The sequence below is a fragment of the Pseudorhodobacter aquimaris genome, from assembly GCF_001202025.1.
In the GTDB taxonomy this organism is placed as follows: Bacteria; Pseudomonadota; Alphaproteobacteria; order Rhodobacterales; family Rhodobacteraceae; genus Pseudorhodobacter; species Pseudorhodobacter aquimaris.
The window spans coordinates 177,871-290,944 of sequence record NZ_LGHS01000052.1; the positions used below are offsets into that span (position 1 = coordinate 177,871).

Annotated in this window: 107 protein-coding genes, 1 tRNA gene and 2 pseudogenes (1 of these 110 cut by a window edge); 60 read left to right on the forward strand and 50 right to left on the reverse strand. The window is 56.5% G+C overall.

Annotated features, from left to right (window positions below; genetic code table 11):
- Nucleotides 1-848, forward strand: the 3' portion of a protein-coding gene (locus AKU94_RS09420) for a UbiH/UbiF/VisC/COQ6 family ubiquinone biosynthesis hydroxylase (protein ID WP_050527020.1). 382 nt of this gene lie to the left of the window's left edge; 848 of the gene's 1,230 nt are visible here — the last part of the coding sequence; its start codon lies beyond the left edge, outside the window; the stop codon is at nt 846-848.
- On the opposite strand, the gene AKU94_RS20005 is transcribed toward AKU94_RS09420, so the two are convergent.
- The 4 genes from AKU94_RS20005 to AKU94_RS09440 form a co-directional block, all read right to left on the reverse strand.
- Complete coding sequence (locus AKU94_RS20005; protein ID WP_050527021.1) at nt 849-1,016, reverse strand: hypothetical protein; 168 nt, start codon at nt 1,014-1,016, stop codon at nt 849-851.
- 60 nt (nt 1,017-1,076) lie between these two features.
- The gene (locus tag AKU94_RS09430; protein ID WP_050527022.1) at nt 1,077-1,529 is read right to left on the reverse strand and encodes a hypothetical protein; all 453 of its coding nucleotides are present in this window, start codon (nt 1,527-1,529) and stop codon (nt 1,077-1,079) included.
- Between the two features lie 73 nt (nt 1,530-1,602).
- Nucleotides 1,603-2,220, reverse strand: a complete 618-nt coding sequence (locus AKU94_RS09435) for an enoyl-CoA hydratase/isomerase family protein (protein ID WP_050527023.1) — start codon at nt 2,218-2,220, stop codon at nt 1,603-1,605.
- The gene (locus AKU94_RS09440) at nt 2,217-2,960 is read right to left on the reverse strand and encodes an SDR family oxidoreductase (RefSeq protein ID WP_050527024.1); all 744 of its coding nucleotides are present in this window, start codon (nt 2,958-2,960) and stop codon (nt 2,217-2,219) included. The genes AKU94_RS09435 and AKU94_RS09440 overlap by 4 nt, the downstream gene beginning before the upstream one ends.
- Nucleotides 2,961-3,137: 177 nt before the next feature.
- On the opposite strand from AKU94_RS09440, the gene AKU94_RS09445 reads away from it, so the two are divergent.
- The 8 genes from AKU94_RS09445 to serB all read left to right on the forward strand — a co-directional run bounded on the left by AKU94_RS09445 (nt 3,138) and on the right by serB (nt 10,137).
- Nucleotides 3,138-4,658 carry a DUF2125 domain-containing protein gene (locus tag AKU94_RS09445; protein ID WP_050527025.1) on the forward strand — a complete coding sequence of 507 codons (1,521 nt, stop codon included), beginning with the start codon at nt 3,138-3,140 and terminating at the stop codon, nt 4,656-4,658.
- 114 nt (nt 4,659-4,772) lie between these two features.
- The gene (locus AKU94_RS09450) at nt 4,773-6,116 is read left to right on the forward strand and encodes a TldD/PmbA family protein (RefSeq protein ID WP_050527026.1); all 1,344 of its coding nucleotides are present in this window, start codon (nt 4,773-4,775) and stop codon (nt 6,114-6,116) included.
- Nucleotides 6,103-6,882, forward strand: coding sequence for a 3'(2'),5'-bisphosphate nucleotidase CysQ (locus AKU94_RS09455; protein ID WP_050527027.1), 780 nt, complete (start codon nt 6,103-6,105; stop codon nt 6,880-6,882). Before AKU94_RS09450 ends, AKU94_RS09455 begins: the two co-directional genes overlap by 14 nt.
- Nucleotides 6,883-6,950: 68 nt before the next feature.
- Nucleotides 6,951-7,868, forward strand: a complete 918-nt coding sequence (gene trxA, locus AKU94_RS09460) for a thioredoxin (protein WP_050527028.1) — start codon at nt 6,951-6,953, stop codon at nt 7,866-7,868.
- 26 nt (nt 7,869-7,894) lie between these two features.
- On the forward strand, nt 7,895-8,545 hold the full coding sequence (locus tag AKU94_RS09465) for an LON peptidase substrate-binding domain-containing protein (protein ID WP_050527029.1): 651 nt from the start codon (nt 7,895-7,897) through the stop codon (nt 8,543-8,545).
- Nucleotides 8,542-8,727, forward strand: a complete 186-nt coding sequence (locus AKU94_RS09470) for a Trm112 family protein (RefSeq protein ID WP_050527030.1) — start codon at nt 8,542-8,544, stop codon at nt 8,725-8,727. The genes AKU94_RS09465 and AKU94_RS09470 overlap by 4 nt, the downstream gene beginning before the upstream one ends.
- A 7-nt stretch (nt 8,728-8,734) precedes the next feature.
- Entirely contained in the window at nt 8,735-9,178 is a 444-nt protein-coding gene (locus tag AKU94_RS09475) for a TspO/MBR family protein (protein ID WP_050527031.1), read from the forward strand.
- A gap of 80 nt (nt 9,179-9,258) precedes the next feature.
- Nucleotides 9,259-10,137 (forward strand): phosphoserine phosphatase SerB, encoded by an 879-nt coding sequence (gene serB, locus AKU94_RS09480; protein WP_050527135.1) that lies wholly within the window; start codon nt 9,259-9,261, stop codon nt 10,135-10,137.
- A gap of 28 nt (nt 10,138-10,165) precedes the next feature.
- Here serB and dnaQ read toward each other — a convergent pair whose 3' ends face one another.
- Genes dnaQ through AKU94_RS09500 form a run of 4 tightly spaced genes read right to left on the reverse strand, consistent with a single transcriptional unit; the run spans nt 10,166 to nt 12,879 of the window.
- Nucleotides 10,166-10,861, reverse strand: coding sequence for a DNA polymerase III subunit epsilon (gene dnaQ, locus AKU94_RS09485; RefSeq protein ID WP_050527032.1), 696 nt, complete (start codon nt 10,859-10,861; stop codon nt 10,166-10,168).
- Entirely contained in the window at nt 10,854-11,444 is a 591-nt protein-coding gene (coaE, locus tag AKU94_RS09490; RefSeq protein WP_050527033.1) for a dephospho-CoA kinase, read from the reverse strand. The genes dnaQ and coaE overlap by 8 nt, the downstream gene beginning before the upstream one ends.
- Nucleotides 11,444-12,283 carry a shikimate dehydrogenase gene (locus AKU94_RS09495; RefSeq protein WP_050527034.1) on the reverse strand — a complete coding sequence of 280 codons (840 nt, stop codon included), beginning with the start codon at nt 12,281-12,283 and terminating at the stop codon, nt 11,444-11,446. Before AKU94_RS09495 ends, coaE begins: the two co-directional genes overlap by 1 nt.
- On the reverse strand, nt 12,280-12,879 hold the full coding sequence (locus tag AKU94_RS09500; protein WP_157056486.1) for a Maf family protein: 600 nt from the start codon (nt 12,877-12,879) through the stop codon (nt 12,280-12,282). Before AKU94_RS09500 ends, AKU94_RS09495 begins: the two co-directional genes overlap by 4 nt.
- 393 nt (nt 12,880-13,272) lie before the next feature.
- On the opposite strand from AKU94_RS09500, the gene hemJ reads away from it, so the two are divergent.
- From hemJ to AKU94_RS09530, 7 genes are all read left to right on the forward strand, one after another.
- Nucleotides 13,273-13,722, forward strand: a complete 450-nt coding sequence (gene hemJ, locus AKU94_RS09505; RefSeq protein WP_050527035.1) for a protoporphyrinogen oxidase HemJ — start codon at nt 13,273-13,275, stop codon at nt 13,720-13,722.
- Nucleotides 13,723-13,854: 132 nt separating this feature from the next.
- A complete protein-coding gene (rho, locus tag AKU94_RS09510) occupies nt 13,855-15,153 on the forward strand; it encodes a transcription termination factor Rho (protein WP_050527036.1) in 1,299 nt (432 codons plus the stop codon).
- 24 nt (nt 15,154-15,177) lie between these two features.
- A complete protein-coding gene (gene mnmE / locus AKU94_RS09515; RefSeq protein ID WP_050527037.1) occupies nt 15,178-16,479 on the forward strand; it encodes a tRNA uridine-5-carboxymethylaminomethyl(34) synthesis GTPase MnmE in 1,302 nt (433 codons plus the stop codon).
- 11 nt (nt 16,480-16,490) lie between these two features.
- Nucleotides 16,491-18,332, forward strand: a complete 1,842-nt coding sequence (gene mnmG / locus AKU94_RS19170) for a tRNA uridine-5-carboxymethylaminomethyl(34) synthesis enzyme MnmG (protein WP_083445026.1) — start codon at nt 16,491-16,493, stop codon at nt 18,330-18,332.
- Nucleotides 18,333-18,360: 28 nt separating this feature from the next.
- Entirely contained in the window at nt 18,361-18,966 is a 606-nt protein-coding gene (rsmG, locus tag AKU94_RS09520) for a 16S rRNA (guanine(527)-N(7))-methyltransferase RsmG (protein WP_050527038.1), read from the forward strand.
- Nucleotides 18,959-19,789 carry a ParA family protein gene (locus AKU94_RS09525; RefSeq protein WP_050527039.1) on the forward strand — a complete coding sequence of 277 codons (831 nt, stop codon included), beginning with the start codon at nt 18,959-18,961 and terminating at the stop codon, nt 19,787-19,789. The genes rsmG and AKU94_RS09525 overlap by 8 nt, the downstream gene beginning before the upstream one ends.
- Nucleotides 19,782-20,693 (forward strand): ParB/RepB/Spo0J family partition protein, encoded by a 912-nt coding sequence (locus AKU94_RS09530; protein ID WP_050527040.1) that lies wholly within the window; start codon nt 19,782-19,784, stop codon nt 20,691-20,693. The genes AKU94_RS09525 and AKU94_RS09530 overlap by 8 nt, the downstream gene beginning before the upstream one ends.
- On the opposite strand, the gene hemW is transcribed toward AKU94_RS09530, so the two are convergent.
- From hemW to rph, 3 genes are read right to left on the reverse strand one after another with little or no spacing between them, the layout of a single operon-like run.
- On the reverse strand, nt 20,690-21,853 hold the full coding sequence (hemW, locus tag AKU94_RS09535; RefSeq protein ID WP_050527137.1) for a radical SAM family heme chaperone HemW: 1,164 nt from the start codon (nt 21,851-21,853) through the stop codon (nt 20,690-20,692). The genes AKU94_RS09530 and hemW overlap by 4 nt on opposite strands.
- Nucleotides 21,854-21,864: 11 nt before the next feature.
- Nucleotides 21,865-22,473 carry an RdgB/HAM1 family non-canonical purine NTP pyrophosphatase gene (rdgB, locus tag AKU94_RS09540; protein ID WP_050527041.1) on the reverse strand — a complete coding sequence of 203 codons (609 nt, stop codon included), beginning with the start codon at nt 22,471-22,473 and terminating at the stop codon, nt 21,865-21,867.
- 1 nt (nt 22,474) lies between these two features.
- Nucleotides 22,475-23,188 (reverse strand): ribonuclease PH, encoded by a 714-nt coding sequence (gene rph, locus AKU94_RS09545; RefSeq protein ID WP_050527042.1) that lies wholly within the window; start codon nt 23,186-23,188, stop codon nt 22,475-22,477.
- A gap of 118 nt (nt 23,189-23,306) precedes the next feature.
- Between rph and hrcA the strand changes: the two genes are divergently transcribed.
- Together hrcA and AKU94_RS09555 are read left to right on the forward strand one after the other, a co-directional pair.
- Nucleotides 23,307-24,386, forward strand: coding sequence for a heat-inducible transcriptional repressor HrcA (gene hrcA, locus AKU94_RS09550; protein WP_083445019.1), 1,080 nt, complete (start codon nt 23,307-23,309; stop codon nt 24,384-24,386).
- Nucleotides 24,387-24,392: 6 nt separating this feature from the next.
- Complete coding sequence (locus tag AKU94_RS09555) at nt 24,393-24,965, forward strand: nucleotide exchange factor GrpE (protein WP_050527043.1); 573 nt, start codon at nt 24,393-24,395, stop codon at nt 24,963-24,965.
- Between the two features lie 44 nt (nt 24,966-25,009).
- On the opposite strand, the gene mutS is transcribed toward AKU94_RS09555, so the two are convergent.
- Complete coding sequence (gene mutS, locus AKU94_RS09560) at nt 25,010-27,634, reverse strand: DNA mismatch repair protein MutS (RefSeq protein ID WP_157056488.1); 2,625 nt, start codon at nt 27,632-27,634, stop codon at nt 25,010-25,012.
- 148 nt (nt 27,635-27,782) lie between these two features.
- On the opposite strand from mutS, the gene AKU94_RS09565 reads away from it, so the two are divergent.
- From AKU94_RS09565 to AKU94_RS09575, 3 genes are all read left to right on the forward strand, one after another.
- On the forward strand, nt 27,783-29,546 hold the full coding sequence (locus AKU94_RS09565) for a glycosyltransferase 61 family protein (protein ID WP_050527045.1): 1,764 nt from the start codon (nt 27,783-27,785) through the stop codon (nt 29,544-29,546).
- A 20-nt stretch (nt 29,547-29,566) separates the two neighbouring features.
- A complete protein-coding gene (locus AKU94_RS09570; RefSeq protein WP_050527046.1) occupies nt 29,567-31,825 on the forward strand; it encodes an NADP-dependent malic enzyme in 2,259 nt (752 codons plus the stop codon).
- Nucleotides 31,826-31,889: 64 nt separating this feature from the next.
- A complete protein-coding gene (locus AKU94_RS09575; RefSeq protein WP_050527047.1) occupies nt 31,890-32,756 on the forward strand; it encodes a ribokinase in 867 nt (288 codons plus the stop codon).
- Here the strand turns inward: AKU94_RS09575 and msrA are convergent.
- Both msrA and AKU94_RS09585 read right to left on the reverse strand, forming a co-directional pair.
- Nucleotides 32,753-33,379, reverse strand: a complete 627-nt coding sequence (gene msrA, locus AKU94_RS09580) for a peptide-methionine (S)-S-oxide reductase MsrA (RefSeq protein WP_157056497.1) — start codon at nt 33,377-33,379, stop codon at nt 32,753-32,755. The genes AKU94_RS09575 and msrA overlap by 4 nt on opposite strands.
- A 166-nt stretch (nt 33,380-33,545) precedes the next feature.
- Complete coding sequence (locus AKU94_RS09585) at nt 33,546-34,784, reverse strand: argininosuccinate synthase (RefSeq protein ID WP_050527048.1); 1,239 nt, start codon at nt 34,782-34,784, stop codon at nt 33,546-33,548.
- A gap of 142 nt (nt 34,785-34,926) precedes the next feature.
- On the opposite strand from AKU94_RS09585, the gene ilvA reads away from it, so the two are divergent.
- Complete coding sequence (ilvA, locus tag AKU94_RS09590; protein WP_050527140.1) at nt 34,927-36,174, forward strand: threonine ammonia-lyase IlvA; 1,248 nt, start codon at nt 34,927-34,929, stop codon at nt 36,172-36,174.
- Between the two features lie 4 nt (nt 36,175-36,178).
- Here ilvA and AKU94_RS09595 read toward each other — a convergent pair whose 3' ends face one another.
- Entirely contained in the window at nt 36,179-36,436 is a 258-nt protein-coding gene (locus AKU94_RS09595) for an Hpt domain-containing protein (RefSeq protein ID WP_332307225.1), read from the reverse strand.
- Nucleotides 36,437-36,712: 276 nt separating this feature from the next.
- Between AKU94_RS09595 and AKU94_RS09600 the strand changes: the two genes are divergently transcribed.
- The 10 genes from AKU94_RS09600 to AKU94_RS09645 all read left to right on the forward strand — a co-directional run bounded on the left by AKU94_RS09600 (nt 36,713) and on the right by AKU94_RS09645 (nt 47,966).
- Nucleotides 36,713-37,942, forward strand: a complete 1,230-nt coding sequence (locus AKU94_RS09600; protein ID WP_269744963.1) for a PP2C family protein-serine/threonine phosphatase — start codon at nt 36,713-36,715, stop codon at nt 37,940-37,942.
- Nucleotides 37,943-38,317: 375 nt separating this feature from the next.
- A complete protein-coding gene (locus tag AKU94_RS09605) occupies nt 38,318-39,493 on the forward strand; it encodes a polysaccharide biosynthesis/export family protein (protein ID WP_157056489.1) in 1,176 nt (391 codons plus the stop codon).
- A 6-nt stretch (nt 39,494-39,499) separates the two neighbouring features.
- Nucleotides 39,500-40,216, forward strand: a complete 717-nt coding sequence (locus tag AKU94_RS09610) for an IspD/TarI family cytidylyltransferase (RefSeq protein WP_198144883.1) — start codon at nt 39,500-39,502, stop codon at nt 40,214-40,216.
- Nucleotides 40,213-40,938, forward strand: coding sequence for an SDR family NAD(P)-dependent oxidoreductase (locus tag AKU94_RS19175; protein WP_232295735.1), 726 nt, complete (start codon nt 40,213-40,215; stop codon nt 40,936-40,938). Before AKU94_RS09610 ends, AKU94_RS19175 begins: the two co-directional genes overlap by 4 nt.
- A gap of 89 nt (nt 40,939-41,027) precedes the next feature.
- Nucleotides 41,028-42,197, forward strand: coding sequence for a hypothetical protein (locus tag AKU94_RS09620; protein WP_050527052.1), 1,170 nt, complete (start codon nt 41,028-41,030; stop codon nt 42,195-42,197).
- Nucleotides 42,194-43,921, forward strand: a complete 1,728-nt coding sequence (locus AKU94_RS09625) for a hypothetical protein (protein ID WP_050527053.1) — start codon at nt 42,194-42,196, stop codon at nt 43,919-43,921. The genes AKU94_RS09620 and AKU94_RS09625 overlap by 4 nt, the downstream gene beginning before the upstream one ends.
- Nucleotides 43,914-45,350, forward strand: a complete 1,437-nt coding sequence (locus AKU94_RS09630) for a CDP-glycerol glycerophosphotransferase family protein (RefSeq protein WP_050527054.1) — start codon at nt 43,914-43,916, stop codon at nt 45,348-45,350. The genes AKU94_RS09625 and AKU94_RS09630 overlap by 8 nt, the downstream gene beginning before the upstream one ends.
- Nucleotides 45,343-46,548, forward strand: a complete 1,206-nt coding sequence (locus AKU94_RS09635) for a hypothetical protein (protein ID WP_050527055.1) — start codon at nt 45,343-45,345, stop codon at nt 46,546-46,548. Before AKU94_RS09630 ends, AKU94_RS09635 begins: the two co-directional genes overlap by 8 nt.
- A gap of 1 nt (nt 46,549) precedes the next feature.
- The gene (locus AKU94_RS09640) at nt 46,550-47,314 is read left to right on the forward strand and encodes an ABC transporter permease (RefSeq protein ID WP_050527056.1); all 765 of its coding nucleotides are present in this window, start codon (nt 46,550-46,552) and stop codon (nt 47,312-47,314) included.
- A 1-nt stretch (nt 47,315) separates the two neighbouring features.
- Entirely contained in the window at nt 47,316-47,966 is a 651-nt protein-coding gene (locus AKU94_RS09645; RefSeq protein ID WP_050527057.1) for an ABC transporter ATP-binding protein, read from the forward strand.
- Here the strand turns inward: AKU94_RS09645 and AKU94_RS09650 are convergent.
- The gene (locus AKU94_RS09650) at nt 47,938-48,396 is read right to left on the reverse strand and encodes an NUDIX hydrolase (protein WP_050527058.1); all 459 of its coding nucleotides are present in this window, start codon (nt 48,394-48,396) and stop codon (nt 47,938-47,940) included. The genes AKU94_RS09645 and AKU94_RS09650 overlap by 29 nt on opposite strands.
- A gap of 76 nt (nt 48,397-48,472) precedes the next feature.
- Here AKU94_RS09650 and hslO point away from each other — a divergent pair, with 76 nt between their 5' ends.
- The 7 genes from hslO to AKU94_RS09685 all read left to right on the forward strand — a co-directional run bounded on the left by hslO (nt 48,473) and on the right by AKU94_RS09685 (nt 55,710).
- Complete coding sequence (hslO, locus tag AKU94_RS09655) at nt 48,473-49,459, forward strand: Hsp33 family molecular chaperone HslO (protein ID WP_050527059.1); 987 nt, start codon at nt 48,473-48,475, stop codon at nt 49,457-49,459.
- Entirely contained in the window at nt 49,449-50,039 is a 591-nt protein-coding gene (locus AKU94_RS09660; protein WP_050527060.1) for a CoA pyrophosphatase, read from the forward strand. The genes hslO and AKU94_RS09660 overlap by 11 nt, the downstream gene beginning before the upstream one ends.
- The gene (locus AKU94_RS09665; protein WP_050527061.1) at nt 50,036-51,163 is read left to right on the forward strand and encodes a CCA tRNA nucleotidyltransferase; all 1,128 of its coding nucleotides are present in this window, start codon (nt 50,036-50,038) and stop codon (nt 51,161-51,163) included. The genes AKU94_RS09660 and AKU94_RS09665 overlap by 4 nt, the downstream gene beginning before the upstream one ends.
- A 77-nt stretch (nt 51,164-51,240) precedes the next feature.
- Nucleotides 51,241-53,085, forward strand: a complete 1,845-nt coding sequence (locus AKU94_RS09670) for an ABC transporter ATP-binding protein (protein WP_050527062.1) — start codon at nt 51,241-51,243, stop codon at nt 53,083-53,085.
- Nucleotides 53,082-54,302, forward strand: a complete 1,221-nt coding sequence (locus AKU94_RS09675; protein WP_050527063.1) for a class I SAM-dependent RNA methyltransferase — start codon at nt 53,082-53,084, stop codon at nt 54,300-54,302. Before AKU94_RS09670 ends, AKU94_RS09675 begins: the two co-directional genes overlap by 4 nt.
- A gap of 33 nt (nt 54,303-54,335) precedes the next feature.
- On the forward strand, nt 54,336-55,121 hold the full coding sequence (locus AKU94_RS09680; protein ID WP_050527064.1) for an ion transporter: 786 nt from the start codon (nt 54,336-54,338) through the stop codon (nt 55,119-55,121).
- Nucleotides 55,122-55,209: 88 nt separating this feature from the next.
- A complete protein-coding gene (locus AKU94_RS09685) occupies nt 55,210-55,710 on the forward strand; it encodes a L,D-transpeptidase family protein (RefSeq protein WP_050527065.1) in 501 nt (166 codons plus the stop codon).
- Nucleotides 55,711-55,727: 17 nt separating this feature from the next.
- Here AKU94_RS09685 and dalA read toward each other — a convergent pair whose 3' ends face one another.
- Nucleotides 55,728-56,240: a divisome-associated lipoprotein DalA gene (gene dalA, locus AKU94_RS09690; RefSeq protein ID WP_050527066.1), complete on the reverse strand. Its 513-nt coding sequence runs from the start codon at nt 56,238-56,240 to the stop codon at nt 55,728-55,730.
- 160 nt (nt 56,241-56,400) lie between these two features.
- Between dalA and AKU94_RS09695 the strand changes: the two genes are divergently transcribed.
- Nucleotides 56,401-56,994: a L,D-transpeptidase gene (locus tag AKU94_RS09695; protein ID WP_050527067.1), complete on the forward strand. Its 594-nt coding sequence runs from the start codon at nt 56,401-56,403 to the stop codon at nt 56,992-56,994.
- Between the two features lie 5 nt (nt 56,995-56,999).
- Here the strand turns inward: AKU94_RS09695 and AKU94_RS09700 are convergent, their stop codons facing one another.
- Genes AKU94_RS09700 through AKU94_RS09710 form a run of 3 tightly spaced genes read right to left on the reverse strand, consistent with a single transcriptional unit; the run spans nt 57,000 to nt 60,750 of the window.
- The gene (locus AKU94_RS09700) at nt 57,000-58,067 is read right to left on the reverse strand and encodes an ABC transporter ATP-binding protein (protein ID WP_050527068.1); all 1,068 of its coding nucleotides are present in this window, start codon (nt 58,065-58,067) and stop codon (nt 57,000-57,002) included.
- Between the two features lies 1 nt (nt 58,068).
- Nucleotides 58,069-59,748 (reverse strand): ABC transporter permease, encoded by a 1,680-nt coding sequence (locus AKU94_RS09705; protein WP_050527069.1) that lies wholly within the window; start codon nt 59,746-59,748, stop codon nt 58,069-58,071.
- Between the two features lie 6 nt (nt 59,749-59,754).
- Nucleotides 59,755-60,750 (reverse strand): ABC transporter substrate-binding protein, encoded by a 996-nt coding sequence (locus tag AKU94_RS09710; protein ID WP_157056490.1) that lies wholly within the window; start codon nt 60,748-60,750, stop codon nt 59,755-59,757.
- A gap of 225 nt (nt 60,751-60,975) precedes the next feature.
- On the opposite strand from AKU94_RS09710, the gene AKU94_RS09715 reads away from it, so the two are divergent.
- From AKU94_RS09715 to AKU94_RS09725, 3 genes are read left to right on the forward strand one after another with little or no spacing between them, the layout of a single operon-like run.
- Nucleotides 60,976-61,956: a Bug family tripartite tricarboxylate transporter substrate binding protein gene (locus AKU94_RS09715; protein ID WP_050527070.1), complete on the forward strand. Its 981-nt coding sequence runs from the start codon at nt 60,976-60,978 to the stop codon at nt 61,954-61,956.
- 3 nt (nt 61,957-61,959) lie between these two features.
- Nucleotides 61,960-62,400: a tripartite tricarboxylate transporter TctB family protein gene (locus tag AKU94_RS09720; protein WP_050527071.1), complete on the forward strand. Its 441-nt coding sequence runs from the start codon at nt 61,960-61,962 to the stop codon at nt 62,398-62,400.
- A gap of 16 nt (nt 62,401-62,416) precedes the next feature.
- Nucleotides 62,417-63,907 (forward strand): tripartite tricarboxylate transporter permease, encoded by a 1,491-nt coding sequence (locus tag AKU94_RS09725; RefSeq protein ID WP_050527072.1) that lies wholly within the window; start codon nt 62,417-62,419, stop codon nt 63,905-63,907.
- 23 nt (nt 63,908-63,930) lie between these two features.
- Here the strand turns inward: AKU94_RS09725 and AKU94_RS09730 are convergent, their stop codons facing one another.
- The 13 genes and pseudogenes from AKU94_RS09730 to AKU94_RS09785 all read right to left on the reverse strand — a co-directional run bounded on the left by AKU94_RS09730 (nt 63,931) and on the right by AKU94_RS09785 (nt 79,935).
- On the reverse strand, nt 63,931-65,076 hold the full coding sequence (locus AKU94_RS09730; RefSeq protein WP_050527073.1) for an iron-containing alcohol dehydrogenase: 1,146 nt from the start codon (nt 65,074-65,076) through the stop codon (nt 63,931-63,933).
- Complete coding sequence (locus AKU94_RS09735) at nt 65,073-66,455, reverse strand: aldehyde dehydrogenase family protein (RefSeq protein WP_050527074.1); 1,383 nt, start codon at nt 66,453-66,455, stop codon at nt 65,073-65,075. The genes AKU94_RS09730 and AKU94_RS09735 overlap by 4 nt, the downstream gene beginning before the upstream one ends.
- Nucleotides 66,456-66,466: 11 nt before the next feature.
- On the reverse strand, nt 66,467-67,828 hold the full coding sequence (locus AKU94_RS09740; protein ID WP_050527075.1) for a glutamine synthetase family protein: 1,362 nt from the start codon (nt 67,826-67,828) through the stop codon (nt 66,467-66,469).
- A complete protein-coding gene (locus tag AKU94_RS09745; RefSeq protein ID WP_083445021.1) occupies nt 67,825-68,577 on the reverse strand; it encodes an N-formylglutamate amidohydrolase in 753 nt (250 codons plus the stop codon). The genes AKU94_RS09740 and AKU94_RS09745 overlap by 4 nt, the downstream gene beginning before the upstream one ends.
- A 24-nt stretch (nt 68,578-68,601) precedes the next feature.
- The gene (locus AKU94_RS09750; RefSeq protein WP_050527077.1) at nt 68,602-69,405 is read right to left on the reverse strand and encodes an inositol monophosphatase family protein; all 804 of its coding nucleotides are present in this window, start codon (nt 69,403-69,405) and stop codon (nt 68,602-68,604) included.
- Between the two features lie 32 nt (nt 69,406-69,437).
- Nucleotides 69,438-70,196, reverse strand: a complete 759-nt coding sequence (locus AKU94_RS09755) for a DeoR/GlpR family DNA-binding transcription regulator (RefSeq protein WP_050527078.1) — start codon at nt 70,194-70,196, stop codon at nt 69,438-69,440.
- Between the two features lie 3 nt (nt 70,197-70,199).
- Nucleotides 70,200-71,888, reverse strand: a complete 1,689-nt coding sequence (locus AKU94_RS09760) for an ABC transporter permease subunit (RefSeq protein ID WP_050527079.1) — start codon at nt 71,886-71,888, stop codon at nt 70,200-70,202.
- Nucleotides 71,885-72,913: an ABC transporter ATP-binding protein gene (locus AKU94_RS09765; RefSeq protein WP_050527080.1), complete on the reverse strand. Its 1,029-nt coding sequence runs from the start codon at nt 72,911-72,913 to the stop codon at nt 71,885-71,887. Before AKU94_RS09765 ends, AKU94_RS09760 begins: the two co-directional genes overlap by 4 nt.
- Before the next feature lie 105 nt (nt 72,914-73,018).
- Complete coding sequence (locus AKU94_RS09770) at nt 73,019-74,026, reverse strand: ABC transporter substrate-binding protein (protein WP_050527081.1); 1,008 nt, start codon at nt 74,024-74,026, stop codon at nt 73,019-73,021.
- Between the two features lie 248 nt (nt 74,027-74,274).
- Entirely contained in the window at nt 74,275-75,576 is a 1,302-nt protein-coding gene (guaD, locus tag AKU94_RS09775) for a guanine deaminase (protein ID WP_050527082.1), read from the reverse strand.
- Nucleotides 75,577-75,693: 117 nt separating this feature from the next.
- A complete protein-coding gene (locus AKU94_RS09780) occupies nt 75,694-78,783 on the reverse strand; it encodes a Hint domain-containing protein (protein ID WP_050527083.1) in 3,090 nt (1,029 codons plus the stop codon).
- 656 nt (nt 78,784-79,439) lie between these two features.
- Nucleotides 79,440-79,595: pseudogene (locus AKU94_RS19180) on the reverse strand (IS66 family transposase); the annotation flags it as partial.
- Nucleotides 79,549-79,935: a transposase gene (locus AKU94_RS09785; RefSeq protein ID WP_050527084.1), complete on the reverse strand. Its 387-nt coding sequence runs from the start codon at nt 79,933-79,935 to the stop codon at nt 79,549-79,551. The gene AKU94_RS09785 and the pseudogene AKU94_RS19180, both read right to left, overlap by 47 nt.
- A gap of 385 nt (nt 79,936-80,320) precedes the next feature.
- Between AKU94_RS09785 and AKU94_RS19685 the strand changes: the two genes are divergently transcribed.
- Nucleotides 80,321-80,557, forward strand: coding sequence for a hypothetical protein (locus AKU94_RS19685; RefSeq protein WP_157056491.1), 237 nt, complete (start codon nt 80,321-80,323; stop codon nt 80,555-80,557).
- Here the strand turns inward: AKU94_RS19685 and AKU94_RS20890 are convergent.
- The 7 genes and pseudogenes from AKU94_RS20890 to AKU94_RS09815 form a co-directional block, all read right to left on the reverse strand.
- Nucleotides 80,487-80,675: pseudogene (locus AKU94_RS20890) on the reverse strand (hypothetical protein); the annotation flags it as partial. The gene AKU94_RS19685 and the pseudogene AKU94_RS20890 overlap by 71 nt on opposite strands.
- 279 nt (nt 80,676-80,954) lie before the next feature.
- A complete protein-coding gene (locus AKU94_RS20895) occupies nt 80,955-81,089 on the reverse strand; it encodes a hypothetical protein (RefSeq protein WP_408633688.1) in 135 nt (44 codons plus the stop codon).
- Nucleotides 81,090-81,266: 177 nt separating this feature from the next.
- A tRNA-Thr gene (locus AKU94_RS09795) sits at nt 81,267-81,342 on the reverse strand.
- 112 nt (nt 81,343-81,454) lie between these two features.
- Nucleotides 81,455-82,915: a heme biosynthesis protein HemY gene (locus tag AKU94_RS09800; RefSeq protein WP_050527086.1), complete on the reverse strand. Its 1,461-nt coding sequence runs from the start codon at nt 82,913-82,915 to the stop codon at nt 81,455-81,457.
- Between the two features lie 9 nt (nt 82,916-82,924).
- Nucleotides 82,925-83,749, reverse strand: coding sequence for a COG4223 family protein (locus AKU94_RS09805; RefSeq protein WP_157056492.1), 825 nt, complete (start codon nt 83,747-83,749; stop codon nt 82,925-82,927).
- Nucleotides 83,719-84,309, reverse strand: coding sequence for a hypothetical protein (locus AKU94_RS09810; protein WP_050527088.1), 591 nt, complete (start codon nt 84,307-84,309; stop codon nt 83,719-83,721). The genes AKU94_RS09805 and AKU94_RS09810 overlap by 31 nt, the downstream gene beginning before the upstream one ends.
- A 69-nt stretch (nt 84,310-84,378) precedes the next feature.
- Nucleotides 84,379-85,122 (reverse strand): uroporphyrinogen-III synthase, encoded by a 744-nt coding sequence (locus AKU94_RS09815; protein ID WP_050527089.1) that lies wholly within the window; start codon nt 85,120-85,122, stop codon nt 84,379-84,381.
- 46 nt (nt 85,123-85,168) lie between these two features.
- Between AKU94_RS09815 and tsaD the strand changes: the two genes are divergently transcribed.
- The 4 genes from tsaD to AKU94_RS09835 are packed head-to-tail and all read left to right on the forward strand — an operon-like array spanning nt 85,169 to nt 87,878.
- Nucleotides 85,169-86,248, forward strand: a complete 1,080-nt coding sequence (gene tsaD / locus AKU94_RS09820) for a tRNA (adenosine(37)-N6)-threonylcarbamoyltransferase complex transferase subunit TsaD (RefSeq protein WP_050527144.1) — start codon at nt 85,169-85,171, stop codon at nt 86,246-86,248.
- Nucleotides 86,245-87,180 (forward strand): NAD(P)H-dependent glycerol-3-phosphate dehydrogenase, encoded by a 936-nt coding sequence (locus AKU94_RS09825; RefSeq protein ID WP_050527090.1) that lies wholly within the window; start codon nt 86,245-86,247, stop codon nt 87,178-87,180. Before tsaD ends, AKU94_RS09825 begins: the two co-directional genes overlap by 4 nt.
- 6 nt (nt 87,181-87,186) lie before the next feature.
- The gene (locus tag AKU94_RS09830; RefSeq protein WP_050527091.1) at nt 87,187-87,459 is read left to right on the forward strand and encodes a YciI family protein; all 273 of its coding nucleotides are present in this window, start codon (nt 87,187-87,189) and stop codon (nt 87,457-87,459) included.
- A complete protein-coding gene (locus AKU94_RS09835; RefSeq protein ID WP_050527092.1) occupies nt 87,459-87,878 on the forward strand; it encodes an EVE domain-containing protein in 420 nt (139 codons plus the stop codon). Before AKU94_RS09830 ends, AKU94_RS09835 begins: the two co-directional genes overlap by 1 nt.
- Before the next feature lie 350 nt (nt 87,879-88,228).
- Here AKU94_RS09835 and AKU94_RS09840 read toward each other — a convergent pair whose 3' ends face one another.
- Together AKU94_RS09840 and ahcY are read right to left on the reverse strand one after the other, a co-directional pair.
- Entirely contained in the window at nt 88,229-88,570 is a 342-nt protein-coding gene (locus AKU94_RS09840) for a DUF2853 family protein (RefSeq protein ID WP_050527093.1), read from the reverse strand.
- Nucleotides 88,571-88,769: 199 nt separating this feature from the next.
- A complete protein-coding gene (gene ahcY, locus AKU94_RS09845) occupies nt 88,770-90,158 on the reverse strand; it encodes an adenosylhomocysteinase (protein ID WP_050527094.1) in 1,389 nt (462 codons plus the stop codon).
- A 109-nt stretch (nt 90,159-90,267) separates the two neighbouring features.
- On the opposite strand from ahcY, the gene AKU94_RS09850 reads away from it, so the two are divergent.
- Nucleotides 90,268-90,858 carry an HD domain-containing protein gene (locus tag AKU94_RS09850; protein ID WP_050527095.1) on the forward strand — a complete coding sequence of 197 codons (591 nt, stop codon included), beginning with the start codon at nt 90,268-90,270 and terminating at the stop codon, nt 90,856-90,858.
- A 4-nt stretch (nt 90,859-90,862) separates the two neighbouring features.
- Here the strand turns inward: AKU94_RS09850 and AKU94_RS09855 are convergent, their stop codons facing one another.
- The 3 genes from AKU94_RS09855 to AKU94_RS09865 all read right to left on the reverse strand — a co-directional run bounded on the left by AKU94_RS09855 (nt 90,863) and on the right by AKU94_RS09865 (nt 92,509).
- Nucleotides 90,863-91,177, reverse strand: a complete 315-nt coding sequence (locus tag AKU94_RS09855) for an H-NS histone family protein (protein ID WP_050527096.1) — start codon at nt 91,175-91,177, stop codon at nt 90,863-90,865.
- Between the two features lie 114 nt (nt 91,178-91,291).
- Nucleotides 91,292-91,846, reverse strand: a complete 555-nt coding sequence (locus AKU94_RS09860) for an ActR/PrrA/RegA family redox response regulator transcription factor (RefSeq protein ID WP_050527097.1) — start codon at nt 91,844-91,846, stop codon at nt 91,292-91,294.
- A gap of 42 nt (nt 91,847-91,888) precedes the next feature.
- Complete coding sequence (locus AKU94_RS09865) at nt 91,889-92,509, reverse strand: SCO family protein (RefSeq protein WP_050527098.1); 621 nt, start codon at nt 92,507-92,509, stop codon at nt 91,889-91,891.
- A 120-nt stretch (nt 92,510-92,629) separates the two neighbouring features.
- On the opposite strand from AKU94_RS09865, the gene regB reads away from it, so the two are divergent.
- From regB to trxA (AKU94_RS09905), 8 genes are all read left to right on the forward strand, one after another.
- Nucleotides 92,630-94,006 carry a sensor histidine kinase RegB gene (regB, locus tag AKU94_RS09870; RefSeq protein ID WP_050527099.1) on the forward strand — a complete coding sequence of 459 codons (1,377 nt, stop codon included), beginning with the start codon at nt 92,630-92,632 and terminating at the stop codon, nt 94,004-94,006.
- Between the two features lie 129 nt (nt 94,007-94,135).
- Entirely contained in the window at nt 94,136-95,725 is a 1,590-nt protein-coding gene (locus AKU94_RS09875) for a PAS-domain containing protein (RefSeq protein ID WP_083445022.1), read from the forward strand.
- A gap of 48 nt (nt 95,726-95,773) precedes the next feature.
- The gene (tsaE, locus tag AKU94_RS09880; RefSeq protein ID WP_050527100.1) at nt 95,774-96,247 is read left to right on the forward strand and encodes a tRNA (adenosine(37)-N6)-threonylcarbamoyltransferase complex ATPase subunit type 1 TsaE; all 474 of its coding nucleotides are present in this window, start codon (nt 95,774-95,776) and stop codon (nt 96,245-96,247) included.
- Complete coding sequence (locus AKU94_RS09885; protein WP_050527101.1) at nt 96,240-97,250, forward strand: aminoglycoside phosphotransferase family protein; 1,011 nt, start codon at nt 96,240-96,242, stop codon at nt 97,248-97,250. The genes tsaE and AKU94_RS09885 overlap by 8 nt, the downstream gene beginning before the upstream one ends.
- On the forward strand, nt 97,226-97,927 hold the full coding sequence (locus AKU94_RS09890) for a nucleotidyltransferase family protein (protein WP_050527102.1): 702 nt from the start codon (nt 97,226-97,228) through the stop codon (nt 97,925-97,927). Before AKU94_RS09885 ends, AKU94_RS09890 begins: the two co-directional genes overlap by 25 nt.
- The gene (gene addB, locus AKU94_RS09895) at nt 97,917-100,859 is read left to right on the forward strand and encodes a double-strand break repair protein AddB (RefSeq protein WP_050527103.1); all 2,943 of its coding nucleotides are present in this window, start codon (nt 97,917-97,919) and stop codon (nt 100,857-100,859) included. The genes AKU94_RS09890 and addB overlap by 11 nt, the downstream gene beginning before the upstream one ends.
- A complete protein-coding gene (addA, locus tag AKU94_RS09900; RefSeq protein WP_050527104.1) occupies nt 100,856-104,203 on the forward strand; it encodes a double-strand break repair helicase AddA in 3,348 nt (1,115 codons plus the stop codon). The genes addB and addA overlap by 4 nt, the downstream gene beginning before the upstream one ends.
- Before the next feature lie 58 nt (nt 104,204-104,261).
- Nucleotides 104,262-104,582, forward strand: a complete 321-nt coding sequence (gene trxA, locus AKU94_RS09905) for a thioredoxin (RefSeq protein ID WP_050527105.1) — start codon at nt 104,262-104,264, stop codon at nt 104,580-104,582.
- A gap of 45 nt (nt 104,583-104,627) precedes the next feature.
- Here the strand turns inward: trxA (AKU94_RS09905) and AKU94_RS09910 are convergent, their stop codons facing one another.
- Both AKU94_RS09910 and AKU94_RS09915 read right to left on the reverse strand, forming a co-directional pair.
- Entirely contained in the window at nt 104,628-105,875 is a 1,248-nt protein-coding gene (locus AKU94_RS09910; protein ID WP_050527106.1) for a glycerate kinase type-2 family protein, read from the reverse strand.
- Nucleotides 105,876-105,980: 105 nt separating this feature from the next.
- Nucleotides 105,981-106,937 carry an L-malyl-CoA/beta-methylmalyl-CoA lyase gene (locus AKU94_RS09915; RefSeq protein WP_050527107.1) on the reverse strand — a complete coding sequence of 319 codons (957 nt, stop codon included), beginning with the start codon at nt 106,935-106,937 and terminating at the stop codon, nt 105,981-105,983.
- Nucleotides 106,938-107,188: 251 nt separating this feature from the next.
- On the opposite strand from AKU94_RS09915, the gene AKU94_RS09920 reads away from it, so the two are divergent.
- Entirely contained in the window at nt 107,189-108,049 is an 861-nt protein-coding gene (locus tag AKU94_RS09920) for a D-amino-acid transaminase (protein WP_050527108.1), read from the forward strand.
- Nucleotides 108,050-108,083: 34 nt separating this feature from the next.
- Here AKU94_RS09920 and AKU94_RS09925 read toward each other — a convergent pair whose 3' ends face one another.
- Nucleotides 108,084-109,598 carry an acetyl-CoA hydrolase/transferase family protein gene (locus tag AKU94_RS09925; protein ID WP_198144885.1) on the reverse strand — a complete coding sequence of 505 codons (1,515 nt, stop codon included), beginning with the start codon at nt 109,596-109,598 and terminating at the stop codon, nt 108,084-108,086.
- Between the two features lie 396 nt (nt 109,599-109,994).
- Here AKU94_RS09925 and AKU94_RS09930 point away from each other — a divergent pair, with 396 nt between their 5' ends.
- A complete protein-coding gene (locus AKU94_RS09930; RefSeq protein WP_050527110.1) occupies nt 109,995-110,663 on the forward strand; it encodes a trypsin-like serine peptidase in 669 nt (222 codons plus the stop codon).
- A gap of 31 nt (nt 110,664-110,694) precedes the next feature.
- On the opposite strand, the gene AKU94_RS09935 is transcribed toward AKU94_RS09930, so the two are convergent.
- The gene (locus AKU94_RS09935) at nt 110,695-111,309 is read right to left on the reverse strand and encodes a glutathione S-transferase family protein (protein WP_050527111.1); all 615 of its coding nucleotides are present in this window, start codon (nt 111,307-111,309) and stop codon (nt 110,695-110,697) included.
- 211 nt (nt 111,310-111,520) lie between these two features.
- Here AKU94_RS09935 and AKU94_RS09940 point away from each other — a divergent pair, with 211 nt between their 5' ends.
- On the forward strand, nt 111,521-112,303 hold the full coding sequence (locus tag AKU94_RS09940) for a hydantoinase/oxoprolinase N-terminal domain-containing protein (protein WP_083445024.1): 783 nt from the start codon (nt 111,521-111,523) through the stop codon (nt 112,301-112,303).
- A 50-nt stretch (nt 112,304-112,353) separates the two neighbouring features.
- On the opposite strand, the gene istB is transcribed toward AKU94_RS09940, so the two are convergent.
- The coding region (gene istB, locus AKU94_RS09945; RefSeq protein ID WP_050527145.1) for an IS21-like element helper ATPase IstB at nt 112,354-113,074 on the reverse strand (721 nt) is incomplete at its 5' end.

Here is a 113,074-nt window from a genome sequence, read left to right on the forward strand (position 1 = left end):
CGCCGGGCATTACCTTGCTTTCGGGCCAAGCCGTTGTGGCGCAAGAGGTTTCGGCCCAAGGAGCCAAGGTTACGCTTGCCTCGGGAGAGGTGCTTTCAGCGCGGCTGTTGGTGGGCTGTGATGGGCGGCAAAGCGGTGTGGCCCAGCGCGCTGGCATCACCCGGACGGGGTGGGATTACGGTCAAACCGCCTTGGTGACGGCGCTTAACCACAGCCTGCCGCATAATGGCATCGCGCATCAGTTCTTTATGCCCGAAGGCCCATTGGCGATTTTGCCGCTGCCCGGTGGGAACCGTTCCTCGATCGTTTGGAGCGAGCAAACAGACCGCGCCAATGCGATTAACGCGCTGGGCGATGCGGATTACCTTAATGCGTTGCGTCCGCGTTTCGGTGATTTTCTGGGGGATATTTCACTGGCTGGAACGCGGTTTACCTATCCGCTGAACCTGACGTTGGCCAATAGCTTTACCGCCGAACGGCTGGCGCTGGTGGGGGATGCGGCGCATGGGGTGCATCCGATTGCGGGACAGGGGTTGAACCTTGGGCTGCGCGATGTTGGTGCCCTGGCCGAGGTCTTGATAGAGGCTGCGCGGCGGGGTGAGGATATCGGTGCTGCGGATGTGTTGGATAGGTATCAACAATGGCGGCGCTTTGATGTGACCAGCCTGGCGCTGGGCATGGACGCGGTCAACAAACTGTTTTCAAATGACAATCCAATCTTGCGACTTGGGCGCGATCTTGGCATGGGCGCGATTGGCGCGATGCCCGGTCTGCGCCGCCGCTTTATGCGCACGGCGGCCGGGCTGGAAGGCAGCCTGCCCCGCTTGTTGCAGGGCCAGCCGATCTAGTTATTTCCCGGCTTTTTTCGCCTCAACCGCGGCCTTCATGCGGGCCAGAAGATCGGCTTTGGAGGGTTGCGATCCATAAGGGTTTTTAGCGCTGCCCTTGGCGTTATGTTCCGAATAACGTGCGGTGTTCTTGCCTTTATTAGGCGCGCCCGATTTGCCGTAATCCATAATATTCTCCTATGGCGATGCGCGCTTTTGCCCGAAAAGCCTGTCATCCACAATGGTAACCTAACTGTCGCATGTTGGAATTGCCCAATCAGGAAGCTGTATATCGACAGGCAGACCGGCAAGAACGTCGTCGGCAACCTCGGCAGATATTTCGGCCAGCTCACAAGCATAATCGCTGTTTGTCTTGCCGGGGTTATCCGCGAGCCACGACCGGCGGTCTTTTTCCTCAAAATAACCCGCTGCCACAAAGCCGACAACAGGAACGGCAACAACAATCCGTTTCAGGCGTCCGGCCGCTTTTTGGCGCATCAATTGCCGCTTGTGCTGTGATTTGAGCGCCAGAACTTCATTTTGATGCTGCATGGCCCGGACCGCAGAGGATGCAAGCTTGGCAGACATTTCAATCGCATTTTGGGTCTGCGTGATCGCCCAAATCGTGGCGGATGCGGCCAACGCGGCGAGAGACACAAGGAGAACGATGACAAGAAGCGTGCTGCGAAGAAATTTAAACATCAGCGATACTCAGGGTTGTTGGAAGAGCGCTTCAGTGAGGCTTGATCACGCAACCTATCCAAGTCTACGGCCCTTACCCTGTCCAGATCATCCGTTTGATCGCGCTGGCATGGTCGGGTGAGGCGGCCAGTGCGTCTGTGGCTAGCGAATGCGCGACGGTCGTCACGTCCTCCTCCACCACGCGGTCGATAAGGCCCCATGCTTGCGCCTCGGGTGCATCAATCTTTTGGCCGGCCATCAGGATCATCGATGCCCGCGCCGGCCCGATCAGTCGCACCAACCGCGGCACGTCAGAGGGTTGGGGCAAAAACCCCAAGCGCATAACCGGGTAAAACACCTTGGCCCCGGCGACAGAAATACGCAGATCGCAGGCCAGCACCATGCCCATCGCGCCACCTGCAACCGTGCCATTCAGGGCTGCTACGGTCAGGCAGGGCAGGGCCGCAATGGCCCCCGACAAGCGTTCCCAAACCGGATTTGTGGCAAGCCCTGCGTGGGCTTCCTCTAGGTCGGCGCCTGCGGAAAAGACGCGGCCGGTGCCAGTCAGGATCAACGCGCGGGCCCCTTCGGTGCCGGCGCGCGCGGCAATATCTGCCAATTCGCCCAGCATCGCAGTTGTCAGCGAGTTCGCTTTGTCAGGACGGTTGATAGTTGCGGTCCAAACCCCGTTTTCGACGGTCAGATCAATCATACGATCAACCCCACTGCACGGCGGATATTTTCATCGCGCAATGAAATCTCTTGCCCCAGAAAATCATCTCCACCGGGGCCGCACATCCACAGCATCAGGCGTGCAGGCCAATCCGCAGGGATGTGAACTGAAGGGTCCAGCTCACTCACCGCATTGATACCGCTAGCTTTGATCTTCACCTGCATATCGGTTGCCACGGTTCCGGGTGACATGCCCATGACGCGCAAACCGTTGCCGCCTTCCTCCAGATGGGCTGCGCGGGTCAGCATGGCAGCACCGGCCTTGGCGGCGCAATATGCGCTCCAGCCTTCCAGCGGGTTATGGGCCGCACCGGAGGAGACGGTGATGATCGTCCCACCCCGCGCCCGCATCAGGGGAATCGCGGCCTGCATCCCGTAAAACACGCCCTTGAGGTTGGTATCGATCGCGCGGGACCATTCCTCGGGCTTGGCATCACTGATGCGGGCGATCGGGTCAATCGTGCCCGCATTACCGATAAGCACGTCCAGACCGCCGTATTCCACCGCCACACGGCCCAATGCGGTTTGTACCGATCCCATATTGCTGACATCGCAAGGCAAGGCCAAGGCACCGCGCCCGATCTCGGCGGCAATCGCCTCTGTCTTGCCAACTGAACGCGCCAATAGCACCACCTGCGCGCCGGCATCGGCAAAAACCCGCGCCGTTGCTTCACCAATACCGCGGCTTGCGCCCGTGATAACCACCACTTTGCCTTGCATAACGTTCCCCCACTCCAGTTTAATGACCAAAGGCTAGCGCAGTTTTATGGCATGCTCCAGTCAGCCGATCACGGAAATCATATCCAATCGTTATCAACTTGACCCGCGTGCCCCCTTGACCCGCCCCCATCACATGCAGATGCTACGCCACAACATTCGTATACGGAGACCCGAACGATGACCTCGCGCATTTTGACGATTACGTCTATTTCTGCCCTTACTGCATTTCTGGCACTCCCTGCCCTTGCCGATATTACGGCAGAAGAAGCCTGGAAAGGCTGGCAGGAGCTGGGCACCGCCCATGGCCAAACCCTGAGCACAGGGTCACAAACCCGCGCAGGTGACACGCTGACGATCACCGATCTGACCATCGAGGTAATCAACGACGACGCCAAAGTCGCCGGTGTCATCCCCGAGGTCCGCTTTCGCGAAATGGGCGATGGTCGCGTCGAAGTAACGATGAGCAACGCCTACCAGTTCGAAATGGAAGGCGATAACGGCGAGGGCGATACGGTCGGCGCGACGTTCAACGTCCAGCAAAACGGGGCCACGCTTATCACAAGCGGCACCCCTGAGGTGATGAACCATGACTACAACGCAGATAACCTTCGGGTCGGTGTTGTCGACGTTAAAACCAAAGGGGAGCCGCGCGATATTGCAATCGACGTGAACCTTTCCAGCCTTGCAATGACGTATAATGTCAAACCGGGCGATCTCATGTCTTTTACCTCAACCTTCGCCAGCAAGGCGCTGACGTTTTCTGCCAAGGGTACGGATGAGGAAAACAACTCGGCGTTTGATGTGGTCGGCCAATCGAATAATATCGCCGGCGTGACCACATCGGCAATTCCGGCCGAGATGACAACAAATGATATTGTCAGCCAGCTTGCACAGGGTATGACCTCTGACCTCGCTTTGACCTATGACAGCGGCAACCTGACAATAAACGGCAAAGACGAAACCGGAGCGACCTCTAATTTTACCAGCCAGTCCAATGGTGGCAGCCTGAAGGTCGCAATTGACAAGGATCGCATGTCTTATGGCATTCTTGGCAAAGGCGTGGAAATGAAGGTTTCCGGCAGCTCTATCCCGTTCCCGGAACTGGCAGCAGCCTATGACGAGCAAGCCGTCAACCTGACGGTGCCGATCTCCAAATCGGATGAGGCCAAGGATTTCCTGATTGAGACGCGGCTGGAGGGCCTGACTGTTTCGGATGTTATCTGGGGAATGATCGATTCCGGGGCGACCCTGCCACGCGATCCGGCAACCTTGATTGTATCGCTTAAAGGCAAGGCAAAGCCATTGATCGACATGCTGGCCGGCAACACCGAGAACATGCCGCAGGATCGCCCCCCGTTCGAGGTGGAAACCCTGGATATCGAGGCGCTGCAGCTGACCGTTGCAGGGGCGGAATTCAAGGGCAATGGCGCTTTGGCTTTTGACAACTCGCAACCGCCAGTGTTGGGCAATGTGGCCCCGATGCCAACGGGCAAGCTGAATCTGTCGTTGGTGGGCGCGACCACCCTTTTGGGCAAGTTGCAAGCCTTGGGGTTGGTGCAGCAAGACATGGTCATGACCTTTGGCATGATGGCTGCAATGTTGGGTAAACCGGGCGCCGAGCCTGACAGCTACACCTCCGAGGTGGAATTCGTTGAGGGTGGCAAGATCACCGTGAACGGCGCGCCGATGCCGTTCTAAGGCAGCGCGATTTGGTAAAAAGGGGCGGCCATCGGGTCGCCCTTTTGCATTCAGACTGCTTGCTTTGAGGCTCATAGCGGCTTACCTGCCTATGGGATATAAAAGGAGACCCCGATGACACGCTCGCTTGAAACACTGACCGAGGCGCTGTTAGTGGCCGCAAAGCGCGCAGGCGCAGAGGCTGCCGATGCGATTGCGGTGGACGGTATTGCCACAGCGATTGATATCCGCGCAGGCAAGTTGGAACAGGCGGAACGTTCAGAAGGGGTGGAACTGGGGCTGCGGGTGCTGATGGGCAAGCGGCAGGCCTGCGTGTCGATCTCCGATACCTCGGATGGCAGCATTTCGGCGATGGCCGAACGGGCCGTGGCGATGGCACGCGAGGCCCCCGAAGATGCCTATGCAGGCCTCGCCGATCCATCGCAACTGGCGCAAAGCTGGGATATCGACGCATTGGAATTATGCGACCCATCCCAAGAGGTCCCCGCCGCAACGCTGGAAGAAGATGCGCGCCGTGCCGAAGCCGCCGCGATGGCGGTTGATGGCATCACCCAGGTCGAGGCCTCTGCCAGCCAGTCGCGCCGTCAAATCCACTTGGCGGCCAGCAACGGGTTTTCGGGTGGCTACGGGCGGTCTTCGCGGTCGGTCTCGGCCGTGGCCTTTACCGGCAGCGGCACCGAGATGGAACGCGATTGGGCCGCCGAGGGCCGCATTTTCGCCGCCGATCTGCCAAGCGCAGATGAGATCGGCGCACTTGCCGCCGCGCGCGCTTTGGAGCGTGTGGGCGCGCGCCAACCCAAGACTGGCGCCTATCCGGTGCTTTATGATGAACGCATTTCCTCGGGGATCATCGGCCATATGCTGGGCGCGATCAACGGGGCGACGATTGCGCGGGGTTCGGGCTGGTTGCGCGATGCGCTGGGTCAACAGATCCTGCCCTCGGGCCTTTCGGTGATCGAGGACCCGCACCGCGCCCGCATTTCCGGCAGCCGCGCCTTTGACGGTGAGGGCTTGCCAACGGCGCGGCGCGCGATTGTCGAGGATGGTATCCTGACCGGCTGGGTTCTGGATCTGGCCACGGCGCGCAAGCTGGGGATGCAAAGCACTGGCAATGCGGCGCGGGGTACATCTTCGCCACCCTCGCCCGGCACGTCGAATATCGATCTGACCCAAGGCACAAAATCGCGGGCAGAGCTGTTGGCCGATATGGGCACGGGGCTGCTGGTGACCTCGCTGATCGGCTCTTCGATCAACCCCACCACGGGGGATTATTCGCGCGGGGCATCCGGATTCTGGGTCGAAAACGGTCAGATTGCCTATGCCGTGAATGAATGTACCATCGCCGGCAACCTGCGTGATATGCTGATGCGGATGACACCTGCGAATGATGCGCGGATGCATATGTCCACCCGCGTGCCGTCCCTGCTGATCGAAGGGTTGACGCTTGCCGGGGCTTGATGAGGATCTGCAGCTTTTGGTCGATGCCGCGCGTGCGGCGGGGCCAATTGCAATGCAACATTTCCGCCGCGACCCGCAGGTCTGGGACAAGGGCGGGGATGCGGGGCCGGTAACGGCGGCGGATCTGGCCGTGAACGATATGCTGGCCACCCGTCTGCAAGCGGCCCGCCCTGACTATGGCTGGTTGTCCGAGGAAACGCCCGATAACACCGACCGCCTGCGCGCACGCCGTGTGTTCATCATCGACCCGATTGACGGCACCCGCGCCTTCATCGACGGTCAGGACAGCTTTGCCCATTCGCTTGCCATTGCCGAGGATGGCGTGATCATTGCCGCCGCCGTATACCTGCCGGCCAAAGACCGGATGTACAGCGCCCATGCGCAAGGGCCGGCCCGTTGTAACGGCAGTGTAATCACAAGCTCAACCGCGGTGATGGCCGCTGGTGCCAGCGTTCTGACCGCCAAGACGAATATGGCACCGCGGCATTGGCCCGCAGGGGTGCCGACGCTGGATCATGCGTTCCGGCCCTCGCTTGCCTACCGGCTATGCCTTGTGGCCGAGGGGCGCTATGATTCCATGCTGGCGTTTCGCCCGACATGGGAATGGGACATTGCGGCGGGGGCCTTGATTGCCAACCGCGCGGGTGCCGTGACCAGTGATGGCAAGGGGGCTACGCTCTGGTTCAATGAGGCTGATCCACGCACCGAAGGGATTATTGTGGCCCCGCGCGGACTTCATGCCGATCTGATCGCACGGCGGGGTTGAAAACCCCTTGGCCTTTGGCCCTTGGATGCGCATATATGACAGAACAGTTTCGACGAAAGAGGGATGCTATGTTGACGTTTGGCGATCAATCGGGTGCGGCAAACGCCGCTGCGGATGAAAATCTGATCAAGGACGGGACGGAGGCCACCTTCATGGCCGATGTTATCGAGGCCAGTAAGGAAACCCCGGTGATCGTGGATTTCTGGGCGCCTTGGTGCGGCCCTTGCAAACAGCTTGGCCCTGCGCTGGAGGCGGCTGTGACCGCGGCCAAGGGCAAGGTACGCATGGTCAAGATCAACGTCGATGAAAACCCCGCAATTTCGGCCGAGTTGCGCATCCAGTCCATCCCCACCGTCTATGCCTTTCACGAGGGCAAGCCTGTTGACGGCTTTCAGGGCGCGCTGCCCGCGTCCGAATTGAAAACCTTTGTCGACAAACTGGCCGCCCTTGCCGGTGACGGCGGATTGGCCGATGCGATCGAGGCCGCCGAGGGGATGCTGGCCGATGGCGACTTTGCCGATGCCGTCGAAACCTTTGCCGCCATTCTGGAAGAAGAGCCTGAAAACCCGCTGGCCTTTGGCGGGCTTTTGCGCGCCCATCTTGCGCTGGGTGAGGTAGCACAGGCCGAGGCCCTTTTGGCCGCTGTTCCCGCCAAAATCGCCAACGCCCAAGAGGTAGAGGCCGCCCGCGCCCAGATCGCCCTATTGCACCAAGCCGCCAACGCCGGCCCCGAGGCCGAACTTCGTGCTGCGGTCGAGGCAGATCCCGACAACCATCAGGCGCGCTTTGATCTGGCACAGGCGCTTCATGCGGCCGGCAAGGTAGAGGAAGCGGTAAATGAATTGCTCGAACTTTTCCGCCGTGACCGCGAGTGGAATGATGCCGCCGCCAAGACCCAGCTTTTCACGATATTCGAGGCGCTGACCCCCAAAGATCCGATTGCCTTGACAGGTCGTCGCAAACTGTCGTCAATGATATTTGCCTAAGGGGAAAAGCGGCCTAGCTGCTGGATATGAAACACATACGCGATTTGCCCGAGATCATTCCCGTCTTTCCGTTGCCCGGTGCGCTGTTGCTGCCGCGCGCAAGGCTGCCGCTGCATATATTTGAGCCGCGCTACCTGCAAATGCTGGAAGATTGCATGAAGACGCCCCACCGGTTGATCGGCATAATCCAGACACGGGATGTGCCGGCCAATCAAGGCACCGAACCGCGCCTGCATTCCATCGGTTGTGCCGGCCGTATGACGGGGTTTTCGGAAACCGAAGACGGGCGCTATATGATCACGCTCTCGGGTATTTCCCGCTTTCGTCTGCGCCAAGAAGTAGAGGGGTTCACCCCCTACCGCCGCGCCGAGGTTGACTGGAAAGGTTTTGAACGTGATCAGGGCGAGGTCGAAAAAGACCCCGGTTTTGAACGGGCGGCCTTTATGAAATTGTTGAAACGCTTCTTTGAAACGCTGGAGCTTTCGACCGATTGGGATGGCCTGCGCGACGCAGATGAAGAGCTGTTGATAAACTCTTTGTCGATGCTCTGCCCTTTCTCACCCGAGGACAAGCAAGCCCTGCTGGAGGCGCCAACCCTGATCACACGGCGCGAAACCATGGTAACCCTGATCGAATTTGCCCTGCACGGCGGATCGGGAGAGGAGACAATGCAATGACCAATACCCCCCCTGTAATTGATCGCCGTATGCTGGAGGCATTGGTTTGCCCCATGACGCAAGCGACCCTGACCTATGACGCCAAGGCGCAAGAGTTGATCTCTGAGCCCGCAAAAATGGCCTTTCCCATCCGCAACGGCATCCCGATCATGTTGATCGCAGAAGCCCGCGCATTGGAGTAAGTCAGCCATGCGCAACCTGTTAACCTATGCAGTGTTTATCATCGGCGTCGTTGTAATCGGCACGAGCATCGGGCTGATTACCCTGCCCGGTGCATGGTATGTCAGCTTGGAGAAACCGTGGTTCACTCCGCCTAACTGGGTGTTCGGGCCGGTCTGGACCACGCTTTATGTTCTGATCGGCTGGGTCGGCGCGCGCAAATGGCTGCATGGTGGCGCAGCTGGGCTTTGGTGGGCGCAGATGGCGGCGAATTTCCTGTGGTCGCCCGTGTTCTTTGCACTTCAGATGCCGCTTGCCGGGCTTATTGTAATCATCGTCATGTGGCTGTTGATCACAGCGTTTATCGGTAAGGAGTGGCGTAGTGACAGGCTCTCGGCAGTGCTGTTTCTACCTTATCTTGCATGGGTCAGCCTTGCGACAGCCCTGAACGGCGCAATAGTGGTATTGAACTGACAGGTTCTAAATGAACTGGCGCTATGCGGTGCTTTGCCGTAGATCATGGCCCATCCCGTTCAGCACCTTTGGAAACCGAGATGTTCACAGCCACGCTTTTGACCAATCCCGCCACCCCGATCCTTGACCGCGCCACCGTGGAAAGCCTGCGCAACGCTTGGGGCGGCGGCGATGCCATCTGGCTGAACCCCGCGATTGCGGCAGAGTTCCCGCTGGAATCCCGCCCCGAGAACCTTTGGGACGCATGGGAAGCGATGCAGGCGCTTGGCATTGATCTGATCGTTCAGCCCAGTGAAAACCGTCGCAAGCGCTTGTTGTTGGCCGATATGGACAGCACGATGATTCAGCAGGAATGTATTGACGAGTTGGCCGAGGCCGCAGGTATTGGCGCACATGTGGCAGGCATCACCGCCCGCGCGATGAACGGAGAGCTGGATTTCAATGATGCCCTGCGTGAACGCGTGGCCTTACTCAAGGATCTGCCCGAGGCTGTGATCGAACAGGTCTACCGCGACAATATCACCTTGATGCCGGGGGGGCCGGTGTTGCTGGCCACGATGAAGGCCAATGGTGCGCGGGCGGCCCTGGTTTCGGGCGGGTTTACGGAATTTACGCAGCGGGTTGCCGCCACGCTTGGATTTGATGAAAACCGCGCCAATGTCTTGCATATCGCGGATGGTGTGTTGACTGGCACCGTCGCCGAACCGATCCTCGGGCGCGAAGCCAAGGTTCAAGCCCTGCAAGAGATCGCGGCACAAATGGGCATCACCGCCGCCGACGTTATTGCCGTCGGGGATGGCGCGAATGATCTGGGAATGCTAGGGCTGGCGGGGGCTGGTGTGGCACTTCATGCCAAGCCAAGCGTTGCCGCGCAATGCGATATCCGCATCAACCATGGTGATCTAACGGCGCTTTTGTATCTGCAAAGCTATGCCATCAGCGACTTCGTAGGTGCCTGAAATCACAGGATTTATACCTTTGGCCGACTTATTGACGCTTGGCCCAGATCGCAGCTTCACCCAGCTTTTCCACAAAAGCCGCATGGGCCGCCGCCTCTTCTCCGGTCAAGCGTGAGAGCAGCGCGGTGGCGCGTGGCTGGGGGCGCCAATCCGCTGCTATTTCCGCGCTATCCTTGCTGCGGTTGTTATCGGTGGATAGCACAAAGTCAGGCTGCCTGCCGCCGATAAGTTCCAGATAAACCTCGGCCAGAATTTCACTGTCCAACAGCGCGCCATGCTTTTCACGGCCCGAGTTATCCACGCCAAAACGCCGACAAAGCGCATCAAGAGAGCTGGGGGAGCCGGGAAACTTTTGCCGGGCCATCGCCAAAGTGTCCAACGCCTGCCTGTCAGGTAGTTTCGGCAGGCCAATCGCGCCCAGTTCATGGTTAAGGAACTTCATATCAAAGCTGGCATTATGGATGACCATTATATCGGTGCCGACAAAATCCAGAAACGCCTGTGCGACATCGCGAAAAAGTGGCTTGTCACGCAGAAAATCATCCCCCAACCCATGCACCTCAAAGGCCGCTTTGGGCATAGAGCGCTGTGGGTTGATATATTTGTGAAAGGTGCGGCCCGTGGGCATGTGGTTGAACAGCTCTACCGCGCCGATTTCAACGATGCGGTCGCCCTCAGTCGGTTCAAACCCCGTGGTTTCGGTATCCAGAACGATCTCACGCATTTTGGGCCTTTGGGATATAATCGATCAATGCCGTAACACAGGCGCGCGCAGCATCCATGCTCAACGTCTCTATAATATGGGTCGCACGGGCGCGTTTTTCCGCATCCGGCATCTGGCGCGCCAAGATCGTTTGGAATTGCGCCTCTGTCATCCCGTCACGTGCCATAACACGGGCATGTTGCAAGGCAGGGGGGGCGGTGACAAGGAGGGTGGCGTCCATCTCAACCTCTGTGCCTTTTTCGAACAACAGCGGGATGTCGAAAACCACGATATCCGCCGTTGCATTGGCCAGAAATTCCACGCGATCAGCAGCTACCAGCGGATGAACGATAGACTCTATTCGGGCAAGGGCGCTGTCATCCGCAGCGATAATGGTTTTGAGGGCGTTCCGGTCCACAGCGCCATCCACAACCGCATAAGGCCAGACCGCGGCAACCGGTGCCACTGCGGCGCCTCCGCACCCATAGAGCCGATGAACCGCCGCGTCTGCATCCCAAACCGGCACGCCCGCAGCCGCAAAAAAACCTGCTGTCGTAGATTTACCCATCCCGATGGATCCGGTCAGGCCAAGACGGTACGGCATTAAATCCCCATAACCTTGTTTCGGGCCTCGTCATCGACATCGGGGCGCTGACCGAACCAGCGCTCAAACCCCGGCGCGGCTTGATGCAAAAGCATACCCAATCCATCCACTGTCCTACACCCAAGCGCTGCCGCCGCCGTCAAGAATTCGGTTTGGAGCGGCGTATACACCAGATCGGTCACCAGTGCCTTTGGGTTCAGCTCAGCCAAAGACAGGGTAAACGGCGGTTTGCCGGTCATCCCCAGAGATGTGGTGTTCACAACCGTTGCGGCATCCCAAAGTTGATGCGGGGATTGGACCCAATCGACCACAGTGATCTTTGCACCGAAATCATTGCGCAACGCCTCAGCACGGGGGCGGGTTCTGTTCGTGACGCGGATTTCTGGCACACCGGCATCGATCAATGCCGCCAGGATGGCACGCGCAGCACCGCCCGCACCAAAAACCATCGCTGGCCCGGATTTCGGATCCCAGTCCGGAGCATATTGGCGAAGGTTGGCCATGAAGCCATACCCATCGGTATTATCAGCATGAATTTTGCCATCGGCCCGAAAAATAAGGGTATTCGCCGCACCAATAAGGGCGGCCCGGTCGGTTACGATATCGGCAAGCTTCAAGACGGATTCCTTATGGGGAAGGGTCACATTCAACCCGACAAACCCCATTTTTGGCAGCATCTCTAGCACTTCTTCCAGATCGGTCTGGGCAATATCCATCGGGATATAATGCCCCGAAAGCCCGTAACGTTCCAGCCAGTGATTGTGCAAAACCGGCGATCTGCTGTGCGCTATCGGAGAGCCGATAACCCCGGCTAACGGGATGCGTGAATGGTTAGTCATGTCTCTAGGAACCCCCTCGTCCTGAGATAACCCAAGAGGGGCAACAGGGGAAGCCCAAGGATTGTGAAGTAGTCGCCTTCGACCGCGGAAAACAGACGAACGCCCTCCTCCTCCAACAAATAAGCCCCTGCCGAATGCTGTATACTGTCCCAGTTCCGATCAATATATCCCTGAAGCCAATCGTCGGAAAACGCATGCATGGTCAGCCGGGCCTTGCCAATATGGCGCCATATCGGAGCTCCGTTGTGATAGATGACCATTGCCGACAAAAGCTGATGAGTTTGGCCGCGCAATTGCTGCAATTGAATCTTAGCATCATTGGGGGTTCGGGGTTTTCCCCATGATTTTCCATTGAAGTCAAGTACTTGATCACAACCCAGTACCAATGAATCCGGATATTTTTCGCCAAGCTTCCTGGCTTTGGCCTCAGCCAGAAAATCCGCGATATCACGGGGTTTTGCACCATCACTATCCAGACTTCCGCGCAAGGTCTGCTCATCAATACGTGCTGGAAGCACTGTGGCATCAAGCCCTGCAGACTGTAAGAGGCGTAGCCGTGTCGAAGAGGCAGATGCAAGAATAAGCTGTGGTATCACTGTGCGCAGTCCTGTGGAAAATCATGATATGTTCCAGATGCCGGTTTTGTGGAGAAGCATGAGGAGCGCAATTGCTGTGGGCAATAGGGGCATTTTGTCAAGCTTTCAGGCAGTCTGTCCACATGTGCACAGTGTTTCAAGGGATGCACGTACAAGACCACACATTTTTCCACTGTGGATGGTTTATGAGAGATCCATACTCCGCTAATCCCTTGTTTTTACGATATGATTGAAACAGTCATTTTTTTGGACATAGATTTACTCACAGCCTGAATCCTGTGGATAAATACTAGGATAGAGTACATAATCCTGTTATCCATAGGCCCATCTTCAACTACTATCTTTCTATAAATATATCTATTTAAGAAGAGAGTGTTCCAGAAAGGGCAAAACATGACTTCGTTTTTCGCAGATATATACCTTTGGGTAAAAGCTCTGCATGTGATGGCTGTCATTTCATGGATGGCGGGGCTGTTCTATCTGCCGCGGCTCTTTGTTTATCACGCAGAGCAGGTTGTTGGTGGTGAACCAGCCGACGAGCTGTTCAAGACCATGGAAATGAAGTTGCTTCGTTTGATTATGAACCCGGCGATGATCGTGACATGGATTGCGGGCCTCACATTGGTTCTGACGCCCGGGATCGTGGATTGGACAAGCTTTTGGCCCTGGACCAAAGCGGTGTCTGTGCTTGGGATGACTTGGTTTCATATGTGGCTTTCTGTCAGGCGCAAAGCGTTTGAGGCAGGTCAGAATACATTGACAGGGCGGCGTTACCGGATGATGAACGAGGTTCCGACATTGTTGATGGTTGTTATTGTTCTGTCCGTTATTCTTAAATTCTGAAGGAAATATTGACATTGATGGGCCTGTCAGGTAGCCAAACATCAGCAGGGCCATCCGGCCTGATAAGCGATTCCCCATTTTAATGTTACAGGCGTGGTCCGTTGTGGACTGTAGGCCAAGGATTTTTCGAACATGAACGATGAAACCGTCATCACAGAAGACAATGTGCAGCGCCTGAACCTAGCCGATCTGAAGGCCAAGACTCCTGCTGATCTTTTGGCGATGGCAGAGGAATGGGATGTTGAGAACGCGCCTTCTATGCGTAAAGGGGAGATGATGTTCTCTCTTTTGAAAGAGCATGCGGAGGAAGGCTGGGAAATTGGCGGTGATGGTGTTTTGGAGGTGGTGCAGGACGGTTTCGGGTTTCTGCGTTCACCTTCTGCCAACTATTTGCCGGGGCCAGATGACATCTACGTTTCGCCGGATATGATCCGGCAGTTTTCGCTGCGGACAGGGGATACGATTGAAGGGGTTATCGCAGCCCCGCGTGAGGCAGAGCGTTATTTTTCCATGACAAAAGTGACGCGGATCAACTTTGATTCTCCCGAACGGGCACGTCATAAAGTTCACTTCGACAACCTGACACCGCTTTACCCTGATGAGCGGTTGAAGATGGAGGTTGAGGACCCAACGTTGAAGGATCGCTCAGCCCGGATTATTGATCTGGTTTCGCCGATTGGTAAGGGCCAACGCGGGTTGATCGTGGCGCCTCCGCGGACAGGTAAAACCGTTTTGCTGCAAAATATCGCGCATTCCATCGCGACCAACCATCCAGAGTGTTATCTGATCGTTTTGCTGATTGATGAGCGGCCCGAAGAGGTGACGGATATGCAGCGGTCGGTAAAAGGTGAGGTTGTTTCCTCAACCTTTGACGAGCCTGCGACACGGCACGTAGCTGTTGCTGAGATGGTGATTGAAAAAGCAAAGCGTTTGGTTGAACATAAGCGCGATGTTGTGATTTTGCTTGATTCGATCACACGTTTGGGACGTGCGTTTAACACGGTTGTACCATCGTCGGGTAAGGTGCTGACTGGCGGTGTTGATGCGAATGCGCTTCAACGGCCGAAGCGGTTTTTTGGCGCGGCGCGGAATATCGAAGAGGGTGGATCCTTGACGATTATTGCGACTGCTTTGATTGATACCGGTAGTCGCATGGATGAGGTTATATTTGAAGAGTTTAAGGGGACGGGTAACTCTGAGATTGTGCTTGATCGCAAGGTTGCGGATAAGCGCGTATTCCCCGCGATGGATATTTTGAAATCCGGAACGCGGAAAGAAGACCTGCTGGTTGATAAGGTCGATTTGCAGAAGACCTATGTTTTGCGGCGTATTTTGAACCCGATGGGGACGACGGATGCGATTGAGTTCTTGATTTCCAAGTTGAAACAAACCAAATCCAACTCAGATTTCTTTGATTCCATGAATTCCTGATCGGCCCTAAGTTAGGGATTTGCAATGCTAGACACTATTTTTGCTCTTGCGACCGCGCAGGGGAAGGCTGGGGTATCTGTTATTCGGATATCAGGGCCGAAATCACATGCAGCTCTCGGGATGATGGCAAGCGTTCCAGAGTTGCGCAAAGCCAGTGTCCGTAAACTCTATTGGGATGACGTGCTTTTAGATGAAGCGCTCGTCATCGCTTTTGGGGAGGGTGCGAGCTTTACGGGTGAGGAATCGGTAGAGCTTCATGTTCATGGAAGTCGCGCCACTATTAACGCTATTTTGAATGTCTTAATAGCGATTCCTGGATTGCGCCCTGCCGAAGCTGGTGAATTTACACGTCGGGCACTTGAGAATGGTATGCTGGATCTGACCCAAGTTGAGGGTTTAGCCGATCTTATCGATGCTGAAACTGAGGCGCAAAGAATCCAGTCGCTTCGCGTCTTGTCAGGGGCGATCGGAAAAAAAGTTGACGCTTGGCGTCAGAAAATTATTAGAGCTGGTGCGCTTTTAGAAGCGACGATTGATTTTGCGGATGAAGATATACCTGTAGACGTGATGCCAGAGGTTAAAGATCTTTTGAGCGAGTTAATTGTAGATTTCGAAGCGGAAATAAGTGGTGTAAAAATGGCCGAGCAAATCCGGGAAGGGTTTGAGGTAGCTATCGTTGGGCGGCCTAATGTCGGAAAATCTACGCTATTAAATGCGCTTTCAGGGCGTAAGGCAGCGCTGACATCTGAAATTGCGGGCACGACGCGTGATGTGATAGAAGTACGCATGGATATCGATGGGCTTGCCGTTACGTTTCTTGATACCGCGGGTATACGCGAAACAGGCGATCAGCTTGAGGCGATGGGAGTCAACCTTGCAATCGAGCGAGCAAACGCAGCCGATCTTAGGGTGTTTTTGACCGAAAATGGTGATAGGATTGACGAAGTTGAGTTTTTTGACGAAGATATCACGGCACTTGGAAAACTTGATAGTTTTTCCGGGGACGTAGAATTTCAAGCCGACCATAGAATTTCCGGGCTGACAGGCGAAGGTATTGGCGCTCTTTTGAGCAATATTTCTAGCATCCTTCAACAGCGGATTTCTGGTGCTGGGCTGCTTACACGCGAGCGTCATAGGGTGGCGATACAGAATGGACTTATCGCGTTACGTTTGGCAAGTGATGAAGTTTTCAATGTCGTTCCTACAGTGGAACTTGCCGCCGAGGAATTGCGATCCGCATCACAACATCTTGAACTTCTTTTGGGGGAAGTTGGAGTTGAAACCTTACTTGGAGAGATATTCTCTAGTTTTTGCATCGGAAAGTGAGGATGTTTCACGTGAAACAATTTGACGTTGTTATCGTTGGGGGTGGACATGCGGGTTGCGAAGCTGCGGCTGCCTCAGCACGTATGGGTGCAAAAACTGCGTTGATTACGCTTACTATTAAATCGCTGGGAGTTATGTCCTGCAATCCAGCAATTGGAGGACTTGGCAAGGGTCATCTTGTTAGGGAGATTGACGCTTTTGATGGGCTGATGGGGCGTGCGGCTGACGAGGCAGGGATTCACTATCGATTGCTGAATCGTAGTAAAGGACCAGCAGTTCAGGGGCCGCGTGTTCAAACTGATCGTTTGCTTTATCGTAAATCTATACAGCGATTGCTTGGACGCCAAGAACGGTTGAATATCATTGAAGGCGAAGTTATTGATTTTGTCATTAGGGGTGAGAGAGTTTGTGGTGTAACGCTTGCGAATGGCGATGACATTCTTTGTAATTCTGTCGTGTTGACTGCGGGTACGTTCCTGAATGGCGTAATTCATATCGGGAAAGAACAGAGATCCGGTGGCCGGGTGGGAGAAAAGCCATCTGTAAAGCTTGCTAAACGATTGGGCGAGTTGAACTTGGAGCGTGGACGGTTAAAAACCGGAACACCACCGAGGCTGGATGGTAATACAATCAATTGGCATCAGTTAGAGGCGCAAAAAGGGGACGACACCCCAACTATGCTTTCATTTTTAAACAAACAGCCAATCGTTCGTCAAATAAGTTGTGGGATCGCTGAGACTAACCCTAATACGCACAGAATTATCGAAGATAATTTAGCTCAATCAGCAATACATAGTGGTAACATCGAAGGTGTTGGTCCACGTTATTGCCCTTCAATCGAGGATAAAATTTCTCGATTTCATGATAAGTCATCACATCAAATCTTCCTGGAACCAGAAGGGCTTGAAGATTCCACAGTATATCCGAATGGCATATCAACTTCACTTCCGCTAAGCGTCCAGAAAAGTTTCGTTAATTCTATCGTGGGTTTGGAACAAGCTAAAATCCTTCAACCTGGGTATGCGATCGAGTATGACTTTTTTGATCCACGTTGCTTAACAGGATCTTTGGCCCTAAAGGCGATCGAGGGATTGTATTTTGCTGGTCAAATTAATGGCACTACTGGATACGAAGAGGCAGCCGCCCAAGGGCTTGTTGCTGGCCTAAATGCCGCATCGAATGCGTTAGGTCAAGATGAAGTGCTCTTTAGCCGCTCCGAAAGCTATATTGGTGTCATGATTGATGATCTGACATCTAGGGGTGTTACTGAACCATACCGGATGTTCACATCACGCGCTGAATTCCGGTTGATGTTGCGCGCGGATAATGCTGACCAGAGACTTACACCAAAAGCGATTGCTATTGGGTGCGTATCTGCGGGCCGTAGGGAGTTTTTCGAAGCGAAAGCCTCTAGCTTGAATCATTCGCGAAAGAAACTCTCCGAGATATCCTATACCCCAAACCAGCTCTCTGCATCTGGGTTTAATGTTCGACTAGATGGGACGCGGCGTTCTGCATTTTCAATTCTATCACAACTCGATGGATCGCCGCAGGATATTATTTCTCGCTTATCTGATTTCCCCGAAATTCCCAGCCAAGACCTGATCCAACTTTGGCGTGAATCCTTGTACTCGAGTTACATTCAACGCCAACGGCAAGAAGCAGAAGTTTTAACCAAAGATGAGAATAAAAAAATACCAGATAAATTTGATTATGAAAGTATCTCCGGTCTCTCGCTTGAGTTACGCGGGAAATTAATGCGCTTTCAGCCAGCATCGATTGCTCATGCCAGTAAAATTGAAGGCATGACTCCCGCTGCATTAGTTCTCATTCTCTCCCGGCTAAACCGATAGGTTTTGGCTAATAAGTTGGTGATTCTTCATGCTCTTAAGCCGAGATGTTTCACGTGAAACACAACACAAGTTGCAGATCTTTGTGGACTTGGTTCTAAAGTGGAACCCGGTGATAAATCTCATTTCCAAGGGGACACAGGACCAAATATGGAATCGCCATATTGCCGACTCGATACAATTATATGACTTAATTCCAAAAAACGCCGCCAAAATTCTCGACGTGGGGAGTGGGGGTGGATTTCCAGGAATTGTACTGGCAATTTTGTCATCCACCGATAATCTGAGGTATGAATTTCAGCTAGTTGAATCTGATCAGCGAAAAGCGACATTTCTTCGTGAGGTTTCTAGAGTTTTGGAGCTTTCCGTTGTGGTGTGTCCAAAAAGGGTCGAGGAGATCGCAGCATTCCAAGCGGACTGCTTTACGGCCCGTGCGCTTGCACCATTGCCAACCCTTTTAACATTTGCATCTCTTCACCTGAAATCATCTGGGGTTTGTCTGTTTCCAAAGGGCTCCGCTTATAAAAGTGAACTAAAAGCGGCACAAGAATGCTTCCTGTTTGACTATGAGTTGATACCAAGTCAAACAGACCCTACAGGAACGATCCTGAAAATTAGCGGATTAAAAAATGCCTAGGCGTCAACATGAAATCTCACCACGTATAATTGCTTTGGCAAATCAAAAGGGTGGGGTGGCCAAAACGACCACTACGATAAATTTGGCTGCTGGCTTGGTAGAATTGGGCGCCAAAGTTCTTGTTATTGACCTCGATCCACAGGGGAACGCATCAACGGGTCTCGGTATCGAGGTTTCTGGAAGAACACTCACGACCTATGATCTGATGGTTGGTGAATTGCCTTTGGATGCCGTTATTCAAGAAACCACAACAAAAGGCATTCTTATTTGTCCAGCTAACGCCGATCTGTCCTCTGCAGATATGGAGCTTGTTTCAAACGAAAAGCGTAGCTTCTTGCTGCATGACGCGCTACGGCAACCAGATATGGAGAACCTTGGCATTGATTTCATCCTGATTGATTGCCCGCCTTCACTTAGCCTTCTTACGGTAAATGCATTGGTGGCGTGTCACTCAGTCTTGATACCTCTCCAGAGCGAATTTTTTGCGCTTGAAGGGCTGTCTCAGCTGATGTTGACTATCCGCGAGATCCGGCAAACTGCAAATAACGATCTTCGGATAGAAGGTGTTCTTTTGACGATGTACGACAAACGGAACAATTTGTCCCAGCTGGTTGAAGCTGACGCACGCGAAAATCTTGGTGAGCTTGTCTTTAAGAACATTATTCCGAGAAATGTCCGAATAAGCGAGGCGCCGTCCTATGCGTTGCCAGTTCTTTCTTATGACCCGGGATCAAAGGGGGCTGAGGCATATCGCGCGCTATCCTTGGAAATTGCGAGTAGATATGGCTTGCAACAAAAACACATGAGGCCACTGAATGAATGATCGAAAGCCAGAGCGCCGTGGACTAGGTCGCGGTTTGTCTGCTTTGATGGCAGACATAAACGTTTCTGTAGAGGGTGACGCTTCGACACCGGTTGATAATAGATATGCTACCCTTGTTGCCGTAGAGAACCTGGTCCCGAATCCAAATCAGCCCCGGCGTGACTTCACCCCAGAGGCATTGGAAGACCTTGCATCGTCAATACGTCAGAAAGGCGTGTTGCAGCCCCTTATTGTGCGGCCAATTTCTGGCACAAACACATACGAAATTGTCGCGGGTGAGCGCCGCTGGCGCGCAGCTCAATTGGCTCAGGTCCACGAGCTTCCGACTGTGGTTCGCGAGTTTAGCGATACCGAGGTCCTGGAGGTGGCAATCATTGAAAATATTCAGCGCGCGGATCTAAACGCTATCGAGGAAGCCGCTGGCTTTCGACAGTTGATGGATCGTTTTGGACATACACAGGAAAAAATTGCTGAAGCATTGTCTAAAAGCCGGAGCCATATAGCCAACCTTTTGCGGCTGTTGAATTTACCTATAGATGTTCAGGCCCATATTCGTGAGGGCCGATTGTCAGCTGGACATGCGCGTGCGCTCATCACAACCGAAAACCCGTCCGAGCTCGCAAAGACGATTATCGATAAAGGTCTTTCTGTTCGAGAAACCGAAAAACTTGCTCGCGATACATCATCAACACCGCCGCGATCAAAGAAACCAAGCGCGATTTCGAAACCAGAGAAAGATGCGGACACCCGCGCGCTAGAGGCAGATTTATCTGCCAACCTTCGTATGGGTGTGAGCATAGATCACGAACCGGGTGGGGATCGCGGAACTCTGACAATCCGTTATAACACTTTGGAAGACCTCGATAATTTATGCCGCACGCTGTCTATGATGGATCGTGATTAGAGATTGGCTGGCATTAGCTCTTCGATTACCGAATTAAGAAGCAACCGTCCTTTGGTCGTCGCGACCAGGTGGCGGTTGCTCAGTTCGATCATGCCTAAATCTTGCAGTTTTGTAATCCGTTCGGTTTCTAAGGCGACACTACAAATTCTATCATAGCGGTCCAGATCAATTCCAACATCGCGCCGCAAGCCCATCATCAGGTACTCCAGACCCTGCTCCGGACCTGACAGAAAATCATGTTTTTCCACACCTTCACCTTTCAGGACGCTCGACAGCCATAGCGCCGGATTTGAAGCGGCTTCCGTTGCATAGCGTTTACCTGAAAGAGTTAATCTTCCATGGGCTCCTGGGCCTATGCCCGCATAATCCCCAGCATTCCAGTATATCGTGTTATGGCGGGATTCCTGCCCATTTCTGGCATAGTTAGAGACTTCATAAGACCGAAAACCGGCCGCTTCGGTCAGCTCTTGGGTCACAAGATACATATCTGCACTCAAGTCATCATTTGGCAGCCCACGCAAAAGACCACGTCTGAACCGATCACCGAAGGCTGTGCCATCTTCGATTGTGAGCTGGTAAAGTGATAAGTGGTCTCCCGCAATGGTAATCGCTTCTGAAAGTTCGGCGCGCCAATCGGTCAGGCTTTGATCTTGCCGGGCATAGATTAGGTCAAAGCTGAAGCGGTCAAACGTATTCCTTGCGATCTCGATCGCCGCTTTTGCTTCTGCCACAGAATGTAGGCGCCCAAGTCGGCGTAGATCTAAATCATTCAGCGCTTGTACGCCGATTGAAACCCGGTTCACACCAGCGTTGCGATAGGCTTTAAACCTTCCCGCTTCGACAGAGCTGGGATTCGCCTCCATCGTTATTTCAATGTCGTTTGCGGGTTGCCATGTCTCATGCACAGTTTCCAGAATGCTAGCAACCAGACCCGGGTCCATAAGGGACGGTGTGCCACCGCCAAAAAAAATGGATTGTAGGGTTCGTCCTTGGGTTATTTGGCCAATCCTTCTGACCTCTGACAAATAGGCGGCCTTCCATTGATCCTGATCTATGGCGTTGGAGACATGGCTATTGAAATCGCAGTAGGGGCATTTTGACTGGCAAAAGGGCCAATGGATATACAGACCAAAGCCACCCGCTTGCCAGTCTTCGACCAAAGAAAGCTCCTTCACGTGAAACAGCCCGCAACGAGTTTCTTGAACGCATCTGCCCGATGGCTAATCGCATTTTTTGTTTCAGCTGACATTTCTGCAAACGTAATGTTATAACTACTCGGTTGAAATATTGGGTCGTACCCATGACCCAGCTCACCTCGTTTGGGCCAAACCACGGTGCCGGGCATCACCCCCTCAAAAACCTCATCGTGCCCATCGGGCCAAGCCATTACCAAAGTGCAACAAAACTGTGCATGCCGCGGGTAGGGGGCATTGACCGCCTCAAGCTCTTGCCAGGTACGATCCATAGCGACGTGAAAATCACGTCCATTAGGCGTTTCTGCCCAATCGGCTGTATAGACGCCTGGTGCCCCACCAAGTGCATCGATACAAATGCCCGAGTCGTCGGCCAAGGTTACCAGCCCTGATGCACGGGCAGCGGTGTGCGCCTTGATCCGGGCATTGCCGACAAAATTATCTTCGGTTTCGTCCGGTTCCGGAAGCCCAAGCTCACCGGCCGAGATTACCTCGATATTGAACTGTTTCAACAGATCCGCGATTTCTGCCAGCTTGCCGGCATTATGCGTGGCAACAAGCAGCTTTTGTTCAGTAAACTTGCGCATCTTATTCGGTCGCCGCTTTTTGGGCCGCAACCAGTTCGGTACATCCCGCCTCGGCCAGATCCATCAATTGATCCATTTCCATGCGCGAAAAGCTGGCACCCTCTGCCGAGAGCTGTACTTCGATCAGCTTTGGTGCGCCGGTCAGAATGAAATTCCCGTCCGTGCCGGCATTAGAATCCTCGGCATAGTCCAAATCCAGCACAGGTTGACCTGCATAGATACCGCAAGACACCGCGACGACATGATCCACAATCGGATCAGAGGTGACGATACCTGCCTTGATCAGCTTGTTCATCGCCAAACGCAACGCCACCCAACCGCCTGTAATAGAGGCACAGCGGGTGCCACCATCGGCCTGCAAGACATCGCAATCAATCACGATCTGGCGTTCGCCCAACGCGCGCCGATCAACGCCGGCCCGCAAGGCGCGGCCGATCAAGCGCTGGATTTCCTGCGTCCGCCCGGTTTGTTTTCCCATCGCCGCTTCGCGACGGTTCCGGCTGTTGGTGGCGCGGGGTAACATGCCATATTCGGCTGTGATCCAGCCTTGGCCAGTGTTTTTCAGAAACGGTGGCGCTTTTTCCTCAATCGTGGCAGAGCAGAGCACGTGGGTTTCGCCCATCTTGATCAAACAGGATCCTTCGGCATGTTTCATAATACCCGTTTCAATGGAAACGCTGCGCATTTGGTCTAGTTTGCGTGATGATGGCCGCATGGTATGCTCCTAAATACAAATTCATGCACAAATACCCATCCTGTGGATAAGGATGCAAGTATCATTGACGGGTGGGCCACATCCTCCATAGAGTGACGGGCCGTTAAAGAGCAGATAAATGACCGAACAAAAGAAGCACACCGCAGTTATTTCCGAGATGAACGAACGCTCCCGAGAGGTTTTTCGGCGCGTTGTCGAGGGGTATCTGGCATCCGGCGATCCGGTTGGTTCGCGGTCGCTCACACGGACCATGTCGGAAAAGATCAGCGCCGCGACCATACGCAACGTGATGCAGGACTTGGAGTATCTTGGGTTATTAGGCAGCCCCCATACCTCATCTGGTAGAATCCCGACCCAAATGGGATTGCGCATGTTCGTTGATGGCGTGTTGGAGGTGGGTGAGGTTGCCTCTGATGACCGGGATCTGATTGACGCGACGATGAGCAACAATCAATCGGGCGTCTCATCCCTGCTGGACCGTGTCGGGTCTACGCTTTCGGGCATCACCCATGGTGCAAGTCTGGTCCTGACGCCCAAGCATGAAGCCCCGATCAAACATATTGAATTTGTCAGTCTTGGCCCCGACCGTGCCTTGGTGGTCTTGGTTTTTGCCGATAGCCACGTTGAAAACCGTCTTTTTACGCCACCTCCCGGCCAAACCCCATCATCGATGCGTGAGGCAGCAAATTTCCTGAATGCCTTGGCGGCCGGCAAAACCCTGTCGGAATTACGAAAATCAGTCAGCGCTGAAATCAAGAAACGTCGGCAGGAAATTGACACCCTCGCACATCAACTGGTTGAGACCGGCCTTGCTGATTGGCAAAACGCGGGGGAGCAAAGCGAGCGGTTAATCGTGCGCGGCCGCGCCAATCTTTTGGACGGCTCTACTGAGGCGTTCGATGTGGAACGCATCCGCCATCTGTTTGATGATCTGGAACGCAAGCGCGATATCGCCGAATTTCTGGAGCTGACCGAGGACGGCGAAGGTGTGCGCATTTTTATTGGCTCTGAAAACAAGTTGTTCTCACTTTCGGGCTCGTCTCTTGTCGTGTCTCCCTATATGAACGCTGATCGAAAGATTATTGGTGCGGTGGGAGTTATTGGGCCGACACGGTTGAATTATGGCCGCATCGTACCCATCGTTGACTATACAGCGCAACTTGTCGGGCGGCTAATCTCCGACCGGACGAGGGGATGAGTTAAGATGACTGAAACAAAGAAAGACGACGAAATGTCCCAAGAACAGGCAGCCAGTGCAATGAACCCTGAAATGACAGAGGCTGATTTGTCAGAGTTTGATGCCGCCCCTGTGGATGAGCTGGCCACGCTTCGTGCCGAGCGTGATGAATACCGTGACCGCTTTATGCGCACGCTGGCCGATGCTGAAAATTCGCGCAAGCGTGGCGAACGTGATCGCCGTGAAGCAGAGCAATACGGCGGCTCCAAGTTGGCCCGTGATCTGTTGCCGGTCTATGATAATCTTCGCCGTGCGCTTGATGCGGCGACCGACCAAAACCGCGCCGACGCCAAAGCCTTTTTTGAAGGGGTGGAGCTGACCCTGCGTGAATTGCTGAATGTGATGACCAAACATCACGTCACGCCGGTCGCCCCCGAGATTGGCGATCAATTTGATCCACAATTGCATGAAGCAATGTTTGAGGCGGCCTTGCCAGGCACAAAATCCGGCCAGATTATTCAGGTGATGTCCGAAGGCTTCCTTCTGCATGACCGTCTTTTGCGTCCGGCGCAGGTTGGGGTCTCCTCTACACCTGCCTAGTTCCGTTCCAAGTCTCGCCGGGTTTGTACCCGGCGTTTCTATTTCTATCCATCCAATTGCGCTTTCAGCTCATAGATCAAACTTAGCGCCTCCATCGGCGTCAGCTGATCTGGCAGAACCTCTTTGATCCGCTTTTCAACCTCGGAACTTTTGGCCGGTTTTTCAGGCGGAGCAGGTTGTGTCACGCGAAACAGCGGCAGATCATCGATCAGCGCCTTTTGTTTGCCGCCTTCGCGCTCGCCTTTTTCCAGGGCTTCCAGAACCAGTTTGGCCCGATCCGTCACCGCATCCGGCAGCCCTGCAAGTTTTGCGACCTGCACCCCGTATGACCGATCCGCCGCGCCCTTTTTGACCTCATGCAAAAAGATGACGTCGCCTTCCCATTCTTTCACGCTGACGGTGGCATTTTCCACCCCCGCCAGCTTGTCCGCAAGCGATGTCATCTCGTGGTAATGGGTGGCAAAGAGTGCGCGACACTGGTTTTTGTCATGCAGATATTCAAGCGTGGCCCAAGCGATCGACAGCCCGTCATAGGTTGCCGTACCGCGCCCGATTTCATCGAGGATAACCAGCGCGCGATCATCGGCTTGATGCAGAATTGCGGCCGTTTCCACCATCTCCACCATAAAAGTTGACCGCCCGCGGGCCAGATCATCCGATGCGCCAACACGGCTGAAAAGCTGGCTGACCAAGCCGATATGCGCTGATTTTGCCGGTACGAAACTGCCTGCCTGCGCAAGCAGCGCAATAAGCGCATTTTGGCGCAGAAAAGTAGACTTACCTGCCATGTTAGGGCCTGTCAGAAGCCAGATCGCAGCGGTATCATTCGCCGACAGATCGCAATCATTGGCCACAAATTGCGCGCTTCCTTGTTTTTGCAAGGCGCGCTCCACCACGGGATGTCGGCCGTCGCGGATGTCAAAGGCGCGGCTGTTGTCAACGATGGGCGCTGTCCACGCTTCCTCGGCGGCAAGATCGGCAAAACTTGCATTGAGGTCAATCTCTGCAATCGCGCGTGCGGTGGCTGAAAGTGCCGCTGCGTGGTCCAGAATATGTCGCCTAAGACTGAAAAAATGACGTTTTTCGATCTCCAGCGTCAGGTTGCCGGCATTCAGGATCTTTGTTTCCATCTCTGACAGCCGCACGGTGGTAAAGCGCACTTGCCCCGCCGTAGTTTGTCGGTGGATAAATGTCTCCGACAACGGTGGCGACTGCATTTTCTCCGCATGGGTTGTTGTCACATCCACAAAATAGCCAAGCACATTGTTATGCTTGATCTTGAGGCTGCTGATACCGGAAAGTTGCGCATATTCTGCCTGCATCGCGGCAATCACCGCGCGGCCCTCATCGCGCAACTGGCGAGCCTCATCGAGTTCCGGGTCATAGCCACTTGCGATAAAGCCACCGTCGCGGGCCAGCATAGGGGGTTCTGCAACTAATGCGGCATCCAGAAGCGCGTGCAAATCCTTATGACCGGTAAGTGCAGAAGTGACCTGTTGCAGCAGTTCGGGGCCTTTGCCGGCTGCACTTTTGTACAGGGCCTGGGCCTGTTCCAGACCGGAGCGAATTGCCGCCAGATCGCGCGGCCCGCCGCGGTCAAGCGCAAGCCGGGACAGGGCGCGATCCATGTCAGGACAGCGGCGCAACGCGTCCCGCAGATCAGCCCGAAAACGGCTCTGTTCTTGCAGAAAACCCACTGTATCCAGCCGTGAGCGGATCAGCGTAAGATCTCGTGAGGGTGCTGAAAGCCTGCGTTCCAACAGCCTCCCCCCCGCAGCAGTCAATGTCCGGTCGACCACGGCCAGAAGGGACGCGTCTTTGGTGCCGGATAGGCTTGTGGTTATCTCAAGATTGCGACGGGTGGAGGTGTCGATTTGCACCAAACCGCCGGGATCTTCCTTTAGCGGCGGGCGAAGCATGGGCAGATTGCCGCGCTGGGTCAGGTCCAGATAATCGACCAGCGCACCCATGGCGGACACCTCGGCACGATCAAACTGGCCAAAACCCTCTAGCGAGGCGACCCCGAACAAGCCTGTCAGTTTCCGTTCCGCCCCCGCGCTGTCAAAGCTGGACCGGGCAAGCTGTGTCAGGGCAGGCCCGTCATCCAGATCCAGATCGAAGCCGTCGATCACCAACAGCTCTTTTGGCGACAGCCGTGCCAGTTCCGGTCCTAAACGCGTTGCGGGGCAGGGCATAACGCGCAATTCGCCGGTCGAAATATCACACCAGGCAAGCGCAGATTCGTCTCTAACCTCGCTAAAAGCGGCCAAAAAGTTATGCCGCCGCGCATCCAGAAGCGTGTCTTCGGTCAATGTGCCGGGCGTGACCAGACGCACCACATCGCGCGCAACCACCGACTTTGATCCCCGCTTTTTTGCTTCGGCCGGGTTTTCCATCTGCTCGGCAATTGCCACACGAAACCCTTTGCGGATCAGCGTAAGCAGATAACCTTCGGCAGCGTGATAGGGCACACCGCACATGGCGATATCTTCGCCCATATGTTTGCCGCGTTTGGTCAAGGCAATGTCCAGGGCGGCGGCGGCATTCACCGCATCCTCAAAAAACATCTCATAGAAATCGCCCATCCGGTAAAACAGCAAGGCATCCCGATGACGGGATTTGATGTCCAGATATTGCGCCATCATCGGCGTTACGTTTTCAGTGCTCAACTGCCACCCCCAGTTTGCCCTGACCCTACAAAACCGGTGGGCAAGGTGAAAGGCCATTCCACATCAAACCGCTATATCGGGTAGACGTTTTACCCCCATATAGTGCATCTTGAGCCATGACGATATTGTCGCAAGGACCGACGACCGGATGCAGAACCAGATCAACTTTTCCCTACCCGTGCAGGATCTGTTCCTGAACCCTGCCGTGGATGGCGGAATATCGTTGCCATACCCAGCCGAGTTTTTCTGGCGCCCCGCTACACCGGCTTTGATTCAGGGTTTTGCCACCAGCGCCTTTGAAGAGGTGAACTATAAAATAAACGCTTATCTGAACGTCACCAAACGTCACAAAATATTTTCCCAAGCGATTGAATTCAACACCGTTCCTGTTTTGCTGGAGCAGGCGTGTTTTTCTGAATCTTTTGCCTTGGCACAGGGTAAGGTCCTTTTGCCCGGTGCCCGGCTTTTGAAAAGATACTGCTGGGAAAATCAAGAGGATGATCTGGACCCCGAAGAGCAGCTGGTCTCATATTTTCAGGACTGTCAGCGCCAGAATATCGATGCCTCCATTCCCCTTTACACGCAAGCCTTGCCGGAAAACCTTGCCGTTGCAATCGCCTGCCGGAGCATCACAAACCCCTATGCGTTTATTGCCGAGGCTTTGCCACAGCTTGCACAGATCGCGGGTTCGGGGTTTCGGGGGGATGTCTTTTTCCACTTTTCCAACAGGGTCAAAAGCCCGCATCCCGCCGTACAAGAGATCGTAGCCGACCTTTTTCCAGAGTTTGTGGGGCGTATCTTCTTTGAGCCTGCACCAAAGCACTATGATCATGTGTTGACGGTGCTGGACCTTCTTCATGTCTATTTCCAGTTTCCGACAGAGGTTGTCGGCTCGGTTGCGCATCTTGCGCCCTCTGATGCGATGTTTCGCGGCCATGACGGATATGTCGAGTCCCGAACGATCCTGTCGATGAATGCGTTCAGCAGCAGCCTGTCCGCGCTGCGTCGACGGGGCCTGCGCGCAATTGAGGGCAAGGATTTCAGCTATTTGCCAAAACGATTTTTTGTGGGGTTGCCAGATGATGCCCCCAGTATCGTAGGGGCGGAACAACTGTTGGAAATGCTGCGGCTTTTCGGATTTCAAAGGGTTGATTTTGACAAGCTGTCACCGCTTGAACAGATTGCGATTATGGCCAATGCGGAAATGGCCATCACCCCACATAGTGCGAATTTGACCCATATGATGTTTGCCAGCCCTCAGACATTTGTGCTGGTTTTGGGGACATTGCAAACGGCCGTACATCGCTGGGACGAATATTGGGGCCATGCCCATGTCTCGGGCTGTCACTATATTAGTTTCTTTGCCGATTTTGATGCGCCGGACCCGAAGGTCAGCCCCTCGATTGATCTGGATGGCATGGTTCCTGTCGCGCTGTCAGATCAGACCGTGGCCGAGGTTCTGGCCTTTATCGTCTGTATTCTGGGGTATTTCCCGGGGTTGCCCACCGCGCGATCGCTCCTAACCTTGGCGGAACGTTTGATCTGTGTGGGTGAACATGATCACGCATTGCAGCTTTTGGAAAATCATAGTGATCTGGTTAAAACCCATGCGGGGCTTTGCGTTGCCAAGGCGGATTGCCATAAGGCCCGCGCCGAGCCTTATCAGGAAATTGCCGCCCTGTATCTTGCCTATGATTTGGACAAAAGTGATGTGAAAATATTGCTGCGTATTTTTTGGGGCGCAAAACGTGCCGATCGGTCGGATATCATGTCTTGGGCGCGTTCTCGTTGCGCCGAGATTTCCCGAACCGTTACGGCCTTATCCTCAAGTCCAATCCTTGGGTGGCACTGCTGCCCTGAAGTATCGCTAAATGGATTGTGCCGAATGGGCTGTCTGTTTAAAAGTGTATAAAGTATTAAGGAATTTGCTCAATGGCTTCTAATAATCGTGTCACCCCCGAAGAAGCGCTTGCCTATCACATGGAGCCGCGCCCCGGTAAATATGAGATCACAGCCTCGACCCCCATGGCAACGCAACGTGATCTGTCCTTGGCCTATAGCCCCGGTGTAGCGGTGCCGGTTCAGGCCATCGCGGACAATCCGGAAACGGCTTATGACTATACCGTAAAGGGCAATATGGTTGCGGTTATCTCTAATGGTACGGCGATTTTGGGGATGGGCAACCTTGGCGCGCTGGCCTCCAAGCCGGTGATGGAAGGCAAGGCGGTTCTGTTCAAACGGTTCGCCGATGTGAACGCCATCGATATTGAGCTTGATACCGAAGACGCCGAGGAAATCATCAAGGCGGTGTCCCTGATGGGGCCGACCTTTGGCGGGATCAACCTTGAAGACATCAAGGCGCCCGAATGTTTTATCATTGAGCAACGCCTCAAAGAGATGATGGATATTCCGGTGTTCCACGACGATCAGCACGGTACCGCCGTGATCTGTGCGGCCGGCTTGATCAACGCGCTAGAAATCTCGGGCAAGAAAATCCAGGATGTGCGGATTGTTTTGAACGGGGCAGGGGCGGCGGGGATTGCCTGTCTTGAGCTGTTGAAATCGATGGGTGCCAAACATGACAACTGCATCATGTGCGACACCAAGGGCGTGATCTATCAAGGTCGTACCGAGGGCATGAACCAGTGGAAATCGGCCCATGCCGCCAATACCAGCCTGCGCACCTTGGAAGAGGCAATGGAGGGGGCGGATGTGTTCCTTGGGGTTTCGGCAAAAGGGGCTGTGACGCCTGAAATGGTCTCTGGCATGGCCGAAGATCCGGTTATTTTTGCAATGGCCAACCCTGACCCCGAGATCACGCCCGAAGAGGCGCATGCCGTTCGGCCCGATGCGATTGTTGCCACGGGGCGCTCTGATTACCCCAATCAGGTCAATAATGTTCTGGGCTTTCCGTATCTTTTCCGCGGCGCGCTGGATATCCATGCCCGCGCGATCAATGACGAGATGAAGATTGCCTGCGCCGAGGCCCTTGCCAAACTGGCGCGTGAAGATGTTCCCGATGAGGTGGCGATGGCTTATGGCCGCAAGCTGGCCTTTGGTCGGGATTATATTATCCCCACGCCGTTTGATCCGCGCTTGATCCACGTCATCCCGCCGGCGGTTGCCAAGGCGGGGATGGATACCGGCGTTGCCCGCCGTCCGATCGTGGATATGAACGCCTATGAGCTGGCGCTGAAATCCCGCATGGACCCGACCGCCAGCATCGTGCAGGGACTCTATGCGCGCGCACGTCAGGCACAGGCGCGTATGATCTTTGCCGAAGGGGATGACCCGCGTGTTCTGCGTGCCGCCGTTGCCTATCAACGTGCGGGGCTTGGTAAGGCGCTTGTTGTTGGCCGGGATGCCGACGTCAAGGAAAAGCTGGAGGCGGCCGGCCTTGGCGATGGTTACCGGGAGCTGGAAATCGTGAACGCGGCCAACAGCCGTCATCTCGATACTTACCGCGATTTCCTCTATAAGCGGTTGCAGCGTGCGGGGCAGGACCGGCAGGATATTCACCGTCTTGCGGCCCGTGACCGGCATGTTTTTGCATCATTGATGTTGGCACATGATCATGGCGACGGGCTTGTGACGGGGGCCACGCGCAAATCGGCGCATGTGCTGTCATTGATCAACAATGTGTTTGATGCCAAGGCTACGGATGGCGCGGTGGGGGTTACTGCCCTGCTGTATAAGGGCCGGATTGTGCTGATTAGTGACACTTTGGTCCATGAATGGCCCGAGCCGGAAGACCTTGCAAATATCGCCACCCAAGCCGCAAAAGTTGCCCGTAATCTGGGGCTGGAGCCGCGCGTGGCTTTCGTATCCTTTTCTACCTTTGGCTATCCGGTGTCGGAACGTGCCACAAAGATGCATCTGGCGGCAAAGGTGCTGGACGGGCGCAATGTGGACTTTGAATATGAAGGGGAAATGACCGTCGATGTTGCCCTGAACAAGGAAGCGGCGGCGCATTATCCCTTTAGCCGTCTTACGGGGCCGGCGAATATTCTTGTGGTGCCTGCACGCCATTCTGCCTCTATCTCTGTCAAGCTGATGCAGGAAATGGCGGGGGCAACCGTGATCGGCCCGATCCTGACGGGCGTCAGCCGCCCGATCCAGATTTGCAGCAGCACCTCTACGGTGAATGACATCCTGAACATGGCGGTTCTGGCGGCCTGCAAGGTTGGCTGATCTGTTCTCGGGGCGGGTTTGACCCGTCCCGAATACATCCCGAATATGGCCAAAAAGGTGTCTGATGGCGGTTTATAATCTTGGGTCGATCAACATTGATCACGTCTATCAGGTGCCGCATCTGGTTCGTCCGGGTGAGACACTTTCTGCATTGCAGTATTACCGCGGGCTGGGGGGGAAGGGGGCCAATCAGTCAGTTGCGGCAGCAAAGGCCGGGGCAAAGGTGTTTCACATCGGTGCAATTGGCGCGGATTCCGGTTGGATGATGGAGGAACTGCGCGGCCATAATGTGGATCTTGGCAATGTGTTGCAGGTCAATACTCCGACGGGTCACGCGATCATTCAGGTGGATAGATCGGCTGAAAACAGCATAATCTTGTTCCCCGGCGCAAATCGTCAGATCCCCGATGGTCATGTTGCCCGCGTGTTGGACTCTGCTTGCCCCGATGACACTCTGATGCTGCAAAATGAGACTTCGGCCCAATCCGCCTCGGTTCGGATGGCTGCGGATATGGGGCTGCGTGTGCTGTATTCCCCCGCCCCGTTTGAGCTGGCACCACTAAAAGAGGTGGTCCGTTTTACCTCTCTTTTGCTGATGAATGCGGGGGAGGCCAAGGAGATGATCGCCGCTTTCGGGGCGCTGCCTGATTGTGATGTCATCATCACCAAGGGCAGTCAGGGCGCAGAGTGGCATAAGCCCGGCAAAGATCCGCTGTGCGCGCCAGCATTTCCGGTGACGGCTGTGGATACCACGGGTGCCGGCGATTGTTTTGCAGGTACGATTGCGGCTGCCTTGGATGAGGGCCTTGCCCCCGAGGTGGCCTTGCGCCGTGCCGTCTCCGCAAGTGCCCTGCAAGTTACCCGCGCCGGTGCGGCCTCTGCGATGCCAAGCCGTACAGAGGTCGACGCCTTTTTGGAAAATGCGCCTTAATGGGCAAAGGGGGCGGCATCACCCCAGACCTCTTTCACCCGCGCATCCCGACCGCAACCTTCGCGGTAGAATTTATAAGCCTCTGACTGCTTTTTCGGCCCGCCGCGGGTCAATACAAGATTGCTGCCCTTGTAATAATCCTGATGGTAATCCTCGGCGAGGTAAAAGGTCTTTGCGGCAAGGATAGGCGTTACGATGGGCTTTCCAAGCTCTTGTTCGGCCTTGGCTTTTTCGGTCACGGCTGTTGCGTTTTGCCTGTCGTCCAACGGAAATATTGCGGTGCGGTACACCTCTCCACGATCACAAAACTGACCGCCCGCGTCCAAAGGGTCAACAGAGCGCAGGAACATTTCCAGGATTTTGGCATAGCTGATTTTGGCGTTGTCAAAGGTGATCTCGACCGCCTCATAATGGCCGGTGCCGCCACGGCCTACTTGCTTGTAGGTCGGGTTATCCGTGGTGCCACCGGTATAGCCGGACACAACCGATTTCACCCCGTCGACGGATTCGAAATCAGCCTCGACGCACCAAAAGCAGCCACCTGCGACGATGGCCTTTTCGGTTGCCGCCTGTGCCATCCCCGCGCTTGTTGCCAACACTGCTGCTGTCAAAATCCGTTTCATCATTGTCTGATCCCATTCCCTTGTTTGCACCAGTTTGCCTGCCTGCATTGTTCGCGCAATGCACCTGCGCGTGATCTCACGGCAAGGTGAAGCTGCGGATATAATAAGACCGCGCAAACAAGTTACGCGGTCTTATTATATTTCAATGGCTTAGGCCGCAGCGTCGTTACTTGAACCGTGCATTCCGAGTTGCGATCAGTTTCAACCGCAGGGCATTCAACCGGATGAAGCCGGCCGCATCTTTTTGATCATAGGCGCCGGCGTCATCTTCAAAGGTCACATGCGCCTCGGAATAGAGGGAGTGTTCCGACCAACGGCCGACACAGCTTGCCGACCCTTTATAGAGCTTCAACCGAACCGTGCCCGTGACATGCTCTTGTGATTTGTCGATCAAAGCCTGCAACATTTCCCGCTCAGGGCTGAACCAGAAACCGTTATAGATCAGCTCAGCATAGCGCGGCATGATGCTGTCTTTCAGATGGCCTGCGCCTGAATCCAGCGTGATTTGCTCAATCGCGCGGTGCGCTTCCAACAGAACGGTGCCGCCGGGGGTTTCATAGATCCCGCGGGATTTCATACCGATGAAACGGTTTTCAACAAAGTCGAGCCGCCCAATACCGTGCGCGCCGCCCAGCTCGTTCAGCTTGGTCAGGATCGTGGCCGGCGACATCGCCTCGCCATCAATCGCAACCGCATCACCTTTTTCAAAGGTCACTTCGATATATTGTGGCGTGTTTGGCGCGTCTTCGGGTGCGACCGTGCGCTGATAGACGTATTCGGGGGCTTCAACCGCCGGATCTTCCAGTGCCTTACCTTCCGAGGAGGTGTGCAACAGGTTCGCATCAACCGAGAATGGCGCCTCACCGCGTTTGTCCTTGGCGATCGGGATCTGGTGTGTCTCGGCAAATTCGATCAGCTTGGTGCGGCTGGTCAAATCCCATTCGCGCCATGGCGCGATGACCTTGATCGACGGGTCAAGCGCGTAGGCAGACAGCTCAAACCGGACCTGATCGTTACCTTTGCCGGTGGCGCCATGGGCAACCGCATCGGCACCATGTTCATGAGCCAACTCAACCAAACGCTTGGAAATCAGCGGCCGCGCAATCGATGTGCCCAGCAGGTAAAGCCCCTCGTAAAGCGCATTGGCCCGGAACATTGGAAAGACATAATCACGCACAAATTCTTCGCGGATGTCTTCGATATGGATGTTTTCGGGCTTGATGCCCAGAAGTTCCGCCTTGGCGCGGGCTGGCTCCAGCTCCTCGCCCTGACCGAGATCGGCGGTAAAGGTGATCACCTCACAGCCATATTCGGTTCGCAGCCATTTCAGGATGATCGAGGTATCAAGCCCCCCCGAATAGGCAAGAACGACTTTTTTCGGCGCAAATGTGGTGGCGGCAGGCATGGCTTCTCCTTCACGATTTTCCTGCAATTACTGGGTATTCCTTGCAAGAGCAAGCGGTGGGACCAGTGGGGGGTTAACAATTTGCAACATAAAAGCGGCAGTTTATCTTGTCTTTGGCCTGCGGATGGGTCTAATCGGCACTATGCATGATTTTGCCCAAGCCGCCCGCCTTGCTACTGCTGCCCTGCGTGATCTCTTTGATCCGACGCCATTGCAGCGTAATGACTATCTTTCTGACCGTTTTGGCGCGGATATCTGGTTGAAGCGGGAAGATCTGGCACCGGTGCGATCCTATAAAATTCGCGGTGCCGTGAATGCAATGCGCAAGGTCCGTGCGACCAACCCCAAGCAAGAGCAATTTGTCTGTGCAAGTGCGGGCAACCATGCGCAAGGCGTGGCCTATGCGTGCAAACACTACGGCGTGCGCGGCACGATTTTCATGCCGGTCACCACGCCGCAGCAGAAAATCCAAAAGACCCGTGTTTTCGGCGGTGACAGTGTCGAAATCGTCCTGACAGGCGATTACTTTGACCAGACACTCGCTGCGGCACAGAATTTTTGCGCCGAAAAGGGCGCGCATTTTCTGTCGCCTTTCGATGATACTGATGTGATCGAGGGGCAAGCGAGCGTCGCGGTGGAGATTATGGAACAGCTGGGTCGTGCGCCGGATCTGGTTGTCTTGCCGGTCGGCGGCGGCGGTCTCGCGTCGGGCGTGACCAGCTATTTGCGGCAAGAAGCCCCCGAAACCCGGTTTTGTTTTGTAGAGCCTTTGGGGGGGGCAAGCCTGACTGCGGCCCTTGCGGCCGGTGGCCCGGTGACACTAGCCGAGGTGAACTCATTCGTTGATGGCGCCGCCGTCGCGCGTTTGGGCGCCTGCACCTATGAGATGTTGAAATGGGCCGACCCATCGCAGGTGTATCTTGCGCCCGAGGATCGGATTTGCGTGACAATGCTGGACATGTTGAATGTCGAAGGCATCGTTTTGGAACCTGCGGGTGCGCTTTCGGTTGATGTATTGCCTAGTATGGCCGATCAAATCGCTGGAAAAACAGTGGTTTGCGTGACCTCTGGCGGAAATTTCGATTTTGAGCGTTTGCCAGAGGTAAAGGAGCGCGCGCAGCAGTTTCTGGGGCTGAAAAAGTACTTCATCCTGCGCATGCCACAACGTCCGGGCGCATTGAAAGAGTTTTTAATGATGCTTGGCCCCAATGACGATATCGCGCGGTTTGAGTACCTCAAGAAATCCGCGCGTAACTTCGGCTCTGTCCTGATCGGGATTGAAACGAGCAGCGCCGAGAATTTCCCGCCGCTATTTGCCGCGATGGCAAAGGCGGGCTTCGCCTACCGTGATATTACGGCAGATGAAGCACTGGCTGCTTTCCTGATCTGACCTCTCACGCGGCGTGAGGCGCCTTGCCCTGCGCAAAGCTGGCCTTTGATCCCTCATAAACCGAGATGACCTTGCCAAGGTCGATGGTTGACGCTTTGCCATTGGCTGCGGCTTTTTCACCGATTTGGCACAGTTGCGCCAATTCCCGGAACCCGAGATTTAATGCGCTGCCTTTTAAAAAGTGAAGTGCGGATTCAACGGCATCAGGCTCTATACCTGCTCCTATGGTTTTTGCCACCTCATCAGCTTCTTCCAGAAACATTTCCACGACTTCGGCAAAATCCTCTGAGCCGATTTCATTCCGCAATTCGTTTACGCGATCCCAATCTATCATCACTATCCCAATACGTCACACACATTAGCCACCCGAATGCGATCATGTGGGCAATGGCTTAACAATCGGTAAGTCCGTTTGCGCAATAAAAGGATAATTTTAGGCTTCATTGGCCCTTAAGATTTTGACGGCATATCCAAAAAGACAACTAGTAAAGGATCCGCTGTGTTGACAGTTTTGCCAAAACAAATAGGGGGGGATTTTGTGCTGAATTGCACGCCACAGCTGCATGTTTTGGTTGCCGACGACAGTCGTGCGCAGCGGCGTATTCTGGCAATGATTTTGGCGCGGGCGGGTTACCGGGTGACCGAGGCGGATAGTGGCTTGTCGGCCTTGGCGCTGTGTCACGAGACGGATTTTGACATCGTGCTGAGTGACTGGATGATGCCGGAAATGAATGGTCTGGATTTTTGCAGAGAGTTCAGAAAACTACCGCGTGAGAGCTATGGGTATTTCATTCTGCTGACCTCTAAGTCGGAAAAAGCGGAAATCGCGGATGGGCTGGATTGCGGTGCTGATGATTTTCTGGCGAAACCTGTAAACTCCGACGAGCTGCGCGCCCGCTTTCGCGCGGGTGAGCGTATCATCAGCATGCAGTCAGAGCTGATGGAAAAGAACCGGTTGGTCGGCGCAACGCTGAATGAGCTGCAAAACCTCTATGACTCACTGGACCGCGATCTGATTGAGGCGCGTAAATTGCAGCAAACCCTGATCCGTGAACGGTTCCGGGATTTCGGCAAGGGAGAGGTGTCCGCCCTCTTGCGTCCTTCGGGTCATGTTGGCGGCGATCTGGTCGGTTTTTTTGAGATTAACGACCGACGGATCGGTGTCTTTTCGGTGGATGTTTCGGGGCATGGTGTTGCCTCTGCCATGATGACGGCGCGTTTGTCGGGGCTTTTGACCGGATCGACGCCTGATCAGAATGTTGCACTGACAATCAATTCGGATGGTGAACGCGATGCCCATCCACCAGAGGTGGTCGCAGCGCGGCTGAACCGGATGATGTTCGAAGAGATTCAGGTCGAGCAATATTTCACGCTTGCCTATGCAGATATCGACTTGGTTTCAGGGTATATGCAGTTGGTTCAGGCGGGGCACCCTCATCCAGCGGTGATTCGAAGCTCGGGTGAGATTGAGTATATCGGGAAAGGCGGCATGCCGATTGGCCTTATCCAAGAGGCGCAGTTCGAGCGGGTGGAAGCACAGCTTTTCCCCGGCGACCGGCTTTTCCTTGTCTCGGACGGGGTGACGGAATGCCCATCGCCTGCGGGGATCGAATTGGGCGAGGAAGGTCTGGCGCGTATTTTGCAGGCGAACAGGGGCATGCCAAACGCTGCACTGCTTGAAGCGCTAGTCTGGGATCTTGCATCCTATTTCGGCGGAGAGGATTTTCCTGACGATGTTTCGGGCGCGTTGTTCCGCCTGAAAGCTTAGAATTCTATCGACTTGGCGGGCCAGCAGACGCCTGCTTTAAGATCGGTCGAGGGCACTCGCCTAAAAACTGCATAAAATCTGGTCATGCACTGCATTGCGATTTTGCCGCACTAACCATATTGTTTGCGCTTGATGTTGCATCAGGCGCATAAACTATGATTTTTGCGGCTATATATGTGTGGTCAGGCTGATGGGCGTTTTCCGCCACTCCATCTAGTGGAGTCCTTTACACAATTTTTTTTATAGGTACATATAGGCGATTAAAACGCCTTAAGCGCGAGTCAGGATCGATAGCAAGTGAAAATCAGGCATATCCGCCCAAAAACTGCTTTGCATTTTGCCCTTCGCGTCGGTCGGACCGAGAGAGATACAGGTGTGAAACTGTTGAGTCCTGGATATCCAAGTGCGACCTTGGGGCGTTCGGCTGTGGCCTTGGCGCTTACATTGGCTTTGGCTGGTTGCGCATCATTGCCTGGACAGGGACCCAGTAAATCCAAGATAGTCGAGTTGGCAGCTGGTGAAAAGACTGTGCAGGATTCGCAATATGCGGTTGTGAATTTGACGCCGCAAACTGTGGGCGTAATGGGCAAGATACCTCGCAGGGCCTTTAGCACGGCCTTACCGCAAGGGCCCCGTCAACCCGGGGCCGTTCGTGTCGGGATCGGTGATGTCCTTGGCATCCAGATTTGGGAAGCATCGCCAGATGGGCTGTTTTCCACCGCAACGGCAAAAAGCGCCGAAATCGCGGCGACTGTGGATGGTCAGGGCAACATCTATTTGCCTTATGTGGGAACAATGCCGGCGCGTGGTCAAAGTGTTGAGCAAATCCGAGGCAGCATCGCGCAGGCCTTGGCTGGCAAGGCTGTCGATCCAGAGGTGGTCGTCGTGGTAAAGGAAAACGGCGCGCAATCCATCACAGTCGTTGGCGATGTAAAAGGTGCCGGTCGGTTTGATTTGCCCCCAAGCGGATTGCGCCTGCTGGATGCGGTTGCCCTTTCGGGTGGGCCAAGTCAGGCGAGTTTTGACACCGAAGTTATCGTCAACCGGGCAGGCAGGACGGCCAACATCCGGCTAGATGATGTCGTGAAGACAAACGCCGAGAATGTCTGGTTGGTCCCGCGCGATACCATACAGCTGCTGCACAAACCGCGGAGCTTTACCGCCTTTGGTGCGGTCAGCGCCAACGGGCAACAAATGTTTGAGACGGAAACTGTTAGCCTCGCTGAGGCCCTGGCCAAAGTTGGTGGGTTGAGTGATAGTCGGGCTGATAAGGGCGGGGTTTTTCTGTTTCGCTTTGAGCCACGAGAGCGCCTGATTGCGGCCAGAATTCCACTGCCTGAACAGCTGGCATCTGCACAAATGGTTCCCACAATCTATCAACTCGATCTTGGAACTCCGAACGCATACTTTTTAGCGCAATCCGTTGAAATGACCGACAAAGACATTGTTTATGTTGCGTCATCACCCGCGAGCGAATTCCGCAAATTTGTCCAAATCATCGTCGCCCCATTTGTCAATACGACTGACTCCGTAAATGACCTGGCGAATTAATTCCTATTGATCGGAGACTTCATGAACGATCTTGCTCAAAAACCTGCATCGCTTTTGCTGTTATCTGGTGGCGTGGGTACAAGAACACGGCACCACGAACCAAAGCAGTTTTTCGAATTATGCGGCCATCCGATGATGGCCTATGCCGTTATCGCCGCGACAAAAATAGACGCCATTTCCGAAATTCTGGTCAATGCGCCCAAAGAATTCCACGATAGAACCCATGAGGTTATGGCCAATTATTCCGGCGGCAAACCGTTCAAAGTGCTGGAATGTGGCAAGACCAGACAGGACAGCTCGTTTATTCTGGCGCAAGCGGCGCAGAACGACACGGTCTTGTTGCATGAAACAGCGCGGCCTTTTGTTACCCGGGAGATGTATCAGGAATTGCTGGATGACCCGGAAGGGAACGCCGGCTATTTCCACGATATCCCCTTTTCCATGTGCAAGATCGACCGCAAGACCAAGATGGTTCTGAAGGGGGTTTCGCGGGCAAAGGTATTTGACGTTCAGCTCCCCCAAAAATTCAATCGCGAAAGCCTGATTGAAGCACATCAAGCCGCAATTGCTGCGGGTAAGATCTACACCGAAGATTCTGTGATGGTGACCAAAATGACCGAGGCCAGGGTGCATGCGCTTACTGGCTCAAGTCGGAATATGAAGGTGACCTCACAGGAAGATTTTACCATCGCAGAGAACCTGATGAAGAGTAAGAAAACATGATTGAAGCAGCAGTGCACCCGCAAAAATCTGTCATGATCACAGGCGCTTCGAGGGGAATCGGGCTTGAGACGGCAAAATCGCTCGCACAGCCGGAAAGCGGGTTTTCGAAAATCGTGATGTTGGCGCGGCCGTCGCGGGAATTGTCGGATGGCTGTGACCATGTCGCGTCGATCAACCCCAACTGTGAAGTTGTGAAGCTGGAGGCGGATCTGTCGGATCCCGCCTCGGCCGATTATGTGTTCGGGGTGTTGGACAGCCAGAAAATCCGCCTGACGACGCTGGTCAACAATGCCGGATACACCCGTCCTGCATCGATAAACGAAGCAGAAATCTCTGACTTTCAGAAAACCATGCAGGTCAATGTCTATAGCCCGTTTCAGTTGATCCAGGGCGCATTGCGGCACAATCACCCTTTGACGCATCTGATCAATATTGCCTCGACTGCGGGCATTGGCGGTCGGAGTGGCTGGTTGACCTATTCCGCGTCAAAGGCGGCGGTGATCAGCATGTCAGAGGTCTTACGCGAAGAATTGAAACCATATGGCATCGATGTCATTTGTCTTTCGCCCGGCCGCTGTGCGACCGATCTGCGCAAAACGCTTGCCCCGGATGAGGATCCGAACACGATCATGCAACCGGATGAGGTGGCCTCGATCATCAAATTGATGATTTCACCGCTTGGACAGTTGCTCAAGAGTCAAAACCTTGTTGTCCGCACTTGACCAACATCTGTATTGGTGGGCGTGAAGGGTGATCCTTGCATCAACCAAGACAGGCTTTTGACAGGTCGTGAGTGGCGGGGCGGAATTGAATGGCGGGACTGAAGCAGGCGATCTATCTTGATAGCCCTATTATTTTGGCTTTGCGGCAGATCCGCCCCTATTTTGATGACGGGATATTCAGCGCGTCGGAAACACCCGTACTGATGCGCCGTCGCAAGGTTATTACAGCGCAAACCGCGCTGTTTTCCTTGCCCAAGGACCTGATCATCCACAAGGTCAAACCGGGCAATTTGCCGTTGGCCGATGATGCGGTTCTGTTCTATCCGTTCAACTCCCTGTCCAATATGACGGCGGTGACGAACCGCGAGGTTCATCATGTTTTGACCCTACATGGTGAAAGTAACAAATTTGCATCAAACAGGCCGACGGCCCGCCTATATGATTACATATGTGTGGCAGGCCCCCTTGGGCGGGACCGCTATATAAGGAACCATATTTTCACCCATGATGATGTTGATCGTGGGCGCCTGATCATGATGGGGGACAGCTTTGTCCAGACTCAGCCATGGATCCAACCCGCCGCTTCTGGCGAGGATGGCGCCGTGCTCTATTGTCCGACCTGGGAAGGCTATGGCAACCAGACCAACAATTTCAGCTCGATCACGGATCTAAGCGGGTTTGAGGCTTGCCGGCAGGCGGCGCGGGCTTTGGGCACCCAAAGGATCGTCATAAAACCGCACCCTTATCTTGGCCTGCTGCGGCGCGGCCTGTTCCGCCAGTTTATCGAGGGTGTGAAGGCATTGGTCGCTGATGGATTTTCGGTAGAGCTTGCCTTGGCCGATGCCAATATTGTGCTGAAGGCCCTGTGTCGCATGTCCTTGGCTTCTGTGCCAAAGGTGGACATCAGCGACGGTCATCCGATCAAGGTCCGCTTGGGGATATGTGATATCTCGGGGATGGAGGCCATCTTTCTAAAGCAAAGAGTGCCACATATGGTTATGTCCCGAATGCAGTCTTTCCCCGAGGAATTGTCGAAACTTTACGAGCGTAAGGCGATCATGCCAGGCGATGACATGGCTAAAAAGATATTCGCCTATTACGATGATGCAGAGCATATAGACAGTAGCCATCGGGAAATTTCCTTTGGCTGGCATGATCCGTCTTTGCAAAATATGACGGGTTCGGAACGTCGTGCATGGTTGATCGACTACGTCCGTCAAAACCCGTTCTGGCACAACACGCAAAGAGGCGAGCCATGAAACTAATCACCTTCACCTTGGGCCTGGCCTTGATCGCGGTTGCAAGTCTGGTCTTGCAGGCCGTGCCCGGATTTTTGGATGAGATCACGCGAACCGGCTTTGCGCAGGCATTCAATCGCCTTATTGCGGGGGCTGCACCGCTCTTGATTTTGGTCGAAGCTGTCTTGTTGCATGCGATCCTGGCGCTTCCGGCCAAGGTTCTGCGGACGCTTTTTGGCGCACCGATCCAGAAACTGCGCTATATCGAGACTCCGCTTCCCGTCATTGCCTTCCTGTTCTGGCTTCAGATCGGCTGGTTTTACGATGCGTTCTGGCCGGGCGCCGTGCTGGGGTTTGCCTTTGCGGTGACGATGGCGGTGTATTTTGCCGCGCTGCGTTTGCTTGACCTCGAAGCGCAACGTTTGGGCACCAATGAAAGCGTCTGGAAGCATGCCAAGGGCGGCGCTGATTTTGCGCTGGCCAAGAAGAGCATCTATATCCTGCGTGTCGGGGTCGCCTTCTTCTCATTGATGGTTGCCGGCCAGACCATTTTCAACGGGATGCGTGAGAGCCTGCTTTATATCCCCTTGGGCACAGCCGCAGTTTTCTGTTTGGTGCTGGCGCTCGGCGGGGTGGCGATCGGATATGCAAGCTGGCGTGCGGTAAACAACCGGTTGCAACAGGCTAAAATCGTCGACTCCACCCTTGCAACGACGCAGATAAACACCTCTGGCATCACCGTGGGGCATTATATTTGCGACCCCAAAGCAAAAGTATACGGAAACTCCACCGCCTTGGTAACGAAGCTGAAAAAGGAAGGGGTCGACCTTGCGGTGATTGCGCGTGAGACAAAAGCGATTGCACCGATCACAAAAGCGGGGCCAGCCAGCATCAGCTTTGTTCAAACCATGCAAGAGCTTGACCACTATGCTGCGGATGGCCTTCGGACCATTCTTTACGTCAATGATGCGGTCAAGAATGGCCACTTCACGCGGTTTAGCCAGTATAACCACGTCCTTGTTGCGCATGGCGGGGTGCTGAAAGAGGCAATGCTGCCGCAAAACTTTGAACTTTATGACTGGATTGTTGCGCCCAATACCGATGTAGCCAGAACGTGGATCAAAAATTCCAGCGCCGCAATTGGGGACAAGATTGTGGTTGCGGGCGGCTCTTCCGGTGCGATCAATTGTCAGCACGGGCGCATTTCAACCGAGCCGACAGTTGGGATCTTTGTTCAGCCGTCGGATTTTGGGGACGATAGTTTCGGGGTTGTCGATCAGATTTTGGCCATTCTGGACTGTTTGAAGGTGATGGAAGATGTTCATGTCACCATCACCTATTCATCCGAGGCGGGGGCAAAAGCGGCATCGCTTTATCGGCTTGCCCGTGTCATTGCTGCATGGCGGGCAGATCCGAAGCTCTCGCGCAGGCTGACCGAGAATATTGGAAATTTCGCCTTTGCGGCCAATAGCTGTGAGATATTCTGTACCCATGGCACCAACGCCTATGACGCTTTGATCGAGGCGCAAAAGCCGCTGATCTGGTTGGGCATGGGGGCGGCGCCTGCCGGTTACTATGATCTGGAGGATCCGGCATACACATTGGGCCGGATACGGGTAAGCGACCCGCTTGCCGCGACGCGCTTGTCGCTAAGAGGGGCCGAGATTCCGGTTTACCCGACGCTTGGCGCATTTATCCAAAACCTGAACACGCCAGAAGCCGTGAAAGGTGGGAAGAATGATTGATTTCACCGTATTTTGCTTGTGCGCCGCTGTCGTTATCGGCGTGTCGGTCTGGTTTCATCGCCAAGAGGTCATGGCGGCGGATGCGTCTCGTGTTTCCTCTGATCCGGTGGGGCGGGTGACGTTATCCCCTATGGATAAACGGTTGCGGTTAGGCCTGGCGGGGATCACCCTGGTCGCCTTGCTGGTTATGGCTATGCTGGGGGGGGGCTGGGCCTTGGTCCTTTTGGCCGCCGCCTATACCGGAGTGCGCTACTGTTTGTTCTTGTTGTTCCGGTTGCATGCGGGGAACAGTCAATCGGGGCTTTTGGTGGACGCGGTGCAAGTTCCGGCGATTCAACAGGCGGAAATTGCATTCTTCTTTTCAGGCATAGATCTGGCAGAACCACAACATTTGCAAATGTGGAAGGACTCCTTGGATGCAGTGGGTCGCCCTTGGTTCGCTATTCTGACTGAAGCACATCACATGGCCTTTTTCGGGGGCGATGATATGCCCCCCGCCATTCTTGTCAAAGACGCATCCTTTTACGGTAGTGTTTTGCCGAAAAAGACAAAGTTGGTTCTATATGCCAATAACGCACAAAAAAACCGTGCAATGGTCGCATCGAATCCAATGGTCAAACACATACAGCTTTTGCATGGTGATAGTGACAAACCGCCATCCTATTCTGTGCTGACCAAGATTTATGACTATGTCTTTGTTGCCGGCCAGATGGCGATTGATCGTTACCGTGATAACGGCGTCACTATTCCGGCAGAACGGTTTCGTATCGTCGGGCGACCACAGCTTGCCGCGATCAAGCCCGATCCCGACCGGACGCATGATGCGACCGCCCCGATTATCGGCTATATGCCGACATGGCGTGGCTTTTATGAGGATACCCAGTTTTCCTCGCTTGATCGCGCTGCGCGGATTATCGCAGGGATACGGGAGAATACGCCCAATGCCAAAATCGTGTTCAAGCCGCATCCGCTGTCTTATAAGGACCCTGATTGGCCGGCCTATAAGGCCGCGATTACCGCCGCTTTGGGGCCGAATGGCCGCTTTGCCGATCAGGAAAGCGAGCCTTTTGATATTTACAATGAGGTGGATACGTTGATCACCGATATATCCTCGGTCATGATCGACTATCTGTTTTCGGGCAAGCCGTTGATTGTGATCCTGCCGGAACTCTATACAGAGGAAAACGCATGGCGCTATCCTTCTTTGCGCGCGGCCTATCTGGTGGATGCAAAGCTGGAAAACCTTGCCGATATATTGACTGCGGCCAATACGGATGATCCCATGCGCGCCAAACGCTTGGAAATGCAGAAATATGCCTTTGGCGATTACGGGCGGCCACCGGGTGAGGTCTTTGTCGAAACGGTGCGCGCCTTGCTGGCGGAGAATTCGCAAGAAGCGGTGATTGAAAGGGTAGAGCCTGATGAGTGAGGAAAAACCTGCAACACCGGAAAAACCGGCCGCCAAGCCCGCTTCGGGGCCTTCGGGCGTTCAAAAGATGCCGCGGCAGGTCGGGCGCCAAAAGAAGAGCAAGCGCAGGCTGACCCTGTCGTTTCTGTTACTGTTTGTGCTGCCTGCTGTTTTCGGCGGGCTGTATTATGCGTTTCTTGCCAGTGATCGCTATGCTGCGGGGGCCAGCTTTGTGGTGCGCGGCCTTGAAAGCGGGGGACCGTCGGACCTTGTAAGCTCGTTTACGGGGTTGGCCTCGACCGGCTCCACCACCTCTGACAGCTATATCATCCGCAAATATATGCTGAGCCCCGATCTTTTGCGCGACCTCGACAATGAGCTGAATCTGCAAGAGCATTTTTCCAACCCCGATATCGACTTTATCTCGCGCTTTCCCAAGGGTGTCCCCTTTGAGGATTTCGTCGAATACTGGCAGCGCCGGATAACGACCACCTATGACAGCACGGCCGGCATTGTGACCTTTGAGGTGCAGGCGTTTGACCCCGAGATGGCGCATAGGCTGGCAGAGGCGGTTTTGGCGGCGGCGGATAACCTGATTAACGAGCTGTCCGAAAAGGCGCGGCTTGATTCATTGCGCTTTGCCACAAATGAGGTGGAGCTTGCCGAAGGCAGGCTTTTTGCGGCGCAGATTGCCTTGCGAGAGTTGCGGTCCTCTAGCGGGTCCTTCAACCCGACGGTAAATGCCCAACTGGACGCAGAGCTGATCGCACGGCTGGATACACAACTGGCGGAGCTGAACGCGCGGATCCAGATCTTGCGTGCCTCGGTCGATCCAAGCGCCTTGGTGCTGCGGCAACTGGTTTTGCAGGCAGAGGCATTGCAAGAGCAGATCGACCAGCGGCGCGCGGCGATGGGATCTGGTGAAACTGTCAGAGGGGGGGCGGTCTCGGCGGATGCGCTAAGCAAGTTCGAAGGGCTGAACATAGAGCAGACCTTTGCGCAGCAACGCTATGCCTCGGCGCTGTCATCACTGGAAAGCGCGCGGATGGATGCGGGGCGTCAGCAACGTTATCTGGCCGTTTTTGCGCGCCCGTTTGAGCCCGATGACGCCGTCTATCCGAACCGTATCCGCAACAGCCTTCTGGTTGCGGCCATCGCATTCGCGATTTGGGCGATCGGTTCGCTTGTGGTTTTTGCCGTTCGTGACCACCTTCGCTAGCATGGAGCTGATCGTCACACAGATACGGGTCATCGTGGCCCTTGTTTTGCGAGAAACCAGAATGACATTCGGTTCCTCGCACATGGGGTATTTGTGGGCGATCATCCAACCGCTTGTGTCGATCTCTTTTATGGTGTTTCTGTTTTATATCGCAGGTCGGCAATCGCCCTATGGTGCCTCGCTTGCGCTTTTCTTTTCGACGGCCATCCTGACGCTAGAGCTTTATAACAAGATCAGCGTGTCGCTCATGCGGGCGTTTACGTCAAATAAGGCGCTGCTGACCTATCCGATGATCAAGGAAACGGACACGCTTTTTGCGCGCTGGACGTTGATTGCCTGTACCTTTGTGATCATCAATACGCTTTTTTATGGCGGGCTGATCGGCCTTGGCCTGGCGGATCTGCCGGCCCATCCCGACAAGTTGATCCTTGCGTTTCTCAGCACCTGTTTTCTGGGGTTTGGGATAGGGACGCTGAATGCCATCCTGTATCAACGAAATCAGGTTTGGCAGCATATCGAAAAGATCCTTGGTCGCCCGTTGTTTTTCCTGTCCGGCGTGTTTTATATCCCGTCCAATCTGCCGCCTCAGGCGATTGCGGTGATCAAATGGAATCCGATCCTGCATCTGGTGGAATGGACCCGCGAAGGCTATTATCCGAATTATGAAAGCGATGTGCTGAACATTGGCTATCCGCTTTCCGTTGCCACCATCATGGTGTTGTTGGGCTTGTTCTGGGAACGCATGACCCGCAAGCAGCGAGCGTAATATGATCGAATTTGATACCGTCACCAAGATTTATAACGTCAAGAACGTTCGCAAGGTCATTCTGGATGAGGCCTCCTTTGCTTTTGAGACGGGCAAGAATATCGCAATCATGGGGCATAACGGGGCCGGAAAATCCACCATCATGCGGATGATGGCGGGGATCGAATTGCCCACCTCGGGCGTGGTAAGCCGTGACGAAAAGGTAAGCTGGCCGCTTGGGTTTGCGTCTGGCTTTAACGGCTTGATGACCGGCGTCGAAAATGTGCGCTTTGTGGCCCGCATCTATGGCGAGGATTCCAGACGTGTGCTGGCGGATGTTCAGGAATTTGCCGAATTGGGCAAATCCATTGATCTGCCGATCTCTACCTATTCCAGCGGGATGAAGGCGCGGCTGGCCTTCGGGCTCTCGCTTGCGATCAACTTCGAATGCTACCTGATTGACGAGATCACCGCAGTTGGCGACCGCCGGTTCAAAAAGAAAAGCTCGGCCGCGCTGCATGATAAAATTCGCGATGCCCGTGTCATCATGATTTCGCATTCCGAAAGCACGATCCGCGATTATTGCGACTCTGGCGTTTTGGTCTATCAGTCAAAGCTCTATTATTACGACAGCATTGATGAGATCATCGCCGATTACCGTAAGTTTTGCTAAGGAAACGCTGCATCATCGCGCGATCGCCCGGGTTCCCAAGCACCTCAAGGGCCAGATGTGGCGGCAGCCAGAGCGCCTCATGTCCGGGTTCGGTCGGTTCTGATATTTGCAAGGTGGGGCGGGCAACGAAGATGGTGCAAACCTTTTCGGCCCAGATGTCGTATTCGGGCATGAAGGTGAACCGCCGAAAGGTGCCAAAGCGGGACAAAAGCGTCATCCGCCAGCCGGTTTCCTCCATCACTTCGCGGTGCAGGGCTGTGATCGGATGTTCACCTTTGTCAATGCCGCCGCCAGGAAGCTGGATTTCCGGTGCAGGGTCTGTTTGACGGGTGACAAGCATGTCCCCGTCGCGGATCAAAATCGCATAGGCGCCGGGGCGGCGGATGTAGTGTTTGTCAGGTTTTGGCGCACCGCCATAGCTTTTGATCATCCTTTGCCCTTGGTCCTTTGGTTGCCCTACCTATATCTTAGATGTATGCCAAGGCTGGCTTGCCAAGGGAACCCCCATGACCATCGGAACAAAAATTGCTTGGGACGATACAGTCCTTCCATTTCAGCTTGATCACTCTGACGTCCGGGGCCGTGTTGTGCGGCTGGATGGGACGTTGGATTCTGTACTGAAACAACATGAATATCCGGCTGCGGTAGAGGCGCTGGTCGCCGAAGCCACGCTTTTGACCGCGCTGATCGGCCAGATGATCAAATTACGCTGGAAGCTGTCGCTGCAAATTCGCGGCAATGGTCCGGTCAGCTTGATCGCGACCGATTATTACGGCCCGACCGAGGACGGTGATCCAGCCCGTTTGCGCGCCTACGCCAGTTTTGATCCGGATGCGGATCTAACCGGGGTGGACCCGTTTAGCCTGATCGGTGAGGGCTTCTTTGCCATTCTGATCGATCAGGGCGAGGGCATGGTGCCATACCAAGGCATCACACCAATCGCGGGCACCTCGCTTTCGGATTGCGCGGAAACCTATTTCGCCCAGTCCGAACAATTGCCGACCCGCTTTCAGCTAAGCTTTGGCCAAAGCACCCTGCCCGGAGAAGGTGCTCAATGGCGCGCCGGCGGCATGATGTTGCAGATGATGCCCAAAGCATCGCCTTATGCCACGGATGAGGGCGGATCGGGTGAGGATGGCCTGCTGTCGCATAGCGATCTGGTTGACGGCGATGAAGGTGAAAACTGGAACCGTGTGAACCTGCTTTTGGACACCGTGGAGGAGCTGGAGCTGATCGGCCCACAGGTTGCGCCGACCGATCTGTTGATCCGCCTGTTCCACGAAGAGCAGCCACGTGTCTTTGACACCCAGCCTATCCGTTTCGGCTGTACCTGTTCCGAGGACCGCGTGCGTCAGTCCCTGTCGATCTATGGTGCCGATGATATCGCGGAAATGACAACTGACGAGGGTGTTTTGACCGCCGATTGTCAGTTCTGCGGCGCGCATTACGTGCTTGATCCGAAAACGCTTGGGGTTGAGGCCAATGGAGGCTGATGTCTTGCGCCGTGCTTTGCTTGGCAAAGCCGGCGCATCTTCGGATTTCGATCTAAACCCCGAAACGGTTTTGCCACCGGGGCGGGTTTTACGTGCGGCCGCCGTTCTGATCGCCGTGCAAGAATTTCCAGACGGCCCGCGTGTTTTGCTGACCAAGCGGGCGTCGCACCTCAAGCATCATCCGGGTCAGATCTCTTTTCCGGGCGGAAAAGTGGAGGCAACGGATACAAGTCCCGCCGCCGCCGCCCTGCGCGAAGCGCATGAAGAGGTGGGGCTGCCTGCAGATCTGGTGCAGGTTTTGGGCAGCTTGCCCAGCCATGAAACCGTAACAGGCTTTACCGTCCAACCCTTTTTGGCACAGATCACCGCGCCCTTTACCCCCATCCCCGAGGCGGGTGAGGTCGAAGAGGTCTTTTCCGTGCCGCTGGATTTCGTCACGAACCCGGCCAATTTCCGGATCGAGGCGCGCTTTTGGCAGGGCAGTATGCGGCGCTATTATACCGCGCCTTACGGCCCCTATTACATCTGGGGTGCCACGGCGCGCATGTTGTTCAGCCTAGCCGAAAGGTTGAAAGCATGAAGGTAGAGGGCGATTGGCTACATCATGCGGGAACGCAAGCCCTGTGCCACGCATTAGAGGCCGAGGGCTATCAGGCGCTATTCGTGGGCGGCTGTGTGCGCAACGCGCTTTTGGGCGCGCCTGTGAATGATATCGATATTGCCACCGATGCTTTGCCGCAAACAGTCACTAATATAGCAGAAAAACAGGGTTTCAATGCCGTACCCACCGGCATCGACCATGGCACTGTTACGGTCATTGCCAAGGGCTTGGCGCATGAGGTGACGACCTTTCGGCAGGACGTGGAAACCAATGGTCGTCACGCCACTGTGCGCTTTGCAACCGAGGTGGCGATGGATGCCGCGCGTCGTGATTTCACCATGAACGCGCTTTATGCCCGCAGTGATGGCGCGGTTGTCGACCCTTTGGGCGGCTTGCCTGACCTAAGGGCGCGCCGCGTGCGGTTTGTCGGGGATGCAACGCAGCGCATTACCGAAGACTATCTGCGCATCCTGCGGTTCTTTCGGTTTTTTGCGTGGTATGGTGACCCATTGCTGGGCCTCGATGCCGAAGGCCTGGCCGCCTGTGCTGCAAATTCTGCAGGAATAGAGAAACTTTCACGCGAACGTGTCGGTGCTGAATTTTGCAAGCTGCTGTCTGCACCCGATCCGTCGCTTGCCGTGGCAAGCATGGCGCAATCGGGCATCTTGGCGGCTGCTTTGCCGGGGGCTGATGCGCGTGCCTTGCCGATTGCGGTGCATTTCGGGCTGCGTTCATGGCAAGGGCGTTTGGCGGTCTTAGGCGGTGCGGTTGAAACCCTGCGTTTGTCGCGAAGCGACCTAGCCCAAATCACGCTGATCCGCAAAGAGGTTGGCAATATGCGTAGCCCGGCAGAGCTTGGCTATCGTTTTGGCGCGGATATGGCCGGGGTGATTACGCTGTCGCGTGCGGCAATGCTTGAGACCCCACCGCCAGAGAATTGGAAAGCGCAGGTGCAGCTTGGTGCGCAGGCGGGGCTGCCGATTTCTGCCGCCGACCTAATGCCCGCGTTTCAGGGTGCTGCCCTTGGCGCGCAGTTGCGCATGTTAGAGGATCGCTGGATCGCATCCGGATTTGCTTTGACGAAGGCCGATCTTCTGGCGTGAGGTTTCGCTTTTGCCTCTGCGGCACTATATCAATACTTGGACCGCCGCGCTGGGCCTGTGGTGACAAAGGATTTGGAATGAGCATTGTGACCCGTATCGGCGGCTTGATTGAGGCTTTTCGCCCTGCAGACGGCCCCCCTCCGCAAACGCTTGGCGCGTTCTTCCGCTGGTGCCTTTCAGGCAGTTGGCTGATGCTCCTTCTTGCCGGGGTGCTGTCTGCGATTGCCGGCGGGATGGAGGTAATCTCGGCCCTCTTCCTTGGCTGGGTGATCGACGCTGCCGTGGAAACAGGGGCCGAGGTTTTTTTTACCCAACATTTCTGGCTCTTGGTTGGTTTTGTCGGATTTTACCTGATACTGCGACCCTTGGCCTTTGCAGCTTCGGCTGCGTCCAACTCCATTATCGTGGGGCCGAATGTGTTGCCGCTGGTGTTGTCGCGGCTGCATCGCTGGACCTTGGGGCAGGCGGTTACGTTCTTTGACAATGATTTTGCCGGGCGGATCGCGCAAAAACAGATGCAGGCGGCGCGCGCGGTCACGGATGTAGCAACCGAGGTGATCAACACGGTGGCCTTTGCGCTGGCCTCGGTGATCGGGTCGGCTGTGTTTCTGGTTGCGGTGGATTTTCGCGTGGGACTGGCATTGCTTGCGTGGCTGGTGGCTTTTGTGTTCACCATCCGCTTTTTCATGCCGCGGGTGCGGGTCAATTCGGCGGCACGTGCCTCGGCGCGGGCGATGGTTTCGGGGCAGGTGGTTGATACGATCACCAATATCAAAACGGTAAAGCTGTTTGCGCATGCCGCGTTCGAGGACCGCGTGGCCCTGAAGGCGATGCAGGTATTCCGCGACCGCTCGTTGGAGTTTGGCCAAATCTCGACCCTGTTCCGGTTTTCACTGATGACTTTGGCGGGGGCGCTGCCCTTGTTGTTGATCGGCGGCACGATCTGGCTTTGGACGAATGGCCAGACGACGGCGGGGGCGATTGCGGCGGCGGGTGCGATCTCTATGCGGATTGCGCAAATGTCGGGCTGGGTCAGCTTTACGCTGATGTCGATCTATACTTCGGTGGGCGAGGTTGAGGACGGGATGCAGACGCTGGCCGTTCCCCACACATTGGCCGACAATCCGAAGGCGATAAGCTTGCCCCGGGTGAAGGGCGAGGTAACCTTTGACAATGTAACCTTTGCTTATGGTCGCAGGCGCGGCGGGGTGGAAAACATCAATTTGACCATTCGCGCGGGCGAAAAGCTGGGGATCGTGGGGGCATCGGGGGCGGGTAAATCCACCTTGGTTTCCTTGCTTTTAAGGCTCTATGATGCCGAAAAAGGCGCTGTTTTGATCGACGGACATGATGTGCGCGAGGTGACACAAGAAAGCTTGCGTCGGCAAATCGGTATGGTCACGCAGGAAACCGCGATGTTCAACCGTTCGGCGCGCGACAACATCCGCTATGGCCGCCCTGACGCGGATGATGAGGCGGTGATGGCGGCGACCCGCGCGGCCGAGGCGCATGATTTCATCACCACTATGGTCGATCACAATGACCGCAAGGGCTATGACGCCTATCTGGGTGAACGGGGTGTCAAGCTTTCGGGCGGGCAGAGGCAGCGGATCGCATTGGCGCGGACGTTCCTCAAAGACGCACCGATTTTGGTGTTGGATGAGGCGACAAGCGCGCTTGATAGTGAGGTGGAGGCCGCCATTCAAACCACCCTTGGCCGCGTGATGGAGGGCAAAACCGTGCTGGCCATTGCGCACCGTCTGTCAACGATTGCCGAGATGGACCGCATTGTTGTGCTGGACAATGGTCGCATAGTCGAAGAAGGCAGTCATGACGCGCTTTTGGCCCAAGACGGGCTTTACGCGCGCTATTGGAGCCGTCAATCCGGCGGCTTCATTGGATCGGAAGAGGCAGCAGAGTGATAGTAACCATCGAACGGCTTGGCCATTTGGGCGACGCGATTGCACAGGGCGAAAACGGCCCGATTTTTGTGGCGCAAGTGCTGCCCGGTGAGGTGGTCGAAGGCGATCTGGTGGGCAACCGTCTGGAAAAGCCGCGTATCATCACGCCGTCGCCCAACCGTGTGCGCCCGCCCTGTACCCATGCGCGCAGCTGTGGCGGTTGTTTGGTGCAGCATGCAAATGATGATTTTGTGGCGGAATGGAAAACCGATGTCGTGCGCTCGGCGCTGGCGGGGCAGGGGATCGAGATGTCGTTGCGGCCGATCAAGACCTCGCCCCCCCTATCGCGGCGGCGGGCGACGATTGCAGGGCGGCGCACCAAGGGCGGCACGCTTTTGGGCTTTCATGCGCGCGGCTCGGATACATTGGTGGCGGTGCCGCAATGTCAGCTTCTGCACCCGGATCTGAAGGCCGCTTTCCCTGCGCTTGAGGCCTTGGTCATGGCGGGTGGTTCGCGGAAAACGGAACTGGCGCTGACGGTGACACGCACCCTTGCGGGGCCGGATGTAATGGTGACGGGCGGCAAGCCGCTGGACGGGCAGCTGCGGTTTGAACTGGCGCGCGTGGCCGAGGCCCATAACCTGTCACGGCTGACGTGGAAGGATGAGGTGATCGCCCTGCGCACCGCCCCCATGCAGGCGATGGGCCGCGCCCATGTCGCCCCACCCCCCGGCGCGTTTTTGCAGGCAACCGAGGAAGGTCAGGCCGATCTTTTGGCTGCGGTGCAAGAGGCCGTGGGCAATGCCAAACGCATCACCGACCTTTTTGCGGGTGCAGGCACCTTTGCCTTGCCCTTGGCGGAAACGGCCGAGGTTCACGCCGTTGAAGGCGACGCGGCGATGACCACCGCCCTTGATAAAGGCTGGCGGATGGCCGAGGGCCTTAAACGTATCACCACCGAGGCCCGCGATCTGTTCCGCCGCCCGCTGGAACCGGATGAGTTCAAAAAGGTGCAAGCCGTGGTGATTGACCCGCCGCGCGCAGGGGCCGAGGCGCAGACCAAAACGCTGGCCGCCGCGCGTGTGCCGGTAATTGCCTTTGTTTCGTGTAATCCTGTCACTTTTGCGCGTGATGCACGGATTTTGCTGGATGCGGGATATAAACTTGATTGGGTGCAGCCTATTGACCAGTTCCGCTGGTCTGCCCATGTGGAGCTTGCCGCCCGTTTTAGCCTGTAAGCGGCGTATAGAAACTTGAACCATGAGCCCCCGATGACCCTGCGCCAGCGCGTTGCCGATCTGATCAATAACCCTGCCACGCAACGATTTATCATCGGTGTTATTTTGTTTAACGCCGTGCTCTTGGGTATGGAAACCTCGCAACCTGTCATGGATGCGTTTGGCCCGTTAATCCGGTTGCTGGATACGCTTTGCCTGACGATTTTCGTCATCGAGATCTTGCTCAAGCTGTTTGCCTTTGATTTGCGGTTTTTCAAATCCGGGTGGAATATTTTTGATGCGGTTATCATTGGCATCGCGGTGCTTCCGGGGGCGCAATCGCTTTCGGTGCTGCGGGCGTTGCGAATATTGCGGGTGCTGCGCGTTATCTCTGTGGCGCCATCGCTGCGCCGCGTGGTTGAGGGATTTGTGACGGCCCTTCCGGGGATGGGCTCGGTCTTTGTGTTGATGGCGATCATCTTTTATATCGGGGCGGTGATGGCGACGAAACTTTTCGGGGCGGATTTCCCTGAGTGGTTCGGCTCTCTCGGGCAATCGGCCTATTCCTTGTTCCAGATCATGACGTTGGAAAGCTGGTCGATGGGAATTGTGCGCCCTGTGATGGAGGTATTCCCCTATGCCTGGGGCTTTTTCGTGCCTTTCATCATGGTGACAACCTTTGCCGTGGTGAACCTTCTGGTCGGCCTTATCGTGAATTCCATGCAGGATGCGCACAATGAGGCGGACAACCTGAGGACCGATGAATACCGCGATGATATCCGTCAGCGCCTTGCGGTCATCGAGCGGCATTTGGAAAATATTAACCGCGATAAGAAATAGTGAACATGGCGAAAGCCGCTGTGCCTTTAGCGTAAACCAGCGTAGAGGGTACAAGAACCTGCGATGCAGGAAACACATGAGGCATATTATGCGGGCGCTAAGACTTATTGCGGTACTATTTGTGGTTCTGGGCCTTGCGGCCTGTGGTGGCGACCCGAAGTTCCGCACCTATAAAGGGCCAGAGGTGACCAAGGTCGTGGTTTATAAGGACGCGCGCAAAATGCAGCTGTTCCACCACGGCAAGATTTTGAAAACCTATGACATGGCGCTGGGTTTTGCCCCCGAGGGTCACAAACAGTTTGAGGGCGACGGCAAAACGCCAGAGGGGCTTTATTACATCGACCGTCGCAATCCGCGCAGTCAGTTCCACCTGTCGATCGGGATCAGCTATCCCAACAAGGCCGATATCGCCTATGCCAAGTCACGCGGCAAAGAGCCGGGCGGTGATATCTTTATCCACGGCAGAACCGGCTATAGCGGGCGCAACAAGGGCGACTGGACCTGGGGCTGCATCGCGGTGACCGATCGCGAGATGGAGGATATCTATGCGATGGTTCGCGACGGAACGCCGATCCACATCTACCGCTGACTGGTTACGACCGGCGCTTAGGTGCCCGTCACCATTGTCCACCAGATCTTGCCGTTCTGCTCTTGGAACCATGCAAAACCGATTTCGGTGGCCTTGGGGTCCATGATCACCTCACGCGTGTTTGGCTCTGCCATCCATGCCGACAGTGTCTCAAGCTCTGTTTCAAATGTTTCAGAAATATTTTCACCGATCAGATGCCCGGTATAGCCAACGCGTCTGACACGGTCCAAGGGCGACGATCCGTCAGACCCGAAATGCCACGGCCGATTCTGCACCGACATGTCGCGTGAATGGGTCGCTGCCGCGGCATTCAGCTGGGCGTTGTAGCGCAACGGCGCGGCCCCTTTGGCGCCGCGCAATGCGTTGACGGAATCAAGCAACCGGAAGGGGATCTTGTCTTCTTGCCCACCAGATATGGTATAAACCTGTGGCAATGGGCGTCCATCGCTGCCCACCCGGATCTGGGTACCTGTTCCACATGCTGCAAGCGCAAATGAGGCGCAGACGACGATAACTGATAGAGCTTTCATTTAGATTCCATTCGGTGCAAGCCACGCTTGTCTTTAGCTGTTCGCACAAGCATGAGCAAACGCAACTCTGCGTGACTTGGCCAATCAACAGGTCTGTGATTTGAAAAAGACACCAATAGGGGTTATCTTGCGCAACAGAAACGTAAAAGGAGTTCGTCGGATGAAAACCGTCCGCGCCATCAATTTGAACCGTCGTACGCTTTTGGGTGCGGCCACTGCCGGTTTGGCTATGTCGGCTGTTCCCGGATTTGCGCAGGATGGTACCACCGAGTTTGAGCCGCAAAGCACGGCCCGCAATAACATCTCCAGTTTTCGGATGCTCGATTGGCAACCCTATTTCTCGGACACCAAGAACGGGGCGATTTTGGTTGATACCAGATCGCGCGCGCTCCATTTCTGGTCAGAAGACCAATCCATCTACAAGCTGTACCCGACCTCGGTTCCGCTGACCGACGATTTGACACGTTTGGGCCGGACCGAGATCGTTAAAAAAGTTGTCGGCCCAACGTGGCGGCCAACGCCAGAAATGAAAAAGCGTAACCCCGAATGGCCCGATGTGGTGGGGCCGGGGCCAGAGAACCCGATGGGCACCCATGCGCTGCATCTGTCCTGGACCTATTACCGGATCCACGGCACACATGACACGCGCAAGATCGGTCGCCGGTCCTCAAACGGCTGTGTCGGGCTTTACAACGAACATATCGCGCAGTTGTTCGACTTGACCAAAGTCGGAACGCAGGTTCTGTTGATCTAGAACAGCTATTCCATCAACACATGCAGCGCAGCGGCGGGCAGCGACAGGTTGACGGTTTCGCCAACCGCAAAGATGCCGCTGTCGGCCCCGCTCAGCTCAATCAGCCACGGCTCGGTTCCCGGAACCTCGACCAGATATTCGGTCAGATTGCCCAGAAACATCACCCGTTTCACGCTGCCGGCAAGCATCCCTTCACTGGCCGAAAGCGTGATGAATTCGGGCCGGATCAGCAAGGTGACATCGGTACCCGGTGCAGCCTCCAGCGGGGTGGCAACTGCAAGCTGCGTGCCCGCGACGCTGACCGTGTTTTGATCGACCACCTTTGCTGACATAAAATTCGCGCGGCCGATGAATTCGGCAACGAAACGATTGGCGGGTTGGGCATAGATCTCTCGGGGGGTGCCGACCTGTTCGACCTTGCCGCCGCGCATGATAACAATGCGGTCCGAGATGCTCATCGCCTCAATTTGATCATGGGTCACATAAAGGCTGGTGATCCCCAGCCGCTGTTGCAACTCGCGGATCTCCACCCGCATCTGGTCGCGCAGCTTGGCGTCAAGGTTTGACAGCGGCTCATCAAACAACAGCAACCGCGGCTCCATCACGATGGCGCGGGCCAGTGCCACCCGTTGCTGCTGCCCACCCGAGAGTTGGTTCGGAGAGCGGTTCGCCATGCCCGACAGCCCGACCATATCCAGCACATCCGTCACCCGCTTTTCCAGCGCGGCAGTCTTGAGCGACTTCAGGCGCAGGCCAAAGGCGACATTCTCAAAGATGCTAAGGTGCGGAAAGATCGCGTAGGACTGAAATACCATCGTCGCATCGCGCCGGTTCGGCGGCACGTTGTTCATATGCCGGTCGCCAAAATATATCTCGCCTGCGGTGGGTTCCTCAAACCCTGCGACCATCCGCAGCAAGGTGGTTTTGCCACAGCCTGACGGGCCAAGCAGTGTCACCAGCTCCCCCGGTTTGATATCAAGACTGACGGTGTCGACGGCCAAGACCGGCTTGGCCGTTTTGTCAGGATTGTCGAACGCCTTGACAAGGTTCTGGATACGGACCGATTCTGTCATGCTATACCTTCACCGAAACGGAATGGCGGGTCATTCGCGCCACCCCCGTCTGAATAATCACGATGGCGACCAGAACAATACCGATCACCACGAGAGAATAGGCCGCAGCCACCCCCAATCGCCCCGACCCCACCTGATTGAGGATCTGCACCGTCATCAGGTTCCAATTCGCCGAGACCAAGAAGATAGCCGCGCTGATCGCCGTCATCGCCCGCACAAAGGCATAGACAAGCCCGGTGAAAAAGGCGGGCGCGATCAGGGGCAGCGTCACCTTGCGGAATGTGGTGACTGATCCTGCACCAAGGTTGCGCGCGGCCTCTTCTATCGACGGATCAATCTGGCGCAGCACGGCCACGCCGGACTGGATACCGACGGGCACATAGCGGAACACAAAGCATAAAACCAGAATGGTCAGCGTACCTGTCAGCACGAAAGGCGGGCTGTTGAACGCCAGGATATAGCCGATGCCCACAACCGTCCCCGGCACAGCAAAGCTAAGGATGGCGCCGAATTCCAGCAGATCATGGCCGGGAAACCGCTGTCGCACGATCAGAAAGGCCACAACCATGCCCAGCACGCCGCTGAGGGGGGTGGTGATCAGGGCGATGATTAGCGTGTCCGTTACCGCGTCAAAACCGACATCGAAAACATAGGCGAAATGTGCAAGCGTGGGCGCATAGTCAAAGCCCCAGACGCGGGTAAAGGCCCCGATCACGATTACCCCGTAAAACAGCGTCACAACCGCCGCAAACAGTACGACCAGCGCATAAAGCGACCATTTCACGCCGGGGCTGACGATACGCGACGCCGAGGCAGAGGGCTTGCCCGTCACGGTGACATATTGCCGTTTGCCCAGATAATAGCGCTGGATCGCAAAGGCGGTCAGCGAAGGGATAAGCAACACCACCGCCAGCATCGCCCCGCGTGAAAGGTTGAATGATCCGGTGATCTCCAGATAGGCTTGCGGGGCCAGCATTGGAAAGGCCGCACCGGCAAGCACCAGCGGGTTGCCGAAATCCGACATGGATTCGATAAAGACAATCAAAAAGGCGCTGGCAACACCGGGCAGTGAAAGCGGAAAGGTCACCTTCCAAAACGCTTGCCAGCCCGACGCGCCGACGTTCAGGGCTGCATCCTCTAGCACCGGATTGATCGAGGATAAAACCCCGCGCAAGGATAGATAGGCAATCGGCGCGAAGGTCAGGACTTGGCTCAAGACCACACCGTGAAAGCCGTAGATGCTGAAGTCTTGCAACCCCAGAACCTGTTTGGTGATGACGCCGTTAAAGCCGAACAGAAATAGGATCGACACCGCCGACACGAACGGCGGAGAGATGATCGGCAGCAATGTCAGGTAATGCAGAATACGCCGTCCCGGTACATCCAGCCGTGTCAGCACAAATGCCGCGATATAGCCGATCACAACGCCCAGCAGGCCGACCAGCGCGCCCACGCTCAGGCTGTTGACGATGGCGTTACGGTAAAGGCGTCGCTGGCCAAGCTGTGAGAATGTCTCCAGCGTCCAGGTGCCGCGAACCTGAAGGCTCGCGATCAGTACTTTGACCAGCGGATAGACGACGAATATCGCCACCGAGGCAAAGATCACTACGATCAGCGCCAATAGCACCGGATCGCGCGCCAGCACCTTGATCTGGCGCGCGGATTTTGTGAACAGCGCCATGCGCCCCTACTGGCCCAGAACGTCGTCGGTCCAGCGATCCACCAGCCGCTGGCGGTTCTCGGACGCATAGGCCGGATCATAGGAAACCAGGTTGATCTGATCGAGCGAGGACACCCCCTCACCGGCATTCACATCGGCGCGCACCGGCAGGAAATAGGTCTTGGCGTCGATCATCGCCTGTTGGCCCGCGGCTGAGGTCATCCAGTCCACCAGCGTCTTGGCATCATCAAGGTTTTGCGTGCCCGCCAGTATGGACATCGCCGCCACCTCATAGCCGACTCCCTCGGAGGCAAAGACCACCTCTACCGGAAAGCCCTCATCCTTGAGTTTCAAGAACCCCGGCGTGAACTGTATCGCAAGCGGGGTTTCGCCCACGCTTAGCGCGCCCGAAGGGGCGGTGCCGCTTTGGGTATAAGTCTGGATATTGGGGTTGAGGGTTTTCATATAGTCGAAGGCAGCATCCTCGCCCATGATCTCACGCAGGGTCAGGATGACGGCATAGGCCGTGCCAGAAGATTGCGGTGAGGGCATCTGGATCAGGCCCTTATAGGCCGGATCGGACAGGTCCGCCCAAGAGGTCGGCACAGGCGCGCCGCGTTCGGCCAGAATATCGGTGCGAACCCCGAATGCCAGCGGGTTGGTATAGATCGCATGCCAATAGCCATCGGCATCCTTGAACTGATCGGTCAGCCCGTCGGCATTGGCCGAAACATAGGCCTGCGTTAACTCGCGTTCACGGGCAAGGATGTGGTTTTCGCTTGGCGCACCGAACCATACATCGGCCTGTGGATTATTCTTTTCGGCCTCAATCCGCGACAGCGCAGGTCCCGATGACAGGAACACCATATCCACCGCAACACCCGTGGCATCGGTAAAGGCCTTCAATATGACGGTAGAGTTTTCCTCATCAACGCTGGAATACACCGTAAGCGCCTGAGCGGAGGTTCCGCCAAGCAGTGCCAACGATGCTGAAACCGCGAGCGCGCGAATAAAAGTGTTCATTTTCCTTGCCTCCCCAAGTGCAGCGTTTTTGCTGCATAACGTATCCGCTAACCGATGTTAGAGGTTCACGACACGCAGTCAACTGTCCCCACACAGCCCACGATCAGCCCCGTATACGCCAAGTGATTTTAAGCGCAGGCATCGGCTTGCCATATGATGTGTTTTCGACGATCTTGCGCGGCACAGCATTTCTTTGGTGCCACATTATTTTCGGGGGAAACAGATATGACCATTTCGCGCCGCGCAGCCCTTATCGGTGCTGCCGTTCTAACGTTTGCAACACCTGCTTTGGCGCAAGACGCTGCATGGCCAAGCAAGCCGCTGCACACTTTTGTGGGCTTTCCTGCTGGGTCGTCGCCGGATCTTTTGGCGCGCATCGTGACTGACCCCTTGGCCGCCACATTGGGCCAGCCGATCGTGATCGAGAACAAGCCCGGTGCCGGCGGTGTGATCGGCATCCAGCAAATGCTGAACGCCAAGGATCAGGACTATACCTTTGGCACCACGATCAATGGTCCGATGACAACCGCACCGCGTCTGGTGCCGGATCTTGGCTATGACGTTGCGGCGGATGTGGCCCCTGTTGCCTTGATCGCAACCTCGCCGCTGGTTCTTGTGGTTGCTGCCGATTTTGTGGCCGACGATCTGGCAGGTTTTGTTACCGCCGCCGGAGCAGAGCCAGAGGTGGTAAGCTATGGTTCGGTTGGCAAAGGGTCCGGCGCGCATCTGACCGCCGAGCTGTTCTCGGATCGTGCGGGCGTTGAGATGTTGCACATCCCCTACACCTCCTATGCCGAGGTGACGACAGCGATCATCGGGCATGAGATCGACTCCGGCTTTATGGCGCCATCGGCGGCCATGCAGTATGTCGAGGCAGGCACGCTGAAGATCCTTGGCATTACCTCACAGGTGCCCTTCGATCAGGCGCCGGGTGTGCCTGTTATGGCCGGTCAGGCCGGGCTTCCTGATGATTTCCGGGCCGAGCTGTGGAACGCTTTCATCGCGCCGGCCGGAACGGATGAGGCGATCATCAACAAGCTGAACGCCGACATCAACGTGATCCTTGCCGATCCTGCCGTGCAAAAGCGTCTGGCGGATATGGGCTGGCAGGTTGCGGGCGGCACGGCGGCCGAACTGCAACAGCGGATCGTCGAAGACACCGAGATCTGGGGCGCTGTTCTTGACCGGATCGACGCGAAAAACTGATCTATGAAGCGTGATATCCCTGATCTGGCCGGTGGTGCCATTCTGGCCGCCATCGGCCTGTTCATCGTGATTTATGCGGCGGTTCATTATGATATGGGCTCTGTCAGGCGCATGGGGCCGGGGTTTTTTCCCGCCATGCTTGGTGGTGTGCTGGCGGTTCTTGGTTTGGTGATCGCCGTTCCCGCCTGGATGCGGGCAGGGCAGGAAACCCCGATCGCATGGAAAGACGCGCTTGCCGTTCTGGTGGCGCTTCTTGTCTTTGCGGCGGGGGTAGAGCGTGGCGGGCTGGTGCCGGTGACGGTGGCAACGGTCCTGATCGCCTCCATCGCGGCGCCGGATCGCAGGCTTGGCTGGCGGGTTTTGCTGGCGGTGGTTGTCACCTTGCTGTCGGTTTTGGTATTTCACTATGGGTTGCGGATGACCGTTCCGCTATGGCCGTCGTAATCATAAGGGGCCGGGCATGAGCGGTTGGGAAGGTTTTCTGCACGGGCTAAGTGTTGCGTTGCAACCGGAGGTCTTGATCTATTGCGTGTTCGGCGTGGTGCTGGGCACATTTGTCGGCGTTTTGCCGGGGATTGGTGCAATGGCGACGATCTCTCTTTTGTTGCCGATCACCTATTACCTTAGCCCAGAGGCCGCGCTGATCATGCTGGCAGGGGTTTATTATGGCTCGCAATATGGCGGTGCGGTGGCCTCTATTCTGCTGCGCTTGCCGGGGACGCCGCAATCGGCGGTGACCACGCTTGACGGCTATCCATTGGCACAGCAGGGGCGGGCGGGGGTTGCGTTGTTCACCTCGATGACCTCCAGCTTTTTGGGGTCCTTCTTTGGCATCTGTGTTTTGATCGTGTTGTCAGGGTTTTTGTCGCGTGCGGCGACGGCCTTTGGCGCGGCTGATTATGCGGCGATGATGATCCTTGGCCTTGTCGCGGCCTCGACCATCGGGGCAAAGCATCCGGCCAAGGGGCTTGCCATGGTTGTGCTGGGATTGATCCTTGGCTGTGTCGGGACGGATGTGAATTCCGGCGCGCAACGTTTCACCTTTGGTCAGGCAGAGCTGATGGACGGTGTGAACCTTGTCGCTTTGGCGATGGGGCTGTTTGGCGTGGCCGAGGTTATCGCCAATATTCAGGTGGCTGAACGTACCGGCGTGCCGCGCCGCATTGCGATGCGCGATCTGTTGCCCCGCCGCGAAGAGTTGAAACGCATCCCCTTTCCGGCCCTGCGCGGCGCCAGCCTTGGCAGCTTTTTCGGCGCACTTCCGGGGACAGGTTCCACCATCTCGTCTTTTCTTGCCTATGCGACGGAGCGCCGTATCTCACGCCATCCCGAAAAGTTCGGCAATGGCGCGGTTGAAGGTGTAGCAGGCCCCGAGGCCGCCAATAACGCCGCCGCCATCAGCGCCTTTGTGCCAACGTTGACGTTGGGCATCCCCGGCGATCCGATCATGGCCTTGATGCTGGGCGCGCTGGTTATTCACGGTGTGCAGCCCGGCCCGCTGATGCTGGAGGCGCGACCGGATATGTTTTGGGGGCTGATCGCCAGCTTTGGTATCGGGAACCTGTTGTTGCTGATCCTGAACCTGCCGCTGATCGGTATCTGGGTGTCGATGTTGCGCATCCCGTTCCGCTGGCTTTATCCCGCGATCCTGATCTTTGTATGTCTCGGGGTTTATTCGGTACGAGGCGCGCCTTTTGATATTTTTGCCGTCGCGCTGATCGGGGCGATTGGTTACGCGCTGTCGCTGGCGCGGTTCAATCCGGCGCTGCTGCTGTTGGGATTTGTCTTGGGTCCGTTGATTGAAACCAACCTGCGCAGGGCGTTGTTGATTTCCCGCGGTGATCCGATGATTTTTCTGGAGCGCCCGATTTCAGCTGCTTTTGTGGCGGCGATTGCGGCGTTGATATTGGTGTCCGTGGTGCAATCCCTGCGGCGTGTGCGACCAGCCTGAGGGCCGGTCGCGCAGATCTTTTCTTACAGGCAATCCTCGATCAGCTTGCGGGTATTTTCCGCCGTCATAGTGATCGGGTTGCCGCCGGTGCTTGGGTCGGCCAATGCGTCCTTGACCAGACGGTCGATGTCAGGATCCTTGACGCCCAATTCGGTCAGCGTTTTCGGGATCGCCATTGACGCATTCAGATCATCGACAAAGGCACAGAACCCGTCAAAGCCCCCGGCAATGCCAAGATAGGCCGAGGCTGCACCAAAACGCTCTGCGATGGCGCTGCGGTTGAATTGCAGAACGGCGGGCATGCAGACCGCATTCGTGGTGCCATGATGGGTGTGATAGATCGCGCCGATCGGGTGCGAAATCGCATGGATCGCCCCCAGCCCTTTCTGGAACGCGGTAGAGCCCATGGCAGCCGCGCTCATCACATGGCTGCGTGCCTCAAGATCGGTGCCATCGGCATAGGCGCGGGGCAGGTAATCCTTGACCAGACGCATCCCTTCCAGCGCGATGCCTTGGGACATCGGGTGGTAATGCGGTGATGAATAGGCCTCAACGCAATGGGCAAAGGCATCCAGACCGGTGCCGGCGGTGATGAACTTGGGCATGCCGACGGTCAGCTCGGGGTCGCAGATGACTTGGACGGGCAGCATCTTGGGGTGGAAGATGATCTTCTTTTCATTTGTTGCCGAATTGGAGATGACGCTGGCGCGGCCCACCTCGGATCCGGTTCCGGCGGTTGTCGGTATGGCCACAACCGGATGGATGCCGTCAGGATCGGCGCGGGTCCACCAATCGCCGACATCCTCAAAATCCCACAGCGGGCGGGTTTGTCCGGCCATGAAGGCCAGCACCTTGGCCAGATCGAGCCCCGATCCGCCGCCAAAGGCGATCACGCCATCGTAACCGCCATCACGATAGAATTTCAGCCCGACCTCGACGTTCTTGTCCGAGGGGTTCGGATCAACATCCGAGAACATATCGTCACACAGACCGGCATCCTTCAGGATTGCCCGCGTCTTGGCCGTGATGTCCATGCCGGCAAGACCCTTGTCGGTCACCAGAAGCGGCTTGGTGATGCCAGCGGCACGGCAGGCCTCGGCGATCTCGGTAATGCGGCCGGCACCAAAACGGATTGCTGTCGGGTAGGACCAGTTTCCTATGAGTTTCATGACGTAGCTTTCTTGAGGTGGTATGATTTTGGACGTGTAAGGTTGTGATAGCCGATCAGCGACAGACCGCCGCCGCGCCCGGTACTTTTGCATCCCGTCCAGCACAGGCCGGGATCGAGGTAATCGGCACGGTTCATGAACACCGTCCCTGTCTCAATCTGGTCACCGACCGCTTGCGCCCTGTCGATGTCCTTGGTCCAGAGAGAGGCCGTCAATCCGAACTGGCTGTCATTCATCAGGCGGATGGCCTCGGCGTCATCCTTGACGGGCATGATGCCGACAACGGGGCCAAAGCTCTCATCGCGCATGACGCGCATGTCATGGGTGACATTGGTCAGGATTTGCGGCGTCAGATAGGCGCCGCCGTCATCTTCGGCAAAAGGGTCGATATGCGCCTTGGCGCCTGCCGCCACGGCCTCATCGATCTGGGCGCGCACCTCGGTGGCAAAGCGCAGGTTGGCCATCGGGCCGATCGTGGTGTCCTGATCCAGCGGATTGCCCAGCTTGTAGCCGTTCACAATGGCCACGGCCTTGGCAACGAAATCGTCAAACAGGCTTTCATGCACATAGATCCGCTCAATCCCGCAGCAGCATTGCCCCGAGTTGAACATCGCGCCATCGATCAGCGTCTCAACCGCCGCGTCAAAATCGGCATCCTCCATCACATAGCCGGGATCTTTGCCGCCCAGTTCTGTGCCGACGCCGGTAAAGGTGCCGGCCGCGGCGCGCTCCATCGCCTGACCGCCACCGACCGAGCCGGTGAAATTGACGAAATCAAACGCATTCCCCGCAATCAGGTCATTTGTGGTATCATGGGACAGATAGAGGTTCTGGAACACATCCGCAGGAATGCCCGCCGTATGAAAGGCCTCTGCCATACGCTCACCCACCAAAAGGGTTTGGGTGGCATGTTTCAACATCACGACATTGCCCGCGATAAGCGCAGGGGCCACGGTGTTGATCGCCGTCATATAGGGATAGTTCCATGGAGCGACGACAAAAACCACACCATGCGGCAGGCGTTTGATGTAGCGTTTGAACTGCGCATCCTCACCCACAAGGATATCGGCCAGCGCCTCTTTTGCGATGTCGGCCATATAGGAGGCACGTTCCTTGAAGCCGCCGAATTCGCCGCCATAGCGCACGGGACGGCCCATCATCTGTGCCAGCTCTGGCACGATCTGGTCGTTCATGTCACCGACCGCCGCAACCGCCGCCATGACCAGCGCGATGCGGTCCTCCATCGGGCGCGCGGCCCAGGCTTTTTGCGCAGCCCTTGCACGATCAACGGCCGCACGGGCCTCATCGATAGACAATGTCTGGCGCGTGGCAAACACCGATCCATCAATCGGCGAGATACATTTAAGTGTTTCAGTCATGTTAGCCTCATTTATACCCGTTCAAATCCGCGTGCGATTTCCCAATCGGTGACGACGCGGTCAAATTCCTCGATCTCCACCTCGGCGGCGCGCGCATAGTGATCGACAACATCATCGCCCAATGCCTTGCGTAGCATCGTAGATGCAAGCAGAGTTTCACGTGCATCGCGCAGATTGCCCGGAATCATGCCGGTGTCGCCTTGATAGATATCCCCCGTGGCGGGGGCTTGCAGGTCCAGCTTTTCCTCGATCCCCGCGATGCCTGCCGCCAGCATCCCCGTTATCGCCAGATAGGGGTTCATATCCGAGCCCGGAATCCGGCATTCAACGCGGATCGCCTTGGAGTTTTGCCCGCAAAGGCGGAAGCCTGCGGTGCGGTTGTCCACCGACCAGATGACGCGTGTGGGCGCGAAAGTCCCCTTCATGAAACGCTTGTAGCTGTTGATATAGGGCGCCATGAAATAGGTATATTCCGGCGCATATTTCAGCAGGCCCGCCATATAGTGTTTCATCAGATCCGACATGCCCAGATCGTCGCTGTCATCGAAAAATGCGGGTTTGCCATCTTTCCACAACGATTGGTGAACATGGCTGGAGCTGCCGACCTTGCTGTGGTGCCACTTGGGGAGGAAGGAGGCGGCGTGGCCCTGTTGCCAAGCGATCTCCTTGACCGCATGTTTGGCGATGCTGTGATATTCCGCCGTTTTCATCGCATCGGCATATTTGATGTTCAGCTCTTCCTGGCCGGTTTCGGCCTCACCCTTGGTGCATTCGATCGGCAGGCCCGCATCCCACAGATGATTGCGGATCGGGCGCATCACATGCTCTTCCTTGGTGGTCTGGAAGATGTGGTAATCCTCATTATAGCCCGAGATCGGTGTCAGATCACGAAAGCCTGATTTGCTGATTTCCTCATAGCTTTTCTCGAACAGGAAGAATTCCAGTTCGGTCGCGGTCATTGCCTCAAACCCCATTTCGGCCAGACGGGCGACTTGCCGTTTCAGCATCGCGCGGGGGGAATGGGGGACCTCTTCATGGGTGTTGTGGTCCAGAATATCACAAAGCACCATTGCGGTTGCGGGCAACCATGGCACCGGACGCAACGTGGTCAGATCCGGCTTCATCACATAGTCGCCATAGCCCCGTTCCCAGCTGGTAGAGGCAAAGCCATCAGGCGTTGTCATCTCCAGATCGGTCGCCAGAAGGTAGTTGCAGCAGTGGGTCTCTTCCCAAGCGCCCGCCACAAAATGACCCGCATGGAAACGTTTGCCCATCAGACGGCCCTGCATGTCCACAAAGCAGACCAGAACCGTGTCGATTTCACGTTTGGCGACGAGGTCTTGCAAGTCATCAAAGGTCATTTTGGCGCTCATTTCGGTGTCTCCGTATTGGTGAGTTTTTCTACTGCCGGGATCAAGAGGGTCAGTATCTCATTTGCGATTGTTTCTACGTTTTCCGGGGTTGCCAGAAGGTCGTTGCGCAGCTCCAGCATGACATTTGGGCATCCGCGCGAAACGGCGTGTTTTTGCAGCGAATGGGTAACGCCATCATCGGGGCCATAGGGTTGGTTTCGTTCGACGACACGGTGGGGCAATGCGGTGCGTTGTTCAAGCATAAGATCGACCAGACGGCTGTCGCTATCATGCAGCAGGCCCAGCTCTACCTTGCGGTGCTGGCCGAAATAGACCGGCGTAAAGGAATGCACCGTGACGACGATTGTACCGCCGTCCCGTGCGTCCAGAACCTTGGTCACGGCGGCGCAGAAGGGGTCGTAAACCTCGGCAACGCGCCGTGCCTTTTCGGCGGGGGTAAGGGCCGCGTTGCCCGGCACTTCGATCAGCTCTGATTTCGCGGGGGTGGCGCTTGCGGCCTCAGGCGGACGGTTGCAGTCATAGACCAGACGCGACACGGTGGACGCCACCAAGGGCGCATCAAGGTGCTGGCTCAGCCGTTTGGCCAGCGCCAGCGCGCCGGGGTCCCATGCGGCATGACTGTCAATATCATCCGCCGCCAGCCCCAGATCGCCAAAGGTTTCTGGAAACCGGTTAGAAGCATGTTCACAGAGCAAAACCACGCGGCCCTTGCCTTTGGGGTTTATGACATCAACTGCGGATTCGGACATGGTGTTCGCTTTCTCTTGCATGGTTCAACCGTTCAACAAGGCCAAAAGCGCGCGGTGCAGTTCCGGCGTCGCCGCCGCAACCACCTCCCCGTCCGAGGACAGGTCAAGCGGCTTGCCTTGCCAGTCCGTCATAATCCCGCCAGCGGCCTCGATAACGGGGGTAAGTGCCAGATAGTCATAGGGTTTGAGATCGAAATCCACCACGGCATCAATATGCCCCGCCGCCAGCAAGGCATGGGGATAGCAGTCATAGCCGAACCTGCGGGTTTTCCCCACTTGCAACAGCTTCGACAGGGTTTCGGGATGTTCGACCACCATTTTGTCCCCCTCGTTTATATAAAGGGTGCAGTCGTCGATGCTGCGTTGCGTGGATACCTTGATCGGCTGGCTGTTGCAGGTGGCCGGATGCCCGACCGCGCCGCAGTAAATCTCATCCAACATGGGCATGGATATGATGCCGGCCATTGGCACCCCCTTTTGCATATAGGACAACAGCATCCCGAAAAGCGGGTTACCCGAGATGAAAGAACGGGTGCCGTCAATCGGGTCGATGACCCAAAGATTGCCGGTCAAATCGCCGTCAACGCCGCTTTCTTCGCCAAATATCCCGTCTTGGGGGTATTTGGCCGCAATGGCCTGTTTCAGGTCGCGTTCAATCATCTGGTCGATGACGGTGACGGGGCTTTCATCCTCTTTGAACTCCACATTATTGTGCTTGCGAAAGAACTTGCGGGCCGTCTCGCCCGCCGCCCGCGCAAAGACTTCACTATCTGCCAAAATCTGGCCAAGGTGGGTCTCATTTGCTTGAGGGGCGGATGCCTTGGTCATTGATCTTCTCCTGATCTTTTATGCTATGGGCGTTAGAGAATAATGGTTGTGCTGGTGTTTTCGAACGCGGCGATCTGTTCGGGCTGTGCCTGACTGTCCGTCACCAGCGTGTCGATCTGGCCCGCCTCGCAAAAGCGGACGCGGCTGGTTTGGCCAAGCTTGCTCCGGTCGCACAGAATGACGGTTTCATGTGCCTGTGCCACCATTGCGCGGGCGACCTCGCTTTCCTTAAGGTCAAAGGAAAAAGCGCCCTCGGTGGCATGGGCGGCGACCGGGGCTATAAAGGCCAGATCCACTTTGAAGCGGGCAATCTCTGACAAGGTCAGCTCACCATAGGTGGCGGGCACATCCGATACGATCTGCCCGCCGAGCAGGATCAGATCAATGTCGGCACCCGCCGCCCGGATGGTTTGCGCGATGTCGATGGAATTGGTGATCACCATGATCCCCGATAGTTTGGCCAGCACGTTGCCAAAAACGCTGGTCGTCGTGCCGGCATCCACCATGATCGATGCCCCCGCCGGAATAAGGGACACAGCCTTGCGGGCGATGTCTTGCTTGGCGCGGTGATGCGCGCTTTTGCGGGCCTCGAACGGGGCCTCGCTTTCCTTGCGGGGCAGGACCGCGCCACCATGGACGCGGTCCACCAGCCCGCCGCTTTCCAGCTCCAGCAGATCGCGGCGCACGGTTTCGCGCGATACACCAAGCAGATCGGCCAACTCATTCGCGTTGACCTGCTGGCTGCTTTGCAAAAGCTGCAAAATGCGCTGATGGCGTTCCTTGAACCACATGGCCTAGCCTTCTTTTGACGTTTGTGGTGCCCACGTCATCAAGATGATCGCAAGCTTCATCCCGCCCAAGGCAAGACAGACAACCGCCATGACACAGGTGGAAAACGCCGCCGCCTGTGAGGTCAGCCCCGCATCGTCAAGTCGCATGATGGTGACCGCCGCCACATCCAGCTTGGCCGTGGTCAAAAACACCACCGCCGAGAGCGTGACCATAGAGCGCATGAACAAAAAGAAGAACACAGCCACCAGCATCGGTGCCACAAAAGGCGCGATCACATTCACCGCCGTGCGGCCAAGCCCCGCGCCCAGCGTTGTCGCCGCTTCCTCCAGCGCCATTGGGAACTGACGAAAGCCGGTCATCACGGTCAGAAACGCCTGCGTGTGATAGTGATAGAAGTTGATGATCCCGATCAGCGCCGCCGTTCCGTAAAGCAGGTAAAGCGGCGTTGAGGTAGAGTTGAAGGTCAGGATATAGGCCAGACCCAGCACGATACCAGGCACCGCCGCAGGCATCGCGGCCAGAACCTGAACCATCTGAGAGATACCACCCGACAACCGCCGCAGGCCCAGCGCCATCAGAAAGATCAGGAATGTCCCGCCCGCCGCGGCCCCAAGCGAGATTGCAATGGTGATCCAGAGCGAGTCATAGCCACCCGCCAGCGTGATGTCGAAATGCTTGAAGGTCAGTGACTGGTTATAGGGCCAGAGCTTGACAAAGCTGGCGTAGATCACGACGCCGATCACCGCCAAAATCATCGCCACGACCGCAAAACAAGCAGCCGCCATCGGGATGTCGCGCTTGGCATAAAAGCTGGGCACGAAGCGTTGGACGTTGGTTGCGTGCCGTCCCTGTTGGCGCTTCATCGACTGACGTTCTATCACATAGGAAATCACCGTGGGCAACAGCAGCATGATGCCAACAACGGCGCCCATGTTGAAATTCCGCAGCCCGATCACCTGAGTATAAATCTCGGTCGCAAGAACAGAGTAATCCCCGCCGATCACCGCCGCATTGCCGAAATCGGTGATCGTGATGATAAAGACGACAAAGGCGCTGTTGAGCAGGGCAAAAAAGATCGCGGGCAGGGTCAGATCGCGAAACTGACGGCTCGGTTTGGCGCCCATCACTTCGGCGGCCTCATAGGTGCGGGCATCCAGCAAAACCAGTGAGGCCCCGATGATCATCACCGCCTGCGGCAAGGCGTAAAGCGTATTGGCGATCAAAAGACCCCAAAAGCCGTAGATGTCCACCTCTGTCCCGATCGCGCGGCTGACAAGCCCGTTGCGGCCCAATAAGAAGATCAATCCAAGCGCCTGCACCAGTGAAGGTGCGAGCAGTGGCAAAACGATGACACCGCGGATCATCCATTTGCCCCGAAATGCGCAGCGGTGCAGCCCGTGCGCGATGATAAAGCCCAGAAACACGCTGACAATCGTTGTGGCGACCCCCATTGCCATAGAGTTCTGCGTGGCACGCCAAAACCCCTTGGAGGCAAGCACCTCGGTATAGTTGGCAAATCCGTAGCTGCCATCGGCGGTGGTGATGGACCGTAAAAAAACGGTGGCCATTGGATAGAGGAAAAACAGCGTCAGGCCGATCAGCGGGATGGCCACACAGGCGGCTGCCAGCACCTTGTCACTGTCCAGACGCATCCCGCGCTTGGCGGTGGCATTGGTGGATGCGGCGGTCATTGCGGCACCTCATAGCTATCGTTGACAACCCAAGTGCAATCGGACGGCGAAATCTGAAGCGAAACCTTTTGCCCCTCTGTAAGGCGCTGGGGGCCGTGTACCTCTACCATCATCTCACCAAAGACGCTGTCCAGTTTGTAGCGCGTCAGATTGCCCAGAAACCCGGCAGAGCGGATGGTGGCGCTGCCCCTTGGATCGGCGTTGATCTGAATTTTTTCAGGGCGGATGCAAGCGTCAAATTGTGCGTCAGGGGCATCGGGGCGCTGTGACAGCAGTGCTGGCATTTCCCGGCGGACCATCTCGGTCGGGATCAGATTACTAACCCCCATGAAATCCGCGACAAAGCGGGTTGCGGGCCGGTAGTAAAGATCCTCGGGGGTGCCTGCCTGTACCACGACACCGTGGTTCATGCAGATAATCTTATCGGCCAGCGCAAGCGCCTCTTCTTGGTCATGGGTGACCATAAGCGTTGGAATTTGCAGCGTTCTTTGCAGCTGCCTGATCTCATCGCGCAGGCTGCTGCGCACCTTGGCATCAAGCGCGGAAAGCGGTTCATCCAGCAGCAAAACGCGCGGATCAACGGCAATCGCGCGCGCAAGGGCGATGCGTTGTTGTTGCCCCCCTGAAAGCTGTCCGGGGAATTTATTGGCCAGATGCGGAAGCTTCACAATCTCCAGCAATTCGGCGACCCGTGCGTTGATCTGGGCCGCTGGTACGTTCCGGATTTTCAGCCCGTAGCCGATGTTTTCGGCAACGGTCATGCTGGGAAACAACGAGTAGGATTGAAAGACGATACCAAAGCCCCGGTTGCGCGCCGGCACGTCCGACAGGACTTCATCCTCAAGCAAAACCTGACCTTCGTCGATGTCGGTCAGCCCGGCAATCAGCCGCAGCAACGTGGTCTTACCACAACCGCTGGGGCCAAGCAGGCAGACAAATTCACCCTGCTCGATTGAGATGGAAACATCGTCCAAGGCCGTAAATGTGCCGTAGCGTTTGGTGACGTTTTTGACAGTAAGATACATGTCCGTATACCCCGGAATTAGGCGTTCAGAACGGGGTTCTGTACGGGTACTGGATTGGTTGGCGAAAAGGGCTGCGGGATATTCCCCCGCAGCCCGTGTCGTGGATCAGCGGCCGAGCTTCTCGCGCCACTCTGCCTTGATCTCGTTCTGACGGCCGGCGGATTCAATGAAATCTACAGGGGCCAGCACGGTGGAAATATCAGCAGGAAGCCCGGCGTTTGCTGCGGTCTCCGATAGTTCTCCTCCGGCGACGGTCACAAGCGCCTTATGCTCGCGGAATAGGGCGATTGCCTCGTCCGACATTGTCCATTCCAGGAACCGTTTCGCGTCATCTTTCTGGTCGCTGCTGGCCATTATGCCCGAGGCTTCCAACTCATACCCGACACCTTCTGATGGAAACACCATGGCCAGCGGATAGCCTTCCTCGATGGATTGCATTGCCGTGAAAGCAAGCGAGATACCGACGGTATATTCCCCCGTGCGCGCCGACTTGCAGGGTTTGGACCCCGAAGAGGTATATTGCGCCATGTTCGGATCAACCGATTCCAGCAGCTTCCAGCCTTCCTCCAGACCCAAAGCCTGTAGGACCGCGTTCACATGCAGATAGCCGGTGCCGGACTCATTGGGGTCGGGCATCAGGATTTCATCCTTGAATTCCGGTGCTGCCAGATCGGCCCAGCTTGTCGGCATCGGCAGACCTTTGTCGGCCAGACGCGCGGTGTTTACACAGAATGCCCCCATATATCCGATCTGTGCAAACCAGCGGCCATCGGGATCGCGGAATTTCGGGCCAAGCGCTTCGGTGCCGGCAATCTCAACCGGTGCCAACAGCTCCAGAACCTGCGGGTCCATCATCGCGGTGACGGCCCAGCCCCAGATCACATCGGCCTGCGGGTTGCCCGCCTCGGCCAGCAATCTTGCCCCAAGCTTGCCAGTAGACTGGCGCAACAGGTCAATTTCAAGATCGGGCATGGCCGCCTTGGCAGCGTCCAGATAAATGGCGATCTCTTCTTCTTCAAGCGAGGTGTAGACGGTCAGCGCATCGGCAAAAACCGGTGCCGCAGCGCAGATAGCAATGGCCGAAGCGGTGAGTTTGAAAATATTATTGTTCATTTTTTGCTTCCCTGTTCGTTCATTTTTATCGTGAAGTCATGCAAAGAGCATTGCCTGCTTTGCGCAAACGCCACAGTTATTTTCTACCCGAATCAATGGATGAAGTGGGTATATTTATGTTTTAGTGTATTTTTGTGGTTTTGTGATCTATTAAATTACCATTTAATGTCAGGTAATTAGGCAGAGTAGCCTAATATTTAGCCGAAATTGAAATGGGTAAGCACTGAAAGCAAAATGGGGTGTTGCTGCTATCGGGCGGTTTCTTTTTGCGGCTGACCTGCGACATAGGTTTGGGCAATGGTGCGGTCATCGCCCATCATCTGCAAGATGAACAACTCTTCTGCCAAGGTTCCGGCACGTTCCATCCGCAGGGCCATGGCGGGGGTGGCCGCCGGATCAAGGACGACGATATCGGCCTCTGTGCCTGCGTCCAGCGTGCCGATTTTGTCGGCCAAGCCCAACACCTCGGCATTGCCGCGCGTGATCCAGTGAAAAGCCCGCAAGGCATGCAGGGTCTGGTTTTGAAGCTGCAACACCTTGTAGCCCTCATTCAGGGTTTGCAGCATGGAATAACTGGTTCCCCCGCCAATATCGGTGGCAATCCCGCTTTTGATTCCGCGGGCGCGTAGGCCGGCATCATCAAACAATCCGCTGCCCAGAAACAGGTTCGAGGTGGGGCAAAACACCGGATGCGCGCCGCTTTCGGCGATTGCTGCGACCTCACGTTCCTTCAGGTGGATGCAGTGGCCCAAAAATGTGCGCGGGCCAAGCAGGCCGTAGCTCTCATAAATATCAAGATAATCGCGCGCATCGGGGTATAGGGCAGCTGTATATGCGATCTCGTCGTGGTTTTCCGACAGGTGCGTTTGGATGTAGCAATCGGGGTGTTCTGCCGCCAGCGCACCGGTCATTTCCAACTGCGCGGGGCTGGAGGTGATCGCGAAACGAGGCGTTATGGCATAAGAGATGCGGCCCTTGCCATGCCATGCTGCGATCAGCTCTTTGCTGTCATCATAGCCTGCTTGCGGTGTGTCGCGCACGGTCTCGGGGGCGTTGCGATCCATCATGGTCTTGCCGCCGATCATCCGCATGTTGCGGGCTGTGCCTTCGGCAAAATAGGCTTCGGCAGAGGCTTTGTGGACCGAACAGAACGCCATGGCCGTGGTGGTGCCGTGATCGGTCAGCATGGTGCAAAACCGCCCCGCCATGGCGCGGGCGTGTTGGGCATTGGCGTATTCCGCCTCTGCCGGAAAGGTGTAATTGTTGAGCCAGTCAAGCAATTGGACGCCCCAGCTTGCAACAACCTGCACCTGTGGAAAATGGATATGCGCGTCAATGAAACCGGCCATTAACAGATTTGGCCGATGGTCTATGACAGTGAAATTACCGCCCGTTTGCGCAACCTCTTCATAAGAACCCGAGGCCGCGATCATGCCATTGCGCATCAAAATCGCGCCATCCTCGATATAGCTGTAGGCGGCGGTATCCTCGGGGTCGGTGGGTTCATGATGGAACGTCAGGATGCGGCCGCGCAATAGGGTATCGGTCATCGGGAAACTGCCTTTGTGTTCGATGTGTCGATATATGCTAAGGGGTTGGGAGGGGTTTGTCGTCAGCGCATTCGCTGGGATTGTCGATGTTTTTATCTGGTTCGGGGTGGTGCCCCCTTAACGCCACCGTGCCTGCGCCTGTGTTCCCATCATGGTGGCCGCAAGTTTTGCCAGCGCAAAATCTTTGCGCCGCAAAAGTGGATAGATGCGGTTGCCATAAGCAGTGGGAAGGTCGCCCAAATCGATCATGGCAGACGGATGGATGCGCCGGATTGCAATCGCGATCTGCAACTGTTGTGCAAGGGTAAGGGCGGCAAGGGCCTGTTTTCCGGGATACATGCTTTCAACCGCCGCCCCAGAGGCGGACAGGATGGCGTGACGATCCAGCAGGATGTGGTGGTATTGCACCGTTTTGACGCCATATGCGATGCGCACGCCAGGTTTGCCCATATCAACGAAATGCCGTGCGCGAACCAGTTTGATATCCCCATCCGGCTGCACCATCGGAACGGCATGCTGTGGTGACATCCGCAGGGGACAGTTGTTGCCAATGGCACCTGTCGCAAAGTGAATCGGGATGTCCGCGGGCCGAGCGGCCAGATCGGCCGCGCTCAGGCTTCGCCCCCCGGCCCAGATGATCGGGGCAAGGCCGGCTTGTGTTTCCACCAAATCACCTGGCCCAAGGGTTTCGACCGCGCGCCAGCCACAAGATGTCAGGATCGGCGTGCCGCTGACAAAGCAGGGAATGCCGATTGTGGTCATCTCCAGCTTGCCATTCACTTGCGTCGGCAAGATGCCGACAAGTGTAATGCTCTCTCCGCCGGGGAAGGTAAGGATCGCATCGCCCGTGCCATTGCCCAATGTATCGGTGACAACAACATCGGCCCATCTTATCGGATTGCCGTCAAGCGCGGCCAGATCGCTTACATCCAGCTGATCGGCGGTCTTGCCGGCATCCAGCGTCATGTCGAAATCGTAAATTTTGTCACCGCCGCCATCATGCGTCTGAATGAACAGATCATCACCATCGCCGCCGTATAGGGCGTCGTCGCCTTTGCCGCCCGTTATACTGTCACTGCCTGCGCCGCCGATTATCTCATCATTGCCATCGCCGCCGTCAACCGTGTCATCACCGCTGCCTGCCAGTATCGTGTCACTGCCTGTTCCGCCGTCGATGCTGTCATTACCGTCATGAGAAACGATTGAATCATTGCCCTCACCGCCCGTGATCGTATCGGCATTGTTGAGGCCGTCATGGGTGGAAATGACATCGTTGCCCGCCCCACCATCTATGCTGGATGCCCCCGAGGCATCAGATGTCGTTATGCGATCGTCGCCATCGCCGCCGAAGGCTGTATTTTCATCGCCGGCCAGATAGATGGTGTCGTTGCCATCCCCACCGTAAACCAGATCGCTGCCGCTGCCGGTATAGAGGATATCATTACCCAGCCCGCCATAGATCGTATCGTTCCCGCTGGTGGTATGTGAACTGGCGACATAGTCATCACCGTCGCCACCATAGAGCACATTATCGCCCGCGCCGCCTGACAAGGTATCCTTGCCAATACCGCCATAGAGGAAATCCGCGCCATCGCCCCCGACAAGGGAATCGTCACCCTCTTCTCCCCACAGCGTGTCGTCGCCCGCCGCGCCATAAAGGACATCCCTACCGTCGCCGCCAAGAACCGAGTCGTTGCCGGAACCGGCCTCAATGTAGTCGTCCCCCTCATTGCCATAAATGGTATCATTGTCATTTCCGGCAAAGATGGTGTCATTGCCAAACCCGCCCTCGACGCTGTCAGCCCCGGCCCCGGCACTGACCCAATCGCTGCCATCCCCGCCATAGATCGTGTCGCTTCCGGCACCGCTGGTAATGGAATCATTCCCCGCCTGGCCTGAGATCAGATCCGCACCCGCGCCGCCCAGCACCGTGTCATCGCCACCGGCTGCGCTGATGGTTGTGCCATTTTTTGTGCTTGTTGCATCGATCTCATCGTCAAATTCGGTGGCAGAGATGCTTTCGATACCTTCAAAACTGCCGGTGCCAATGCCCCCGTAATGGGAAAAGCTGCCCTTTTCATTGCCCGTAAAGGTCGCGAATATGCCGCTGGTGCCGCTAGAGGATTTGAAATCTAGCGTGTCAAAATCGGTCCCGCCCTCGCCACCGATGATCGTGGTATTGCCGACGTTCTCCCGCACATAGAAATGATCGGCATCATCGCCGCCATCAAGAAATTTGTCGCCGTCCCAAGACCCGAGCGTATCGTCCCCGGCCCCGCCAAAAAGCGTGTCACTGCCGGTCCAGCCCTCCATTTCATCATTGCCATCCCCGCCATAAAGCAGGTCGTCTTCGCTGCCGCCGTAAACCGTATCATTGCCCGCGCCGCCGTAAACAGTATCCGCGCCTAAATCGTCAAATGCCTCGATTGTATCGCGTCCGTCACCGCCGAAAACGCTGTCATCTCCTTTCCATATGTAGATCTCATCATCGCCATCGCCACCATAAATGGTGTCGTTGCCTTCATCATCTTCTAGAAAATCATTCCCACCACCGCCATCAAGCAGGTCATCCCCGCTCCACCCGCGAATAGAATCGTCACCCTCGCCGCCATAGAGGGAATCGTGCCCCGCACCCCCATCGATATAGTCATTGCCCAGCCCGCCGTAGATCGTGTCATGACCGTCAATGCCATGAATGTTGTCATCGCCCGATGCGCCGATCAAGGAATCCCCGTTTGCGGTGCCCTCCATGTCGTTGTCCAGATCGGGGTCATGGGATTGATCGACAATTGAGGAATAGAGCGGCTGATTTGTGGGGGTGATGTCGTCAACGGTGTAATCATAGGTATTGCCCGGAACGAGCAATCCATTGGCGACATAGCCAACAGTCGTGGACCCGATCATCACGCGGTAGATGGGAATCTCGTTGCCGTATCCGTCCGCTGCGGTTTTGGAATACGCTAGATAGCTTTGACCGCTGGCCACCAGATTGCCGTCGCCATCGCGGACGGTTGTGGTTTGTTGCGTGCTGTCATCCGGGCTGCCATTCGCCGCGGAATCGCCCGACCAATGCATATCGTCATCGATAATCTCAAAACTGTAGGCCGCCGAGGAATTTGCATCATAGCCCGAATTTATGCGCAACTGGGACCCTGGCAAAAATGAAATGCCGGAGGGTGCGTAACCCTGAAAGGTGTAGGTCGCCATTGGACCGCTCCACTACCAATTATATTTCCCGCCGCGGCGGGCCACTACAATCTCGATAATAGAGGGCTATAGGTTACTATTCGTTTCCGCTTCTTTACACCCCGTGCAACAGGATTAAAAATACACCTAAAAGTTATCCTAGTTTTGCCCAAAAGATGAACCCCGCATGGCAGTCGGGGGCAAGGCCCATCGAGGCAAAGTTGGGCCACTCAGTTCTGCTTCCGATCTGGCTGCGGATCGAGGGACGGAATTCACTTTCATGTCGCAACGCAGTAGACGTCGGCCGACGTGCCTGAAGACGCGGGCTGGCTCCGATCAACTATGCGCATCCCGCGGTAATTATTATGTCTTACGATACGATGACGTCCGTATGCCAAGCACCTAACGCTTTTCTATGAAATCGGGGGGGGGGTAAAAGATCCTTCAGAAGTTGGATTAAAAAACACCGTATTTTTCAAAAGTGATTGTAGCTGCGTTGGCATCAGGCGGGTCGAGGCTCGTGACAAAATGTCAGAAGCTGTCGTGTTGCCAATGCATTAAATGGAAGTGGTCCAAGACGTCTCCACATTCGGTATATAATTCATTGAATACCCCCGAATCTGTTCTCTTGGCGCAAATAGAGCAGTTCACGGGGCGTACAAATGAGCTTGAATGTGCATGATGAGCTTGGTGGATCGCTTTAGGTCGGCCATCAGCGCTTCGTAAACTGGGGGCAGTGCATAAGCTGCCTTGCCCACCCATGCCGCCGGTGTGGACCAGTCGAGATCAACACCCTGACGGGCGTAGATCTGCGCTTGCCTGTAGCGCGGTAACAATCTCGGCAATATGCTCGGCCGCAGTCGAGGCATCCAGCCGGATCACTAGGACCGCCTGGATGATATCGAGCGCGCCCGAACATCCCGCACCGACGGGCACCTCCGCAGGCACTGCCGCTACATCCATTTCAACCGGCACAAATCCCATGCCATCCAGATTAGGCAACACCAACTTGCCCTGCCGCGCTATACGATGCCAATCCGATACCGTGCTCGGGGTCAGATCATAGCGCCCAGCGACTCCTTTGACCATCTCACCCTCAATCAACGTCTCCGCAACAATCCGGGCCTTCAGATCCAATGACCACTCCCGGTTGCGATCTGATCGCGGTGGCACAGATGTGAGAAACTCGCTTGTAGCTCAGGTGCGCATCGCGGTCCTGAATGGTTACACTGCGCTTGGTGTCCCCGTTACGAAAGCTGTGGCTTAAACCCGCTTGGGGATAGGGGGCTCCCGTAAATCAACTGAATTGTGCAACAAAGTCATGCAGACCCGAAAAACAGATTTGCCAATTATTGCTGTCTCCGTGGTTGTAGCCCTTCTTTTGGGCGTCCTGGGGTCCCTGATAGCCACTCTCCATATGTCCTTCTTCAATCAAACAGAGGGCCTCTAATTCCCAGAAATGTGGAAACACAGCAGGATGTTTCAATAGCACCTGTACGGGATCGTTATTGCGGCTACTAACTTTGAAATTATGTATTTATTTCCAGACGACCCTAAAATGATCGACATCAACTTGCGTCATGCAAAATTTATATTTCCGGAAGCTCGCCAAGCCCTTGGCGATACGACTGGCAATATAAACCTCGGCAGTAGGAGCCAGTTCAAAAGCAGAAATTATCAGAACAAGGGCGATGGCAAACAGCGCAAGAAGCACGTTCAACGGATCAAGGAGAGCCGTGCATTACCCCCATCCTTCCGCACTGAGATTTGTTTTGCGATTGAAGCAATTCATTGATTTGGGGACGTTTCTCTATGGGAGTCTCAGCGCCCTGTCTGTCAAAGCCCCGCGCCATCAGCCGCTGGCCCAGAAGTTTCAAGCAGTGCATTTTGGTTTCGACGCGGCTCCGGCGGTGGGCGACGATCTCGTTTTAGACCGTGCACGTCTCCCATTGGCATGGGAACTCGACCTTCCACATTGGTAAAAAGCTCATCGTAAATCTCCTCAACGATAGGCCTCGAGGTGTTTGTCAGCACACACTTCGATAACATAGCCACACGCTCGCTTAGCGGCTCTCTGGAAGGTCTCAGGACGCCCTTTTCCCTTCTGCTGCAGGTAAATGGATACTGCCACAGACAGCACGACAGACAGTGAGGACGGTGCTGTTAACTCGACTGAACTTGAACCCTCCACGTCAGACTGAAGGCGAAGCGTATGCTTTTCCCGGCAAGTCAGCATCATGTGATCTCAGGTTGTACCAGTATTCATCCAGCTGATCTGCAGCTCGTCTCGCTCTGGCTTCGGCTAGTTTTTCTGATTTGGTGCGCAACGAATATGCGACCCTAGGGGAAGTTTAATGGCGGCGAAGCTCTCTGGGGATACGGCGGTTGAAGTAAAAGACCCCGTCCTTTGCGAAGGTGAACGTAGGTGATTTGGTCTCCACATGGTCTACGGCTCTTAACAATTGTTAAAAGCTGGAGTGTTACCAAGGTGTTAGCTGAAGTGGTGGTGCCCCAAGACGGACTCGAACCGCCGACCCATTGCTTACGAAGCAATTGCTCTACCATCTGAGCTATTGGGGCATCTGAAACGTCGAGATACCTACTGCGCCATGCGAGGTTTTTCGGTGGTCGATGCCCGCCACCCCTTGCAGCATGGCGGGCTAATAGCATTACAAAGACGGTCTGTGTAGTCCTATTTTTCAGTTTTTGGATCAGTTTCTTCAGGCATAACTTCGCCTTCCTTGGCGCTGTCCTCGACGACAACAGGAGGTTCTTCTGGTGCGCCGATGATCAGGGGAAGCAGCTCTGATCCGGTGGCGCTTGGTCCCGACGTATCGACTGGTTCGCGCCATGACAGGGTGTCAAAGCTGCCGCAGTTATCGCAAACCGGGCCCCAATGCGCATGGATCGCCTGACATTTGTCACAGCACCATTGCGGACCACGCGGTGCCGTCAGCGCACGGGCCAGCCATCCACGGATCACGGCGTCATCTGCCCCTGCGCCCCGTTCAACTGCCGCCATAATCGCAAGCGTGCGGGCATTGGGGGTGGTGGAGGCCAGATCACCCAGAGCGCGACGCGCGGCGGGGAAATCCTCAGCGGTGATGTTCAGTTCTGCCAAAAGCAGGCGTGTCTCGATGTGATCGGGGTTGAGCTTGGTCAAGGTATGGAACCGTTTCAAGCGTTCCGTGGTGCTTTCGTTGGGCGCGATTTCGGCAAATGCGGCGGCCAGATCGGGGTGCGGCTGCACCGACCACGCCTTTTTAAGCACTTTGGTCGCTCGCCGCGCATCCCCCTTGGCGATATAGCTGCGGGCAGCCATGGTTGCGGCGGGAATCAGGTCGGGAGAAAGACGGTTTGCCTCAATCGCTGCTTCGCGGGCCTCGATGGTGGCGCCTTCCTCAATCACGCCGCTTGCCTCTTGCAGGGCCAGAACGGCATCGCGGCGACGGTACACATCCCGCGGCAGTGCGCCGGATCTTTGCTTGGCGCCAAGCGTTACGCGCGCCCCTTTCCAGTCACCCTGACCGGTTTGCAAGCCCAGCAAGGTTTCCTGAATTTCGGCGTGCTTTGGCTTGAGGGCAAAGGCTTTCTCGGCCAGCTTCAGGGCGGTTGCGGTATCGCCTTGGGTGATCTTTTGGTGCATCAGGCCGCGGACGCCGACAAAGCGCGATTTGTCATTGGACAACAGCTTTTTATAGGCAGCCTCGGCGCGGTGCGTATCGCCGGTCATTTCCGCGGCTTGTGCAATCAGCAGCGTCGTAAGGCCCGGCTTGTCCAGCAATTTATCGGCCTTGGCAGCACGCGACAGGGCCACACGCCCCTCACCCGAGGCAAGCGCCATAAGCCCGTCCGAAAGCGCCTGATAGCCTTTGCGTTCACGGTTGCGGTCGAAATAGCGCGAAATCGCGGTTTCATCCCCGCTTAGAAAGCGCAGCACAGCGACCAGTAACCCGATCAGTTTGAGCAACACCCAGACGGCAACCAGCAACAGCAAAAGCGCCACGGCGGTTTGCAATGGGCCGAGGGTAAATTCCACCCCCAGCATGGTGATCTGAATCCCGCCACCGGTGTCCATAAGGATACCGGCCCCGTAAGTAAGGCCCGCAATGGCGGCGACAAACAGCAGTACTTTGATGAGCGACCAAATCATTCCAGTGGGTTACCTTTCGCTCAACGCTGCCATTAATTCAGCAGTCGCTGTTTGTGCGTCTTGACGCAGTTTTGCCTGTGAAACCCATTCCGCAAGCACATCTTGTGCGGCGGGCGGCAGGGTCTCGATTTCGGTAAGCGCCGTTTGCAGATCACCTGCGGCAACAGCGGCATTCGCCCGCGACAGCACGGCATCGGGATCATCGCCCTGCTGCGGTGTCAGGGACCTTGCGCCGGTTTGACTGCGCAGGAAGGAACCGGCACGCTCGGACCATGTGCTGCCCATATTCTCGCGCAAACTTTGGTTCAGCGCGGCCCGCGCCGCCACATCAAAGCTTTCGGTCAGCGCCGTGATGGTTGGCACCCCGTTTTCGGCGTGATCGGTCAGGATTTGCGGAATGGCGATTCCGGCATCGGCCAATGTTGCCAAAGGTTCGGCAAAGGGCAGGCCGCTTTGCATCGCGGCCTCGACATTGCTGACGGCGGCTTGCAGCAGAACGGCTTGCGCCTCGGCAGCGGCATTGGCGCGCGCGACCTCGGCGGCATCAACGATTTCCTGCGTGGCGGCCATCTGTTCATCCAGACCGCTGCGAAGCGTGGCGATATCGGCCCTTAGTGCCTGAACCGCGGCGGGTGCCACCGTTTCGCCTTCGGGCACGCTGTTTTCAAGCGCTGTGATACGTGCGGCCAAGGCCTCTAACTGTGGTGTCACATCGGCTTGGGGCGCGGGGGTTGCGGCCTGTGCCGCCTCGGCCGTTTCCAAAGCGGTGTTGGCAATGCCGCGGAGTTGCTCCACCTCGCCCATCAAAGCGTTGCTGGCATCCTCTTTTGGCATGGTGTCGATTGGGCGCGCAGATCTGCGATAGCTTGGGCCTGCTGTGCATAATCGTCTTGCATGGTCGCTGTGCCGGGGAAGGGCCAGCCTTCAGGCTTGATATATTGCGCGAGGCCAAAGCCGATGCCGGCAGCAACAACCCCGCCCAAAACCAAGGGCACAAAGCCGGGGCCGGATTTCACGACAGGTGCGGGCGGCAGTGGTGTGGCAGCTTTTGTACTTGCGAAGGGTTCGGATTTCTCTTCGGGTTTCTCCGGTTTCGGCTCTGGCTTCGCAGCCTGCGCTGGCGCATCTGCGGGTGTTTTTATTGGCAAAGGGTTCTTTGGATCGGCGTCTTTGGCGGCGGCGGCATTCCCAACCTTGCTGGGTTCAGCTTTGCTCGGCTCAACCTTGCTGGACTCGGTTTTGGTCGGCTCAACTTTGCTCGGCCCGGTTTCGTTGCGATCGGGGGCGTCGGAAACAGAGAGGCCCGTCTCGGTTGTGGCATCCACGGGGGGCTTGCCCGCGCTTTCGTCCTGGGCCTTGACCGCGCGTTTGCGTGGGGTCTTTGGGGTTGCCATTGCTGCGCCTCCATTTGAATTGCCGGATGGGCCGGTATGATTATAGCCTAAACTGACTGCGTCACAGGCTCAAGGTTCCTGTCGTGTCACAAAATACTTCTTTATCGCATCAGTTAACGCCTCAGCGGTGGGTTTTTCTGCCGGGCACAGGGTAATATCGCCATGTTCCGCCAAGGCATCTGTCACCGCATCGCTAAGGGTCGCGCAGATCAGGGGGGCTTTGGGGTGGATACCGGCAAGCGATTTGGCAAAGATTGCCGCCGTGCGCGGAGAGAAAAGCGGTGCCAAAACCGGAGCTGTGCCAGAAAGTAATTCCACAGCCTCGGGTGTTAGGGGCTGTTTTTCTTGTTCGTACAGGACGAATGCCTCGGTCGGAATGCCGCTTTTGCTCAGGTTTCCGGCCACATCGCCACGTCGATGCGCGCCGCATATGTGCAACAGCCGACCCTTGGGGCGGTGCTTTTGGATCAGCGCAATCAGGGCAACGGCATCGGCATCGGCTGAAATGGTCTCCAACCCCGCCTCTTGGGCCACCTCTGCGGTGCGGTCACCTACGCAAAAGGCGCGTTTTGGCAGGCCGTCGGGGCGGTCGGGATGCTGGGCATAGGCGGCCACGCCGGTCTCTGACGTCAGGATCAACCAATCCCACGGACCGACAGGAAACGGCGTTTGCAACAGGCGAGGGGCGATCAGCGGACTGATGGTGATTGACAGGCCCGGCCCGAAGCAGTGCTGCAAAGTTGCAGCATAGCGCTGGCTATAAGCTTGCGGACGGGTCAAAAGAAAGGCGGGCATCTGGGATTGTGTGGTCATGGACACAGTGTTACCTGCTGGAAAACCCTTTATCAACGGGGCTGACATGCGGCAAAGTATAACCATTCTTGGTATTGAAAGCAGTTGTGATGACACGGCCGCCGCAATTGTACGCGATGGGCCCGAGGGACGGCAGATTCTGGCGAATGTGGTCGAGGGCCAGACAAGCCTGCATGCCGCCTTTGGTGGGGTGGTTCCCGAAATAGCAGCGCGCGCCCATGCTGAACGGGTGGATGGTTGTGTGTCCAAGGCGATGGCCGAGGCGGGTTTGGGCTTTGGCGATCTGGACGCGGTGGCGGTTACGGCGGGGCCGGGGTTGATCGGCGGGGTTATGGCGGGCGTCATGTGTGGCAAGGGGATCTCGGCGGCGACGGGCTTGCCGTTGATCGGGGTCAATCATTTGGCGGGCCATGCCTTGACGCCGCGGCTGACGGATGGGCTGGAATTTCCCTATATCATGCTTTTGGTGTCGGGTGGGCATTGCCAGTATCTGCGGGTCGATGGTGCGGATGATTTTACGCGGCTTGGCGGTTCCATCGACGATGCGCCGGGTGAGGCGTTTGACAAGGTGGCCAAGCTTTTGGGCCTGCCCCAACCCGGCGGCCCTGCGGTGGAGGCTGCGGCCCGCAAGGGGGATGCGAAACGCTTTGCCCTGCCGCGTCCGCTGATGGATCGGCCGGGGTGCGATATGTCGTTCTCGGGTTTGAAAACCGCGTTGCTGCGCGCGCGCGACAAGGTGATTGCTGAAAAAGGCGGGCTGACGCTGGCCGATCGTGCCGATCTTTGCGCGGGGTTTCAGGCGGCGGTCACGGATGTTTTTGCCGAAAAGACCCGCCGCGCCTTGGCATTGGCCCCTGTGGGCGCGTTGGCTGTGGCCGGTGGTGTTGCCGCCAATCTTGCCATTCGGGCAGAGTTAGAGACTGTTTGCGCCGCCGCAGGGGTGAGGTTTCTGGCACCACCGCTGGCGCTGTGTACTGATAATGCGGCGATGATCGCTTGGGCCGGGATCGAACGGTTTCGCACTGGGGCGCGCGATGACCTGACGCTTTCGGCGCGCCCGCGATGGCCGTTGGACCAAAGCAGCCCCGCGCTTTTGGGGTCGGGCAAAAAGGGGGCCAAGCTATGATCGGGATCATCGGGGCGGGGGCCTTTGGCGGTGCCTTGGCGATTACCTTGGGGGCGCAGTCGCCTGTGACGCTTTGGGGGCGCGGCCAGAAGGGGCGCGGGATTACCCGCCTGCCGGGGGCTGAATTGCCTGCATTAGTGACTGTTGCGGAGAATCTGGCGCAGGTTACGCAGGCGAGGACGGTGCTATTGGCGCTGCCCGCGCAGGCGATGGGACGCTTTCTGGCGGAACACGCTGGCGCGCTGGCGGGGCGCAATCTGGTGGCCTGTTGCAAGGGGGTGGACCTGACGACGGGCTTGGGGCCGACGGGTGTGATCTTGACGCATTGCCCTGATACCCACGCGGCGATTTTGACGGGGCCGAGTTTTGCCAGCGATATCGCCAAAGGTTTGCCGACGGCGCTGACGCTTGCCTGTGCGGATGACGGGGTTGGCGCGGCCTTGCAGCATCAGCTTTCAACGGATGTCTTGCGCCTGTACCGCACGACCGATGTCACGGGGGCCGAGTTTGGCGGTGCGTTGAAGAACGTAATCGCCATTGCTGCCGGCGTGGTGATCGGCGCGGGCCTTGGCGAAAGCGCGCGGGCGGCCTTGATGACGCGCGGCTTTGCCGAGATGCAGCGGCTGGCGTTGCATCAAGGGGCGCGGGTGGAAACCTTGGGCGGGCTTTCGGGTTTTGGCGATCTGGTGCTGACCTGTACCTCGGCACAATCGCGCAATTTCCGTTTTGGCGTGGCGCTGGGCGAGGGCGCCGGTTTTGACCCCGCGATGACCGTCGAAGGGGTTGCGACCGCGCAGGCCGTCGCTAAACTGGCGCAAACCCATGGGGTGGATATGCCTGTGACGCAGATGGTCGCCGCCCTTTCGCAAAATCAGATCACATTGGGGGATGCCGTTCGCGCCCTCATGTCCCGCCCTTTGAAACCGGAGTAGACCACGATGCGCGTTGCCCTTTTTTGCCACGATAAGCCTGATGCCCTGCAAGTGCGGCTTGATAACCGGACTGCACATCTGACCTATATCGAGGATACCGGCGTGGTTGAGATGGCCGGACCACTGTTGAACCCTGAGGGTGCCATGTGCGGATCACTTGTGATTTTGTCGGTGGACAGTCTGGCGCAGGCGCATGAATGGGCAGCGGCAGATCCCTATGCCAAGGCCGGGCTTTTCGCATCGGTCACGATCAGCGAGTGGAAAAAGGTAATCGGCTGATGGCCTATTGGTTGTTCAAATCCGAACCCAACGTCTGGGGCTGGGACCATCAGCTTGCTAAGGGCGAGGCGGGTGAAGAATGGGACGGGGTGCGCAATTATCAGGCCCGCAACAATATGCGGGCGATGAAACTTGGCGATCTCGGGTTCTTTTACCACTCCAACCTTGGCAAAGAGATTGTGGGAATTGTCGAGGTGTGCCGCGAAAGCCAACCCGACAGCACCACCGATGATCCGCGCTGGGATTGTGTGATGATCAAAGCGGTGAAGCCAATGCCGAATCCGGTGACGCTGGAGGATTGCAAACATGCGCCAGAGCTGGAAAACATGGCGCTGGTGAAAACTGCCCGCCTGTCAGTGCAGCCCGTGACCGAAGAAGAATGGCAGATCATTTGCCGTATGGGCGGTTTGACGCAATAGCGACCTTCGCCCGATGATCGTGGCAAAACCCCTGTTCTGGCGGTTTTAATTGAAGGCTGCGATTTGGTCAGTGAAATGACGCCGGGCGTATCTGTGCAAAAAATAGGAGGGTCCCGACCCCATCAGGACCCTCCTCTCGCACCACGCGCTCCCTAAGCACCACACGTGTTCTGTTTGAAAAAGGTCCCGGACATACTGTCCTATGCATTTGGTATAGCAACTCTGGTCACGCAGCGCAAAGACCAAGCATCTAAGGTTTGAAGTGGTTTTGATACAGTTTGTTCAAACCCCGAATACGCGAACACCCGCGCCGGACGGGCACGGGTGCGCGATCTGGATTTGCAAGAGTGTCAGCCGTAGACCGACTCTTTGTTGAAATGCTTGGCCAGCATGTAATAGATAACGGCGCGGTATTTGCTGCGCTCTGATTGGCCGTAAGTGTTGATGACGGCATGGATCGCCTCCATCAGGGCCGGGCTATCGGCCAGACCGAGCTTTTTCATCAGGTAGTTTTTCTTGACTGTTTCCAGTTCAGACGGGTCGCTGCCCGCAACCGTAGAGCTGTCGGAATTATAGATCGCAGGGCCGCAGCCGATGGTCACTTTGGTCAGAAGGTCCATGTCAGGTTCCATTTTGCACTTGTTGCGCAGGTCGTCGGCATATTTTTCGATCAACTCGTCTCTCTTGCTCATGTCTTGGTTGCTCCTATCTAACTGTTTGCACCCCAAAAGATGGGCGGCTGCGGGAAGGTTAGGATGAAATGCAGGCTCAAACAAACAAAAAAATATGGGGTTTTGCCGCTGTGGGCATTTCCGAATGCCGTTAACGTAAGGTTAAATAGCAATGGCCCGACGCAGAACACCGGGCCATAAAGATTAAGAATTAAAGCGATCAGTAGCGATAGTGTTCGGGCTTGAACGGCCCATCCACGGTAACGCCGATGTAATCTGCTTGATCCTTGCTCAGCTCTGTCAGCTTTACGCCGATACGGGCTAGGTGCAGGCGCGCGACCTTTTCATCCAGATGTTTGGGCAGGATATAGACGCCGGGCTGATAATCCTCGCCTTTTGTCCAAAGTTCGATCTGTGCCAGCACCTGATTGGTAAAGGAGGCCGACATCACAAAGGACGGGTGGCCGGTGGCATTGCCAAGGTTGAGCAAGCGACCCTCGGACAGAAGGATCAGACGGCTGCCCGAAGGCATCTCGATCATATCCACCTGTTCCTTGATGCTGGTCCACTTGTGGTTCTTCAGGGCGGCGACCTGAATCTCATTGTCGAAATGGCCGATGTTGCCAACAATCGCCATGTCCTTCATTGCGCGCATATGCTCAATCCGGATCACGTCTTTATTGCCGGTGGTGGTGATGAAGATATCGGCGCTGTCGAGAACATCCTCAAGCACCACAACCTCAAAGCCGTCCATCGCCGCTTGCAGCGCGCAGATCGGGTCAACCTCGGTCACCTTCACGCGGGCACCGGCACCGCGCAGCGACGCGGCAGAGCCTTTGCCAACATCACCGTAACCGCAGACAACGGCGACCTTGCCGGCCATCATCGTATCGGTCGCGCGGCGGATGCCATCAACAAGCGACTCCTTGCAGCCGTATTTGTTGTCGAACTTCGACTTGGTCACGGAATCGTTCACGTTGATCGCAGGGAAAGGCAGCTGGCCCTTTTTGTGCAGATCATAAAGGCGGTGCACGCCGGTTGTGGTTTCCTCGGACACGCCTTTGATGGCCTCACGGGTTTTGGTAAACCAGCCGGGGCTCTCGGCCATACGTTTCTTGATCTGCGCCTTGATCACCTCTTCCTCTTCCGAGGTGGGGACGGAAAGCACGTCTTCGCCCGCCTCCATCCGTGCACCAAGCAAGACGTAAAGCGTGGCATCGCCGCCATCGTCGAGGATCATATTCGCGCCTTCGGGGAACATGAAGGACCGGTCGAGGTAATCCCAATGCTCTTCCAGCGACTGGCCCTTGATCGCGAAAACGGGGGTGCCACCCGCCGCAATTGCCGCGGCCGCGTGATCCTGGGTCGAGAAAATATTGCAAGACGCCCAGCGTACATCTGCGCCAAGGGCCGTCAGCGTCTCAATCAGAACGGCCGTTTGAATGGTCATATGCAAAGAGCCGACAATCCGCGCGCCCTGCAACGGCTTGGTCGTGCCAAACTCCGCGCGCAATGCCATCAATCCGGGCATTTCGGTTTCGGCAATGTTCAATTCCTTGCGCCCGAATTCGGCCAGTGCGATGTCCTTGACGATATAGTCCTTCGGCATGTGCCGTGCTCCTTGGCAAATATTCAATTATGGGTCAGATAGCACCCTAGATAGGGCTCGGCAATGTCAGTAGGGTTTGGTGAAATAAAAGCGAGCAGAGGAAACGTTTATGAAGCAGCCCCGCGCTTGGCAAAGAATGCTTTCAGGTCGGCGATTAGATCTGCTTGATCCGACGCCGGTTGATATTGAGATTGAGGATATCGCGCATGGCTTGGCCTTTGTTGCCCGCTGGAATGGCCAGACCCATGGCGATTGGCCCTATTCGGTGGCAGAACATTCCTTGCTGGTCGAAGAGATTTTTCGCAAAGCAAACCCCAATGAATCCCCGCGCTGGTATTTGGCCGCACTTCTGCACGATGCGCCGGAATATGTGATTGGCGATATGATCAGCCCGGTAAAGGCCGCTGTTGGTCCGGGTTACGGGGCGCTGGATGATCGGCTGACGGCGGCAATTCACCGGCGCTTTGGCTTGCCTGCGGTCCTGCCGGCCTTGATCAAAAAGGCGATAAAGGAGGCTGACCGGGTTTCCGCGTGGCTGGAAGCGGTGGAGATTGCCGGCTTTACAACCCAGGAAGCCGACCGGATTTTCGGAAAACGCGAAGCGCAGCAGGTCAGCAAGCTGTCAATCCGGCTGCGCCCCCCGGTAGAGGTGCGTACCGCTTTTGTTGCACGTCACGCGGAATTGCTGACAGAGCTTTAGACAGTCAGATCGCAATATCGTCAGGTGTCTTGCCCGCGACCAGCGCCGCCTTGAACCACCGTGGTTTACGCCCGCGACCGGACCAAGTTTCTGACGGGTTATCCGGGTTCGCATATTTCGGCTCGGCAGGGGTGCGTTTGCGAGGGGTCGGTGCGCCTGTCAGCTCTGCCAAAGAGAAACCAAGAGTTCTGGCCCTCTCTTCCAATTCATTCAGGGCATCTTTCTTTTTGCGGGTCTCAAATGTTGTAATTGCTTTTGCGACTTGAGCTTGCAAATCACGCAGTTCTTTTAGGGATAAATTATTTAGATCGATATCCAACGTTATGCTCCTCGGCATCTCCAAAGTTAGCCGGATACATTATACAAAAAGTATACGCAATATGTATTATAACACATTTAATTGATCTACCTTAGCGTGTAGATCTGTCCGTAATCAGCGGGGGCTGCGTTTTGCCAAAATACGTTGCAAAGTCCTGCGGTGCATATTCAAACGGCGCGCGGTTTCAGAAACATTTCGGCCGCACATTTCATAAACTCGTTGAATATGTTCCCAGCGCACCCGATCAGCAGACATCGGATTTTCAGGCGGCGAAGGCAATGCATCGCCCCGCGCCAACAGCGCGCTTGTGACTTCATTCGCATCGGCGGGTTTGGACAGGTAATCGGTCGCACCTATTTTTACCGCAGCAACAGCCGTCGCGATTGCGCCGTATCCGGTCAAAACCACGATCCGGCAATCGGGGCGCTTTTCCCGAAGAACCTCAACAACATCAAGGCCGTTACCGTCTTCCAGTCGCAGGTCGACGACGGCATAGGCGGGGGGGCGCGCCGAGGCGATGGCCTTGCCCATGGCAACGGTTTCTGCTGTTTCGGCAATGAAGCCGCGCTTTTCCATGGCGCGGGCAAGCCGTTTTACAAAGGCTTCGTCATCATCAACCAAAAGCAAGGACCGATCCGCCCCAATTTCTGCAGTTAGATCTTCGGACATGTCCATCCCTTTTTCATTGCCGCCTGTCTTTGGTATGGGGTTTCAGCTTGCGTTGATAAAGCAAGCAACCCGCTGTGCCATTTCGTCAGCCGTCACATCGCGCTTGAAAAAATCGGCAAATCCCGATTGAGGTAGCACAAGATAGGTGAAAGTCGAATGGTCAACCAGATAATATTCGTCGTTCGGGTCGTCATCATGGCTTTTGAAATAGGTTTTATAAGCTTGCGATGCGGCTTTTACCTGTTCCGGGCTTCCGGTAAGGCCAATCATTTTAGGATGCATGATATCGGCAAATTCTGCCATTACCTCTGGCGTGTCGCGCTTTGGGTCGATGGTAATAAAGACCGGCGTGACATCCATTCCCATTTCTTCCAGAATGTCGACCGCTTCGGCATTGCGCGCATTATCCAGCGGGCAGACATCGGGGCAAAAGGTATAGCCAAAGTAAATCAGTGTCGGTTTGGTGATGACATCCGCATCGGTGACTGTTTTGCCGGTGTGATCCACCAAGGTAAACGGTCCGCCGATCGCGGCCCCCCCGACCTGTCCGCCACGGCATTCGGCAAACTGGTTGCCGGATTGATTGCTGTAAACCCAATAGGCGGTTCCGCCTAGAAGTGCGGATACTGCGGCAATGGCGACCCCTGCGTAAATCTTCAACATCTGCGTCTCCTCGGTTTCGGTCGGCTCGTCTGGGCCTTTGAGCAGGGCGGTTTAAGTTGAATCCAAGCCTGCCCCCTCTTAACAAGGGAGATAGTCGTTTTATGTACGCGGGGCAATGCAATGATGAACGCTGGTGTTGGTCTCTTTTCGCGGGGTCCGGGTGATTATCGGCTGCGGTTGCATACACTTGTTGTCTTGCGCTGGATGGCTGTTGTCGGACAGCTTGCTGCGATTACCATCGCCTATTTCTATCTTGATCTTCGCTTGTCGCTGGCGCTTTGCTATCTGGTTGTGGGCATGTCTGTCTGTGCCAATCTCTTGTCTTATCTGACCTACCCCAAGAACCGGCGCCTGTCTGATATGGAAGGAATGCTGGTGCTCCTGTTCGATCTGGTGCAGCTTTCGTGCCTTTTGTTCCTGACCGGCGGGCTGACGAACCCTTTTGCACTGCTTATTATTGCGCCTGTCATTATTTCGGCATCTGCGTTGCAATCGCAGACCACGGTCTTGCTTGGGGTGATGGCGATTTGCCTGATCAGCTTTGTGACCGTGTTCAACATGCCGCTTTATTTCGCGGATGGCACGATCTTGACGATCCAGAGCTTGCTGGAGGTTGGTTTCTGGCTGGCGATTGTGATCGGGATCCTGTTTCTGGGGTTTTATTCCTATCGTGTGGCCTCCGAGATCCAATCGATGTCCGCGGCCCTATTGGCCACACAAATGGCCCTTGCGCGGGAACAAAAACTGACGGCGCTGGGCGGTGTCGTTGCGGCGGCGGCGCATGAATTGGGCACACCTTTGGCGACCATAAAGCTGGTCAGCACGGAGTTGATAGAAGAGCTGTCCAGCACCCCCGATCTGCGCGATGATGCGCAGCTGATCCGTGATCAGGCCGATCGGTGCCGCGATATTTTGCGCTCGATGGGGCGCGCCGGCAAGAATGACGCGCATTTGCTGCAAGCGCCCTTGTCCGAAGTGCTGCGCGAAGCGGCAGAGCCGCATATGGACCGGGGCAAAGAGGTTGTGTTTACGCTATGCCCTGATACCGCCCAACCCAGCGTGCAGCGCCAGCCCGAGGTGATCCACGGCTTGCGCAATCTAATCCAGAATGCGGTTGATTTTGCGAAAACAACGGTTTGGGTAGAGGCGCGCTGGAATGCTGATGCTTTGACCATCAAGGTTGTGGATGATGGCGACGGTTTTGATCCGCATATCATCGGCCGTATCGGGGACCCCTTTGTGAAACGCCGTCAATCACCCCGTCGCAGCGCGCAACGCCCCGAATATGAGGGTATGGGCTTGGGGCTTTTCATCGCCAAGACCTTGTTGGAACGATCCGGCGCAGAGCTGTCTTTTAGCAACGGTTCCGACCCGTTTCTTGACACGGATGAGGCGCCGCCGGGATGCGGCGCAATCGTAGAGGTGGTTTGGCCACTGGCCTCTATTATTGCCACCTCGGAAGGTGTTTTGGGCGAAAACACCAAAATAGAGTCTTAATGTGCAGAAAGATGCGTTCTAAATGCCACAATTGCCCTGTTTGCACCGCGACATCTGCGCATCTTTAATACCTCGTTAACGATATATACTCAGGGTTGAGTGATGTTCAACTTTGCTTGAGGGAATATCGTGGTATTTGATCCTGTGCTCACAGGCGGGCTGGTGGTGACGGGTGTGCTCTCGGCGCTTCTTGGTTTGCTGTGCCTGACCATGTTGCAAAAAAACAAACGCCCCGATGCGGGGTCGATTTTCCTTCAGAAAAGCAATGGCGCAGAATTTATCTTTGATGGCAGAACCTTGGTGGATGCGACGCCCGCCGGGCGAAGCCTTTTGCCCACGACGTGCCGCCATGGGCCTGCGGTATGGCCGGGGTTGCTTAGTTACCTTGAGCAACGGTTCGATGGGGTCGCAGAGCGTTTTGAGGCGCTGAATACCGACGGTGTTTTGATGATGAACAGCGTTGAGGGGCCGACAACTGAGCCGCTGATGTTACGTGCTGAGTCGCGCGGTGGCCTGACCCATGTGTCAATCCTCGATGCGGATTCATCCAAGTCGTCAAACGGGCTTGATCCACTGACCCGCCGCGCCATCCGGGATGAGCTTGCGCAACTGCGCAGCATCACCGCTAAGGCGCCGCTGCCGATCTGGCGTATGGCGGCCAATGGTGATGTGATCTGGGCGAATGCGCGCTATCTTGAACTGGTGACCGAAAACCTTGGGGATGAAGAGGATCTGACCTGGCCTTTGCCCAAGCTTTTTACCGCACCGGCAAATACGACCCAATCCAGCCGTCGCGAAAAGCTTGTTCGCGGCGATGACCAAAAAGATCGCTGGTTCGATATTGCCCAGTTTGGTGATGAAACCGGCCAAGAGGCATATGCCTTGCCTGCCGACAGTGCCGTCAAGGCCGAGGAGGGCCTGCGCGCCTTTATGCAGACCCTGACGAAAACCTTTGCCTATCTGTCCACAGGGCTTGCCATTTTTGATCAGGACCGCAAGCTGGTCTTGTTTAATCCCGCGCTTATTGATCTGACAGGGCTGTCACCGGATCATTTGACCAAGCGTCCTTCGCTGACCATGTTTTTCGATGCGATGCGCGAAAATTCGATGATCCCTGAGCCGCGCGACTATAAAAGGTGGCGCAACCAGATTACCGATATTGAGGAGGCTGCTGCCTCTGGCCTTTATGAGGAGACATGGAGCCTGTCGAGCGGCCAGACATATCGCGTCATCGGGCGCCCGCATCCGAATGGCGCGCTTGCCCTGTCGTTTGAGGATATTTCGAACGAGATGTCACAAACCCGCCGCTACCGTGCAGATCTGGAACTGGGCCAAGCGGTGGTTGATGCCGTAGACGCCTCTATCGCTGTTTTCTCTGCATCGGGTGTGCTGGTTATGTCCAATGCTGCCTATTCCGCGCTTTGGGGTCATGATCCCGCCGCGTCCATTGGGACAGAAGGCAATATCTCGGCGGTGTGCAATTATTGGCGGCAGGCCACGGCCCCGACAACCATCTGGGACCAGGCCGAAGATTTCGCCGCGCAAATCGGCCCGCGTGAGCCGTGGGAGGGCCGTGTGCATATGTCTGACGGGCGGCCTGTTGCATGCCGTTTTGTCCCGCTTGCAGGCGGCGCAACAATGGCAACATTCCAATGCTGCGGCAGTGAGGTTGAGGATCCTGACCTTAACTATGCCGATGATCGCAAAATGGTTGGATAGGCTGGCTTCGCCCTTGCGCCCGCCTCTACGGCGCGTAAAACTGGGCCTATGTCAGCCGATGCAATTCTCTCTCTCTTTTTGCCTGATGATGCTGCGACAACGCAATTGGGCAAGCTGCTGGCAAGTTATTTGCAAGCGGGCGATGTCGTATTGCTAAGCGGCAGCGTCGGCGCCGGAAAAACCCATCTGTCACGAGCGCTTATCCGGCAAAAACTGGGCCGGGACGAAGATATCCCCTCACCCACCTTCACTTTGGTTCAAACCTATGAAGGCGCGGAATGTGAGATTTGGCATGCAGACCTTTACCGCCTGTCCCATCCTGACGAAGCGTTGGAATTGGGGCTTGACGCAGCATTTGAAACTGCAATCTGCCTAGTGGAATGGCCCGATAGGCTGGGTGGCTATGTCCCCCCGAATGCGCTGAATATTGAGCTGAGGGCAGCGGACGACGGGCGAATGGCACAGATTACGGGCGGACGTGCCGGATTGGTTGTGCAGTTGAAGGCGGGCTATGATGGGTGATAGGGGCGATCTTTCTGCGTCATTTCTGACCAAGAGTGGTTGGGGGGACGCGGCACGCGTTTTCTTGGCCGGGGATGCCTCTGATCGGCGGTATGAGCGGTTGCAAATGGTCGCCAAGACGGCCGTGTTAATGGATGCCCCGCCCGGAAAGGGTGATGATCCTGCTGATTTCATCGCAATCGGCGGACATTTGAACGCAATTGGCCTTTCGGCACCGCGCATTCTGGCACAGGATTTGCAGCGGGGTTTCCTGTTGCTCGAAGATCTTGGAGATGCGCTTTTTACCCGCGTGATTCAGCAAGAACCAGCCCAAGAGGCGGAACTTTACGCTGCGGCGACGGATGTACTTTTGCACCTGCAATCCAATGCGCCACCTGCTGATTTGCCCGACCTTGGCGCAGAGGATTGGGCGCAGGCGGCTGGTTTCGCTTTGGAATGGTATCGTTTTGCGATCGCCGGCGATGTCGGGGATAGTGCGGGATTCCATGCGGTGCTTGTGGCCGCGATGCGCGCCCATGCGGATGGTCCGCGCGTCCTGATTTTGCGAGACTATCACGCTGAAAACCTGCTTTGGTTGCCGGATCGTCAAGGGCTTGCAAAGGTAGGATTGCTGGATTTTCAACTGGGCCAGTTGGGTCAGCCAAGCTATGATCTGGTGTCTTTGCTGCAAGACGCAAGACGTGAGGTTTCACCACAGACCGAAGCCGAAATGATGGCGCGTTTCCAACAGGGCGCGGATACAGCGGGATTTGCGGCAGCCTATGCGACGGTTGGTGCGCAGCGGGCCTTGCGGATTTTGGGCATTTTCGCCCGTTTGTGCCTGAAGGATGGAAAGGCGCATTACCTGACACTGATCCCGCGCGTCTGGCGTCACCTCCAACGCAACCTTTCGCATCCCGACCTTGCAGAGTTGGCTGCCTTTTGCGCTCTTTGGTTGCCAGAGCCGACACCAGAGGCCCTTGAAAGGATACGCAGGCAATGCCGAACACAGCCGACGCGGTAATGATGTTTGCTGCCGGTTTCGGTACGCGGATGGGCGACCTTACGGCACAGATGCCAAAGCCACTTATCCCGGTGGCTGGGATGCCTTTGATTGAGCACGCGCTTTTGCAGGTTGAACGTGCAGGGCTGCGGCGGATCGTGGTCAACGCACATTACAAGGCAGAACAGATCAGCAAATATCTTGAGGACAAAAAATACATCACCGTTTCATGGGAAAGGGAGAGCATTCTCGAAACCGGCGGCGGGCTGCGCGCGGCTTTGCCGTTGCTTGGCGAGGGACCGGTTTTTACGCTTAACACGGATGCTGTCTGGACCGGACCAAACCCGTTGATGACCCTCCAAAAGGCCTGGAACGGGGTGCAGATGGATGCGCTTTTACTGCTTGCACCGCCCGGTCAGATCAAGGGTTACAAAGGTGCGGGCGATTTCATTCTGGCCCGGGATGGCCGGATTTCGCGGGCCAATGGCGCGGCCGGGTTGGCCTATCTAGGGGCGCAGATTATCCTGCCGCGCGGGATCGACGCCATCCCTGATAAAGCCTTTTCGCTCAATATTTTGTGGGACAGGATGATCGCGCAGGGTCGCGCTTTTGGCGTGGTCCATACTGGGGGCTGGTGTGATGTTGGCCGCCCCGAGGGCATTACAATGGCCGAAGAGATGTTGAATCATGTTCCCTGATGGCGGTTCCCGCATTTTCGCGCTGCCCTCGGGCGCGGATTTTCCCGCACTTTTGGTGGCGGGCCTGAAGCAGCGCATGGCCGACGCCCCGCCCGAGGCAATGGCTCGCGTCACGCTTTACGTCAATACCACACGGATGCAGCGGCGGATCGTTTCTCTCTTTGCCCAGCAGGGTGCGGCGTTTCTGCCCCGCATCCGTCTGGTGACGGATCTTGCATCGGCCTTGCCCACGGCGGGGCTTGGGCCTGCGGTTTCGCCGTTGCGGCAACGTCTGGTTTTGGCGCAGCTGATCGAGGGGTTGCTGAAACAACAGCCCGATCTGGCCCCGCGTTCGGCGCTTTATGATCTTGCCGATAGCCTTGCGACCTTGCTTGATGAAATGCAGGGCGAAGGGGTGTCGCCCGAGACCATCGCCTCGCTTGATGTGGCGAACCATTCGGCGCATTGGGCGCGCACACGGGAATTCATGGCCATTGTCGTGCAGCTTCTGGAGCAACTGGGCCAGCCTGACAGCCAGACACGGCAACGCATTCTGGCCGAGGCGATCACCACCGCATGGCAGGATAACCCGCCGCGCGATCCGGTGATTGTTGCGGGCTCTACCGGATCACGCGGGACGACGGCCCTGTTCATGCGCGCCGTGGCAAAGCTGCCGCAGGGGGCAATTGTACTGCCGGGGTTCGATTTCGACCTGCCTGATCCGGTGTGGGAGGGGCTGAGCGATGCCTTGACTGCCGAGGATCACCCGCAATACCGGTTCTTCAAGCTGATGCAGATGTTTGGTATCTCGCCCGCTGATATCACACCGTGGGAGGCGACACCCGCGCCAAGCCCGTCCCGTAATGCCTTGATTTCCCTGTCTTTACGGCCTGCGCCCGTCACCGATCAATGGTTGACCGAGGGGCAGAACCTGAAGGATCTGCCAGAGGCTTGCGCCGATATGACCTTGATTGAGGCACCAACCCCGCGCAGCGAGGCGATGGCGATTGCACTGATCCTGCGCAAGGCGGCCGAGGACGGTGTGACGGCGGCGCTGATTTCGCCTGATCGGGGGCTGACGCGGCAGGTGACGGCCGCGCTCGATCGTTGGGGGATTTTGCCGGACGACAGCGCGGGTCGGCCCTTGGCCCTCTCTGCGCCCGGCCGATATCTGCGTCATATCCTGCGGTTGTTTGAGGATCGGATGACATCCGAGGCGCTGCTGATCTTGCTCAAACATCCGCTTACGGCCAGCGGTAAGGGCGAGGAGATTGATCGCGGGGATCACCTTCTTTTTACGCGCAATCTGGAACTGAAGCTGCGCCGTTATGGCCCCGCTTTTCCTACGGGGGCGGATCTGATCGCTTGGGCCGCGGCCGAGAAAAACCCCAAGACATTGCCTTGGGCGACATGGCTGGCGCGCAATCTGGACGATCTGCAAAACACGGGCACCCTTGCGCTGGTGGATCACGTCGCGCGGCACCGTCAATTGGCCGAGGCGCTTGCTTGTGGTCCCGACGCCCAGAACAGCGCGCTTTGGGAAAAAGAAGCGGGCATCGAGGCCTTGGCCAAGATGAATGAGCTGGCCAGCGAGGCCGCGTATGGCGGTGTGATGACCTCTGCCGATTACCGCCATCTGTTCGAGGCGATTTTGAACAAAGGAGAGGTCCGCGAAGCCGTCCAGGCCCATCCCCGCATCATGATCTGGGGCACGATCGAGGCGCGGGTACAGGGCGCGGAACTGGTGATCCTTGGTGGCTTGAACGATGGCATCTGGCCACAATCGCCACCGCCCGACCCGTGGATGAACCGCGCAATGCGGATGGAGGCGGGGCTTTTGTTGCCGGAACGCCGGATCGGGCTTTCGGCGCATGACTATCAACAAGCCGTTGCCGCGCCGCGTGTTGTGATCAGCCGTGCGGTGCGCAATGCCGATGCCGAAACGGTGGCCTCGCGCTGGGTAAACCGCTTGACGAACCTCTTGCATGGTTTGCCGGACCAGGGTGGGCAAAGGGCGTTGGCAGAGATGCGGGCCCGTGGGCAGGAATGGCTCTCGCTTGCGACCGCGGCCGAACAGCCCAGCCCGATTGCCCCAAGCGCGCCGCGTCCCGCGCCGCGCCCGCCGGTTGCTGCCCGTCCTGCCAAGCTGGCCGTGACTGGCATTAAAACCCTGCTGCGCGATCCTTATGCAATCTATGCGCGTCATATCTTGCGGCTGTTCAAGCTGAACCCGCTGCGCCCCTCGCCGGATGCATTGTTGCGTGGTTCGGTGTTACATATGGTGCTTGAAAACTTCACCCGCAGCAGGCCGGAAGCGGAGACCCGCGATGCTGCCCGTACCCGTCTTTTGGCCATTGCAGAGACTGTTTTGACCCAAGAGGTCCCTTGGCCCGCCGCCCGTGCGCTGTGGCTTTCGCGCCTTAATCGTGCCGCAGATTTCTTTTTGGGTGTGGAGGAGCGGATGGGCGGAACCCCTGTGTTGATCGAAGAGCAAGGCGCCGCGCCGCTGACGGGCCTGCCATTTACCCTGACCGCCAAACCTGACCGGATTGATGCGATGCCGGATGGGCGTGTGCATATTTTCGACTATAAAACCGGCGCGCCACCGACCCAAAAGCAGCAAGAGTATTACGACAAGCAGTTGTTGCTGGAGGCGGCTATGGCAACGCGCGGCGCGTTTACCGCCCTTGATGGCCCGCGCGAGGTGGCAGGGATCACCTATATCGGTCTGGGTTCCTCACCCAAACAAGACAGCAGCACACCCGATGAGGCCATGTTAGACAAGGTTTGGGAAGAGCTGCACCTGTTGATCGCCGAATATATGGACCCTGAGCGTGGCTATGTTTCGCGCCGCGCGATGCATGAGGAACGCTTTCCCGGTGATTACGATCACCTTGCCCGATACGGCGAATGGGAAATGACCGACGACCCGAAACCGGAGGATGTGACATGATCCGCAACGCAGCCTCTGCGCGGCAGGTGCAATCGGCCGATCCGCAAGCATCGACATGGTTGTCGGCCAATGCCGGGTCCGGCAAAACGCGGGTGTTGACGGACCGGGTGGCGCGGCTGTTGTTGTCGGGCGTCGATCCGGGGCGGATTTTGTGCCTGACCTATACCAAGGCCGCCGCCTCCGAGATGCAAAACCGTCTGTTCGCGCGCTTGGGCGAATGGGCGATGAAAGAAGACAGCGCCCTGCGCAAGGCATTGGTCGATCTGGGCGTGGATGATGTTGTGGATGCCGCGCGCTTGGCCCGCGCCCGTCAGCTTTTTGCCCGCGCGATTGAAACCCCCGGCGGGCTGCGCATTCAGACCATCCACTCGTTTTGTGCGTCCTTGCTGCGCCGGTTTCCGCTAGAGGCACGGGTTTCCCCGCAGTTCACCGAAATGGACGACCGCGCGGCGGTGCTTTTGCGGGATGAGATCATTGACGAACTTGCCGATAATATCGCCCCTGATGTGATCCGTAGCCTTGCCAATGCCTATACCGGTGAGGATTTCAGCGCGCTGGCCGCTGAGGTCGCGAACCGCCGGAATGATTTTCAGGGGTTTTTGTCGGATGCTGAATGCCGCGCCTTGTTTGAGGTGCCAGAGGAGCAGACCGAGGCCTCCATTCTGGCCGATGTCTTTTTGGGCGGAGAGGCGGAGTGGCTGCCGGAGGCGACCGCGATTATTGCCAGCGGTTCGGCCAATGATGTCAAAGCGGCGGCCAAGCTTGCGCTGCTGGATTTGACCAAATCCGACCTGCGGCTTTTGGCCGATCTGGAGGGTGTTCTTCTGACGGGGGCCAAGACCAAAACCCCTTTTGCCGCCAAGTTAGGCAAGTTTCCAACCAAAGCGACGCAGGCAAAGCTTGGTCCGCTTCTTGACCGATTAGAAGATTTGATGCGGCGGGTAGAGGCGGCCCGGGGCGCGCGGATTGCCCTTGCGGCCGCCAGACGCACGGCCATATTGCACCGTTTTGCCAGTGTTTTCCTGCCGGAATATAAGGCGCGAAAAGAGGCGCGGGGCTGGCTTGATTTTGATGATCTGATCACCTGTGCCAAGGCCTTGTTGACCGATCCTTTGGTCGCGCAATGGGTCTTGTTCCGGCTGGATGGTGGTATCGACCATATTCTGGTGGATGAGGCCCAGGATACCAGTCCTGACCAGTGGCGAGTGATTGAGCTGTTGGCCGATGAGTTTACATCTGGCAGCGGGGCGCGGGATGTATCGCGCACGATCTTTGTTGTGGGTGATAAAAAGCAGTCTATCTATAGCTTTCAGGGTGCTGAAGTAGAGGCGTTCGACCAAAAGCGCGATCTGTTCAAGGGCAAGCTCAATCAGGTCGACACGCCATTGCAAGAGCTGCAGCTGGAGCATTCCTTCCGCTCATCGAACACGGTTTTGCGCCTGGTGGATCTGACATTTGAGGCGCAGCACGAGAAAGCCTTGGGCGGTGAGGTCAAACACATCGCCTTTTTCCCCGATATGCCGGGCAGGGTTGACCTATGGCCGGTGATTGAGAAATCGAGTAAGCCCTCGCCGGAAAACTGGTATGATCCTGTCGATCTGGTCACAGAGGAACATCACGCCGCCAAGCTAGGCCAAAAGGTTGCAGAAACCATCCGCGATACGATTGCGGCGGGGGTGCAGATTCCGGTCGATGGTGGCAAGGAAACCCGTCCCGCCCATGCCGGTGATTTTCTGATCCTTGTGCGCAGACGGTCGGATATTTTCGGCGAGATTATTCAGGCCTGCAAGGCAGAGGGGTTGCCGATTGCGGGGGCAGACCGTCTGAAACTGGGGGCAGAGCTGGCCGTGCGCGACCTTGCCGCGCTTTTGGCCTTTTTGGCGACGCCAGAAGACGACCTTTCGCTGGCAGCCTGTTTGCGCAGCCCGCTGTTTGGTTGGACGGAACAGCAGCTTTACAGCCTTGCCCAACCGCGAAAAGGGTATCTGTGGCGGGCCTTGGAAAACGACCCTAACCATGCCGAAACAGTCTCTATTCTTCGGGATTTGCGGGATCAGGCAGATTTCATGCGCCCCTATGACCTCATCGAACGGATGCTGACCCGCCACGATGGTCGCCGTAAATTGCTGGCGCGCTTGGGCGCAGAGGCCGAGGACGGGATTGATGAGTTCCTGTCCCAAGCGCTGGCCTATGAGCGCAATGACGTTCCCAGCCTGACCGGCTTTTTGGGCTGGTTAGAGACAGATGACGTCGAGGTGAAACGTCAGATGGACAGCGCGGGCGAACGCATTCGCGTGATGACGGTACATGGCGCCAAAGGGTTGGAGGCACCGATTGTTATCCTGCCTGATACCGCACAGTACCGCGCGCGCGAACGCAACGAGCTTTTTGTTCTACCCGAGGGTCCCGCGTGGAAAACCGCCAGCGGGGAAAGTCCCGAAGCGATTGAGGCTGCACGCACAGCGCAAAAAGAGCAGAACGCGGCGGAATCGATGCGGTTGCTTTATGTTGCGATGACGCGGGCGCAGAGCTGGCTGATCGTGGCAGCGGCTGGTGATATCGGGGCGGATAAATCCGACGATGAGGCGGAAACAGTTGTTTGGTACCGCTTGATCCAAGAGGCGATGGTCAAGGCCGGGGCACAGCCACGTGTTGATGGCGGCTTGACCCTGAGCGACGGGGTTTGGCCGTCGAATGCATCACATTCGGCAAGAATAGAGCCTGAATCACACGTACTCCCCAATTGGGTCACAACGCCAGCCACAGCCGAAAAACGTCCCGAGCAAGCGCTTAATCCATCCAAGCTTGGTGGGGCAAAGGCACTTCCCGGGGATTTTACCAGCGACGATGGCAACCGCGCATCAATGGACCGTGGCACACGGCTGCATCTGTTGTTGGAGCATCTTCCCAACTATCCCGTTACGGAGTGGTCAGGTCTTGCCACTGCGCTGCTGCCTGATGCGCCTGACCGAGATGCCCTTTTGGCCGAGGCCTCGACGGTCATCAACCTGCATCCGGCGCTTTTCAGCGCGGATGCATTGGCCGAAGCACCCTTGACCGCCACTTTGCAAGGTAAACCTCTGATTGGCACTATTGACCGGCTTTTGGTTTCTGATACAGCGGTTTTGGCCGTGGATTTCAAATCCAATTTTCTGGTGCCCGATACTGTGGCGGAGGTGCCGGACGGTCTGTTGCGCCAGATGGGGGCCTATCACGCCGCCCTTTCGCAGATCTATCCTGATCGGGTGGTCGAGGTTGCTTTGCTTTGGACCCGCACAGCACAGCTGATGACGGTCGATCCCGAAACCGTGAGGCGGGCGCTGGAAGGTGCGAGCTTCCCTTGACGTTCCTCGGGGGCGCCCTTACTTTCTCGTTAAACACATTCCAGCCAGGAGATATGTCATGGCCACGATCCCCGTTACCGACGCAACCTTTGATGCCGAAGTCCGTAAATCCGATATCCCTGTCGTTGTAGATTTCTGGGCGGAATGGTGCGGCCCATGCCGTCAGATCGGCCCGGCACTTGAAGAGCTTTCCGCCGAATACGAAGGCAAAGTGAAGATCGTAAAGATCAACGTCGATGAAAACCCAAACAGCCCTGCTGAACTGGGTGTGCGCGGCATTCCGGCGCTGTTCATGTTCAAAGATGGTGAGGTCGTTTCCAACAAAGTTGGTGCCGCCCCCAAAGCCGCGCTGGCAAGCTGGATCGCCTCTGCGGTCTAAGCGACGGAAACAAAAACCAGAGGGCGGCATTTTTGCCGCCCTTTTTCATGCTTGGGGCATGATAAGCACTGCGCGGAAATCATTGACATTGGTCAGGGTCGGGCCGGTTACAATCTGCCCCCCGATGCGGCTAAAAAATCCATGCGCATCGTTGCGCGCCAGTGCATCCGGGGCCGACACCTCCTGCAAAAGCGTCTCTGGGCCCGCATATGCACCGGCAACCTCGGCCGCGCCATCGACACCGTCCGTATCGCAGGCCAGAACATGCACGCGCGGATGGCTCTTTAGCGCCACTGCCGCCGCCAGCGTATATTCCGCATTTGGTCCGCCCACACCATCACCGCGCCGTGTGACGGTGCATTCGCCCCCCGACAACAGCAAGACCGGATGGGGGTGACCCTCCTCGGCCAGTTGAAGTGCAATGGCGGCTTGTTGGGTGGCAAGATCGCGCGCCTCCCCCTCTAGCGCGTCGCCCAGCAGGCGGACCTCGACGCCTTGGGCCTCTGCCTCGGCTTTTGCCGCCTCCAGCGACTGCGCGGGGGCGGCGATGATGCGCAGTTCGGCGCCGGTCAGGCGTGGGTCATCAGGGACAACCGGATCAGGGGCGCCTTCAATCACTGCGCGGATATGGGCGGGCAGGGTGACGGCCCAACGGTCCAAAGCCGCCAGCGCCATTTCCCGTGTGGCGGTGCTTCCGACCGTGGGCCCCGAGGCGATCTCGGCGGGATCATCGCCCGGCACATCCGAAATCACCAAACTTAGCATCCGCGCGGGATGGGCAAGCGCGGCCAGCCGACCCCCTTTTACCAGTGACACCTGTTTGCGCACGACGTTCATCTGTGAAATCGGCATCCCCGAGGCCAGCAACGCCGCGTTGAGGGTTTGCTTGTCTGCCAAGGTCAGCCCCTCGGCCGGTGCGCAGAGCAGTGACGACCCCCCGCCAGAGATCAGGGCGATGATCTGATCATCCACACCCAAGCCGGAGACCAGGTCCATCAATCGCCGCGTGGCCGCAACACCTGCCTCATCGGGGACGGGGTGCGCGGCCTCAACAACCTCGACAGAAACGGGTCTATTATAGCCGTACCGCGTGATGATCAGCCCCTCACAGGGGCCGTAATGCGCCTCAAGGGCCTCGGCCATACGCGCGCTGGCCTTGCCCGCACCGATCACAACCAGACGACCCTTGGGGCGGGGCGGAAGATGGGCAGCCAAGCAAAGCATCGGGTCTGCCCGTGCAACGGCAGTGGTAAAAAGCCCCGTCAGAAAGGCCCGCGGATCGGATATTGTCATAGTGCACCTGCCAGTTTCTGACCAACGGGGGGTCAGGCGTTACATTCTTTGAGGTCTCTCAAAATTCCGGGCCAGAGTGCAGGGTTTTCTGGCCCGGTTCAAGGCTTAGCCCTTGATCATCTCGGACTGGCGCACAATGACCTCGGCCTGTTTGATCGAGGCGATATCAACCAAGCGGCCTTTGTAAACGGTCGCACCTTCGCCGCGGGCTTTGGCCTCTTCCATCGCGGCCAAAATCTCGCGGGCTTCGGCCACGGCGGCGTCAGAGGGGGTAAAGACCTCATTGGCCAGTGCGATCTGTTTGGGGTGGATCGCCCATTTCCCGACCATGCCCAACACAGCGGACCGGCGGGCTTGCGCGCGAAAACCCTCATCATCCGAGAAATCGCCAAAGGGTCCATCGACCGGCAAAACCCCATGTGTCCGGCAGGCGGCGACAATGGCGGCTTGGGCCCAATGCCACGGATCGGACCAATGCTTTTGCCCGCCTTGCAGCATGTAATAGTTTTCTTGCGTGCCGCCGATGCCCGTGGTCTGCATCCCCATCGAGGCCGCAAAATCGGCCGCGCCAAGGCTCATTGCTTGCAGCCGTGGAGAGGCGGCGGCGATTTCCTCAACATGGGCGATCCCTGCCGCAGATTCGATGATGACCTCAAAGGCAATGGGTTTGCTGCGCCCCTTTGCGCGCTCAACCGCGGTGACAAGCGCATCCACGGCGTAAATATCGGCGGCACAGCCCACCTTTGGGATCATGATCATATCCAGCCGCTCGCCGGCCTGTTCCAGCAGATCCACCACGTCGCGATACCAAAAAGGCGTATCCAGCCCGTTGATCCGCACCGAAAGCGCTTTTTTGCCCCAATCGACGGTATTTATCGCCTCAATGACATTGGCGCGCGCGCTGTCTTTGTCGCTGGGGGCAACGGAATCCTCCAGGTCAAGGTTGATGACATCGGCGGCCGAGGCGGCCATCTTTTCAAACAGCGCAGGGCGGGAGCCGGGGCCAAAAAGCTGGCAACGGTTGGGGCGCGCGGTCGGGGTTGGTTGGATGCGGAAACTCATATCGGACCTCTTGGTAATGAAATGTCGTCTTGATTGCATCAAGGGTTAGATTGTTGCGCACATCTTCGCAACCCTGTTTTTGCGATGCAGCAATCTTGCGGCGGTGCAGCGCTCGTGGATCAGCGGTTAAACCGGCTTTAAGGTTCTTAGCGACCTTGACGGACGGGGATTTTTGGCGGAAACCGCAGGGGTCCGTTGGGTTTGATGCTGAAGGTGTCAATCCACCCAGCGCCAAAATATGGGGATTATTCATGTCGCGCATCGTCTATGTTAACGGTCAGTACCTGCCCGAAACCGAGGCCAAAATTTCAATCTTTGACCGCGGTTTTCTGATGGCGGACGGGGTTTATGAGGTGACCAGCGTTCTGGATGGCAAGCTGCTTGATTTTGCCGGTCACTCGGTCCGTTTGGCCCGCAGTTTGAAGGAGCTGGACATCGCGACACCTTGCTCGGATGACGAATTGCTGGCGATCCACCGTGAATTGGTGGCCCGCAATGAGGTCGTCGATGGCATGGTCTATTTGCAGGTCACGCGCGGCAATCCCGGTGATCGCGATTTTGCCTTTCCCGGTGCCGATGTGAAACCGACGCTGGTGATGTTCACACAGTCCAAACCGGGGATGGCCGATAGTGCGCAGGCGAAAACCGGCATCAAGGTGATCTCTATCGAGGATATCCGTTGGGGCCGTCGCGACATCAAAACCGTACAGCTTTTGTACCCTTCAATGGGCAAGATGATGGCCAAAAAGGCCGGTGCGGACGACGCCTGGATGGTTGAGGACGGGCATGTGACCGAGGGCACCTCTAACAACGCTTATATCGTTAAAAACGGGCGTATCATCACGCGCCAACTGTCGCATGATATCCTGCACGGGATCACGCGGGCGGCGGTTCTGCGCTTTGCCGCCGAGGCACAGATGGAAGTGGAAGAACGTCCCTTTACGATCGAAGAAGCAAAGGCTGCGGATGAGGCATTTTATACCTCTGCCTCTGCCTTTGTGATGCCGGTGGTTGAGGTTGACGAGGCCGCAATCGGCACGGGCAAACCCGGCCCGGTCGCAACACGTTTGCGCGAAATCTATCTTGAAGAAAGCCGCAAAACCGCGATCTGATGGAATGTGGGGAAGCCGCTAGATGCGGCTTCCTTTATTTCATCGACCCTGTCTCGACATAGCGCTGATGCCAGCTGAGCGCCTCGGTCAGGTTATTGGGCGCATGTTTCCCGAAAGAGCTGTGGTTCGCCCGATCAAAATAGTCGCGCAAGGCGTCGCGGTAATCGGGATGGGTGCATTTCTCGATGATCTGCTTGGCTTTTTGCTTGGGCGCCAACCCGCGCAGGTCGGCAAGGCCTTGTTCGGTCACGATGACCTGCACATCCTGTGAAATATGATCGACGTGGCTTGCCATTGGCACGATTGCCGAAATCTTGCCGCCCTTGGCGGTAGAGGGCGACATGAAAATGGAAATAAAGGCATTGCGGGCAAAGTCACCCGAGCCGCCGATCCCGTTCTGAATCCGTGACCCCATAACATGGGTAGAGTTCACATTGCCGTAAATATCCGCCTCGATCAGCCCGTTCATCGCCACACAGCCAAGGCGGCGGATCAATTCGGGGTGGTTCGAGATCTCTTGCGGGCGCAGGATCAGCTTGTCGCGATAGCGGTGCGCATCCTTGTTGAACCGTTCGGCCACCTCGGGGCTAAGCGAAAAGGCGGTGGCAGAGGCCATGCTCAACTTCCCCGCATCCAGCAGATCGAGCATGCCGTCCTGAATAACCTCGGTAAAGGAGGTCATATTCTCGAACGGGCTGTCCAACAGACCGGCCAGAACCGCATTGGTCACATTACCCACACCAGATTGCAGCGGCAAAAGAGAGGCGGGCATCCGACCCACCGCAACCTCATGCTTAAGGAAGTCCAGCAGGTGACCGGCAATCGCTTCGGCGGTTGCGTCGGGTTTGGCAAAGGGCGCGTTACGGTCGGGGATGTCGGTTTCGACGATGGCGACGATCTTGTTCGGATCGACCTTGAAATGAGGCTGACCGATGCGGTCATCGGGCTTTACCAGCGGGATCGGCAAGCGGTTGGGCGGCAAGGCGGTGCCATAGTAAATATCATGCATCCCGTCAAAGGCGTCGCTCTGCCAGCTGTTAACCTCCAGAATGATCTTTTCGGCCTGATCGAGCCATGTCTTATTGTTGCCAACCGAAGAGGAGGGGATCAGATCACCTTCGGGCGTGATGCCGGAAACCTCAATCACAGCCGTATCAAGCCGACCCAGAAACCCCTGCCATGCCATCGGTGCGACCTGACTTAGGTGCATGTCGAAATAATTCATCTCACCCGCGTTGATTTTCTCGCGCGCGATCGGGTCAGAGTTATAGGGCAGCCGGAAATCGATACCATCCGCCTTGGCCAAAGCGCCGTCCAGCTCGGGGCCGGTTGACGCGCCGGACCAGATCTTTACCTGAAACGGATTGCCCGCCGCGTGCTGCGCCTCGATCTGCGCGGCCAGCGACAAGGGAACCGCCTTGGGATAGCCCGAACCTGTAAAGCCGCTCATCCCGACGACAGCACCATTGTCGATGAGAGAGGCTGCGTCTTCGGCACCCATGATTTTGGATTTGAGCGACTGGGGGGAAATGCGGCTGGAACGCGACACGGCAAACTCCGTTGCTTTGACTGAAATAGGGACCCCAAGAGTGGGGAAGACAGGCAGCATTTTCAGCCGGTGCCTTATCCCGTAGGGCTGAATAGCGCCAAACTTTCAGCAAACCAAGCAGGTGAAAAATGCATTTGATCCGGGCTAGCGCTAACAGTATCGCTCCATCATATGGGATACGGAAATGTTAACGCTGCCAGATAGATATGCGATGCTGTGCATTCATGGCCCCATTCCGTCCATGGTAATATTTACCCCCCGCTGTTATGTCGCACGCTATAAGGGGCTGATGTTCTTATCGGTTGGCATGTGGCATGGTTTACCCGACAGATACATGAATATAGCAGCATTATCACGATATTTCAAAGGTATAGCATTACAGGAGGCGGTGTGACAATGATGCGGAGGATCGGACTTGCGGCCTTGTTTATCTTTTCGGTGGGGTCCGTGGTGGCGCAAGAGGCCCCACTGGGCATCGGCAGGATCAGCTATGGTGACCGTATGCAGTCGGGGGGTGCGATCTGCACCGGGGCCTTGGTTACCCCCGATCTGGTCCTGACAGCGCGCCATTGTATTGAGGGGTCCCAAAGGACGCCGGGCGTGGTACGATTTGCCGCAGGCTATGCGGCGGGACACAGTGTCGTGACCCGACGGGGCGCAGAGGTGATCCTGTCGTCGGCGACGGTCACGGCAAATAGGGCGAATGACGTGGCCTTGCTGCGCTTGGCATCGCCGGTTGCGCCGTCCCGGGTGGTGCCGTTATCGCTGAATAGTCCTGACACCGCCGCGTTGCCTGCGGCGTTCAACCTGATCTCATATCGCCGCGATGCACCCGAGCAGCCAGAGCGGCAGGACGATTGCGCGCTATTGACCACGGCGCCCGGCATATTGGCCCTGTCATGCCGGGTGGTCTCTGGCAACTCTGGCGCGCCGGTTCTGGCTTGGGATGGCAAGGATTGGCAGATCCATGCGGTGATGGTGGCGTCATCCCGTGGCGGGCAAGTCCATTCGCTTGCGGCCCTCGTGCCGCCCGACCTGCGGGCGCGCATCAAGGGCTCTTTTTAGGGCATGTCAGAGCCTGATTCAGCGCAGATCCCTACATCATACCAGCCGCAATAACGGCCTGAACCGAAGCGCGCTTTTCCATTTCTTCTCGCAATGCTGTCAGCTTTGGATAATCCGCGACATCAATCTTATTGTCTTTCAGCCAGCCACTGACGACATATAGATAGGCATCCGCCAGACTGAACCTGTCGCCCAGCAGAAACGGCCCTTTCAACAGGGTTTCTTCGACATAGGCACAGCAGGCCCGCATGTTTTCGGGGGCCTTTCGGTGCATATCGTCATGACTTGCCTTATTGTCGGCCCAGCGTTCGCCGTGCCCCCCGTGGGCGTGGTTCACATGCCAGGTAGAGGCGAGGTAATACATCATCTCCCACATTTTAGCGGCCTGGAACGGGTCTTCGGGCACCAGGCCAGCCTCTGGTGCCAGCGCATGGATATAGTCCAGCAAGGCACCCGTTTCTGTAAGGATACCTTGTTTCGTGACAAGGGCGGGTACCCGACCCCGAGGGTTGATCGCCAGAAATTCCGGTTTGGTTTGATCTCCTGCGGCAAAATCAACCCGGACCAGCTCACAGGGCAGATCAGCCTCTTTTAGGGCAATAATCAAGGCGACTGCGACGGTTGTATCGGCATAATATAGTTTCATAGTCATGCTCCGGCATAAGAGTTCCACGCCATTTATCCCCTTCGCGCGGGGGGCATTACCAACAAGTAAAACTTGTCTGATTCCACATTTTCTTGATTGGCTTCCTGCGGCCATCTGGTCAGGGTGAATGGGAGGGGAGAAAATTCTCCTGATCCAATTCCGTTGTCGGGCGCCTGAGTCCCGGAACAAAATTCGCTGAGAGGAAACCTGCATGACCAAATCCGACATTCGTCTTGGCGCTGATATCGGGGGCACTTTTACCGATATCGCACTGGAAGTGCGGGGCGCGATATATTCGACCAAGCTGCTTACCAACTACACCAACCCCGAGCAGTCCATTCTGGACGGCATGAAGATTGTGGCCAAGGATGCAGGCGTTGATGTTAGCGAGATCGACATCCTGATCCACGGCACGACCCTTGCCACCAACGCGTTGATCGAACGGCGCGGGGCGCGCACCGCGCTGGTCACCACCGAAGGTTTTCGCGATGTGATCGAGATGCGGACCGAGAACCGGTTTGAGCAATATGATCTCAACATAAAATTGCCCGCCCCGCTTATCCCGCGTGAGGATCGTTTTCCCATAAAAGGCCGTATTAGTGCCAAAGGTGATGAGTTGCAGCCCTTGGATGAGCCTGCACTTGAGGCTTTGGCCGACCGGCTGGTCGCCGAAGGTTTTGAGGCGGTTGCGATCGGTTTCATCCACTCCTACCTCAACCCTTCGCATGAGGAACGCGCGCGTGAAATCATTGCGCGCAAGCTGGATGTGCCGATCTCGATCTCTGCCGAGGTTTCGCCCCAGATGCGCGAGTTTGAACGCTTCAATACCGTCTGTGCAAACGCCTATGTGCGCCCGCAAATGTCGGATTATCTGGGGCGCTTGCAGGGGCGGCTGAAAGATATGGGTGTGAAATGCCCCGTCTTTATTTTTCACTCTGGCGGTGGTCTGATCACGGTTGAGACGGCTGCGGTGTTGATTGTCACTGAGAACTGACCCGGCATTGTCACCGAGACTTGACCCACCCAGCTGTTATGTTCTTTGCGTCATGATGGCGTCAATGCTGCTGTCTCCTTTCGTTTCTTTTTCGCTGTCTCAGAGCTGGCCTTGAACCGATAGCTGTCATTACCTGTCTCAAGGATGTGGCAGCGGTGGGTTAGGCGGTCGAGTAGCGCGGTGGTCATTTTCGCATCGCCGAACACGCTGGCCCATTCGCTGAAGCTCAAGTTCGTGGTGATGACGACGCTGGTGCGCTCGTAGAGTTTACTGAGAAGGTGGAACAACAACGCGCCTCCCGAAGCGCTGAACGGCAGATATCCCAGCTCATCCAGGATCACCAAGTCGGTTTTCACCAACGCCTCAGCGATCTTTCCGGCCTTGCCTTGGGCTTTTTCCTGCTCCAGCGCATTGACCAACTCAACCGTTGAGAAGAAGCGGACGCGTTTACGGCGATGTTCGATCGCTTGGATGCCAAGAGCGGTAGCGACATGCGATTTCCCGGTTCCTGGGCCCCCGATAAGCACTACGTTTTCGGTCCCATCCATGAACTCGCAGCGATGCAACTGGCGAACCAAGGCTTGACGGATTTCACTGGCGGCAAAGTCGAAGCCAGGGAGGGCCTTGTATGCCGGGAAGCGTGCCGCCTTCATGTGATAAGCGACGGAACGAACCTCACGTTCAGCCATTTCGGCCTTGAGCAGCTGCGACAACATGGGGATCGCTGCGTCGAAAGCGGGCGATCCTTGCTCATGCAGGTCCTGCACAGCC

Excerpts from the sequence above, each read along its gene's own strand:
- AKU94_RS20005 (WP_050527021.1), bottom strand. The coding sequence starts at position 1,016 with ATGGATTACGGCAAATCGGGCGCGCCTAATAAAGGCAAGAACACCGCA.
- AKU94_RS09430 (WP_050527022.1), bottom strand. The coding sequence starts at position 1,529 with ATGTTTAAATTTCTTCGCAGCACGCTTCTTGTCATCGTTCTCCTTGTG.
- AKU94_RS09435 (WP_050527023.1), bottom strand. The coding sequence starts at position 2,220 with ATGATTGATCTGACCGTCGAAAACGGGGTTTGGACCGCAACTATCAAC.
- AKU94_RS09440 (WP_050527024.1), bottom strand. The coding sequence starts at position 2,960 with ATGCAAGGCAAAGTGGTGGTTATCACGGGCGCAAGCCGCGGTATTGGT.
- AKU94_RS09445 (WP_050527025.1), top strand. The coding sequence starts at position 3,138 with ATGACCTCGCGCATTTTGACGATTACGTCTATTTCTGCCCTTACTGCA.
- AKU94_RS09450 (WP_050527026.1), top strand. The coding sequence starts at position 4,773 with ATGACACGCTCGCTTGAAACACTGACCGAGGCGCTGTTAGTGGCCGCA.
- trxA (WP_050527028.1), top strand. The coding sequence starts at position 6,951 with ATGTTGACGTTTGGCGATCAATCGGGTGCGGCAAACGCCGCTGCGGAT.
- AKU94_RS09465 (WP_050527029.1), top strand. The coding sequence starts at position 7,895 with ATGAAACACATACGCGATTTGCCCGAGATCATTCCCGTCTTTCCGTTG.
- AKU94_RS09470 (WP_050527030.1), top strand. The coding sequence starts at position 8,542 with ATGACCAATACCCCCCCTGTAATTGATCGCCGTATGCTGGAGGCATTG.
- AKU94_RS09475 (WP_050527031.1), top strand. The coding sequence starts at position 8,735 with ATGCGCAACCTGTTAACCTATGCAGTGTTTATCATCGGCGTCGTTGTA.
- serB (WP_050527135.1), top strand. The coding sequence starts at position 9,259 with ATGTTCACAGCCACGCTTTTGACCAATCCCGCCACCCCGATCCTTGAC.
- dnaQ (WP_050527032.1), bottom strand. The coding sequence starts at position 10,861 with ATGCGTGAGATCGTTCTGGATACCGAAACCACGGGGTTTGAACCGACT.
- coaE (WP_050527033.1), bottom strand. The coding sequence starts at position 11,444 with ATGCCGTACCGTCTTGGCCTGACCGGATCCATCGGGATGGGTAAATCT.
- AKU94_RS09495 (WP_050527034.1), bottom strand. The coding sequence starts at position 12,283 with ATGACTAACCATTCACGCATCCCGTTAGCCGGGGTTATCGGCTCTCCG.
- hemJ (WP_050527035.1), top strand. The coding sequence starts at position 13,273 with ATGACTTCGTTTTTCGCAGATATATACCTTTGGGTAAAAGCTCTGCAT.
- rho (WP_050527036.1), top strand. The coding sequence starts at position 13,855 with ATGAACGATGAAACCGTCATCACAGAAGACAATGTGCAGCGCCTGAAC.
- mnmE (WP_050527037.1), top strand. The coding sequence starts at position 15,178 with ATGCTAGACACTATTTTTGCTCTTGCGACCGCGCAGGGGAAGGCTGGG.
- rsmG (WP_050527038.1), top strand. The coding sequence starts at position 18,361 with ATGCTCTTAAGCCGAGATGTTTCACGTGAAACACAACACAAGTTGCAG.
- AKU94_RS09525 (WP_050527039.1), top strand. The coding sequence starts at position 18,959 with ATGCCTAGGCGTCAACATGAAATCTCACCACGTATAATTGCTTTGGCA.
- AKU94_RS09530 (WP_050527040.1), top strand. The coding sequence starts at position 19,782 with ATGAATGATCGAAAGCCAGAGCGCCGTGGACTAGGTCGCGGTTTGTCT.
- rdgB (WP_050527041.1), bottom strand. The coding sequence starts at position 22,473 with ATGCGCAAGTTTACTGAACAAAAGCTGCTTGTTGCCACGCATAATGCC.
- rph (WP_050527042.1), bottom strand. The coding sequence starts at position 23,188 with ATGCGGCCATCATCACGCAAACTAGACCAAATGCGCAGCGTTTCCATT.
- hrcA (WP_083445019.1), top strand. The coding sequence starts at position 23,307 with ATGACCGAACAAAAGAAGCACACCGCAGTTATTTCCGAGATGAACGAA.
- AKU94_RS09555 (WP_050527043.1), top strand. The coding sequence starts at position 24,393 with ATGACTGAAACAAAGAAAGACGACGAAATGTCCCAAGAACAGGCAGCC.
- AKU94_RS09565 (WP_050527045.1), top strand. The coding sequence starts at position 27,783 with ATGCAGAACCAGATCAACTTTTCCCTACCCGTGCAGGATCTGTTCCTG.
- AKU94_RS09570 (WP_050527046.1), top strand. The coding sequence starts at position 29,567 with ATGGCTTCTAATAATCGTGTCACCCCCGAAGAAGCGCTTGCCTATCAC.
- AKU94_RS09575 (WP_050527047.1), top strand. The coding sequence starts at position 31,890 with ATGGCGGTTTATAATCTTGGGTCGATCAACATTGATCACGTCTATCAG.
- msrA (WP_157056497.1), bottom strand. The coding sequence starts at position 33,379 with ATGAAACGGATTTTGACAGCAGCAGTGTTGGCAACAAGCGCGGGGATG.
- AKU94_RS09585 (WP_050527048.1), bottom strand. The coding sequence starts at position 34,784 with ATGCCTGCCGCCACCACATTTGCGCCGAAAAAAGTCGTTCTTGCCTAT.
- ilvA (WP_050527140.1), top strand. The coding sequence starts at position 34,927 with ATGCATGATTTTGCCCAAGCCGCCCGCCTTGCTACTGCTGCCCTGCGT.
- AKU94_RS09595 (WP_332307225.1), bottom strand. The coding sequence starts at position 36,436 with ATGTTTCTGGAAGAAGCTGATGAGGTGGCAAAAACCATAGGAGCAGGT.
- AKU94_RS19175 (WP_232295735.1), top strand. The coding sequence starts at position 40,213 with ATGATTGAAGCAGCAGTGCACCCGCAAAAATCTGTCATGATCACAGGC.
- AKU94_RS09620 (WP_050527052.1), top strand. The coding sequence starts at position 41,028 with ATGGCGGGACTGAAGCAGGCGATCTATCTTGATAGCCCTATTATTTTG.
- AKU94_RS09625 (WP_050527053.1), top strand. The coding sequence starts at position 42,194 with ATGAAACTAATCACCTTCACCTTGGGCCTGGCCTTGATCGCGGTTGCA.
- AKU94_RS09630 (WP_050527054.1), top strand. The coding sequence starts at position 43,914 with ATGATTGATTTCACCGTATTTTGCTTGTGCGCCGCTGTCGTTATCGGC.
- AKU94_RS09635 (WP_050527055.1), top strand. The coding sequence starts at position 45,343 with ATGAGTGAGGAAAAACCTGCAACACCGGAAAAACCGGCCGCCAAGCCC.
- AKU94_RS09640 (WP_050527056.1), top strand. The coding sequence starts at position 46,550 with ATGGAGCTGATCGTCACACAGATACGGGTCATCGTGGCCCTTGTTTTG.
- AKU94_RS09645 (WP_050527057.1), top strand. The coding sequence starts at position 47,316 with ATGATCGAATTTGATACCGTCACCAAGATTTATAACGTCAAGAACGTT.
- AKU94_RS09650 (WP_050527058.1), bottom strand. The coding sequence starts at position 48,396 with ATGATCAAAAGCTATGGCGGTGCGCCAAAACCTGACAAACACTACATC.
- hslO (WP_050527059.1), top strand. The coding sequence starts at position 48,473 with ATGACCATCGGAACAAAAATTGCTTGGGACGATACAGTCCTTCCATTT.
- AKU94_RS09660 (WP_050527060.1), top strand. The coding sequence starts at position 49,449 with ATGGAGGCTGATGTCTTGCGCCGTGCTTTGCTTGGCAAAGCCGGCGCA.
- AKU94_RS09665 (WP_050527061.1), top strand. The coding sequence starts at position 50,036 with ATGAAGGTAGAGGGCGATTGGCTACATCATGCGGGAACGCAAGCCCTG.
- AKU94_RS09670 (WP_050527062.1), top strand. The coding sequence starts at position 51,241 with ATGAGCATTGTGACCCGTATCGGCGGCTTGATTGAGGCTTTTCGCCCT.
- AKU94_RS09680 (WP_050527064.1), top strand. The coding sequence starts at position 54,336 with ATGACCCTGCGCCAGCGCGTTGCCGATCTGATCAATAACCCTGCCACG.
- AKU94_RS09685 (WP_050527065.1), top strand. The coding sequence starts at position 55,210 with ATGCGGGCGCTAAGACTTATTGCGGTACTATTTGTGGTTCTGGGCCTT.
- dalA (WP_050527066.1), bottom strand. The coding sequence starts at position 56,240 with ATGAAAGCTCTATCAGTTATCGTCGTCTGCGCCTCATTTGCGCTTGCA.
- AKU94_RS09695 (WP_050527067.1), top strand. The coding sequence starts at position 56,401 with ATGAAAACCGTCCGCGCCATCAATTTGAACCGTCGTACGCTTTTGGGT.
- AKU94_RS09700 (WP_050527068.1), bottom strand. The coding sequence starts at position 58,067 with ATGACAGAATCGGTCCGTATCCAGAACCTTGTCAAGGCGTTCGACAAT.
- AKU94_RS09705 (WP_050527069.1), bottom strand. The coding sequence starts at position 59,748 with ATGGCGCTGTTCACAAAATCCGCGCGCCAGATCAAGGTGCTGGCGCGC.
- AKU94_RS09710 (WP_157056490.1), bottom strand. The coding sequence starts at position 60,750 with ATGAACACTTTTATTCGCGCGCTCGCGGTTTCAGCATCGTTGGCACTG.
- AKU94_RS09715 (WP_050527070.1), top strand. The coding sequence starts at position 60,976 with ATGACCATTTCGCGCCGCGCAGCCCTTATCGGTGCTGCCGTTCTAACG.
- AKU94_RS09720 (WP_050527071.1), top strand. The coding sequence starts at position 61,960 with ATGAAGCGTGATATCCCTGATCTGGCCGGTGGTGCCATTCTGGCCGCC.
- AKU94_RS09725 (WP_050527072.1), top strand. The coding sequence starts at position 62,417 with ATGAGCGGTTGGGAAGGTTTTCTGCACGGGCTAAGTGTTGCGTTGCAA.
- AKU94_RS09730 (WP_050527073.1), bottom strand. The coding sequence starts at position 65,076 with ATGAAACTCATAGGAAACTGGTCCTACCCGACAGCAATCCGTTTTGGT.
- AKU94_RS09735 (WP_050527074.1), bottom strand. The coding sequence starts at position 66,455 with ATGACTGAAACACTTAAATGTATCTCGCCGATTGATGGATCGGTGTTT.
- AKU94_RS09740 (WP_050527075.1), bottom strand. The coding sequence starts at position 67,828 with ATGAGCGCCAAAATGACCTTTGATGACTTGCAAGACCTCGTCGCCAAA.
- AKU94_RS09745 (WP_083445021.1), bottom strand. The coding sequence starts at position 68,577 with ATGTCCGAATCCGCAGTTGATGTCATAAACCCCAAAGGCAAGGGCCGC.
- AKU94_RS09750 (WP_050527077.1), bottom strand. The coding sequence starts at position 69,405 with ATGACCAAGGCATCCGCCCCTCAAGCAAATGAGACCCACCTTGGCCAG.
- AKU94_RS09755 (WP_050527078.1), bottom strand. The coding sequence starts at position 70,196 with ATGTGGTTCAAGGAACGCCATCAGCGCATTTTGCAGCTTTTGCAAAGC.
- AKU94_RS09760 (WP_050527079.1), bottom strand. The coding sequence starts at position 71,888 with ATGACCGCCGCATCCACCAATGCCACCGCCAAGCGCGGGATGCGTCTG.
- AKU94_RS09765 (WP_050527080.1), bottom strand. The coding sequence starts at position 72,913 with ATGTATCTTACTGTCAAAAACGTCACCAAACGCTACGGCACATTTACG.
- AKU94_RS09770 (WP_050527081.1), bottom strand. The coding sequence starts at position 74,026 with ATGAACAATAATATTTTCAAACTCACCGCTTCGGCCATTGCTATCTGC.
- guaD (WP_050527082.1), bottom strand. The coding sequence starts at position 75,576 with ATGACCGATACCCTATTGCGCGGCCGCATCCTGACGTTCCATCATGAA.
- AKU94_RS09780 (WP_050527083.1), bottom strand. The coding sequence starts at position 78,783 with ATGGCGACCTACACCTTTCAGGGTTACGCACCCTCCGGCATTTCATTT.
- AKU94_RS19685 (WP_157056491.1), top strand. The coding sequence starts at position 80,321 with ATGATCGACATCAACTTGCGTCATGCAAAATTTATATTTCCGGAAGCT.
- AKU94_RS09800 (WP_050527086.1), bottom strand. The coding sequence starts at position 82,915 with ATGATTTGGTCGCTCATCAAAGTACTGCTGTTTGTCGCCGCCATTGCG.
- AKU94_RS09805 (WP_157056492.1), bottom strand. The coding sequence starts at position 83,749 with ATGCCAAAAGAGGATGCCAGCAACGCTTTGATGGGCGAGGTGGAGCAA.
- AKU94_RS09810 (WP_050527088.1), bottom strand. The coding sequence starts at position 84,309 with ATGGCAACCCCAAAGACCCCACGCAAACGCGCGGTCAAGGCCCAGGAC.
- AKU94_RS09815 (WP_050527089.1), bottom strand. The coding sequence starts at position 85,122 with ATGACCACACAATCCCAGATGCCCGCCTTTCTTTTGACCCGTCCGCAA.
- tsaD (WP_050527144.1), top strand. The coding sequence starts at position 85,169 with ATGCGGCAAAGTATAACCATTCTTGGTATTGAAAGCAGTTGTGATGAC.
- AKU94_RS09825 (WP_050527090.1), top strand. The coding sequence starts at position 86,245 with ATGATCGGGATCATCGGGGCGGGGGCCTTTGGCGGTGCCTTGGCGATT.
- AKU94_RS09830 (WP_050527091.1), top strand. The coding sequence starts at position 87,187 with ATGCGCGTTGCCCTTTTTTGCCACGATAAGCCTGATGCCCTGCAAGTG.
- AKU94_RS09835 (WP_050527092.1), top strand. The coding sequence starts at position 87,459 with ATGGCCTATTGGTTGTTCAAATCCGAACCCAACGTCTGGGGCTGGGAC.
- AKU94_RS09840 (WP_050527093.1), bottom strand. The coding sequence starts at position 88,570 with ATGAGCAAGAGAGACGAGTTGATCGAAAAATATGCCGACGACCTGCGC.
- ahcY (WP_050527094.1), bottom strand. The coding sequence starts at position 90,158 with ATGCCGAAGGACTATATCGTCAAGGACATCGCACTGGCCGAATTCGGG.
- AKU94_RS09850 (WP_050527095.1), top strand. The coding sequence starts at position 90,268 with ATGAAGCAGCCCCGCGCTTGGCAAAGAATGCTTTCAGGTCGGCGATTA.
- AKU94_RS09860 (WP_050527097.1), bottom strand. The coding sequence starts at position 91,846 with ATGTCCGAAGATCTAACTGCAGAAATTGGGGCGGATCGGTCCTTGCTT.
- AKU94_RS09865 (WP_050527098.1), bottom strand. The coding sequence starts at position 92,509 with ATGTTGAAGATTTACGCAGGGGTCGCCATTGCCGCAGTATCCGCACTT.
- regB (WP_050527099.1), top strand. The coding sequence starts at position 92,630 with ATGATGAACGCTGGTGTTGGTCTCTTTTCGCGGGGTCCGGGTGATTAT.
- tsaE (WP_050527100.1), top strand. The coding sequence starts at position 95,774 with ATGTCAGCCGATGCAATTCTCTCTCTCTTTTTGCCTGATGATGCTGCG.
- AKU94_RS09885 (WP_050527101.1), top strand. The coding sequence starts at position 96,240 with ATGGGTGATAGGGGCGATCTTTCTGCGTCATTTCTGACCAAGAGTGGT.
- AKU94_RS09890 (WP_050527102.1), top strand. The coding sequence starts at position 97,226 with ATGCCGAACACAGCCGACGCGGTAATGATGTTTGCTGCCGGTTTCGGT.
- addB (WP_050527103.1), top strand. The coding sequence starts at position 97,917 with ATGTTCCCTGATGGCGGTTCCCGCATTTTCGCGCTGCCCTCGGGCGCG.
- addA (WP_050527104.1), top strand. The coding sequence starts at position 100,856 with ATGATCCGCAACGCAGCCTCTGCGCGGCAGGTGCAATCGGCCGATCCG.
- trxA (WP_050527105.1), top strand. The coding sequence starts at position 104,262 with ATGGCCACGATCCCCGTTACCGACGCAACCTTTGATGCCGAAGTCCGT.
- AKU94_RS09910 (WP_050527106.1), bottom strand. The coding sequence starts at position 105,875 with ATGACAATATCCGATCCGCGGGCCTTTCTGACGGGGCTTTTTACCACT.
- AKU94_RS09915 (WP_050527107.1), bottom strand. The coding sequence starts at position 106,937 with ATGAGTTTCCGCATCCAACCAACCCCGACCGCGCGCCCCAACCGTTGC.
- AKU94_RS09920 (WP_050527108.1), top strand. The coding sequence starts at position 107,189 with ATGTCGCGCATCGTCTATGTTAACGGTCAGTACCTGCCCGAAACCGAG.
- AKU94_RS09930 (WP_050527110.1), top strand. The coding sequence starts at position 109,995 with ATGATGCGGAGGATCGGACTTGCGGCCTTGTTTATCTTTTCGGTGGGG.
- AKU94_RS09935 (WP_050527111.1), bottom strand. The coding sequence starts at position 111,309 with ATGAAACTATATTATGCCGATACAACCGTCGCAGTCGCCTTGATTATT.
- AKU94_RS09940 (WP_083445024.1), top strand. The coding sequence starts at position 111,521 with ATGACCAAATCCGACATTCGTCTTGGCGCTGATATCGGGGGCACTTTT.